82 protein-coding genes and 1 tRNA gene (1 of these 83 only partly in view) are annotated in these 84030 nt (G+C 69.4%); 30 read left to right on the plus strand and 53 right to left on the minus strand.

The window, feature by feature from the left end; all coding sequences use genetic code 11:
- Positions 1-1278 carry the 5' portion of a malate synthase G gene (locus FIU83_RS16990; protein ID WP_152485114.1) on the minus strand. It extends 909 nt beyond the left edge of the window, so only the first 1278 of its 2187 coding nucleotides appear in the window; it begins with the start codon at positions 1276-1278; the stop codon falls past the left edge of the window.
- A 247-nt stretch (positions 1279-1525) separates the two neighbouring features.
- On the opposite strand from FIU83_RS16990, the gene FIU83_RS16995 reads away from it, so the two are divergent.
- Together FIU83_RS16995 and FIU83_RS17000 are read left to right on the plus strand one after the other, a co-directional pair.
- Complete coding sequence (locus FIU83_RS16995; protein WP_152485115.1) at positions 1526-2500, plus strand: alpha/beta hydrolase; 975 nt, start codon at positions 1526-1528, stop codon at positions 2498-2500.
- The gene (locus FIU83_RS17000) at positions 2497-2979 is read left to right on the plus strand and encodes a hypothetical protein (RefSeq protein WP_152485116.1); all 483 of its coding nucleotides are present in this window, start codon (positions 2497-2499) and stop codon (positions 2977-2979) included. Before FIU83_RS16995 ends, FIU83_RS17000 begins: the two co-directional genes overlap by 4 nt.
- A 15-nt stretch (positions 2980-2994) precedes the next feature.
- On the opposite strand, the gene FIU83_RS17005 is transcribed toward FIU83_RS17000, so the two are convergent.
- Positions 2995-4497: a YifB family Mg chelatase-like AAA ATPase gene (locus FIU83_RS17005; protein ID WP_152485117.1), complete on the minus strand. Its 1503-nt coding sequence runs from the start codon at positions 4495-4497 to the stop codon at positions 2995-2997.
- 73 nt (positions 4498-4570) lie between these two features.
- Complete coding sequence (locus FIU83_RS17010) at positions 4571-4954, minus strand: accessory factor UbiK family protein (protein WP_152485118.1); 384 nt, start codon at positions 4952-4954, stop codon at positions 4571-4573.
- Positions 4955-5247: 293 nt separating this feature from the next.
- On the opposite strand from FIU83_RS17010, the gene FIU83_RS17015 reads away from it, so the two are divergent.
- The 3 genes from FIU83_RS17015 (at position 5248) to glnK (ending at position 7365) form a co-directional block, all read left to right on the plus strand.
- Positions 5248-5586, plus strand: a complete 339-nt coding sequence (locus tag FIU83_RS17015) for a P-II family nitrogen regulator (RefSeq protein WP_089847715.1) — start codon at positions 5248-5250, stop codon at positions 5584-5586.
- A gap of 38 nt (positions 5587-5624) precedes the next feature.
- On the plus strand, positions 5625-6875 hold the full coding sequence (locus FIU83_RS17020) for an ammonium transporter (protein WP_152485119.1): 1251 nt from the start codon (positions 5625-5627) through the stop codon (positions 6873-6875).
- A 151-nt stretch (positions 6876-7026) separates the two neighbouring features.
- Complete coding sequence (gene glnK / locus FIU83_RS17025) at positions 7027-7365, plus strand: P-II family nitrogen regulator (protein WP_071943503.1); 339 nt, start codon at positions 7027-7029, stop codon at positions 7363-7365.
- A 72-nt stretch (positions 7366-7437) separates the two neighbouring features.
- On the opposite strand, the gene FIU83_RS17030 is transcribed toward glnK, so the two are convergent.
- Positions 7438-7514: transfer RNA gene (locus FIU83_RS17030), tRNA-Arg, on the minus strand.
- A gap of 225 nt (positions 7515-7739) precedes the next feature.
- Here FIU83_RS17030 and FIU83_RS17035 point away from each other — a divergent pair.
- Positions 7740-8507, plus strand: coding sequence for a cytochrome c5 family protein (locus tag FIU83_RS17035; RefSeq protein WP_253939504.1), 768 nt, complete (start codon positions 7740-7742; stop codon positions 8505-8507).
- Between the two features lie 71 nt (positions 8508-8578).
- Here the strand turns inward: FIU83_RS17035 and rep are convergent, their stop codons facing one another.
- The 3 genes from rep to pyrE all read right to left on the minus strand — a co-directional run bounded on the left by rep (position 8579) and on the right by pyrE (position 11964).
- Positions 8579-10645 carry a DNA helicase Rep gene (rep, locus tag FIU83_RS17040; RefSeq protein WP_152485120.1) on the minus strand — a complete coding sequence of 689 codons (2067 nt, stop codon included), beginning with the start codon at positions 10643-10645 and terminating at the stop codon, positions 8579-8581.
- Positions 10642-11181 carry a tRNA (uridine(34)/cytosine(34)/5-carboxymethylaminomethyluridine(34)-2'-O)-methyltransferase TrmL gene (gene trmL / locus FIU83_RS17045; protein WP_152485121.1) on the minus strand — a complete coding sequence of 180 codons (540 nt, stop codon included), beginning with the start codon at positions 11179-11181 and terminating at the stop codon, positions 10642-10644. The genes rep and trmL overlap by 4 nt, the downstream gene beginning before the upstream one ends.
- A 90-nt stretch (positions 11182-11271) precedes the next feature.
- A complete protein-coding gene (gene pyrE / locus FIU83_RS17050; protein ID WP_152485122.1) occupies positions 11272-11964 on the minus strand; it encodes an orotate phosphoribosyltransferase in 693 nt (230 codons plus the stop codon).
- Between the two features lie 91 nt (positions 11965-12055).
- On the opposite strand from pyrE, the gene FIU83_RS17055 reads away from it, so the two are divergent.
- Positions 12056-12823, plus strand: a complete 768-nt coding sequence (locus FIU83_RS17055; RefSeq protein ID WP_152485123.1) for an exodeoxyribonuclease III — start codon at positions 12056-12058, stop codon at positions 12821-12823.
- Between the two features lie 118 nt (positions 12824-12941).
- On the opposite strand, the gene rph is transcribed toward FIU83_RS17055, so the two are convergent.
- A complete protein-coding gene (gene rph, locus FIU83_RS17060) occupies positions 12942-13679 on the minus strand; it encodes a ribonuclease PH (protein WP_152485124.1) in 738 nt (245 codons plus the stop codon).
- Positions 13680-13819: 140 nt separating this feature from the next.
- Here rph and FIU83_RS17065 point away from each other — a divergent pair, with 140 nt between their 5' ends.
- Positions 13820-14683 carry a YicC/YloC family endoribonuclease gene (locus tag FIU83_RS17065; RefSeq protein ID WP_152485125.1) on the plus strand — a complete coding sequence of 288 codons (864 nt, stop codon included), beginning with the start codon at positions 13820-13822 and terminating at the stop codon, positions 14681-14683.
- A 50-nt stretch (positions 14684-14733) separates the two neighbouring features.
- Here the strand turns inward: FIU83_RS17065 and FIU83_RS17070 are convergent, their stop codons facing one another.
- Positions 14734-15957 carry an MFS transporter gene (locus FIU83_RS17070; RefSeq protein ID WP_152485126.1) on the minus strand — a complete coding sequence of 408 codons (1224 nt, stop codon included), beginning with the start codon at positions 15955-15957 and terminating at the stop codon, positions 14734-14736.
- A 36-nt stretch (positions 15958-15993) separates the two neighbouring features.
- Entirely contained in the window at positions 15994-17181 is a 1188-nt protein-coding gene (locus tag FIU83_RS17075; protein ID WP_152485127.1) for an MFS transporter, read from the minus strand.
- 233 nt (positions 17182-17414) lie between these two features.
- On the opposite strand from FIU83_RS17075, the gene gmk reads away from it, so the two are divergent.
- The 5 genes from gmk (at position 17415) to thpR (ending at position 21681) form a co-directional block, all read left to right on the plus strand.
- A complete protein-coding gene (gmk, locus tag FIU83_RS17080) occupies positions 17415-18029 on the plus strand; it encodes a guanylate kinase (protein ID WP_108446245.1) in 615 nt (204 codons plus the stop codon).
- Positions 18030-18197: 168 nt separating this feature from the next.
- On the plus strand, positions 18198-18461 hold the full coding sequence (gene rpoZ / locus FIU83_RS17085) for a DNA-directed RNA polymerase subunit omega (protein ID WP_108446244.1): 264 nt from the start codon (positions 18198-18200) through the stop codon (positions 18459-18461).
- Positions 18462-18518: 57 nt separating this feature from the next.
- Entirely contained in the window at positions 18519-20663 is a 2145-nt protein-coding gene (locus FIU83_RS17090; protein ID WP_152485128.1) for a bifunctional (p)ppGpp synthetase/guanosine-3',5'-bis(diphosphate) 3'-pyrophosphohydrolase, read from the plus strand.
- A gap of 93 nt (positions 20664-20756) precedes the next feature.
- Positions 20757-21146, plus strand: a complete 390-nt coding sequence (locus tag FIU83_RS17095) for a RidA family protein (RefSeq protein WP_152485129.1) — start codon at positions 20757-20759, stop codon at positions 21144-21146.
- A gap of 19 nt (positions 21147-21165) precedes the next feature.
- Positions 21166-21681 carry an RNA 2',3'-cyclic phosphodiesterase gene (gene thpR, locus FIU83_RS17100; protein ID WP_152485130.1) on the plus strand — a complete coding sequence of 172 codons (516 nt, stop codon included), beginning with the start codon at positions 21166-21168 and terminating at the stop codon, positions 21679-21681.
- Between the two features lie 30 nt (positions 21682-21711).
- On the opposite strand, the gene FIU83_RS17105 is transcribed toward thpR, so the two are convergent.
- A complete protein-coding gene (locus tag FIU83_RS17105) occupies positions 21712-22584 on the minus strand; it encodes an SDR family oxidoreductase (protein ID WP_152485131.1) in 873 nt (290 codons plus the stop codon).
- Between the two features lie 114 nt (positions 22585-22698).
- On the opposite strand from FIU83_RS17105, the gene FIU83_RS17110 reads away from it, so the two are divergent.
- Positions 22699-23619 (plus strand): hydrogen peroxide-inducible genes activator, encoded by a 921-nt coding sequence (locus tag FIU83_RS17110; RefSeq protein WP_152485132.1) that lies wholly within the window; start codon positions 22699-22701, stop codon positions 23617-23619.
- Positions 23616-25697, plus strand: a complete 2082-nt coding sequence (gene recG / locus FIU83_RS17115) for an ATP-dependent DNA helicase RecG (RefSeq protein WP_152485133.1) — start codon at positions 23616-23618, stop codon at positions 25695-25697. The genes FIU83_RS17110 and recG overlap by 4 nt, the downstream gene beginning before the upstream one ends.
- Positions 25698-25794: 97 nt before the next feature.
- On the opposite strand, the gene FIU83_RS17120 is transcribed toward recG, so the two are convergent.
- The 3 genes from FIU83_RS17120 to FIU83_RS17130 all read right to left on the minus strand — a co-directional run bounded on the left by FIU83_RS17120 (position 25795) and on the right by FIU83_RS17130 (position 27871).
- Positions 25795-26151 carry a hypothetical protein gene (locus FIU83_RS17120; RefSeq protein WP_152485134.1) on the minus strand — a complete coding sequence of 119 codons (357 nt, stop codon included), beginning with the start codon at positions 26149-26151 and terminating at the stop codon, positions 25795-25797.
- A 68-nt stretch (positions 26152-26219) separates the two neighbouring features.
- Positions 26220-26495 carry an HU family DNA-binding protein gene (locus FIU83_RS17125; protein ID WP_152485135.1) on the minus strand — a complete coding sequence of 92 codons (276 nt, stop codon included), beginning with the start codon at positions 26493-26495 and terminating at the stop codon, positions 26220-26222.
- A gap of 215 nt (positions 26496-26710) precedes the next feature.
- Positions 26711-27871 carry an FAD-dependent oxidoreductase gene (locus FIU83_RS17130; RefSeq protein ID WP_152485136.1) on the minus strand — a complete coding sequence of 387 codons (1161 nt, stop codon included), beginning with the start codon at positions 27869-27871 and terminating at the stop codon, positions 26711-26713.
- Between the two features lie 160 nt (positions 27872-28031).
- On the opposite strand from FIU83_RS17130, the gene FIU83_RS17135 reads away from it, so the two are divergent.
- The 4 genes from FIU83_RS17135 (at position 28032) to phoR (ending at position 31692) form a co-directional block, all read left to right on the plus strand.
- Positions 28032-28508, plus strand: coding sequence for a chorismate lyase (locus FIU83_RS17135; RefSeq protein WP_152485419.1), 477 nt, complete (start codon positions 28032-28034; stop codon positions 28506-28508).
- Positions 28509-28699: 191 nt separating this feature from the next.
- A complete protein-coding gene (ubiA, locus tag FIU83_RS17140) occupies positions 28700-29596 on the plus strand; it encodes a 4-hydroxybenzoate octaprenyltransferase (RefSeq protein WP_152485137.1) in 897 nt (298 codons plus the stop codon).
- Between the two features lie 100 nt (positions 29597-29696).
- The gene (gene phoB, locus FIU83_RS17145) at positions 29697-30386 is read left to right on the plus strand and encodes a phosphate regulon transcriptional regulator PhoB (protein ID WP_108446233.1); all 690 of its coding nucleotides are present in this window, start codon (positions 29697-29699) and stop codon (positions 30384-30386) included.
- A gap of 1 nt (position 30387) precedes the next feature.
- Positions 30388-31692: a phosphate regulon sensor histidine kinase PhoR gene (gene phoR / locus FIU83_RS17150; protein ID WP_152485138.1), complete on the plus strand. Its 1305-nt coding sequence runs from the start codon at positions 30388-30390 to the stop codon at positions 31690-31692.
- On the opposite strand, the gene cysZ is transcribed toward phoR, so the two are convergent.
- The 6 genes from cysZ to FIU83_RS17180 form a co-directional block, all read right to left on the minus strand.
- Positions 31680-32420 carry a sulfate transporter CysZ gene (cysZ, locus tag FIU83_RS17155; protein ID WP_152485139.1) on the minus strand — a complete coding sequence of 247 codons (741 nt, stop codon included), beginning with the start codon at positions 32418-32420 and terminating at the stop codon, positions 31680-31682. The two genes, phoR and cysZ, sit on opposite strands and share 13 nt — an antisense overlap.
- A gap of 82 nt (positions 32421-32502) precedes the next feature.
- Positions 32503-33231, minus strand: coding sequence for a phosphate signaling complex protein PhoU (phoU, locus tag FIU83_RS17160; RefSeq protein WP_152485140.1), 729 nt, complete (start codon positions 33229-33231; stop codon positions 32503-32505).
- Positions 33232-33255: 24 nt separating this feature from the next.
- Positions 33256-34074 carry a phosphate ABC transporter ATP-binding protein PstB gene (gene pstB, locus FIU83_RS17165; protein ID WP_152485141.1) on the minus strand — a complete coding sequence of 273 codons (819 nt, stop codon included), beginning with the start codon at positions 34072-34074 and terminating at the stop codon, positions 33256-33258.
- A 32-nt stretch (positions 34075-34106) separates the two neighbouring features.
- Positions 34107-35645: a phosphate ABC transporter permease PstA gene (gene pstA, locus FIU83_RS17170; protein WP_152485142.1), complete on the minus strand. Its 1539-nt coding sequence runs from the start codon at positions 35643-35645 to the stop codon at positions 34107-34109.
- A gap of 10 nt (positions 35646-35655) precedes the next feature.
- Positions 35656-36891 (minus strand): ABC transporter permease subunit, encoded by a 1236-nt coding sequence (locus FIU83_RS17175; RefSeq protein WP_152485143.1) that lies wholly within the window; start codon positions 36889-36891, stop codon positions 35656-35658.
- Positions 36892-36959: 68 nt separating this feature from the next.
- Positions 36960-37928: a phosphate ABC transporter substrate-binding protein gene (locus FIU83_RS17180; RefSeq protein WP_152485144.1), complete on the minus strand. Its 969-nt coding sequence runs from the start codon at positions 37926-37928 to the stop codon at positions 36960-36962.
- 173 nt (positions 37929-38101) lie between these two features.
- Here FIU83_RS17180 and FIU83_RS17185 point away from each other — a divergent pair, with 173 nt between their 5' ends.
- A complete protein-coding gene (locus FIU83_RS17185; RefSeq protein WP_152485145.1) occupies positions 38102-38509 on the plus strand; it encodes an acyl-CoA thioesterase in 408 nt (135 codons plus the stop codon).
- Positions 38510-38558: 49 nt separating this feature from the next.
- Here FIU83_RS17185 and FIU83_RS17190 read toward each other — a convergent pair whose 3' ends face one another.
- The 3 genes from FIU83_RS17190 to hexR form a co-directional block, all read right to left on the minus strand.
- The gene (locus FIU83_RS17190; RefSeq protein ID WP_152485146.1) at positions 38559-39647 is read right to left on the minus strand and encodes a TRAP transporter substrate-binding protein; all 1089 of its coding nucleotides are present in this window, start codon (positions 39645-39647) and stop codon (positions 38559-38561) included.
- Positions 39648-39787: 140 nt separating this feature from the next.
- Positions 39788-41986, minus strand: a complete 2199-nt coding sequence (uvrD, locus tag FIU83_RS17195) for a DNA helicase II (RefSeq protein WP_152485147.1) — start codon at positions 41984-41986, stop codon at positions 39788-39790.
- 70 nt (positions 41987-42056) lie between these two features.
- Positions 42057-42920 carry a transcriptional regulator HexR gene (hexR, locus tag FIU83_RS17200; RefSeq protein WP_152485148.1) on the minus strand — a complete coding sequence of 288 codons (864 nt, stop codon included), beginning with the start codon at positions 42918-42920 and terminating at the stop codon, positions 42057-42059.
- Between the two features lie 268 nt (positions 42921-43188).
- On the opposite strand from hexR, the gene FIU83_RS17205 reads away from it, so the two are divergent.
- A complete protein-coding gene (locus FIU83_RS17205) occupies positions 43189-43404 on the plus strand; it encodes a PA3496 family putative envelope integrity protein (protein ID WP_152485149.1) in 216 nt (71 codons plus the stop codon).
- Positions 43405-43500: 96 nt separating this feature from the next.
- Here FIU83_RS17205 and FIU83_RS17210 read toward each other — a convergent pair whose 3' ends face one another.
- The 25 genes from FIU83_RS17210 to argC form a co-directional block, all read right to left on the minus strand.
- Complete coding sequence (locus tag FIU83_RS17210; RefSeq protein ID WP_152485150.1) at positions 43501-44841, minus strand: sodium-dependent transporter; 1341 nt, start codon at positions 44839-44841, stop codon at positions 43501-43503.
- A gap of 328 nt (positions 44842-45169) precedes the next feature.
- Positions 45170-46033: a DUF72 domain-containing protein gene (locus tag FIU83_RS17215; RefSeq protein ID WP_152485151.1), complete on the minus strand. Its 864-nt coding sequence runs from the start codon at positions 46031-46033 to the stop codon at positions 45170-45172.
- Positions 46034-46035: 2 nt separating this feature from the next.
- Complete coding sequence (gene glmS, locus FIU83_RS17220; protein ID WP_152485152.1) at positions 46036-47871, minus strand: glutamine--fructose-6-phosphate transaminase (isomerizing); 1836 nt, start codon at positions 47869-47871, stop codon at positions 46036-46038.
- A gap of 10 nt (positions 47872-47881) precedes the next feature.
- Entirely contained in the window at positions 47882-49261 is a 1380-nt protein-coding gene (glmU, locus tag FIU83_RS17225) for a bifunctional UDP-N-acetylglucosamine diphosphorylase/glucosamine-1-phosphate N-acetyltransferase GlmU (protein ID WP_152485420.1), read from the minus strand.
- Positions 49262-49294: 33 nt separating this feature from the next.
- Positions 49295-50407, minus strand: a complete 1113-nt coding sequence (locus FIU83_RS17230; RefSeq protein WP_152485153.1) for an FAD:protein FMN transferase — start codon at positions 50405-50407, stop codon at positions 49295-49297.
- A gap of 1 nt (position 50408) precedes the next feature.
- A complete protein-coding gene (locus FIU83_RS17235; protein ID WP_152485154.1) occupies positions 50409-51212 on the minus strand; it encodes an undecaprenyl-diphosphate phosphatase in 804 nt (267 codons plus the stop codon).
- An 83-nt stretch (positions 51213-51295) separates the two neighbouring features.
- Positions 51296-52666 carry a magnesium transporter gene (mgtE, locus tag FIU83_RS17240; protein ID WP_152485155.1) on the minus strand — a complete coding sequence of 457 codons (1371 nt, stop codon included), beginning with the start codon at positions 52664-52666 and terminating at the stop codon, positions 51296-51298.
- Positions 52667-52807: 141 nt separating this feature from the next.
- Entirely contained in the window at positions 52808-53236 is a 429-nt protein-coding gene (locus tag FIU83_RS17245) for a F0F1 ATP synthase subunit epsilon (RefSeq protein ID WP_152485156.1), read from the minus strand.
- Positions 53237-53260: 24 nt separating this feature from the next.
- Complete coding sequence (atpD, locus tag FIU83_RS17250) at positions 53261-54637, minus strand: F0F1 ATP synthase subunit beta (protein WP_152485157.1); 1377 nt, start codon at positions 54635-54637, stop codon at positions 53261-53263.
- Positions 54638-54702: 65 nt separating this feature from the next.
- Complete coding sequence (atpG, locus tag FIU83_RS17255) at positions 54703-55584, minus strand: F0F1 ATP synthase subunit gamma (protein WP_152485158.1); 882 nt, start codon at positions 55582-55584, stop codon at positions 54703-54705.
- 71 nt (positions 55585-55655) lie between these two features.
- The gene (atpA, locus tag FIU83_RS17260; protein WP_152485159.1) at positions 55656-57200 is read right to left on the minus strand and encodes a F0F1 ATP synthase subunit alpha; all 1545 of its coding nucleotides are present in this window, start codon (positions 57198-57200) and stop codon (positions 55656-55658) included.
- A gap of 16 nt (positions 57201-57216) precedes the next feature.
- The gene (locus FIU83_RS17265) at positions 57217-57756 is read right to left on the minus strand and encodes a F0F1 ATP synthase subunit delta (RefSeq protein ID WP_152485160.1); all 540 of its coding nucleotides are present in this window, start codon (positions 57754-57756) and stop codon (positions 57217-57219) included.
- Positions 57757-57767: 11 nt separating this feature from the next.
- Positions 57768-58238 (minus strand): F0F1 ATP synthase subunit B, encoded by a 471-nt coding sequence (locus FIU83_RS17270; RefSeq protein ID WP_108446207.1) that lies wholly within the window; start codon positions 58236-58238, stop codon positions 57768-57770.
- A 75-nt stretch (positions 58239-58313) separates the two neighbouring features.
- Positions 58314-58541, minus strand: coding sequence for a F0F1 ATP synthase subunit C (gene atpE / locus FIU83_RS17275; protein ID WP_089849248.1), 228 nt, complete (start codon positions 58539-58541; stop codon positions 58314-58316).
- Between the two features lie 58 nt (positions 58542-58599).
- Complete coding sequence (gene atpB, locus FIU83_RS17280) at positions 58600-59427, minus strand: F0F1 ATP synthase subunit A (RefSeq protein ID WP_152485161.1); 828 nt, start codon at positions 59425-59427, stop codon at positions 58600-58602.
- A 14-nt stretch (positions 59428-59441) separates the two neighbouring features.
- Positions 59442-59828, minus strand: coding sequence for an ATP synthase subunit I (locus tag FIU83_RS17285; protein ID WP_152485162.1), 387 nt, complete (start codon positions 59826-59828; stop codon positions 59442-59444).
- 225 nt (positions 59829-60053) lie between these two features.
- Entirely contained in the window at positions 60054-60968 is a 915-nt protein-coding gene (locus FIU83_RS17290; protein WP_152485163.1) for a ParB/RepB/Spo0J family partition protein, read from the minus strand.
- A gap of 40 nt (positions 60969-61008) precedes the next feature.
- Positions 61009-61779 (minus strand): ParA family protein, encoded by a 771-nt coding sequence (locus tag FIU83_RS17295; RefSeq protein WP_152485164.1) that lies wholly within the window; start codon positions 61777-61779, stop codon positions 61009-61011.
- 31 nt (positions 61780-61810) lie between these two features.
- Positions 61811-62473 (minus strand): 16S rRNA (guanine(527)-N(7))-methyltransferase RsmG, encoded by a 663-nt coding sequence (gene rsmG, locus FIU83_RS17300; RefSeq protein ID WP_152485165.1) that lies wholly within the window; start codon positions 62471-62473, stop codon positions 61811-61813.
- The gene (gene mnmG / locus FIU83_RS17305; RefSeq protein WP_152485166.1) at positions 62470-64374 is read right to left on the minus strand and encodes a tRNA uridine-5-carboxymethylaminomethyl(34) synthesis enzyme MnmG; all 1905 of its coding nucleotides are present in this window, start codon (positions 64372-64374) and stop codon (positions 62470-62472) included. Before mnmG ends, rsmG begins: the two co-directional genes overlap by 4 nt.
- Positions 64375-64927: 553 nt before the next feature.
- Positions 64928-65701: an amino acid ABC transporter ATP-binding protein gene (locus tag FIU83_RS17310; protein ID WP_152485167.1), complete on the minus strand. Its 774-nt coding sequence runs from the start codon at positions 65699-65701 to the stop codon at positions 64928-64930.
- A 12-nt stretch (positions 65702-65713) separates the two neighbouring features.
- A complete protein-coding gene (locus FIU83_RS17315) occupies positions 65714-66385 on the minus strand; it encodes an amino acid ABC transporter permease (RefSeq protein ID WP_152485168.1) in 672 nt (223 codons plus the stop codon).
- Positions 66386-66495: 110 nt separating this feature from the next.
- Complete coding sequence (locus FIU83_RS17320) at positions 66496-67263, minus strand: transporter substrate-binding domain-containing protein (RefSeq protein ID WP_152485169.1); 768 nt, start codon at positions 67261-67263, stop codon at positions 66496-66498.
- Between the two features lie 112 nt (positions 67264-67375).
- The gene (gene erpA / locus FIU83_RS17325; protein WP_152485170.1) at positions 67376-67729 is read right to left on the minus strand and encodes an iron-sulfur cluster insertion protein ErpA; all 354 of its coding nucleotides are present in this window, start codon (positions 67727-67729) and stop codon (positions 67376-67378) included.
- Positions 67730-67961: 232 nt separating this feature from the next.
- Positions 67962-68996 (minus strand): N-acetyl-gamma-glutamyl-phosphate reductase, encoded by a 1035-nt coding sequence (argC, locus tag FIU83_RS17330; RefSeq protein ID WP_152485171.1) that lies wholly within the window; start codon positions 68994-68996, stop codon positions 67962-67964.
- Positions 68997-69114: 118 nt separating this feature from the next.
- Here argC and FIU83_RS17335 point away from each other — a divergent pair, with 118 nt between their 5' ends.
- The 5 genes from FIU83_RS17335 (at position 69115) to FIU83_RS17355 (ending at position 74924) form a co-directional block, all read left to right on the plus strand.
- On the plus strand, positions 69115-70884 hold the full coding sequence (locus tag FIU83_RS17335) for a chloride channel protein (protein ID WP_152485172.1): 1770 nt from the start codon (positions 69115-69117) through the stop codon (positions 70882-70884).
- Between the two features lie 9 nt (positions 70885-70893).
- Positions 70894-71325, plus strand: coding sequence for a protoporphyrinogen oxidase HemJ (gene hemJ / locus FIU83_RS17340; protein ID WP_152485173.1), 432 nt, complete (start codon positions 70894-70896; stop codon positions 71323-71325).
- A complete protein-coding gene (locus FIU83_RS17345) occupies positions 71325-72182 on the plus strand; it encodes a hydroxymethylpyrimidine/phosphomethylpyrimidine kinase (RefSeq protein ID WP_152485174.1) in 858 nt (285 codons plus the stop codon). Before hemJ ends, FIU83_RS17345 begins: the two co-directional genes overlap by 1 nt.
- A gap of 177 nt (positions 72183-72359) precedes the next feature.
- Positions 72360-73649, plus strand: coding sequence for a glutamate-1-semialdehyde 2,1-aminomutase (gene hemL, locus FIU83_RS17350; RefSeq protein WP_152485175.1), 1290 nt, complete (start codon positions 72360-72362; stop codon positions 73647-73649).
- 27 nt (positions 73650-73676) lie between these two features.
- On the plus strand, positions 73677-74924 hold the full coding sequence (locus FIU83_RS17355) for a bifunctional aminoglycoside phosphotransferase/ATP-binding protein (RefSeq protein ID WP_152485176.1): 1248 nt from the start codon (positions 73677-73679) through the stop codon (positions 74922-74924).
- A 15-nt stretch (positions 74925-74939) separates the two neighbouring features.
- On the opposite strand, the gene FIU83_RS17360 is transcribed toward FIU83_RS17355, so the two are convergent.
- Positions 74940-75641 carry a LuxR C-terminal-related transcriptional regulator gene (locus FIU83_RS17360; RefSeq protein ID WP_152485177.1) on the minus strand — a complete coding sequence of 234 codons (702 nt, stop codon included), beginning with the start codon at positions 75639-75641 and terminating at the stop codon, positions 74940-74942.
- A gap of 406 nt (positions 75642-76047) precedes the next feature.
- Here FIU83_RS17360 and rdgB point away from each other — a divergent pair, with 406 nt between their 5' ends.
- The 4 genes from rdgB to FIU83_RS17380 all read left to right on the plus strand — a co-directional run bounded on the left by rdgB (position 76048) and on the right by FIU83_RS17380 (position 79497).
- Positions 76048-76659: an RdgB/HAM1 family non-canonical purine NTP pyrophosphatase gene (rdgB, locus tag FIU83_RS17365; RefSeq protein WP_152485178.1), complete on the plus strand. Its 612-nt coding sequence runs from the start codon at positions 76048-76050 to the stop codon at positions 76657-76659.
- Positions 76660-76670: 11 nt separating this feature from the next.
- The gene (gene hemW, locus FIU83_RS17370; RefSeq protein ID WP_216645098.1) at positions 76671-77846 is read left to right on the plus strand and encodes a radical SAM family heme chaperone HemW; all 1176 of its coding nucleotides are present in this window, start codon (positions 76671-76673) and stop codon (positions 77844-77846) included.
- 37 nt (positions 77847-77883) lie between these two features.
- Positions 77884-78564, plus strand: a complete 681-nt coding sequence (locus FIU83_RS17375; RefSeq protein ID WP_152485180.1) for an OmpA family protein — start codon at positions 77884-77886, stop codon at positions 78562-78564.
- Positions 78565-78648: 84 nt separating this feature from the next.
- Complete coding sequence (locus FIU83_RS17380; RefSeq protein ID WP_152485181.1) at positions 78649-79497, plus strand: 23S rRNA (adenine(2030)-N(6))-methyltransferase RlmJ; 849 nt, start codon at positions 78649-78651, stop codon at positions 79495-79497.
- Between the two features lie 4 nt (positions 79498-79501).
- Here the strand turns inward: FIU83_RS17380 and mnmE are convergent, their stop codons facing one another.
- The 4 genes from mnmE to rpmH all read right to left on the minus strand — a co-directional run bounded on the left by mnmE (position 79502) and on the right by rpmH (position 83488).
- Entirely contained in the window at positions 79502-80872 is a 1371-nt protein-coding gene (gene mnmE, locus FIU83_RS17385; RefSeq protein ID WP_152485182.1) for a tRNA uridine-5-carboxymethylaminomethyl(34) synthesis GTPase MnmE, read from the minus strand.
- A 158-nt stretch (positions 80873-81030) separates the two neighbouring features.
- On the minus strand, positions 81031-82719 hold the full coding sequence (gene yidC / locus FIU83_RS17390; RefSeq protein WP_152485183.1) for a membrane protein insertase YidC: 1689 nt from the start codon (positions 82717-82719) through the stop codon (positions 81031-81033).
- A 207-nt stretch (positions 82720-82926) separates the two neighbouring features.
- Positions 82927-83340 carry a ribonuclease P protein component gene (gene rnpA, locus FIU83_RS17395; protein ID WP_152485184.1) on the minus strand — a complete coding sequence of 138 codons (414 nt, stop codon included), beginning with the start codon at positions 83338-83340 and terminating at the stop codon, positions 82927-82929.
- 13 nt (positions 83341-83353) lie between these two features.
- On the minus strand, positions 83354-83488 hold the full coding sequence (rpmH, locus tag FIU83_RS17400; RefSeq protein ID WP_008959105.1) for a 50S ribosomal protein L34: 135 nt from the start codon (positions 83486-83488) through the stop codon (positions 83354-83356).
- Between the last annotated feature and the right edge of the window lie 542 nt (positions 83489-84030).

Consider the following 84030-nt stretch of genomic DNA (forward strand, 5'->3'; position numbering starts at 1 on the left):
CAGGGTGTCGCGGGCCATGCCGAGCAGATCCTCGATGCGCCCGAACAGGGCGTTGGCGAAGGCGACCTCCTTCGGCCCGTGCATCTTCGGCTTGACGATGTACATGGAGCCGGTGCGCGAGTTGCGCGGCTCGCCCTCGCCCTTCTTGAGGTCGTGCAGGGCGATCAGCGCGGTGACGATGCCGTCGAGGATGCCCTCGGGCAGCTCATTGCCCTCGGCATCGAGCACCGCCGGGGTGGTCATCAGGTGGCCGACGTTGCGCACAAACATCAGCGAGCGGCCGGGCAGGGTCACGCTGCCGCCGTCGACGCCCTGCCAGGTACGGTCGCCCTTGAGGCGGCGGGTGATGGTCTTGCCGCCCTTCTCGACCTGCTCCTCCAGGTCGCCCTTCATCAGCCCCAGCCAGCTTGAGTAGACGCCGACTTTGTCCTCGGCGTCCACCGCGGCCACGGAGTCCTCGCAGTCCATGATGGTGCTGAGGGCGGCCTCGACGACCACGTCCTTGACGCCGGCCGGATCGGTCTTGCCGATGGCGTCGTTCGGATCGATCTGGATCTCCAGGTGCAGGCCGTGATGGACCAGCAGCAGCGCGGAGGGCGCGGCGGCCTCGCCGTCGAAGCCCACCAGCTGGCCGGCATCCGCCAGGCCGGTCTCGGCGCCGCCCTTCAGGGCGACGACCAGCTGGCCGTCGCGCAGGGCATAGCCCTCGGCATCGGCGTGGGAGCCGCTGGCCAGCGGTGCGGCGCGGTCGAGCACGTCGCGGGCATAGGCGATGACCTTCTCGGCGCGCTTCGGGTTGAAGCTCGTGCCCTTCTCGGCCCCGTCGTCCTCGGCGATGGCATCGGTGCCGTAGAGGGCGTCGTAGAGGCTGCCCCAGCGCGCGTTGGCGGCGTTCAGGGCGTAGCGGGCGTTATTGACCGGCACCACCAGCTGCGGGCCGGCCTGGGTGGTGATCTCGTCGTCGACGTTGGCGGTGGTCACGCTGACCTCGGCCGGGGCCTCGACGAGGTAGCCGATCTCCTGGAGGAAGGCGCGGTAGGCGGCCATGTCGCGGACCGGGCCGGGGTTCTCGCGGTGCCAGGCGTCGAGCTTCTCCTGCAGGCGGTCGCGCTCGGCGAGCAGCTCGCGGTTCTGGGGGACCAGATCGTGGAAGAGGGCGTCGACCCCGCTCCAGAAGGCGTCGGGGTCGACGCCGGTGCCCGGCAGGGCCCGTTCGTTGATGAAGCGGTCCAGCTCGGCGGCCACCTGGAGACGGTGGCGAGCAATGCGTTGGGTCATGGGTCGTACTCCTCGTGCTTGGCTGCTCGGTGCCCCCTGGCACCGACCGGCCGGACAGGGAAAGATGACTGCGTGGCATCGATTTTGTGGAAATTACTTCCACATGTAAAGCCGTTGCCGCCCCGATGGGCCGGAAGCTAGACCAAATGATGAGATCCGGTGCGCCCGATCGACGACGCCGGCCGCCACGGTCGCTGGTCGCGCCTGCGGCTTGGCGCTAGCATGAACGGGCATTGCGGAGAAACCGATGAGCGACTTCACCCCCCTGCAGGCCCTGGGCCCCCTCGCCCCCGCCGACCTCTCCGGTCCGGCGCTCGAGCGCTACCTGGGCCACTACGGCCTGGCGCCCCTGCTCGCCGAGCGGGTGGGCCTCTACGTGGGCTACCTGCAGGCCGGCGACTTCCGCCTCTGGACCCAGGTCTGGAGCCCCGAGGCGCCCATCGGCACCGCCTTCGTCGTGCACGGCTACTTCGACCACCTCGGCCTCTACCGCCACCTGCTGGAGTGCCTGCTCGACCGGGGCTGGCGAGTGGTGCTCTGGGACCTGCCGGGCCACGGCCTCTCCAGCGGCCGCCGCGCCTCCATCGACGACTTCGAGGACTACGGCCGCTGCCTGCACCACCTGCAGCAGCACCTGGCGGATGAGGGGCTCGCGCCCCGCCCCTGGCTCGGCGTCGGGCAGAGCACCGGGGCGGCGATTCTCGCCACCGACGCCCTGACCCGCGGCGACGACGGCCACTGGTCGGGCCTGGCGCTGCTGGCCCCGCTGGTGCGCCCCTGGGGCTGGAACCAGTCGAGCTGGCTGCACCGCCTGGTGGGCCCCTTCGTGGAGTCGATCCCGCGCAAGTTCCGCGCCAACTCGACGGACGCCGCGTTCGCCGACTTCCTGCGCGAGGGCGACCCCCTGCAGGCCGACCGCCTGGCGATGGACTGGGTCGGCGCCATGCGCCGCTGGATGCCGCGGCTGCTGGCGCTGCCGCCGAGCCCGGTACCGACGCTGATCCTGCAGGGCGAGCAGGACCTGACCGTGGACTGGGAGTGGAACCTCTCGGTGCTGGCGCGCAAGTTCCCCCGGGCCGAGATTCACCGCCATCCGGAGGCCCGCCACCACCTGGTCAACGAGGCCGAGCCGATCCGCCGCGAGCTCTTCACGGTGCTCGACCGCTTCGTCACGACGCTGACCGCGACCGACGACCCGTTCGACCGGGACGCCGCGCCATGAGGCGGCTGTCGCTCCTGGTGATGATGGCCTGGCTGCTGGCCGGCTGCGCCGGCGCCCCCGAGCGGCCGACCAGCGTGCGTCAGGCCCTGTTCGGCCTGAGCGAGCGCGCCGCCGACGCGGTCACGGCGACCCCGCCCCTGCCGAAGCCGGCGGTCGATGAGGTGCTGCTGCTGGCTCGGCCCGAGGTCGACCCGCGCCTGGGGCTCGACGAGGGACGCCTGCTCGAGAGCCTGACCCGCGCCCTGCTGGCGGTCGACGACGGCCCCCAGGTGCTGGCCTGGCGGCCGGCCATGGCCGAGGGCGGCCACGACAACCAGTGGCGCCTGGAGGCCCGCCTGCGCCCCGCCGGCCCCCGACTGCGCCTCTCGGACCGTGACCTGCTGCCCTACCGCCTGAGCCTGACGCTTCACCACCTCGGAGGCACCGCGCCCCCCTGGCAGACCGAGATCGAGGGCGCGCTGGACGCCACGGCGCTCTGATCGCGCCCCCTCGCATCAACCCTTGAGCAGCCGATCGAGCTGCCGATAGCCGATCGCCTCGATCAGCTGGTCGCGCCCCGGGCGCGCCTCCCCGGCCAGGTCGGCCAGGGTCAGGGCCACGCGCAGCACCCGGTGGTAGGCCCGCGCCGAGAGCCTGAGGCGCTCCAGCACGCCGGCGAGCCAGGCCCGATCGGTGGCCACGAGGCCACAGGCCGCCTCCAGGTCGCGCCCGGCCAGCCGGGCGTTGAGTCCCCCGCGGGCCGCCTGCCGCGCCCGCGCCGCCAGCACCCGCTCGCGCACCGTCGCCGAGGCCTCGCCCGGTTCCCGGGAGGTCAGCTGCTCCGGCGCCAGCGCCGGCACCTCCACCTGGAGGTCGATGCGATCGAGCAGCGGGCCGGAGAGCCGCGACTGGTAGCGCTGGATCTGCGCCGCCGTGCAGTGGCAGGCGCGTCGCGGATCGCCCAGGTGTCCGCAGGGACAGGGGTTCATCGCCGCGACCAGCTGGAAACCGGCGGGAAAACGGCGCTCGTGGCTGGCCCGGGCGATATGGATCTGCCCGGACTCCATGGGCTCGCGCATCACCTCCAGCACGTGGCGGGAGAACTCCGGCAGCTCATCGAGGAACAGCACGCCTCGGTGGGCCAGGGAGATCTCGCCGGGCCGCGGCCTCGAGCCACCGCCGACCAGGGCCACGGCGCTGGCGGTATGGTGCGGGGCGCGGAAGGGGCGTACGCCCCACTCGGCGGCGTGGGGCAGGCCGCTGACCGAGCGGATCGCCGCCACCTCCAGGGCCTCCTGCTCGGTGAGCGGCGGCAGGATGCCCGGCAGCCGGCTGGCCAGCATGGTCTTGCCGGTGCCGGGCGGCCCGGCAAACAGGAGGTTGTGGCCGCCGGCCGCGGCCACCTCCAAGGCGCGGCGCGCCTGGTGCTGGCCGCGCACGTCGGCGAGGTCGGGAGGCGGCGTCGCGGCCGGGGCGGGACCGGACGCACGATGCGGGAGCAGCGGCGCCTGGCCGAGCAGGTGGGCCACCACCTCGAGCAGGTGGTCGGCGGGCAGCACCTCCAGGTCGCCGGCCAGGGCCGCCTCGTCGGCGTTGGCCCGAGGCACGATCAGGCGGCGTCGCGCCTGGCGCGTGGCCATGGCCATCGGCAGCATGCCGGCGACGGGGCGCAGACGGCCGTCCAGGGCCAGCTCGCCCGCGCACTCGACCCCGTCGAGGGCCTCCGGAGGCACCTGGCCCGAGGCCACCAGCAGCCCCAGGGCGATGGGCAGGTCGAAGCGACCGCCCTCCTTGGGCAGGTCGGCAGGGGCGAGGTTGAGGGTGATGCGCCGCAGGGGAAAGTCGAAGCCGGCGTTGATCAGGGCGCTGCGCACCCGCTCGCGGCTCTCCTTCACCGCGGCCTCCGGCAGCCCCACCAGGGTGATGCCGGGCAGCCCGTTGGCCAGGTGCACCTCGACCAGCACCTCGGGGGCCTCGAGGCCGAGGCCCGCCCGGGTGTGGATGATTGCCAGCGTCATGCGCGATCCCTCGCTGCCTGCCTGCCCTCAGGCTAGACCAGGCCGACGAGGGGCGCTCGACGCCAGGCGAGGATCAGCGGGGAGAGTCGCCGGCGTCTTCCTCGGGGCGCGGCTCGTCGTTGCCCGCCGCGGGGGCGCCCGTCTCGGGACCGGACTCGGACGGGGCGGCGGCGCCCTGCGCCTCCGAGGACGCGTCGGCCGCCTTTGCGGCATCGCCGTCCAGCGCCTCCTCCAGCGCCGCCACCTGCTGCTCCAGCGCCTCGACCCGCGACCGGGTTCGCTGCATCACGTCCATCAGGATGTCGAAGTCCTCCCGGGACACCAGCTCCAGGCGATCGAAGGCGCCCTTGACCACCTGCTGGATGCCCTTCTGCACCTCTTCCGGGGCCTGGGATGCCCCCTGCAGCCGGTCGCCGATCTGCTGGGCCAGGCGGCTGATGCGATCGTGGCTCACCATGGTGTCTCTCCTGAATCGTGGATCAATGCCTGGCCAAAGGATACGCAAGCCACTGGCGGGGCGCATCATCCGTCACCGCCCACTCATGGTGCACATGCCCCAGGACATGGCACCAGAAGAGTGCGCACTCACCGCGCGCCCCGCGCCCCGCGCTCGAAGCGGCACCGGCGTCACTCCTCAATGCACTGATTTAACAAAGCAATTGCGAGGAGTGGCACGTTTTGCGCAGCAGCAAGACAGCCACTTCTCGGGAGGCATGACGCCGCCCACCTTTAACGCAGGGGAGATCCGTCATGAAGCTGATCACCGCCATCATCAAGCCCTTCAAACTCGACGACGTGCGCGAGGCGCTCGCCGACAACGGCGTACAGGGCATCACCGTCACCGAGGTCAAGGGCTTCGGCCGCCAGAAGGGCCACACCGAGCTCTATCGGGGCGCCGAGTACGTCGTCGACTTCCTGCCCAAGGTCAAGGTCGAGGTCGCCGTCGACGACGGGCGCCTCGAGACCGTGCTGGACGCCATCTGCAGCGCGGCCAACAGCGGCAAGATCGGCGACGGCAAGGTCTTCGTCACGCCGCTGGAGGACGTGATCCGCATCCGCACCGGCGAGCGCGGTGCCGACGCGGTCTGACCGCCCCTCCCTTCCCTTCCCGACGTGGAGAGACACCCATGAGTGAACTTCCCGAACTGAGCTACGCGCTCGACACCTTCTACTTCCTGATCTGCGGCGTGCTGGTGATGTGGATGGCCGCCGGCTTCGCGATGCTCGAGGCCGGCCTGGTGCGCTCCAAGAACACCGCCGAGATCCTGACCAAGAACATCGCCCTGTTCGCGGTCGCCTGCACCATGTACCTGCTGGTCGGCTACTACATCATGTATTCGAGCAGCGGCGGCGGCATCCTGCCGAACCTGGGCTTCCTGATCGGCAGCGAGAACACCCTGGACGCCATCACCGGCGGGGGTGACGACGCGCCCTACTACTCCATGCGCTCCGACTTCTTCTTCCAGGTGGTGTTCGTGGCGACCGCCATGTCCATCGTCTCCGGCGCCGTGGCCGAGCGCATGAAGCTGTGGGCCTTCCTGGCCTTCGCCGTGGTCATGACCGGCTTCATCTATCCGGTCTCCGGCTACTGGACCTGGGGCGGCGGCTGGCTCTCCGAGGTCGGCTACTCCGACTACGCCGGTTCCGGCATCGTGCACATGGCCGGTGCGGCCGCGGCGCTGGCCGGCGTGATCGTGCTCGGTCCGCGCAAGGGCAAGTACGGCAAGGACGGCTCCATCTACGCCATCCCTGGCGCCAACCTGCCGCTGGCCACCATCGGTACCTTCATCCTGTGGATGGGCTGGTTCGGCTTCAACGGCGGCTCCGAGCTGAAGATGTCCGACGCGGCCTCCGCCAACAACGTGGCCCAGGTGTTCGTGAACACCAACGCGGCCGCCGCCGGCGGCGTGATCGCCGCGCTGATCCTGGCCAAGCTGTGGTTCCGCAAGGCCGACCTGACCATGTCCCTGAACGGCGCCCTGGCGGGCCTGGTGGCCATCACCGCCGATCCGCTCTCGCCCAGCGCCCTGGGGGCCGCCTTCATCGGCGCCGTGGGTGGCCTGCTGGTAGTCACCGCCATCGTGACCCTGGACAAGCTGAAGCTGGACGACCCGGTGGGTGCCATCTCCGTGCACGGCGTGGTGGGCATCTGGGGCGTGCTGGCGGTGCCGCTGACCAACGCCGACGCCGGCTTCGGCGCGCAGCTGATCGGCATCCTCGGCATCTTCGCCTGGGTGTTCGTGGCCAGCCTCGTCGTCTGGCTCATCCTCAAGGCCGTGATGGGGATCCGCGTTACCGAGGAGGAGGAGTACGAAGGGGTCGACCTGACCGAGTGCGGCATGGAGGCCTACCCCGAGTTCGGCGCCTCCAAGTCGTGAGACGCCTCCCGCGTGAGCCCATGCGCACGTCCTGGCCCCCTTCGGGGGGCTTTTTCATTCCTCTCCCGCCGGGTGTATGCTCTGGCACAATGCACACGGCACGGGTGGCGGCACTCGCCACCGACCCACGGACACGACGAGGATCAAGACCATGAAACTGGTGACCGCCATCATCAAGCCGTTCAAGCTCGACGACGTACGGGAGTCGCTCTCCGAGATCGGCGTCCAGGGCATCACCGTGACCGAGGTCAAGGGCTTCGGGCGCCAGAAGGGCCACACCGAGCTCTATCGCGGCGCCGAATACGTGGTCGACTTTCTGCCCAAGGTGAAGCTCGAGGTCGCCGTGGACGACGACATGGCCGAGAAGGTGATCGACGCCATCACCCAGGTGGCCAACACCGGCAAGATCGGCGACGGCAAGATCTTCGTCACCGCCCTGGAGCAGGTGATCCGCATCCGCACCGGCGAGACCGGCAAGGACGCCGTCTAGGCGTGTAACCCCGGCAGGTGGTTCACAGACAACGAAAAGGGCCCGCGACAGTGTCGCGGGCCCTTGAATTCGTGGCGCGCCCGGCAGGATTCGAACCTGCGACCCTCGGCTTCGGAGGCCGATACTCTATCCAACTGAGCTACGGGCGCTCGCCCTGGCGATAGGTGCCAGGCGGGCGCTATCCTACCCGCCCGCCGGGGCGCTGTCCAGCCGCCATCCCGAGCGGGCCCGCTCCCGCCGTGTACCGGGGGGATTTTCCAGGCGTTGGCGATGCCGGTATACTGGCGCCCACTAAATATGCGCGCCGTGGCGTCCACCGGCTGACGTGATGCCGAGCGTGATTCCGATGACAGGACCGTCGAGAGGTGGTGAGAGTGAAATCCAGCAAGCTGATCATGGGGTGCCTGGCCACCCTGGGCCTGAGCGCAGGCATGGCCGTGGCACAGGACGACGCGGCGCACGACGCCATCGCGGAACGCCTGAAGCCGGTGGGTGAGCTCTGCCTGCAGGGCGAGGACTGCGGTACCGCCATGGCCGCCGCCAGCGGCGATAGCGGCGCTTCCTCCGGTGGCGCCATCGACGGGGCCGGCATCTACAACAACGTCTGCATGGCCTGCCACGAGACCGGCGCCGCCGGCGCACCGGTGCGCGGCGACGAGGCCGCCTGGAGCGAGCGCACCGGCAAGGGCTTCGAGACCCTGGTGAGCCACGCCATCAACGGCTTCAACGCCATGCCCGCCAAGGGCGGTAACCCGAGCCTCTCCGACGCGGAAGTCGAGGCCGCGGTCGCCCACCTGGTCGAGCCGGTGATGGACGTGCCCGCCCAGGAGAGCGGCGGCGACACGGCCTCGGCCAGCGCCGAGGGCGAGGCGAGCGCCGGTGCCGAGGCCGCCACGGCCGGCATCGACGGCGAGGCGATCTACAACTCCGTGTGCATGGCCTGCCACGACACCGGTGCCGCCGGCGCGCCGATGAAGGGCGACGCCGAGGCCTGGGCGGCGCGCCTGGAGAAGGGCACCGAGACCCTCTACGACCACGCCATCAACGGCTTCAACGCCATGCCCGCCAAAGGCGGCAACCCGAGCCTCTCCGATGCCGAGGTCCAGGCGGCGGTCGATCACCTGATCGGCTCCGTGCAGTAAGCCTGCGGTCACGTCACGACGAGCGGGGCGCCCTTGGGCGCCCCGCTTGCGTTTGGCGACGCCATCCGGCCTCAGCTCAGCAGCGAGCGAATCCCCGCCAGGGCGTCCTGGCCCCGGGCCTGCTTCTTCTCCGGGTCCTCGCGGTCGGCGCGCCCCTCCCACTCGAGATCGCCCTCCGGCAGCTCGTCGAGGAAACGGCTCGGCGTGCAGTCCATGAGTTCGCCGTAGGCCTTGCGCTGGCGCGCCAGGGTCAGGGTCAGGGTACGCCGCGCCCGGGTGATGCCCACGTAGGCCAGGCGCCGCTCCTCCTCCACCGTGCCCGCCTCCACGGCGTTGCGGTGGGGCAGCAGCTCCTCCTCCAGGCCCATCAGGTAGACGTGGGGGAACTCCAGCCCCTTGGAGGCGTGCATGGTCAGAAGCTGCACCCGGTCGGAGTCGTCCTCCTCGGCCTGCTGCTCGAGGATATCGCGCAGCACCAGCCGGGAGATCGCCGACTCCACGTCGTCGGTCTCGGTCTCGGTGCTGGCCGCGTCCTCGGGGTCGCGGTTCATGGACTTCTCGAGCTGATCGATCAGGGTCCAGACGTTGGCCATGCGCCGCTCGGCGATGGTCGGCGCGCTGGCGTTCTGGTAGAGCCAGGCCTCGTAGTCCATCTCGTGCAGCATGCCACGGATCGCCTCGAGGGCGTCGCCCTGGTCCATGCGCCGGCGCACCCCGTCGATGAAGTGGGTGAAGCGCGCGAGGCGTTCCATCGCGCGCTCCGGCAGCTGCTGGGCGAGGCCCAGCTCGTGGCAGGCGGCGAACAGCGAGATCGAGCGCCCGGAGGCCTGGTCGTTGGCGTAGTTGGCGAGCTTCTCCAGGGTGCTCGGGCCGATCTCGCGGCGCGGCACGTTGACGATGCGCAGGAAGGCGTTGTCGTCGGCCGGGTTGATCAGCAGGCGCAGGTAGGCCATGGCGTCCTTGATCTCGTTGCGCGAGAAGAAGGAGGTGCCACCGGAGAGCTTGTAGGGGATCTGGTAGTGCTGCAGCTTGAGCTCCAGCAGTCGGGCCTGGAAGTTGCCGCGGTAGAGCACCGCGAAGTCGCGCCAGTCGGCGGACTCCTTGATGCGCCGGGTGAGGATCTCGCTGGCCACCCGCTCGGCCTCGGCCTCCTCGTGGCGGTTGACCACCACGCGGATCGCCGCCCCCTCGCCCATCTCCGACCACAGGGTCTTGTCGTAGACATGGGGGTTGTTGGCGATCAGGGTGTTGGCGGCGCGCAGGATAGTGCCGGTGGAGCGGTAGTTCTGCTCGAGCTTGATCACCTTGAGGCGCGGGAAGTCCTCGCCCAGGGTCACCAGGTTCTCGGGGCGCGCGCCGCGCCAGGCGTAGATCGACTGGTCGTCGTCGCCGACTACCGTGAAGGTCGCCCGCTCGCCCATCAGCAGCCGCACCAGCAGGTACTGGCTGATGTTGGTGTCCTGGTACTCGTCCACCAGCATGTAGTGGATCTTGCGCCGCCAACGGGCCAGCGCCTCGGGGTCGTCGCGCAGCAGCACCACCGGCAGCAGGATCAGGTCGTCGAAGTCCACGGCGTTGTAGGCCTTGAGGTGGCGCACGTAGGCCTCGTAGACCCGGGCGGCGTACTGGGCGTCGTCGTCCTCGGCATGGGAGAGCGCCTGGCCGGGCAGCAGCAGGTCGTTCTTCCACTGGGAGATCTGCTGCTGCACGGCGTTGATCTGGTCGGCGTCGACCTGGGCGTCCTTGTTCATCAGGTCGCGCAGCAGCGCCTTGGCGTCCTCGGGGTCGAAGAGCGAGAAGCCCGGCCGGTAGCCGAGCGCCTTGAGCTCGCTGCGGATGATGTTGAGCCCCAGGGTGTGGAAGGTGGAGACGGTGAGGCCGTGCCCCTCCTTGCCCTTGAGCATGCTGCCCACCCGCTCCTTCATCTCCCGGGCGGCCTTGTTGGTGAAGGTCACCGCGGCGATGCGCCGGGCGCTCATGCCGCACTCCTGCACCAGGTAGGCGATCTTGGTGGTGATCACGCTGGTCTTGCCCGACCCCGCCCCGGCGAGCACCAGGCAGGGGCCGTCGATGTAGCGCACGGCCTCCTGCTGGCGGGGGTTGAGGCCGGCGACCCGGCTCTGGATGGAGGGGGTCATCGTGGGCTCCTCCCGGTGGCATGGGGATCGGTGGCCTCAGGAGAGCCGGCCTCCGGATGGCCGGCTCCCGGAAGCCCGGCGCCGACGAACGCGAGCTGGCGCCAGGCCTCGAAGACCACCACCGCGCAGGCGTTGGAGAGATTGAGGCTGCGGCTCTCGGGCAGCATGGGGATGCGCAGGCGCTGCCCCTCGGGCAGGGCGTCGAGCATGGCCTGGGGCAGGCCACGGGTCTCGGGGCCGAACACCAGGGCGTCGCCCTCGCGATAGCCGGGCTCGTGATAGCCGGTGCGCCCGCGGGTCGAGACGGCGAAGACCCGCTCAGGCGCCACGGCGGCGAGGAAGGCGGCCCAGTCCGCGTGCACCCTCACCCGGGCCCACTCGTGGTAGTCGAGCCCGGCGCGGCGCAGGCGCTTGTCGTCCAGCGCGAAGCCCAGCGGCTCGATCAGGTGGAGCCGGAAGCCGGTGTTGGCGCAGAGCCGGATCAGGTTGCCGGTATTGGGCGGAATCTCGGGCTGGTAGAGCACCACGTCAAGCATCAGCGACTCCTGATGGGAAGGGCGTACAACGCGCTCGGGCCCCGTGCGGGGCCCGAGACAGGATGACCTGGAGCGCCGCGCCGCCGGGCCTCAGTCGCCCGACACGCCGTAGCGGTCGCGGTAGGCGCGGATCGCCTCGGCGTGGCCGCGGAGTTCCTCGCCGGCATGGCGCTCGAGGTACTCGAGCACCAGGTCCAGGGTGACGATGCTGACCACCGGCATGCCGTAGGTGGCCTCGACCTCCTGGATGGCACTGCGCGGGTCGTGCTCGTCGCGGCCGCGCTCCTGGCGATCCAGGGCGATCACCACGCCCGCCGCCCGGGCGCCCGCGTCGTCGATCAGGCCCATCACCTCACGGATCGCGGTGCCGGCGGTGATCACGTCGTCGATGATCAGGATGCGCCCGGAAAGCGAAGCGCCGACGATGTTACCGCCCTCGCCGTGGGCCTTGGCCTCCTTGCGGTTGAAGGCGTAGGGCAGGTCGCGGTCGTGGTGATCGGCCAGCGCGACGGCGGTGGTCGCGGCCAGCGGGATGCCCTTGTAGGCGGGCCCGAAGAGCACGTCGATCTCGAGCTCGCTGTCGGCGATGGCCTGGGCGTAGAAGCGGCCCAGCTCGGCCAGGGCGCGGCCGGTGCGGAACAGGCCGGCGTTGAAGAAATAGGGGCTGACGCGGCCGGACTTCAGGGTGAACTCGCCGAAGCGCAGTACACCCTGTTCGATGGCGAACTCGATGAATGCCTGCTGGTAGGGTTGCAGGGACGATGCAGTGCGCGGGTCCGCCACGGAGCCTCCTATCACGTTTATCGACTGACGCCATTTACCCAAACGTCGAAACGTCGGGTATCATACACGCGCGACGCAAAAGGGACCACGTATGAAAATCGCCACCATCAATGTCAACGGCATCCGCGAAGCGGTCGGGCGGGGCTTCCTCGACTGGCTGGCCAACCAGGATGCCGACGTCGTCTGCGTGCAGAACCTCAAGGCCAAGAGCTTCGAGCTGGACGACAGCATCCTCTATCCGGAGGGCTACGAGGGCTACTTCCTGGATGCGGAGGAGGACGGCTTCTCCGGGGTCGGCCTCTACTGCCGCCAGATCCCCAAGGCCATCATGTACGGCCTGGGCTTCCCCCAGTGCGACCACGAGGCGCGTTTCCTGCAGGCGGACTACGACCGCTTCAGCATCGCCAGCTTCCTGATGCCCGACGGCAGCGACTACGCCGCCAAGGAGGCCTTCATGGCCCAGTATCAGGAGTACCTGTCGAAGATGGCCCGCAAGCGCCGCGAGTACATCATCTGCGGCACCTGGCACATCGCCCACAAGACCATCGACCTCGAGAACTGGGCCGACAACCAGACCACCCCCGGCTTCAAGCCCGAGGAGCGTGCCTGGATGGACCAGGTCTTCGGCCCGACCGGCTTCATCGACACCTTCCGCGAGATCAACCGCGACGCCGGCGAGTACACCTGGTGGCCGAAGCTCGACCAGGACGAGCCGCGCTCCCGCCAGGAGGGCTGGCGCATCGACTACCAGATCGTCGGGCCGAACTTCCGCCGCCACGTGGTGGACGCCTGGATCGACTACGACGCGACCTTCTCGGAGTTCGCGCCGCTGATCGTCGAGTACGACCTGACGCTCTGAGCCTCCTCCCTTCGTCGCCGTTCCGGCCCGTCCGGAACGCAACGCGCCGGCCCGAGGGCCGGCGCGTTGCGTTGTGGGAGAGGCCTGTCGTCGGCTCCCCTCGAACCGAGGAAGCCGTTCAGCCGCGGATGCCCAGCGCCTCGCGCTGGTGGGCGAACAGCTCAGCGCCGGCCTTCTCGGCCAGGTCGAGCATGGCATTGAGCTCGGCGCGGCTGAAGGTGCCGGCCTCGGCGGTGCCCTGCACCTCGATCAGCTCGCCGCCCTCGGCCAGCACCACGTTCATGTCGGTGTCGGCGCTCGAGTCCTCGGGATAGTCCAGGTCGACCACCGGCAGGCCCTTGTAGAGCCCCACCGAGATCGAACCGACCAGCTGGTGGAAGGGGTCGCCCTTGATCAGCTTCTCGCGCTGCAGGTAGCGGATGGCGTCGATCAGCGCCACGCAGCCGCCGGTGATGGAGGCGGTGCGGGTGCCGCCGTCGGCCTGGATGACGTCGCAGTCGACGGTGATGGTGTACTCGCCCAGCTTCTTGAGGTTCACCGCCGCCCGCAGCGAGCGGCCGATCAGCCGCTGGATCTCGAGCGTGCGCCCCCCCTGCTTGCCGCGGGTCGCCTCGCGGCCGCCCCGGGTGTGGGTGGCGCGGGGCAGCATGCCGTATTCGGCGGTCACCCAGCCCTGCTTCTTGCCGCGCAACCAGCGCGGCACCCCGGCCTCGACGCTGGCGTTGCACAGCACCTTGGTGTCGCCGAACTCCACCAGCACCGAGCCCTCGGCGTGGCGGGTGTAGTCGCGGGTCAGGCGGATGTCGCGGGACTGGTCGGCGGCGCGTCCGCTGGGACGCCGGATCTCCGAGGTCATGGCAGCTCTCTTGAATCGGGGAAGAGGACGGGAAGCACCCGTGGAATGGCGGCCATTCTACACGCTCTGCCCTGCACGGTGTGGCCGGGGAATCGGGTACACTGCGGACCCTACTCCACCACGCGTCACCGGGAGGCCCCATGGTCCAGAGCATGACCGCCTTTTCACGCCAGGAGCACGACGGCGAGGCCGGCCACCTGCAGCTCGAGCTGCGTTCGGTCAACCAGCGCTACCTGGAGCCCCACTTCCGCCTGCCCGAGGCGCTGCGCGACCTGGAGCCGGCCTTCCGCGAGGCGCTGCGCACGCGCCTGGCCCGCGGCAAGGTCGAGTGCACCCTGCGCTTCGAGCCGGGCGGCGACGAGGTCGCGCCGAGCGTCGACCAGGCGCGCCTGGCGACCCTGGCCGCCACCCTGGAGGAGGTGCGCCAGCGCGTCCCCGATGCCGCCATGCCCGACGCCCTGCGCCTGCTCGACCATCCGGGCGTGCTCGAACGGCGTGATCCCGACCTGGCGGCCGTCAAGCGCGAGGCCCTGGCGCTCTTCCAGGACGGCCTGGACGACCTGATCGCCGGCCGCGCCCGGGAAGGCGAGAAGCTCGCCGCGCTGATCCGCGAGCGCCTCGCGGCGGTCGACGCCCAGGTGGCCGAGGTGCGCAGGCTGATGCCCCGGATCCTCGAGCGCCAGCGGGCCCAGCTGCTGGAGCGGCTCGCCAGCGTGCGCGCCGAGCTCGACCCCCAGCGCCTCGAGGCGGAGCTCGCGCTGCTCGCCCAGAAGGCCGACGTCGACGAGGAGCTCGACCGCCTCGCCACCCACGTCGCCGAGGTGGCACGCCAGCTCGGTCAGCCCGGCCCGGTGGGGCGCCGCCTGGACTTCCTGATGCAGGAGCTCAATCGCGAGGCCAACACCCTGTCGTCGAAGTCGGTGGTCGCCGAGACCACCCGCTGTGCGGTCGAGCTCAAGGTGCTGATCGAGCAGATGCGCGAGCAGATCCAGAACATCGAGTAGCGACGCGCCGGGCGCCGTGACAGACCGGGCCGAAGCTCCCTCGTGGGGCTTCAGGCCGGGCGCTTGCGTTCGAGCGCTCGCCTCCGCCGCGTCAACCACAGCAGGCTCGCAAGCGAGGTGGCCGCCAGTAGCGCCACCCCGGCGGCGAATCCCATGCCGGCCGGCGCCAGGCCGAAGGCGCGGATCGCCAGCCCGATGCCCACCACCGGGATCGACAGGGCGATATAGGCGACGATGAAGAAGGTCGCGGCGACGCCGCCGCGCTGGTCGGCGGGACTGGCCTGGACGACGGCGCCCAGGCCGGCGCGAAAGGCCATGCCCTGGCCGGTACCCGCCACGAGCGCCCCGAGCAGGAAGACGGCCAACGCCCCGATCCCGATGCCGACGCCCACCAGCGAGGCGCCGAGAATCACCCCGAGGCAGCCGAGCGGCAGCCGCCAGGGCGGAGCGAAGCGCTCCTGCAGGCGCTGGCCGAGGGTCGAGGCGAAGAAGACCGAGCCGGCCACCAGGCCGCTGAGCGCCAGGCTGTCATGGCCGAGCACGCCGATCATGAAGGCCGGCGCCGTGGCGGTGAAGAAGCCCAGCAGGGCGAAGCCGGCAAAGCCGGCGATGGCCGCGGGGAAGAAGCGCGCGCGAACCTCGTTCGGCACCTGCAGCCGCTGCAGGCTGAGTCTCGGCCGCGCCGGCCGGGTCACGGTCTCCGGCACCGAGAGGATCACCCCCGCCGCCAGCGCGGCCAGCGCCAGATGCAGCCCATAGGCCAGGCGCAGCGGCCAGGGCAGGACGTCGGCCAGCAGGCCGCCCACGACGGGCCCCAGTCCCAACCCACCCATGTTGACCGCGGTGGCGAGAAAGGCCGCCCGCCGCGACCAGGCCTTTGGCGCCAGTTCCATCACCGCCACCGTGGCGGTCGCCGTGAAGATGCCGGCGGAGACCCCGGAGACGAAGCGCGCGACCAGCAGGCTCGCCAGGCCGTCACTCAACAGGAAAATCACATCGCTGATCACCGCCGCCGCCAGCCCGGCCAGGAGCATCGGGCGACGCCCGAGCTGATCCGACCAGCGCCCGGTCACCACCAGGGCGCCCATCACGCCCAGCGCATAGACGGCGAAGATCACCGTGATGGTCAGCGGCGAGAAGTCGAAGCGCGCCTGGTAGACCGGGTAGAGCGGCGTGGGCAGGGTGGTGCCCAGCATGGTGATCAGGAACGCCAGCGCCACTCCCAGGAAGGGCAGTGGCGATGCCGGCACGGCACGCTCGTCGGGCGTCGTCATCGGGTCCTCCCAGGGCCCCATCGGGCCGTCATGGCCTCAGCCGAAGGCCAGGGTGGCGCGCTCCCGGGCCAGGGCGACCAGGAAGATCAGAAGGCCCACGAGCGCCATGGCCATGCCCACCAGGCCGGTGGCCGACCAGCCGAGGCCGACGGTCACCGCCATGCCGCCCAGCCAGGCCCCGAGGCCATTGGCGATGTTGAAGGCGGCGTGGTTGAGGGTCGCGGCCATGGTCTGGGCATCACCGGCCACGTCCATCAGCCGGGTCTGCAGCGGCGGCACCAGGGCGCCACAGGTACCCACCAGGCCCACGAACAGCAGCCCGCTCCAGATCTGGTCGGCGGCCAGGAAGAAGCCCAGCTGCACCAGCACCGCCCACACCAGGGCGCCGCCGATGGCCAGGCGCTGGTTGGCGTCGGCCAGCCGGCCCCCGGCGAGATTGCCGATCACCGACCCGACGCCGAAGGTCGCCAGCACCAGCGGCCCCAGGGCCTCGGGCATGCCGGCCTGGTGGGTCAGGGTCGGCATCGCATAGCTGAAGACGCTGAACATGCCGGCGAAGCCGATGCAGGCCACGGCCAGGGTATAGAGCACCCGCGGCTTGGTGATCGCCGAGAGCTCCGAGCGCAGCGAGGCGCCATCGTTGGGCGGCTGCACCGGCACCCACAGCCGCACCAGCAGCGCGGTGGCGAGCCCCAGGGCGCCCACCAGCACGAAGGCGGCCTTCCAGCCCGCAAGCCCGCCGATCCAGGTGGCCAGCGGCGCCCCGGCGAGGATCGCCAGGGTCAGGCCGACCAGCACCCGGCCGACCGCCCGCCCGCGCTCGTGGGGCTCGGCGACGTTGGCGGCCACCAGTGCGGCCACGCCGAGGTAGACCCCGTGGGGCAGGCCGGCCAGGAAGCGCAGGGCGACGAAGCCGTGGAAGGAGGGCGCCAGCAGGGTCAGCAGGTTGCTGGCGGCGAACAGCACCATCAGGCCGATCAGCAGTCGACGACGGGGGATGCGCGCGCCGATCGCCGAGATCAGCGGGGCGCCGACCACCACCCCCAGCGCATAGGCGCTGATGGCCAGCCCCACGTCCTGGATCGCGATGCCGTAGTCGGCGGCAATTCGCTGCATCAGCCCCATGATCACGAATTCGGTGGTGCCGATGGCGAAGCCCCCCAGCGCCAGGGCCGTCTCGGCCAGGCGGGGATTCGATCGGGGACGATAAGGGTCCGTTGGCATGCCGCGCTCCCAGAAACAGTGACGGCGCCGACGTCGAGCGGCGCGCAAGGGGGCAACATTATTCCAGAAGATGGCGCGGCCTGCGTCCCCGACCGCGACACGGGGCATCAGAGCGGCCAGCGCGCGCTCGCGATCGGCTCCCCCGGCGGCTACAGACGCGACGCCATTGTATGCGATACTGCGCCTTTTCCATCGCCGCCCAGGCCTCACCCCATCGTCAGAGACCCTCGCTCATGGCTCAAGGTACGCTCTTCATCGTTTCCGCTCCCTCCGGCGCCGGCAAGACCAGCCTGGTGCGCGAACTGATCGAAAGCCTCGACGGCATCCAGGTCTCGGTCTCGCACACCACCCGCGAGCGGCGCGAGGGAGAGGTCGACGGCGTCAACTACCACTTCGTGGACGTGCCGACCTTCGAGGCGATGGTCGAGCAGGGCGATTTCTTCGAGTACGCCCGGGTCTTCGACAACTACTATGGCACCTCGCGCAGCGCCGTGCAGGCGATGCTCGCCGCCGGCCAGGACGTGATCCTGGAGATCGACTGGCAGGGCGCCCGCCAGGTGCGAGCGCAGCTCCCCGACGCCGTCTCGGTGTTCATCCTGCCCCCCTCCCGGGAGGAGCTGGAGCGCCGCCTCGCCGGCCGCGGCACCGACGAACACGCGGTGATCGCCCGACGCATGCGCGACGCGGTGGATGAGATGTCCCACCATGACGAGTACGACTACCTGGTGATCAACGACGACTTCACCACGGCCCTGCGCGAGCTGCAGTCGCTGGTGATCGCGCGTCGCCTGACCCTCGAGCGGGTCAGCGAGCACCACGCCCCGCTGCTGGCGGCCCTGCTGGACTGAGCCCCCGCCCCACCGAGGCGCCTCCGGGCCCCGCCCGAGGCGCTTGTCAGGGCAAGCGGGCGTCGAGTAATCTATCCGGTCTACCTGTCGGTGGATGTCCCGGGGCGCGTCAGCGCTGCCCGGGAATTGCCCGTCGGTTCCCCATTCTTACATTTCAGGAAGGCATCCATGGCACGTGTCACCGTCGAAGACTGTCTCGAAAACGTCGAAAACCGCTTCAAGCTGGTGATGATCTCCACTCACCGTGCCCGCCAGCTGGCCCGCGGCTCCCGCGACGCCCTGCTGCCCTGGGAGAACGACAAGCCCACCGTGATGGCGCTGCGCGAGATCGCCGCCGGCAAGGTCGACGCCAGCGTGCTCGACGAGCCGGTCGAGGCCGCGCCGGTACGCGTGCGCCCCGAGTTCGAGCCGGGCAGCCACCCCGAGGAGTGATCCCGCTCCCGTCGACGCCTCCTCCGGGGCCATCACGCAACCTTCAGGGCGCGCCGCATGTTCACCATCGATGACCTGGCCGACCGACTCGGCGGCTACCTTCCCCAGGACGAGATCCAGCAGGTCAGGCGTGCCTTCTACTATGCCGAACAGGCCCACGACGGCCAGCGGCGCCGCTCCGGCGAGCCCTATGTGACCCACCCCCTGGCGGTCGCCAACATCCTCGCCAACATGCACATGGACCACCAGAGCCTGATGGCCGCCATGCTGCACGACGTGATCGAGGACACCGGCGTCGCCAAGCCGGCCCTGGCCCAGCAGTTCGGCGAGCCGGTGGCCGAGCTGGTCGACGGCGTCTCCAAGCTGACCCAGATCACCTTCGAGGACAAGGCGGTCGCCCAGGCGGAGAACTTCCAGAAGATGGTGCTGGCGATGTCCCGGGACATCCGGGTGATCATCGTCAAGCTCGCCGACCGGCTCCACAACATGCGTACCCTCGGCGCCCTACGCCCCGAGAAGAAGCGCCGCATCGCCCGCGAGACCCTGGAGATCTACGCCCGCATCGCCAGCCGGCTGGGCATCAACACCATCCGCGTCGAGCTCGAGGACCTCTCCTTCCAGGCCCTCTACCCGATGCGCGCCGAGCGCATCAAGCGCGCCGTCTCCAGCGCCCGGGGCCATCGCCGCTCGACGATCCGCCAGCTGCAGACCAGCCTGCAGCAGAGCCTCGATGACGAGGGGCTGACCGGCACGGTGATCGGCCGCCAGAAGCACCTGCTGTCGATCTATCGCAAGATGCGCGACCAGCGGAAGTCCTTCGCCGAGATCATGGACGTGTTCGGCTTTCGCATCATCACCGAGGACGTCGACAGCTGCTATCGCATCCTCGGCGTGGTGCACAACCTCTACAAGCCGGTGCCGGGGCGCTTCAAGGACTACATCGCCATCCCCAAGGCCAACGGCTACCAGAGCCTGCACACCACCCTGTTCGGCCGCGGCGGCATGCCCATCGAGGTGCAGATCCGTACCCGCGAGATGGAGGCCCTGGCCAACAACGGCGTCGCCGCGCACTGGCTCTACAAGGCCGGCCAGACCGACCACCCCATCGCCCAGGGCAGCCACGCCCGGGCCCGGGCCTGGGTCAGGGGGCTGCTCGAGATGCAGCGCCATGCCGGGGACTCGCTGGAGTTCATCGAACACGTCAAGAACGACCTCTTCCCCGACGATATCTACGTGTTCACGCCCAAGGGCGACATCATGGAGCTACCCCAGGGCGCCACGGTGATAGACTTCGCCTACAGCGTGCACACCGACATCGGCAACAGCTGCATCGCCTGCCGCATCGATCGCCACCTGGCCCCGCTCTCCACCCGGCTCGAGAGCGGCCAGACCCTGGAGATCATCACCGCCCCCGGCGCGCGCCCCAACCTGGCCTGGCTCAACTTCGTGATCACCGCCAAGGCGCGCTCGGCGATTCGCCACGCCCTCAAGCACCAGCAGCAGGCCGAGGCGGTCCAGCTGGGTCGCCGCCTGCTCAACAAGGCCCTGGCCCCCTTCGAGACCAGCCTCGAGGAGCTGCCCGAGGGCGTGCTCGCGCGCCTGCTCGAGGAGCACTCGCTGAGTAGCGAGGCACCGCTGCTGGAGTCGATCGGGCTCGGCTCCCGGGTCGCCCACGCGGTCGCTCGCCGGCTGGTCGCCCTGATGCAGGGCGAGCCCGACGCCTCCGGCGCCGCGGCCGCGGCGCCGGAGGCGCCCCACCAGCCGATCCTGATCAGCGGGGCCGAGGGCATGGTGATCAAGTTCGCCCGCTGCTGCCGGCCGCTGCCCGGCGACCCGGTGATCGGCCACCTCTCGGTGGGCAAGGGCCTCGTCGTGCACCGCGCCGAGTGCCGTAACCTGGGCGACCTGAAGGACGACCCCGACAAGCTGTTCGCCCTAGAGTGGTCCGCCGACATCGACGAGGACTTCCCCGCCGCCCTGCGCCTGGAGATGGCGAGCCGTCGCGGGCTGGTGGCAGAGCTCGCCGCCCTGATCACCGATGCGGGCGCCAACATCGAGCGCATCGACATCGAGGAGCGCGACGCGCGGCTGTCGATCGTCAACCTGATCCTGTCGGTGCGCAACCGCGTGCACCTGGCGCGCATCATCAAGCGCCTGCGCAACCTGTCCCACGTGGGCCGCATCACCCGACTCGGCAACTGATCCCGCCACGCCCCACCCGTCGCCGACGGCGGCGGGTGGGGCGTGGCGTTTCACGATACGCAGAACACCAACAACGTCATGAGGAGCATCACCATGAGCAACAAGGCCGTCATCAACACCGACCAGGCGCCCGCCGCCATCGGCCCCTACTCCCAGGCCATCAAGGCCGGCAACACCGTCTACATCTCCGGCCAGATCCCCCTCGACCCGGCCAGCATGGAGATCGTCTCCGACGACTTCGAGGCCCAGGCGCGCCAGGTCTTCACCAACCTTAAGGCCGTCTGCGAGGAGGCCGCCGGCACCCTGCAGGACGTGGTCAAGGTCAACCTCTACCTGGTCGACCTGGGCCAGTTCGCGGTGGTCAACCAGGTGATGGAGGAGTTCTTCCAGGCGCCCTTCCCGGCGCGGGCCGCGGTGGGCGTGAAGGCGCTGCCCAAGGGCGCCCTGGTCGAGGCGGAAGCCGTGATGGTCATCGGCGACTGATCGCCGCCTCCCCCCCGGCATGCGCCTCTTCCTGGCCCTGATGCCGCCGCCGGTCCTGCGCCGGCGGCTCGGTGAGCTCGCCGACCGGGCCCACGCCCGCCTGGGCGGACGCCGCGTCCCCGACGACAGCCTGCACCTGACCCTCGCCTTCCTCGGCGAGGTGCCGCAGGCGCAGGGCGAAGCGCTCGCGCGCTGGCTGGAAACACGGGAGATCCCGGCGGGGGAGTGGCGCCTGGACGCCTGGGGGGCCTTCCGCCGCCCGGGCATCGTCTGGGTGGGAAGCCGGGCGCCCGACCGGGCGCTGGCAGAACTCCAGGCCGCGCTCTGGAACGAGCTCGAGCAGCAGGGCATCGCGGGCCGGCCGTCACGCTTCATCCCCCACGTGACGCTGCTGCGCCGGGTCCCTCGCCTGGAGCGCGCCAAGCCGTCGCCGCCGGACCTCGTCTGGCCCTACCGGCGAGTGGCGCTGCTGCGCTCCTTCACCGACCGGGACCGCGCCCGCTATCAGATCCTCGCCCGGTCGCCGCTGGCCTGAACCCGGCGTCCCTGATCCGTCACCGGCGCCTCACGCCTTCACGGGCAGGAAGCCCCCCGCCTTCAGCACCTGGGCATAGCCCTCGCGAAAGCTCGGGTAGCGGAAGCGATAGCCGCTCTCGAGCAGTCGCGCGTTGTCGCAGCGCTTGCTGGCCCGCCGGCGCAGCGGCGACTGGATGGTCTCGGTGGCCTCGACCTTGAGCTGCGTCGCGAGCCAGGCCATCACCTCGTTGAGCGGCGCGGGCTCGCAGTCGCTGGCGAGATAGAGCGGCGCGAGCGGGGTACAGGCGAGGGACAGGCCGATCAGGTGCGCCAGCACCCCGGCACAGTCGTCGCGGTGGATGCGGTTGGAGTACATCACCGGGCTCGCCGGCGCGATGCGTCCCTCGCCGACCTGACGGATCAGGCGGTCGCGACCGGGGCCGTAGATGCCCGAGAAGCGCACCACCGTGCCGGGCAGGTCGTGGTCGATCAGCGCCTGCTCGGCCTCGCACATCAGGGTGCCGGAGAACCCGGAGGGTTCGGCGGGGCTCGTCTCGTCGACCACCTCGCCGTCGCGCTGGGCATAGACGCTGGTCGAGGAGACGAAGAACACCCGCTGCGGGGGGCGGTCACGGTCGGCGAACGCCTGGAGCATGGCCTTCAGGCCGTCGGGATAGGCGGCGCGATAGGCCTCCTCCTCGAAGCGATCGGCGCTGACCACGTAGACCAGGGTATCGGCGTCGGGCAGGCCTTCGAGCGTGGCCGGGTCGGCGAGATCGACCGCCACGGCCTCGAGGCCGCTGCCCTCGAGCGCCCGAGGGTGGCGACGGGCCCCGATCACGCGGTGCCCCGCCGCGAGCAGTTCGCGTCCCAGCGCCGTGCCGATGTCGCCGCAACCGAGAATCAGTGTCGTCGTCTTCACCTTTCCCTCACCCCCTGATAAAAAGTCCCTATTGGCATTATTGTGTCTCGTCCTGTCGGGCATGATCGCCTGAGACCGTCACCCGCTTTAGAAGAGGATGCCTGCCGGCACCACATGACTCTAACAGAACTCCGCTATATCGTGACACTGGCCCAGGAGCGCCACTTTGGACGCGCCGCGGAGCGCTGCTTCGTCTCCCAGCCGACCCTGTCGGTGGCCGTCAAGAAGCTCGAGGAGGAGCTCGGCGTGGCGCTGTTCGAGCGCTCGAAATCCACCGTCCAGGTCACCCCGATGGGGGAGAAGATCGTCGAGCAGGCCCAGCGCGTGCTGGAGCAGAGCAGCGTGATCAAGGAGCTGGCCACCGCCGGCCGCGACCAGCTGGCGAGCCCGCTGCGCATCGGCGCCATCTACACCATCGGCCCCTACCTCTTCCCCTACCTGATCCCGGAGCTCTCCCGCCAGGCGCCCCAGATGCCGCTCTACATCGAGGAGGGCTTCACCGGCAACCTGCGCCGCAAGCTCAGAAGCGGCGAGCTCGACGCCATCATCATCGCTCTGCCCTTCACCGAGACCGACGTGCTCACCAAGCCGCTCTACGAGGAGGCCTTCGAGGTGCTACTGCCGGCCGACCACCGCTGGGCGGAACGCGAGAGCATCGACAAGGAGGACCTGCTGGAGGAGCGCCTGCTGCTGCTCGGCGAGGGACACTGCTTCCGCGACCAGATCCTCGAGGCCTGCCCGGCGATCAGCCACCAGCTCAACAGTCCCTCCAACACCCTCACCGCCGAGGGCGGGTCGCTGGAGACCATCCGCCACATGGTGGCCTCGAAGCTCGGCATCACCGTGCTGCCAGGCTCGGCCATCGGCACCGGGCACTACGAGAGCGGCATGCTGATCAGCCGCCCCTTCACCGCCCCGTCGCCCTCGCGCACCGTGGCGATCGCCTGGCGCGCCAGCTTCCCGCGGCCGCGGGCCATCGATGCCGTCACCGACGCCATCGCCCACTGCCGACAGGTCGAGCTCGCCCCGGCATGAACGGCCTCGATGCCCCCGTCACGGACCTCAAGGGGGTCGGCGAGGCGCTGGCCGGCAAGCTCGCCCGGCTCGGCATCGAGCGCGTCGCCGACCTGCTGTTCCATCTCCCGCTGCGCTACCAGGACCGCACCCGCATCACCCCCATCGCCACCCTGAGCGCCGGTCACGAGGCGGTGGTGGAGGGCGAGGTGGTCGCCGGCGAGGTGGTGCATGGCCGCCGGCGCAGCCTGCTGGTGCGCCTGCGCGACGGCTCCGGCCTGCTCAGCCTGCGCTTCTTCCACTTCTCCCCGGCCCAGCAGCAGCAGTTCCAGGCCGGGGCCCGGGTGCGCGCCTTCGGCGAGGCCCGGGCCGGCGCCACCGGCCTCGAGCTCTACCACCCGGAGTATCGTCTGCTGGGCGGCGGCGAGGCCCCGGTGGAGGATCACCTGACGCCCATCTACCCGGCCACCGAGGGGCTCCACCAGACCCGCCTGCGGGCGCTGATCGACCAGGCCCTGGCGCGCCTGGACGCCGACCCCGAGGCCCTGCCGGACGGCATTCCCGAGTCGCTGCGCCAACGCTTCGCGCTGCCCGACCTGCACCACTGCCTGGACACCCTGCACCGGCCGCCGCCGGAGGCCGACCCCGAGCAGCTGGCCGGCGGCCACCACCCGGCCCGGCGCCGCCTGGCCCTGGAGGAGCTGCTCGCCCACCGGCTCAGCCTGCAGGAGGTGCGCCAGCGCATCCAGGAGGACGGCGCCCCGGCGCTGCACGGCGGCCGCGGCCTGCAGGCGCGCTTCCTGACCCAGCTGCCCTTCTCGCTGACCGGCGCCCAGCGCCGGGTGCTCGACGAACTGGCCGCCGACCTGGGACGCCAGGTGCCGATGCTGCGGCTGGTGCAGGGCGATGTCGGCTCGGGCAAGACGGTGGTCGCCGCCATGGCGGCGCTCTCGGCCATCGCCGCCGACTGCCAGGCGGCGATGATGGCACCCACCGAGATCCTCGCCGAGCAGCACTACCGCACCTTCCGTGCCTGGTTCGAGCCGCTGGGCATCGAGGTGGCCTGGCTCTCGGGCAAGCTCAAGGGCAAGGCGCGCCTGGACACCAAGGCCGCGATCCACGACGGCCGGGCGCGCATGGTGGTGGGCACCCACGCGCTCTTCCAGGGCGACGTGCACTTCCAGCGCCTGGGGCTCGCCATCATCGACGAGCAGCACCGCTTCGGCGTCCACCAGCGCCTGGCGCTGCGCGAGAAGGGCGAGGCCGGCGGCCTCACCCCCCACCAGCTGGTGATGACCGCCACGCCGATCCCCCGGACCCTGGCGATGAGCGCCTACGCCGACCTCGACGTCTCGGTGATCGACGAGCTGCCCCCCGGGCGCACCCCGGTGAAGACCGTGGTGATGCCCGACGAGCGCCGCCCCGAGGTGATGGCGCGCATCCGCCACGCCTGCGCCGAGGGGCGCCAGGCCTACTGGGTCTGCACCCTGATCGAGGAGTCCGAGGCGCTGCAGTGCCAGGCCGCCGAGGCGACCCGCGACGAGCTCGTCGAGACGCTGCCGGAGCTCGCCATCGGCCTGGTCCACGGGCGCATGAAGCCCGCCGAGAAGGCCGAGGTGATGGCGGCCTTCAAGGCCGGCGAGCTGGACCTGCTGGTCGCCACCACGGTGATCGAGGTCGGGGTCGACGTGCCCAACGCCAGCCTGATGATCATCGAGAATCCCGAGCGGCTGGGGCTCTCGCAGCTGCATCAGCTGCGCGGCCGGGTCGGGCGCGGCGCCGTGGAGAGCTTCTGCGTGCTGCTCTACCACCCGCCGCTCTCCGCGCACTCCCGGGAGCGGCTGGCGGTGATGCGCGAGACCACCGACGGCTTTCGCATCGCCGAGAAGGACCTGGAGATCCGCGGTCCCGGCGAGGTGCTGGGCACCCGCCAGACGGGGCTTGCGCAGATGAGGATCGCCGACCTGGAGCGCGACGCCGACCTGCTGGAGCGGGTCGCCCCCCTGGCCGAGGCCCTGCTGGCCAGTCACCCCGACGCCAGCCAACCGCTGATCCGCCGCTGGCTCGGCGAGCAGGCGGGGCGCTACGGGCAGGTCTGACAGCGGCAAGCGGCAGCATGAAACCGCCAAAGCAAAAGAAAACCCGAAGGACAAGGCCTTCGGGTTTTCTTTTAGCTCGGCGCTTGTAGCTCGGCGCTTACAGGTGCTTGAGCAGGCGCTGCAGCTGCTTCAGGTCGCCGGAGTCGCCGACCAGGCGCACGGTACCGGCCATCATGCCGTCGAGGAAGGCCTGCTGGGTGGGCCGCCTGAGCACCTTGAGTGCCGTGGCCTCATCCGCGAAACGCAGCTCCAGGTCGAGATCCACCGGCAGGCCCGGCCCGGAGCGGATGCCCTGCGGCGACATGCGGTAGTGCCGGGCGATGGCGAGGTCCTCGGTGGCGATGCCCCAGTCCAGCCCGCGCCGCTCGGCCAGCAGCTCGCGAAACCGCGCCCGGCGGCGCAGGGCGCGCTTGAGCAACAGCCCGAGCAGCCACAGCATCAGTCGCAGCTTCATATCGGCTCCGGGTCCGGAGGAGAAGGGGGAGGATCACGCGGCCCGCGGGCGAAGCGGGCCGCAGCGCCTTACTTGCCGACGGCGTCCTTGAGGCCCTTGCCTGGCTTGAAGGCGACGGTCTTGCTGGCCGGGATGGTCAGCGGCTGGCCGGTCTGGGGGTTCTTGCCGGTGCGGGCGGCACGCTCGCGCACGGTGAAGGTACCGAAGCCGATCAGCGACACGTCCTGTCCCTGCGATACGCTCCCGGTGATCTCGTCGAGAATGACGTTGAGCACCTGGCTGGCCTTGTCCTTGGATAGATCCGCACGCTCGGCAATCGCCGCGGCGAGTTCTGGCTTGCGCATACAGCCCTCCTGATATTGGCATCGAGATGCCGGCGTTCGTCGCCGACTGATTGATGATTTCATACGCGCCGTCAGCGCATCACGCGCCCATCTTCCATCGTGCAGGCGACGATGGTGCAGTGATCGTGTCCGCGGGATGCGAAACGCATCGCGCACTCGGCAGTGCCTCCAGTGCCGCGACCCGATGACCGCGAGAGGCCCGGTGGTTGACGCAACTAGCCTAGCAACGGCGGCGCGGCTCGCGCCAGTTCGACTTTCCGACGCACCGCGCGTCCTGTCAACGCAAAGCCGAGCAGCCGCCCCGTCTCGTCCTCGGCCAGCGCCGTCAGGTCGCGCCCCTCGCCCTCCAGGCGCCAGCGCGCCGGGCTCTCGGCCGGGGGGAGCGCCACCACCGGCAACAGCGGCGTCTTGACCAGTACCGGCCAGGGCCCGTAGGCCACCGGGGTGGGGGTGCCCGTCAGGGTCTTCGCCAGGGCCTTGGCGCTGGCCAGCAGCGGCTGGACGTACATGGCGTTGACCCCGTCGACGCAGGCCACGTCGCCCAGGGCATGGATGCCGGGCGCCGAGGTGGCCAGCCGGCGGTCTGTATGGATCCCCGCCTCGCCGACCCGGAGCCCGGCCGCCTCGGCGAGCGCGGTGCGCGGCGTGAGGCCGGTGGCCACCAGCACCAGATCGGCGGAGAGCGACGCGCCGTCGTCGAGCCCCACCGCGACGCCCTCGCCTTCGGCCGCGAGCCCGTCGACCGTGCGCTCGGTGTAAAGCCCCATGCCGGCCTCGCGGAAGGCCTCGCCCAGGGCGTGGCCCAGGGCCTCGGGCAGCAGCCGCGGCAGGGGCGCCGGTTCCGGGGCCACCAGCGCCACCGCATGGCCCCCCGCCGCGAGGTCGTTGGCGAACTCGCAGCCGACCAGGCCGACGCCGATCACCGCCACCCGCGCCGGACGGCCGAGCGCCGCCAGGGCCTCGTGGAAGGCGCGGTAGTCGTCCAGGTCGTTGACGCTGAAGACCCGCCCGGCGACGGCCTCGGGCACCCGGAAGGGCCAGGCCGGGGCCGCCCCGGTGGCCAGCACCAGCTCGCTCCAGGACAGGGTCTCGGCGCCGATGGTCAGGGTCCGGGCCGCGGGGTCGATCGCCTCGACCCGGGTGTGGGGGCGCACCACGGCCTCGAGCTCGTCGGCCACCTCTAGGGCCGAGCGCGCCGCCAGGCGTGCCGGGGGCAGACGCTTGGCGAAGCCGGTGGAGAGCAGCGGCTTGGAGTAGTCGTCGCCGCTGTCGGCGGTGATCAGGGTCATCGGTCGCGCGGGGTCGAGCTGGCGCAGCTGACGCAGCAGGCCGAGCCCCGCCATGCCGGAGCCGATGATGGTCAGGGGGGCGGTCATGGCACTCCTCGAGTCGGGGGCCGGGGCGGCCCGTCACGGAAAAGCGTGTCGACCCGCCATGGTACACTAGCCGCCCTCGAAATCGACGCGGAGAGACACGGTGAGCAACGGCTCGGCACGCGATCCACGCTGGCGCCCCCTGGCGGCGGCACGCCCCGCCATGAGTCCCGACTGGTGGCGCTGGGTGGCGTCCCGCGACTCGCTCACCGCCCGGCTGATCGCCGCCGGGGGCCGGCGGCCCTTCCGGGTCCGCCTGCTGGACCAGCGCCTCGGCCGCCCCCGCCGCGACGAGGCCCTGGCCCTGGGGCTACCCCTCGGGCGCCTGGCCTGGCTGCGCGAGGTGGCGCTCTGCCTGGACGCGCGCCCCTGGGTCATGGCCCGCTCGGTGGTGCCCCTGGATGGGCTGCACGGCCAGCGCCTCGACCGCCTGGGCGAACGCTCCCTGGGCCACTGGCTGTTTCGCCAGCCCGACCTGATCCGCGGGCCCCTGGAGGTCACCGCCGACCCGCTGCCCTTCGAGGCCGTCGACGGTCCCTGGGCGCGCCGCTCGGTGTTTCGCCACCGGCGCTTCGCGGTGCTGGTCCAGGAGTCCTTCCTGGCCACCATGGCGGATGACCTCGGGCTCCCTTCACGCTAGGCTCTGGTCCAGTTTCCGATGCCCCTATCAGGCGGCACCGGGGGCAAGCCGAACAGGAGGTCCTACGCCATGGATGGCGTCGGTAGCGTACAGGGAGGTATTCACAGCGCCTCCTGGTTGGTCCGACACTTCGGGGCTTGTCACCGGTTCAGCCCCACCCCAGACAGCTCAATGACTCTCATGAGGTAGAGATGGACCGTTCGCTGATGCGCCCCACAGGCCTGGCCCGGCTGCCCGACTTCCTGCACCTGACCCGGCTGGACCGCCCCATCGGCACCTGGCTGCTGATGTGGCCCACCCTGTGGGCCCTGTGGGTCGCCGCCGAGGGGCTACCCGGCCGCCGGGTGCTGCTGATCTTCATCGCCGGGGTCTACCTGATGCGCGCCGCCGGCTGCGTGGTCAACGACTACGCCGACCGTCACCTCGACGGCCACGTCAAGCGCACCAAACACCGCCCCCTGGCCACCGGGCGCATCGCCGAGGGGGAGGCCCAGGGGCTCTTCGCGATCCTGGTGATGGCCGCCTTCGTGCTGGTCTGCTTCACCAACCTCTTCACGGTGATGCTCTCGGTGGTGGGAGTGGCGCTGGCCGCCCTCTACCCCTTCATGAAGCGCTACACCCACCTGCCTCAGGTCTTTCTCGGCGCGGCCTTCTCCTGGGCAATCCCCATGGCGTTCGGCGCGGTGCTGGGCTCGGTCCCCCCGGTGGCCTGGCTGCTGTTCGCCGCCAACCTGGCCTGGACGGTGGCCTACGACACCGAGTACGCCATGGTCGACCGCGACGACGACCTGAAGATCGGCATCAAGTCCACCGCGGTGCTGTTCGGCCGCGCCGACCGGCTGATGATCGGCCTGCTGCAGGGCCTGACCCTGGCGCTGCTGGCCTGGGCCGGGGGGCTTCTTGGCCTGGGCGGCTTCTTCTGGCTGGGGCTCGCCGCCATGGCGGCGACCTTCGTGCACCAGCAGCGGCTGATCCGCGAGCGCGACCGCGAGCGCTGCTTCCAGGCCTTCCTCAACAATCACTGGTCGGGCCTTCTGGCCTTCGCCGGCATCGCCCTCTCGCTGTGGCCGGCGGGACCTGGCGGATGAGCAGGGCAGCCGAGCGGGCGACAGCCCCGGCCTGTCACGCTATTGTCATCATCAGGTGTTGTCATCGTCATCGACCTGCCATAGACCATGAGGCTTCGGGATGAGCGCCAAGACCGTACTGATCGTCGACGATGAGGCGCCGATCCGCGAGATGATCGCGGTGGCGCTGGAGATGGCCGACTATCGCGTCCTCGAGGCGGACAGTGCCCAGGCGGCCCACGCCATGGTGGTCGATCACCAGCCCGACCTGGTGCTGCTCGACTGGATGATGCCCGGCACCAGCGGCATCGAGCTGGCCCGTCGCCTCAAGCGTGACGAGGCCACCGCCGACCTGCCGATCATCATGCTCACCGCCAAGGGCGAGGAGGACAACAAGATCCAGGGGCTCGAGGCCGGGGCCGACGACTACATCACCAAGCCCTTCTCGCCCCGGGAGCTGGTGGCGCGGCTCAAGGCCGTGCTGCGCCGCGCCACTCCCCAGGGGGTCGAGGACGCGGTGGAGATCGACGGCCTGGTGCTCGACCCAGTCAGCCATCGGGTCAGCGTCGACGGCCGCTCGCTGGAGATGGGGCCCACCGAGTACCGCCTGCTGCAGTTCTTCATGACCCACCAGGAGCGCGCCTACACCCGCGGCCAGCTGCTCGACCAGGTATGGGGCGGCAACGTCTACGTCGAGGAGCGCACCGTGGACGTGCATATCCGCCGCCTGCGCAAGGCGCTGGGCGAGCCCCACCAGCAGCTGATCCAGACCGTCCGTGGCACCGGTTACCGGTTCTCCGCCAAGGGCTGACGTGGGTCGCCTGTGGAGACGCGAGGGCTGGCGCCTGGCGGCTCTGGTCACCCTCGGTGCCCTGCTCGGCTGGCCCTTCGCCGCCGTGCCGAGCGGCATCGCCGCCGGCATCGCCCTCTGCCTGGCCTTCCACCTGCGCCAGCTCCACGCCCTCTACCAGTGGTTGACCCACCGCCCCCAGGAGGAGCCCCCCGCCGCCAGCGGCCTGTGGGGGGAGCTCTTCGACCGCCTCTACCGCTACCAGAAGAGCCAGCGCCTCACCCAGCAGCGCCTGCGCGCGACCCTGCAGCGCATCCAGGAGTCCTCCGAGGCGATGCGCGACAGCGTGGTGATGCTCGACCGCCACGGCGACCTGGAGTGGTGGAACAGCGCCGCCGAGCAGATGCTCGGCTTCCAGCCCCAGCAGGACCGCGGCCAGCACATCACCAACCTGCTGCGCGATCCGCGCTTCGTCGACTACTTCCACGGCCGCGACTACCGTGAGCCGCTGACCCTGGCCTCGCCCATCGACGAGTCGCGGGTCCTGCAGTTCCAGATCACCCTCTACGGCGACGACGAGCGCCTGGTGATGGCCCGCGACATCACCCGCCTGCACCGCCTGGAGCAGATGCGCCGCGACTTCGTGGCCAACGTCTCCCACGAGCTGAGAACGCCCCTGACGGTGCTCGCCGGCTACCTGGAGACCTACACCGACATGGCCGAGGCGCTGCCGCCTCGGCTGGGCCGCGGCCTGGCGTCGATGCAGGCCCAGACCGAACGCATGCAGAACCTGGTCGACGACCTGCTGCTGCTGTCGCGCCTGGAGATCGACCGGGGCGGCCGCCACGACGGCCCGCTGGACATGGCGGCACTGCTCGAGGCGGTGCGCCGCGACGCCGAGGCGCTCTCCGGCGGGCACCACGTCATCTCGGTGGAGCAGACGGCGGCCGGCGCGCTGATCGGCGACGAGAAGGAGATCCGCAGCGCGCTCTCCAACCTCGCCTTCAATGCCGTGCGCTACTCGGGCGACGGCTGCCATATCGTGCTGCGCTGGCGCCCCCTGGGCGACGGCGCCTGCCTGGAGGTGCAGGACGACGGCGAGGGCATCGACCCGGTGCACCTGCCGCGCCTCACCGAGCGCTTCTACCGCGTCGACAAGGGCCGGAGCACCGCCACCGGCGGCACCGGCCTGGGGCTCGCCATCGTCAAGCACGTGCTGCTGCGCCACGACGCCCGCCTGGAGATCGACTCCCGCCCCGGCCGCGGCGCCACCTTCCGCTGCGTCTTCCCCGCCGGCCGCCTGCAGGCGGCGGCTCAGCGCGCCTGAGGCGTCGCGACGCTGTCCAGGCCGCGGTAGTGGCGGTCCCACATCAGCACGCCGGCGGCCACGGCGCCGGGCAGCAGGAAGAGGTTGGCCAGCGGTAGCCAGGTGATCAGGGTCACCCAGCCGCCGTAGGAGAGGGTCGGCCAGCGGCGGGCGGCGAGCCGGGCGCGCATGTCGCCAAAGCTGACCCTGTTGTTGTCCATCGGGTAGTCGAGGTAGGTGATGGCCATGACCCAGGCCGTGAAGGCCGCCCAAAGCAGCGGCGCGATCAGGTTGAGCACCGGGATCCAGCTCAGCACGAAGAGCAGCGCCATGCGCGGCAGGATATAGGCCAGCTTGACCAGCTCGCGGCCCATGGCGTCCACCGCGGTCTTCGCCAGGCCGCGGTCGTCAAGGGGTGGACGCCCGGTCGCCTCGACCTCGACCCGCGCCGCCAGGAAGCCGTAGAAGGGCGCGGCGATCAGGTGGGTCACCAGGGTGAAGGTGAAGAAGACGATCAGCGTAAGGCTCACCACGAACAGTGGCCAGATCAGCCAGGAGAGCCAGGAGAGCCACTCGGGCACCATGGCCATCCAGCCGTCGAGCCAGCCGCCGAAGTGCCCCAGCACGTAGCCGAGCATGGCGCCGTAGACCAGCAGGTTGACGAGTATCGGCAGGAAGACGTAGCGGCGCAGGCCGCGGGAGTAGACCAGGCGGGTGCCGCGGGTCAGCGCGGTCAGGGCATCGAGCATCCGGACAGTCCTCATCAAGCACGTGAAGGCCGCCGCCCGAGGGGCGGCGGCCTGCGCATTGAGGGTCAAGCGGGGAGCGAGGTCAAGACTTGCGCTCGAAGATGTCCTTGTCGAGGTCCTCGGGGTCGGTGTGGCGGATGTCGAGCCCCTTGACCAGGTAGACGACGTACTCGGCCAGGTTGTTGGCGTGATCGCCGATGCGCTCCAGGGCGCGCAGGATCCACATCACGCTGAGCACCGGCGAGATCGCGCGGGCGTCCTCCATCATGAAGGTCATCAGCGAGCGCATGGCGCTGCCGTACTCGTTGTCGACCTCGTCGTCCTCGTGGACCAGCTTGAGGGCCAGGTCGGTGTCGAGGCGGGCGAAGGAGGTCAGGGCGTCGCGCACCATGCGGCGCACGTGCTCGCTGATCATGCGCACCTCGACGAAGCCGCGGTTGCCGCTGTCGGACTCGATCAGGTCGATGGCGTTGCGGGCGATCTTGCTCGCCTCGTCGCCGATGCGCTCCAGGTCGGAGGCGGCGCGGATCACCGCCAGCACCAGGCGCAGGTCCGAGGCGGTGGGCTGGCGCCGCGCCAGCACCTGGGTGCACTCCTCGTCGATCTTGATCTGCATGTCGTTGACGGCACGGTCGTTGTCGACCACCCGCTGGCCGAGCTCGGAGTCGCGGTCGAGCAGCGCGCCCACGGCGTCCTGGACCTGCTTCTCGACCAGGCCGCCCATGGCCATCAGGTGGGTCTTGAGCTCGTCGAGCTCCTGGTTGAACTGCCGCGAGATATGCTGGCTGTGGATATCGCTGGTAATGTCCATGGGACCTCTCCTTGGGGCCGGCCGTCAGGCCATGCGCCCGGTGATGTAGTTCTCGGTGCGCGCCAGGCGCGGATTGGTGAACAGGGTGTCGGTGGGGGCGTACTCGACCAGCTCCCCCTGCTGCAGGAAGGCGGTGTAGTCGGAGACCCGCGCCGCCTGCTGCATGTTGTGGGTGACCAGCACCAGGGTCAGGTGCGACTTCAGGTTGCGGATCAGCTCCTCGATCTTGAGCGTCGAGATCGGATCCAGCGCCGAGGCCGGCTCGTCGAGCAGCAGCACCTCGGGCCCCACCGCCAGGGTGCGGGCGATCACCAGGCGCTGCTGCTGGCCGCCGGAGAGCGACCAGGCCGAGGCGCGCAGCCGATCCTTCACCTCGTCCCACAGCGCCGCCGAGCGCAGCGACCACTCGATGATGTCGTCGCGCTTGCGCTTGCTGAGCCCGCCCTGCAGGCGCAGCCCGAAGGCCACGTTGTCGTAGATCGACATCGGGAAGGGATTGGGCGACTGGAACACCATGCCCACCCGTCGCCTCAGCTCCGCCACCGCCACCCCGGAGGCATGGATCTCCTCGCCCTCGAGGGTCACCTCGCCTTCGCGCACCACCTCGTCGTTGAGGTCGTGGAGGCGATTGAGCACCCGCAGCAGGGTCGACTTGCCGCAGCCCGAGGGGCCGATGAAGGCGGTGACACGGTGCCGCGGGACCCTCAGCGTGAGGTCCTTGAGCGCCAGCTTGTCGCCATAGGCGAGACTCAGCCCCCGGATGGCCAGGCTGCTGGCCTCGGGGGGAAAGTCGATGATCGCCGCCGGGTCGGGCGACGACCGCTGTTCCTTCACGAGTGGCATCGAGACTCCCGGGTGGCGCCGCGCGTCGGGCCTCATCGACGCACGGGCGCCCCATGACGCGTACTGAGATGATGCCGCAGAAATATTGCGGTCAGGTTAAGCACCAGGATCACCAGCACCAGCAGCAGCGCCGTGGCATAGACCAGCGGCATCGCGGCCTGGACATCGCCGCCGTGGAAGGCGGCATCGAAGATGTGGTAGCCCAGGTGCATGAACTTCCTTTCAAGATGCAGGAAGGGAAAGTCGCCGTCCACCGGCACCTGCGGCGCCAGCTTGGCGACCCCCACCAGCATCAGCGGCGCCACCTCGCCGGCGGCCCGGGCCACGGCCAGGATCACCCCGGTGAGCATGGCCGGGGCGGCCATCGGCAGCACCACCCGGGAGAGCATCTCCAGCCGGGTCGCGCCCAGTGCCAGGGCGCCCTCGCGCTGCTGGTCGGGAATCCGCGCCAGCCCCTCCTCGGTGGCCACGATCACCACCGGCAGGGTCAGCAGCGCCAGGGTCAGCGAGGCCCAGAGCAGCCCGCCGGTGCCGAAGGTCGGCGAGGGCAGCGCCGCCTCGAAGAACCAGGTGTCCAGGCGCCCCCCGATGCCGTAGACGAAGACCCCGAGGCCGAAGACGCCGTAGACGATGGAAGGCACCCCCGCGAGATTGCGCACCGCGATGCGCACCAGCCGCGTCAGCCGGCCCTGGTGGGCCACCTCGTTGAGGTAGATCGCCGCCAGTACGCCGAAGGGCGTCACCAGCAGCGACATCAGCATGACCATCAGCACGGTGCCGAAGATCGCCGGCCAGACGCCGCCGGCGGTGTTGGCCGCCCGCGGCCCCTCGGAGAGGAAGTGCCAGACGCCCTCCCCCCAGGCGGCGAGCTTCTCGAGGGGCGACATGGCGTTGGGACGATAGGCGCCCAGCACCTGCGCCAGCGGCACCCTCAGAGGGGTGCCGTCGGCGGTCGCGAGTTCCAGGCGACCGCCCGTCATGGCCAGCTGGAGCTCGCGCAGCCGGGCGTGGGCCTCCCGGAGCTCGCGCGCCGCCGCGTCGTCGCGTCGCCCGGCCAGCGGCAGGATCACCTCCTCGCGCAGGCGGTCCCGGGCGTCGCGCAGGCGACCAAGCTCGGCCAGGCGCGCCTCCAGGGCCGTCCAGGCGGCCTCCCCTTCGAGGCGCTCTCGTCCCGCGCCCTGCAGCGCCACCAGGCGGCCGATGGCGCGGCCATCGCGGCGCTCCACCACCACCAGATCGGCCGGGTGGCGGACCGCCGCGATGGCCGAGACCCGCACCCAGGCCCAGCGCTCGCCGTCCAGGTCGCGATTGCCGGTGCGATAGAGGCGCTCGAGGCCGTCGTCGTCGGCGAGCGGCACCTCGCGGACCCGTTCGCCGGCGAGCTGGCGGCCATCCTCGAGGGTCACGAGCGCCAGCGGCGACGGCCAGAAGTGACCCAGGCCGCGCACGGTCAACAGCGCCAGCAGCGCCAGCAGCGCCAGCAGCGAGAGCGCGACGCTGCCGGCACAGAGCCAGGCCCCGGCCCCTTCACCGCGGGGCAGGCGCAGCCGGCGAGAGACGACAGCCTTCATGATGCGCTCCTCATGCTCCGCCCCCCAGGCGCCGATAGCGGCGACGCAGGCGGGTGCGCACCAGCTCGGCCAGGGTATTGACCAGGAAGGTAAAGAGGAACAGCGCCAGGGCCGCCAGCAGCAGCAGCTGGTAGTGCACGCCCCCGGGGCCGGCCTCCGGCAGCTCGATGGCGATGGTCGCCGCCAGGGAGCGCAGGCCGTCGAGCGGGTTCAGGGTCATCAGGGCGGCATTGCCGCTCGCCATCAGCACGATCATGGTCTCGCCCACGGCCCGCCCGGCGCCGATCATCACCGCCGAGAAGATCCCCGGCGAGGCGGCGGGCAGCACCACCCGCCAGAGGGTCTGCCAGCGGGTCGCCCCCAGCGCCTGGGCGCCCTCCGCGAGGCTCGACGGCACCCCCGAGAGGGCATCCTCGGCCAGCGCGTAGACGCTCGGCATCACGGCGAAGCCCATCGCCGCGCCGACGATCAGGGCGTTGCGCACGGCGACGTCGAGCCCCAGGCGCACCTCCAGGAAGCGGCGCAGGTCGCCGTCGAACGCCACGGCCTCGAGCCAGGGCGCGAGCCACACGGCAACGGCCAGCACCAGCGCCAGCCAGGGCACCAGCCAGAGCCCGGCCCAGCCCAGCGGCAGCGCCTCACGCCAGGGTGCGGGAAGCCACGCGCGCAGCCCCCCGGCCAGCAGCAGCCCCGGCACCAGCAGCAGCAGGGCGGCGGCGACCTCGGCCAGGTGTCGCTCGACCCAGGGCGCCAGCACCAGGCCGGCGACAAAGCCGACGACCACCCCCGGCAGCGCCTCCATCAGCTCCAGCGTCGGCTTCAGGCGGCTGCGCAGGCGCCGGGACATGAACAGCGACGAGTGGGCCGCCGCGCCCAGCGCCAGGGGCACGGCGATCGCGAGCGCCCAGGCCGCCGCCTCCAGGGTGCCCCAGGCCAGCGGCGCGAGGCTGATCCGCGGCGCCTCGTCCGGCGCCAGGGTGGCCGTGGGCGCCCAGCGATGGCGGGTGCCGTCCTCGGCCGCCTCGCCGCCGCCCTCTCCCCCTCCCCAGAGCGCCTCGGCGGGGATCGCGCTCGCCTCCCCCGAGGGCCAGAACAGCGGCACCACCTCCACCGCCAGGAAGAGCCCGATGGCCAGCAGCGCGGCGATCACGCCGATGCCGCCCGCGGTGATCAGCGCGGTGGCCAGGCGATCGCGCCCCTGACGCAGGCGGCGTCGCACGGCTGTCGGCGGAGGGGAGTCGAGCATGACCGGACCTGTGGGAGACGAGGGCTAACCAAAGAGTACGACAGGGTGATGACAGACGGATGACAGCGTCAGCCGTCGTCGTCCAATGCCAGCGCGCGGCGCTGGCGTCGTCGCTGGGATTCGGTCAGGGCGACGAAGCCGAGCTCCTCGACGATGGCCTGGCCCGCGGGCGAGAGCACCAGGTCGAGGAAGGCCCGCTCCGGGGCCGGCAGCGCCTCGCCCGGCGGCAGGTTGAGGTAGAGATAGAGGTCGCGGGAGAGGGCGTAGTCGCCGCGGCGCACCGCTTCGGGGTCGGGGGCGAGAAGCGCCCCGTCGTCGTCGCGGCGGGCCAGCGCCCGGACGCCCGGCGTCAGGTGATTGAGGCCCGCGTAGCCGATGGCCCGGGGATCCTCGGCCACCGCCGCCACCACCGCCGCCGAGCCGGGATGCTCGTGGATCGCCGGACGGAAGAGGCCGCCGCAGAGCGCGACCCGCCGGAACAGCGCCTGGGTGCCGGAGGCCGCATTGCGGCCGTGGAGGCGGATGCGCCCCTCGGGCCAGTCGAGGCCCAGCGCCTGCCAGTCGCGGATCGCGGCCGGGGCCCCGCAGCGCCGGGTATCCGAGAAGACGGCGTCCAGTTCGCGGCGCCCCAGGCCCGCCAGCGGATTGTGGCGATGCACCACCACCACCAGGGCGTCCCGGGCCACCGTCAGCTCCCGGGGCGGATAGCCATGACGCTCGACGAAGGCGCGACGCTCGGCGTCGCTCATGGGGCGCGACATCGGCCCCAGCCGGGTGGTCCCGGCCACCAGCGCCGGCGGCGCGCTGGCCGAGCCGCTGGCCTGCAGCTGCAGTCGGATGCCGGGGTGGCGGCGCCCCAGCGCCTCGCCCCAGCGCAGCATCAGGCCCGCCATGGTATCGGAGCCCATGGTGCCCAGGGTGCCGACGATCGCCTCGCCGCTGTCCCGATCATCGACCCGGGCCTGCCCCTGGGCCAGGGGCACACAGCAGGCGATCAGCAGCCAGAGGAGCGGACGACGGAAGGGGGCGACAGACATGACGGCTCCTCAAGGCGCGACGGTAAAGAGGACGATAGCGGGAGATCGCGGCCGGCGACAGGATGTCACACCGCCGCGGTGGTGAACGCAGGGCCACGACGTATACCATGGAGCGGCGATACACCCGTCCCCCCCGACGCCCCACAACAACAACGCGAGTCGACACGCCCGCCATGACAGACATCGACGATACCCCCGCGCCCCAGGGTCGATTGACCCTCAAGCTGCTGGCCAGCCGCCAGGATACCAACCTGCACGGCGACATTCCCGGCGGCTGGCTGGTCGCCCGCATGGACGAGGCCGCCGAGGTGGCGGCCGGCCGCGAGGCCCTGGGCCGCACCGCCAACGTGGCCATCGAGGCCATGGATTTCCTCTGCCCGGTGCGGGTGGGCTCCATGGTCAACATCTTCACCCGCGTCAGCGAGATCGGCCACAGCTCGATCAAGATCGATGTGGAGGTGTGGATCCGGGCCCCTCACGAGCGCGATCCCCAGGAGCTGCACAAGGTCACCGAGGCGCGCTTCGTGATGGTCGCCCTGGACGACAACGGGCGGATCCGCGGCGTGCGCCAGCACGACTGACCCGGGCCCCCGCCGCGGGGCGCGGCGAGGGCGGCCGTGCAGGGGCGCCTCAGGCCCCGACCTTCTCCCGGGTCTTCAGGTAGGCGAGCTCGCCCACGTCGGTGAAGCGGCGCACCCTCTGCTGGAACGCCGTGTAGGAGTCGTAGACCCGGCGCGACGTCTCGTCCTTCTCGACCTGCTCGGCGAGGACCTCGCGGGCGGCATCGTGGAGCGCCACCAGCACCTCCTCCGGGAAGGTACGCAGCTGCACACCGTGCTCGTCGACCAGGGTCTCGAGGGCCTCGGCGTTGCGCACCGCGAACTCGCTGATCATCGCCATGTTGGCGGCCATGGCCGCCTCGCTCACCACCGCCTTGAGGTCGTCCGGCAGGGCGTTCCAGGCGTCCAGGTTGACCGTCCCCTCGAGCACCGCGCTGGGCTCGTTCCAGGCCGAGGTGTAGTAGTAGGGCGCCACCTGGTGCAGGCCGAAGGCCAGGTCGTTGTAGGGCCCGACCCAGTCGGCGGCGTCCAGCACGCCGGTCTGCATCGAGGTGAAGATCTCGGCGCCGGGGGTGCTCACGGTGGTCACGCCGATGCGGTTCATCGCCTCGCCGGCGAGCCCCGGCAGGCGAAGCTTGAGACCCTGCATGTCCTCCAGAGAATGAATCTCCTTCTTGAACCAGCCCCCCATCTGGGTGCCGGTGTTGCCCACCGCGAAGGGCTTGAGGTTGTGCTCGGCGTAGAGCTCGTCCCAGAGCGCCTGACCGCCGCCGTGGTAGAGCCAGGCGTTGGTCTCGGTGGTGGTCATGCCGAAGGGCACGGCGGTGAAGAACTGGGCGGCCAGCGTCTTGCCGCGCCAGTAGTAGGAGGCGGAGTGGCCGAGCTGCGCGGTGCCCTGGCCCACCGCGTCGAACACCTCCATGGCCGGGACCAGCTCGCCGGCACCGTGCACGCGGATCTTCATGCGGCCCCCGGACATGCGCTCGATGCGCTCGGCGAAGTCGTTGGCGCCGGTGCCCAGCGCCGGGAAGTTCTTGGGCCAGGAGGTCACCATGTTCCAGGTGATGGTCTCCTGAGCGCTGGCCGTGGCGATGAAGGGGGCGGTGGCGCCGGCGGCGGCACCGACGCCCACGTTCTTGAGAAACTGACGGCGTTGCATGGCGAGCGTGACTCCGTGAGGGGGTGATTCCCGCGGGGAGGCGGGGATGGGGTTGACCGCCCCGGAGTATGCGTCACGGCTGAATTGGCCGGCAAGCGCCGCACCCGGCGGGGCGAGAGGGGTCTGAGGGGTCAGAGGGGTCAGAGGGGCGTCAACTTGGCGAAACCCAGCACCAGCCACTTGTCGCCCTCGCCCTCGAAGCTGACCTGCACCCGGGCGCGCTCGCCTTCCCCCTCGGCGTTGAGGATCACCCCCTCGCCGAAGACCGGATGACTGACCCGCTGGCCCAGCGCCAGCGAGGGCAGGTCGCCGCCGCCGTCGACGCTCTCCTGGCGGGGACCGGGGCGCGAGGCGGTGACCGGCCGCGAGACCTGGCCGCGCAGGCGGACCTCCTCCAGATACTCCTCGGGCAGCTCGCGCAGGAAGCGCGACGCCCGCTGGAAGGTCTCCTTGCCGTGCAGCCGGCGAAGCTCGGCGTGGGTCAGGTAGAGCTTCTGCATCGCCCGGGTCAGGCCCACGTAGCAGAGCCGGCGCTCCTCCTCCAGGCGCCCCGGCTCCTCCATGGACATCTTGTGGGGGAAGAGCCCCTCCTCGATCCCGGCGATGAACACCACCGGGAACTCCAGCCCCTTGGCCGAGTGCAGGGTCATCAGCTGCACGCAGTCCTCGAACTCGTCGGCCTCATGGTCGCCGGCGTTGAGCGCCGCCTCGGAGAGGAAGGCCTCCAGCGCCGCCCCGCCCTCGCCGGCCTCGGGCGGCTCGAAGCTCTCGCCCTGGGTAAAGGCCCTGGCGGCGGTGACCAGCTCCTCGAGGTTCTCGACCCGCGCCTGGCCCTTCTCGCCCTTCTCGCTGCGGTGGTGCTCGATCAGTCCGGAGACGGTGACGACGTGATCGATGATCTCGTGGAGCGCCAGGCCCGCGGTATCGTTGTCGAGCCGCTCGATCAGCTCACTGAAGGCGCGCACGGCCGTGGCGGCGCGCCCCTTCAGCGAGGCGTCGAGCAGCGCATCGTGCAGGGCCTGCCACAGCGAGACCTCGGCCTGGCGGGCGCGGGTGCGCAGCACCTCGACGGTGCGGGTGCCGATGCCCCGGGCCGGCACGTTGATCACCCGCTCGAGCGAGGCGTCGTCGTCGCGGTTGAGCAGCAGGCGCAGGTAGGCCAGGGCGTTCTTGATCTCCAGGCGCTCGTAGAAGCGCTGGCCGCCGTAGATGCGATAGGGCACGCCCTGGCGGATCAGCGTCTCCTCGAGCACCCGGGACTGGGCGTTGGAACGGTAGAGGATGGCGATCTCGCGGCGGTTGACGCCTTCCTCGACCTTCTCCCGGATGGTGTCGACGATGAAGCGCGCCTCGTCCAGGTCGTTGAAGCCCGCGTAGACCGAGATCGGCTCGCCGCGATGGCCGGCGGTCCACAGCTCCTTGCCCATGCGCTCGCTGTTGTGGCGGATCAGGGCGTTGGCGGCGTCGAGGATGGCGCTGGTGGAGCGGTAGTTCTGCTCCAGGCGCACCGTCTTGGTGGCGGGGAACTCCTCCTCGAAGCGGCGGATGTTCTCGATGCGCGCCCCGCGCCAGCCGTAGATCGACTGGTCGTCGTCGCCGACCACGGTCATCGGGGTCGACATGCCGGTGAGCAGCTTGAGCCAGGCGTACTGCAAGGTGTTGGTGTCCTGGAACTCGTCGACCAGCACGTGGCCGAAGCGCTCCCGGTAATGGGCCAGCAGCGCCGGGTTGTCGCGCAAGAGCTCCAGGCTCCTGAGCAGCAGCTCGCCGAAGTCGACCAGCCCGCCACGCTCGCAGGTCAGCTGGTAGCGATCGTAGAGCTCGACCATCTGCGCCATGTAGGCGTCGCCGTGGGCGTCGACCTGGTGGGGGCGCAGCCCCTCCTCCTTGCAGCCGGAGATGAACGACTGCACCTGGCGCGGCGGGAAGCGCTCGTCGTCGATGCTGTGGTCCTTGAGCAGCCGCTTGATCAGGCGCAGCTGGTCGTCGCTGTCGATGATCTGGAAGTGCTGGGGCAGGCGGGCATCCTGCCAGTGGGTGCGCAGCAGGCGATGGGCGATGGAGTGAAAGGTCCCGACCCAGACGTGGCGCAGCGAGATGCCGAGCAGCGCCTCCAGGCGGGTGCGCATCTCGCGGGCCGCCTTGTTGGTGAAGGTCACGGCGAGCAGCGCATAGGGCGAGAGCCCCTCGGCCTGCATCAGCCAGGCGATGCGGTGGACCAGCACCCGGGTCTTGCCGGAGCCGGCCCCGGCCAGCACCAGCATGTTGCCCTGGGGGGCGCTGACGGCCTCGCGCTGGGCCGGGTTCATGTGGTCGAGAATCGCCGTGACGTCGTCCATAGCGCAGGGGTAGCCGGGTCAAAAAATGGAGGCCCAGCTTAGCATATCGCGCTCGGCGCTGGCCGAAGGCCTAGGGCTTCCCCTCCTGCTCCGGGAAGCGCAGCGGGTTGAGGCTCTTCTTCACCGCCTTGAGCTGCTCGGCGAGCTTGGGGCCGCGGGTCTTGGCCACGCCCACGGCGAGCACGTCGACCAGCACCAGGTGGGCGATGCGCGAGCTCATCGGGGTGTAGATCTCGGTGTCCTCGTGGACGTCGATATAGAGCGGCAGGGTGACCTCATCGGCGAGCGGCGAGCCGCTGGGGCAGAGCCCGATCACCGTCGCGCCGGCCTCCCGCGCCAGCCGCACGCTGGCCACCAGGGCCCGGGTGCGGCCGGTCTGGGAGATCGCCACCACCACGTCGCCCTCCTTGAGGGTCACCGCCGACATGTTCTGCATGTGCGGGTCGGTGTAGGCGGCGGTGGAGATCTGCAGGCGGAAGAACTTGTGCTGGGCATCGGCGGCCACGGCCCCCGAGGCGCCGAAGCCGTAGAACTCCACCCGATTGGCCATGGCCAGGGCGTTGATGGCCTGGCTCAGCGCCTCGTTGTCGAGCCGGTCGCGCACCGACAGCAGGGTGCCCACGGTGGAGTCGAAGATGCTGTGGGAAAACTCCACCACCGAGTCGCTGTCGTTCATCGAGAACTGGGCGAACTGGCTGCCGGAGGCCAGCATCTGGGCGAGCTGGAGCTTGAAGTCCTGGAAGCCGTTGCAGCCCAGGGCACGGCAGAAGCGCACCACGGTGGGCTCGCTGACCTTGGCCTCGGTGGCCAGGTCGACGATGCGCATGTGGATCACTTCCTCGGGGTTGCGCAGCACGAAGCGCGCGACCTTCTGCTCGGAGCGGCGGAAGTGCTCCATGCGACGTCTCATCTCATCGAACAGGGCACGGCTCACTCGGGGGCTCCTTGCTGGCGGGCCGCCTCACGGGAGGGCGGCATCACGATGGGTGGGTTCATGCCCACAGTATGCCCCAAGCCGAGGAGCGATGCGCACCCCGTCGCACAGGAGGGCGCGGTCACGGGCGCGACGGACAGCGTTGACGGCGCGTCGTGCATTTTCCGCCTCGGCCGTCATCATTCTGTCAAGTGGGATATAGTAAGAGTTGCAGTGTCGGGCAGCGTCATGGATGCCGGCACATTCACTGCAGAAAGGAGAGTCGATCATGCGTAATGTCGAACGGTTATCCTCCCTCAAGAGTGAACTCCTCGACATCTTCATGAGCATGGAAGTGGTCGAGCACGAACAGCGGTCGCGCAGCGCCGCCCAGCGCAACCTGCGCGCCCGCCGCGGCATCGAGCTGCACAACGAATTCAAGCGCCTCTCCCAGGAGATCGCTCCGCTTCCGGAGGAGACGCTGGCGGAAGACGAGATGCACTGACCGCCCCGGGCGGCGCCTCGTTCCCGGACGCAACGAGCCCCGCAGGGCGGGGCTCGCAGGAGACGCGACGCGCCGGCACAAGCCGGCGAGCCAGGGTCAGAGGCTGGAGACGAACACCGCGATCACGCCGATGGGCGCGATGAAGCGGGAGATCACGGTCCAGACCTTCGTGCCGGTCTCGCCGAGGCCCAGCTCCTGGCGCACGCCCTCACGATCCAGCACCCAGGCGACGAAGACGATCGCCATCAGGCCGGTCAGCGGCAGCAGGAACTTGCTGGTCACCGTGTCGAGCAGGTCGAAGACGTTCAGGCCGAAGATCAGCACGTCGCTCCAGACGTTGAACGCCAGCAGCGCGGCGATGCCCAGCGCCCAGGTCGCCGCACCGGCCACCAGGGTGGAGGCGAAACGCGACAGCGGCGTGCGCTCCTCGACGAACTCCACCACCGGCTCGAGCAGCGAGATCGCGGAGGTCAGGGCGGCGAAGGTGAGCAGAAGGAAGAACATCAGGCCGAGGATGACGCCGCCGCCCATGTTGCCGAAGGCCAGCGGCAGGGTGACGAAGATCAGGCCCGGGCCGGAGCTGAGATCCAGCCCATTGGCGAAGACGATGGGGAAGATCGCCAGGCCGGAGACCAGCGCCACCACGGTGTCGAGGATGATCACGGTCCGCGCGGTCTTGAGCAGGTTGATCTCCTCGTTGAGGTAGGAGCCATAGGCCATCATGATGCCCATGCCCAGCGACAGGGTGAAGAAGGCCTGGCCCATCGCCGCCAGGATCACGCCGCCGTCCACCTTCGAGAAGTCGGGGTTGAACATGAAGCCCAGCGCCTCGCCGAAGTAGCCGGTGGTCATGCCGTAGCCCACCAGCACCACCAGCAGCACGCCCAGCGCCGGCATCAGGCTGCGCACGGCGCCCTCCAGCCCCTTGGTCACGCCGCGGGCGACGATGCCGATCACCAGCAGCATGAACACCGAGTGCCCCGCCAGCAGCAGGCCGGGGTTCGCCAGCATGCCGCTGAACAGCCCGCCGATGCCGTCGGCGTCCTGGCCGCTGAAGGACCCGGTCACCGAGCTCAGGGTGTAGTAGAGCGACCAGCCGCCGATCACGCTGTAGAAGGAGAGGATCAGAAAGGCCCCGAGGATGCCGCTGATGCCGACGATCATCCAGCCGCGGGAGGCGCCGGCCGCCGTGGCCAGGTCGGCCATGGCGTTGGCCGGGTTCTTCTGGCCTCGACGGCCGACCAGCCATTCGGCGACCAGGATCGGCAGGCCGACCAGGCCGATGCAGAGCAGGTAGATGAGCACGAAGGCGGCGCCGCCGCTGTCGCCCACCATGTAGGGAAACTTCCAGATATTGCCCAGACCGACCGCCGAGCCGGTGGCCGCGAGAATAAAGGTCAGTCGGGAGGACCAGTGTGCGTGTTGCTTAGTGGACATAAATCACCCTGATGGTACGTGTCGTCATCGATCGATCGGATGCGATGACGGCGTTGTGGTTGTAGTCGCCACGTCCACGGCCTCCCGGATCGCAGGAGACCGCTTTCAAGGGCATTACGGATGCCTGACAGGATCGCTGCCGGTACAACTTCCGCGGCGCCTGGGGCGCGACGCGGACACCTCATGATGGATCACGTCGAGGAATCACACAGGATAGGTGCAAAACCCCACATGATCCGATGGCAAGTGACGATCGACCCGTAAAAGTATCCGATCATACGCTTGTTGACCAGTCATCCGGAGAAAAGCGTCCGCTGCGCCGAGGGGATCAGAACAGCGCCGCCTGAGAGGCGCCGGGGAAGGTCGCCAGGGGCGGCAGGGCGAGGCGCTCGGCGAGCCGCCCATGCAGGCGACGCGCGAGGTCGGGGGCCCGGCGGTTGTCCGGCGTGTGCACAAGGAGGAAAGGGGTTTTCCCCTGTTTTATCCACAGGGAGAGGCGCTCGATCCAGGGGGTGAAGGCCCGCTCGTTGATGGCGTCGTCGAAGTGACCGATGAAGCGCACCAGCGGGAAGTCGCCCGTGGAAAGCACGTGTAACGGGAGTCGCGGCTTCTCGGCCTGAGCTCGCGCCAGGCCGGGATGGGCCTCGGGGGGCGTGGCGAAGAGCGAGCGCGCATCGAGCATCACCCGATCGGCCCCGTGAGTTATCAACAACCGGTTGAGAGCCGTCTCGGCGCCCCCCTTGTGGAAGAATTCCGGGTGGCGCACCTCGACGGCGCAGGGTAGCCCCGCCGGCCAGCCCGCCAGCAGCGCCTCGAGCCGGGGCAGCGCCTCGGGGCCGACCTCCCGGGGCAGCTGCACCATGGTCGGCCCGAGCCGGTCGTGCAGGGGCGCGAGCGCCGCGAAGAAGGCCTCGAGGTCGGCCTCGATGTCCACCAGGCGCTTCTCGTGGGTCAGGCGCCCCGGCAGCTTGAAGCAGAAGCGGAAATCGGGCGGCGCCTGGCGCGCCCAGGCGGCCACCGTCGCGGGCCGCGGGGCCCCGCTGTAGAAGGTGGTGTTGCCCTCCACGGCGGAGAAGACCCGGGCGTAGTCGGCCAGCCGGTCATCATTGCCGCCGTGGGGCGGGTAGAGGCCGCCGCGCCAGTCGGGGTTGGCCCACATCGGCAGGCCCAGGTGCAGGCGCGGCGGCGACATCGTCACTCCACGGTGACGGACTTGGCGAGGTTGCGCGGCTGATCGACGTCGGTGCCCTTGAGCACCGCCACGTGATAGCTCAGCAGCTGCAGCGGCACGGTGTAGAGGATCGGCGCCAGGGCCTCATGGACGTGGGGAACGTGCAGCAGGTGAACGCCCTCCTCCTCGGCCAGCCCCACCCCCTCATCGGCGAAGACGAACAGCTCGCCCCCCCGGGCCCGCACCTCCTGGAGATTGGACTTGAGCTTGTCGAGCAGCTCGTCGTTGGGCGCCACCGAGATGACCGGCATCTCGCTGTCGACCAGTGCCAGGGGGCCGTGCTTGAGCTCGCCGGCCGGATAGGCCTCGGCGTGGATGTAGGAGATCTCCTTGAGCTTCAGTGCCCCCTCCAGGGCCACGGGGAAGTGGGCGCCGCGCCCCAGGAAGAGCGCATGGTGCTTCTCGGCGAAGGCCATGGCCAGGGCCTCGATGGCCGGGTCCAGTGCCAGTACCCGCGCCACCAGGCTCGGCAGAGCGCGCAGCGCGTCCACCAGGCTCGCCTGTTCGGAGGCCTCGAGGCCCCGGATCCGGCCCAGCGCCAGGGTCAGCAGCATCAGGCCGGTCAGCTGGGTGGTGAAGGCCTTGGTGGAGGCCACGCCGATCTCGGGCCCGGCCTGGGTCATCAGGGTCAGGTCCGACTCGCGCACCAGGGAGCTGCCCGGCACGTTGCAGATCGCCAGGCTGGCCAGGTAGCCGCGATCCTTGGCGAAGCGCAGCGCCGCCAGGGTGTCGGCGGTCTCGCCGGACTGGGAGAGCGTCACGAACAGCGTGCCCTCGGGTACCACCACCTGGCGATAGCGGTACTCCGAGGCGACCTCCACCTGCACCGGCACCCCGGTATAGCGCTCCAGCCAGTAGCGGGCCACCATGCCGGCGTGATAACTGGTGCCACAGGCCACGATGTGGATCTGCCGGACCCGGCCGAAGAGCGCCTCGGCCTCGGGGCCGAAGCTCTCGACCAGCGCCGAGCGCTCGCCCAGGCGCCCCTCCAGGGCGGCGGCGATCACCGCCGGCTGCTCATGGATCTCCTTGAGCATGAAGTGGCGGTAGTCGCCCTTGCTGGCCGCGCCGTCGCCGTGCTCGAAGGTCTGCACCTCGCGCTCGACCACGTACCCGTCGGCATCGACCACCTCGATCACCCCGCCCCGGGAGAGGCGCACCGCGTCGCCCTCCTGGAGGTAGAGAAAGCGGTCGGTGACCTGCAGCAGCGCCAGCGGGTCGGAGGCGAGGAAGGCCTCGTCGATGCCCACGCCCACCACCAGCGGGCTGCCCTTGCGCGCCCCGATGACCACATCGGGCTCGTCGGTATGGATTACGCCCAGGGCGTAGGCCCCGTCGAGAAGGGCCAGCACCCCCTGCACCGCGCCGAGCAGGTCGCCCTCACGGCGGGTCTCGCGCTCCAGCAGGTGGGCGATGACCTCGGTATCGGTCTCGGAGGTGAAGACGTAGCCCTCCGCCTCGAGCTCCCGGCGCAGGGCCTCGTGGTTCTCGATGATGCCGTTGTGCACCACGGCCAGGCGCTCGCCGGACTGGTGGGGATGGGCGTTGGCCTCGCTGGGGCGGCCGTGGGTGGCCCAGCGGGTATGGGCGATGCCACTGCGTCCCGGCAGCGGCTGGGCGGCGAGGCGCTCCTCCAGGGCGGCCACCTTGCCCAGCGCGCGCTGGCGCTGCAGGCGGCCCTCGGGCGAGCGCACCGTCATCCCGGCCGAGTCATAGCCGCGGTACTCCAGGCGCTTCAGCCCCTCCAGCAGGATGCCCTGGACGTTGCGTTCGGCAACGGCGCTGACGATTCCACACATGGTTCTCTCCTCAGGATTCCTGACGCTTGGTCGGCCGCGGCCAGTCCGGCTTGCTGATCTGTCGTCCCCGCGTGACCGCCAGGGCATGCTCGGGCACGTCCTTGGCGATGGTCGAGCCGGCGCCCACGGTGGCGCCGCGACCGACGCTTACCGGCGCCACCAGGGCGGTGTTGGAGCCGATGAAGGCGCCGTCGTCGATGTCGGTATGGTGCTTGTTGGCGCCGTCGTAGTTGCAGGTGATGGTGCCGGCGCCGACGTTGACGTCGCGCCCCAGCCGGGCGTCGCCGACGTAGCTCAGGTGGTTGATCTTGCTGCCCTCGCCCACCTCGGCGTTCTTGGTCTCGACGAAGTTGCCGACCCGGGCGCCGACCGCTAGGCGCGAGCCGGGCCGCAGCCGGGCGAAGGGCCCGACGCGGTTGTGACCGGCCACCACGGCGCCCTCGAGGACGCTGTGGGCCTCGATCACCGACTCGGCGCCGATGTGGCTGTCGCGGATCACGCAGTGGGGGCCGATGCGCACCCCCTCGCCGAGCTCGACGTCCCCCTCGAAGACGCAGCCCACGTCGATCTCGACGTCGTGGCCGCAGGTCAGGCGCCCGCGCACGTCGAGCCGCGCCGGGTCGGCGAGCGCCACGCCCTGCTCCATCAGCCGCTCGGCGATGTCGTGCTGGAGGGCGCGCTCGAGGCGGGCCATCTGGGCGCGGTTGTTGACGCCCTCGACCTCCTGGGGACGCGCCGGCTGGGCGGTGGCGATGCGCACGCCCTCGGCGGCGGCCATGGCGATGACGTCGGTGAGGTAGTACTCGCCCTGGGCGTTGTCGGCGGAGAGGCTCGGCAGCCAGCGGCGCAGCTGGCTCGCCGTCATGGCCATGATGCCGGTGTTGCACTCGCGCACGGCCCGCTCGGCCTCGGAGGCATCCTTGTGCTCGACGATGGCCACCACCTCGCCGGCCTCGTTGCGCAGGATGCGCCCGTAGCCGGTCGGGTCCTCCAGGGTGACGGTGAGCAGGCCCAGGTGCTGCTCGTCGACATGCGCCAGCAGTTCCACCAGGGTCTCGCGGCGGATCAGCGGCACGTCGCCGTAGAGCACCAGCACCTTGCCCTCGCCGAGGCCCTCCAGGGCCTGGGCCACGGCATGGCCGGTGCCCTTCTGCTCGGCCTGCAGGGCGAAGCGCAGGCGGCCCTCGGTCGGGACCTCGGCCAGGGCCTCGCGCACGTGCTCGGCGCCGTGACCGACCACCACATGGGTGCGCTCGGCCGCGAGGCCCTCGGCGGTATCGATCACGTGCCGCACCATCGGCTTGCCGGCCAGGCGGTGCAGCACCTTGGGCAGGGAGGAGCGCATCCGGGTCCCCTGCCCGGCTGCCAGTATCACCACGTCGAGCGTCATCATGACTCCTTGTCCGGGTCCATCTGTTGGGTTCTATTCTAGGGGGCGGGCGGGTGCCTCCGCCATGTCACTCGCGGGGCCGTCGACCACCGTCACGCCCAGGTCGTCCATCGCCTCGCGGCCGAAGCGTTCCGCGAAGGCCGGGCTCGCCAGGCTGGTCCACCCCTCGCCCTCGCGCACCAGCATCAGCACGGCGAGTCCTCGCTCCCGAGCCAGCGCCATGCCATCGTCCTCGCCCAGCACCAGCAGCGCGGTGGCCCAGGCATCGGCCCAGGCATCGGAGGGGTGCACCACCGTCGCCGAGGCCAGGCGATGCGTGATGGGGCGGCCGGTGCGCGGATCCAGGGTGTGGGAGTAGCGCTGGCCGTCCGCCTCGAAGTAGTTGCGGTAGTCGCCGGAGGTGGCCACCGCGATGCGCTCCAGGGCCAGCACGTGGCGGGCCTCGGGCTGGCCGTCCCGGGGCACCTCGATGCCGATCCGCCAGGGCGTCGACTCGGCATCGCGGTAGCCGCTCACCTTGATCTCGCCGCCCAGGTTGACCAGGTAGTGTTCGAGCCCCTGGCGATCGAGATAGGCGGCGACCCGGTCGGTGGCGTGCCCCTTGGCGACGCCGGAGAGGTCGACGAAGACGTCGCGCAGACGGCGCGCCTGGCGGGCCTCGGCCTCGACCTCAAGGCTGTCGGGGCCGACCTCGGCCAGCCGCTCGGCCAGCGCCGCGTCGTCCGGCACCTCCCGGGGGCGCGCCTCGGGGCCGAAGCTCCACAGGTTGACCAGGTCGCCGATGGTCATGTCGAAGGCCCCGCCGCTCGCCTCGGCCACCGACTGGCCGATGGCCAGCACCTCGATGAGGTGGTCGGAGAGCGGCTGCCACTCGCCCAGGGGGGCACGGTTGAAGGCCATCAGCTCGGCGTCGTCTCGCCAGGTCGACATGGCGGCATCCACCGCCTCGAGCTCGGCGAGCAGGCCCTCCTCGAGCGCCTGGGCCTCGCCCTGGGTCAGGGGGTCGGCGATGCTCACCTGGTAGAAGGTGCCGAAGATATCGCCCTCGAGGGTCACCGGGGACGCCAGGGGGCGGTCGCGCTCGGAGCAACCGGCCAGCAGCAGGCCGAGCAGCAGGGGCAGCAGCAGCGAACGAAGGTAGGTCATGTCAGGCCCCTCCGAAGAGCCAGAGCAGCGCGACACCCAGCACGAGGCGATAGACCACGAAGGGCTGCATGCCGATCCGCTGGATGAAGACCAGGAAGAAGTGGATGCACAGGTAGGCGCTGATCCCCGAGAGCAACGCCCCCAGGATCAGCGCGCCCCAGTCCACCGGCGCGGCGGCACCGGCGAGGTGGAGGATCTCCAGCCCGCCGGCGAGCACGATGACCGGGATCGAGAGCAGGAAGGAGAAGCGCGCCGACCCCTCGCGGCTCAGGCCCAGCAGCAGACCGGCGGTCATGGTGATGCCGGAGCGCGAGGTGCCGGGAATCAGCGCCAGCGCCTGGGCGCCCCCGATCCAGAGGGCGTCTCGCCAGGTCAGGCGGTACTCGCTGCGGCCGCCGCGACGCCGCCAGTCGGCCCAGGCCAGCAGCAGCCCGAAGCCGATCAGCCCCCCGGCGATGACCAGCGGCGAGCGCATGACCTCCTGGATGACGTCCTCGAAGGCGAGCCCGGCGAGCCCCACCGGGATGGTGGCCAGGATCACCCACCAGGCCAGGCGCGCCTCGTCGTCGGTGCCGCGCCCCGCCAGGCTGCGACACCAGCTGGTGGTCATGCCGACCAGCTCGTGGCGGAAGTAGAGCACCACCGCGCTCAGGCTGCCGATGTGCAGGGCGACGTCGAAGACCAGGCCCTGGTCGTCCCAGTCGGTGAAGACCGGGACCAGGATCAGGTGGGCGGAGCTGGAGATCGGCAGGAACTCGGTCAATCCCTGAACGATGGAGAGGACGAAGATCTGTAGCCAGTCCATGGAACGGTCCGTGTAGTGGGGTAAGGGGGCTCGGGCGGTCCCGAGGATACACCCCTGGGCCCCGCCTGTCCGCCGCCGACGGCTCAGGCGGTCGACAGGATGGCGGTGGCGAAACCGAAGTAGATCACCACCCCCGAGGCGTCGATCAGGGTCGTGACCAGCGGCGCCGAGGCGGTGGCCGGATCCCAGCCCAGGCGATCGAGCACGAAGGGCAGGCACATGCCGAGCAGGCTCCCGAACAGCACGATGGTAATCATGCTCACCGCCACCACCAGGGCCACCGCCTCCCCGGCGCGGAACATCCCGATCGGCGCCACCGCCAGGGCCATGGTCAGCCCCAGGGCGCCCGCCACCAGCAGCTCGCGGCCAAGCAGCCTGCCCCAGTCCTTGATGCCCACGTCGCCGGTGGCCATGCCGCGTACCGTCAGCGTGGCCGCCTGGGCGCCGGCGTTGCCGCCGCTGCCGATCAGCAGCGGCAGGAAGAACACCAGCGCCACCTGGGCGGCGATGGTCTCCTCGAAGTAGGCGATGCCCGCCCCGGAGAAGAGGTTGCCGAACACCAGCAACACCAGCCAGAACACCCGCTTGCGGTACAGGCTCCACAGCGGCACCCGGCGCACGCCGCCCTCCAGGGCGCCGATCGACATCCCCTTGTGGATATCTTCGGTGGCCTCGGATTCGACCACGTCCATGGCGTCGTCGTGGGTGACGATGCCGATCAGCCGGCGCTCGGCGTCGACCACCGGCAACGCCAGCAGGTCGTAGCGGGCGACGATGCGCGCCACCTCCTCCTGGGGCACGTCCACCCGGGTGTGGATAACTTCATGGATCATCAGGTCGTCGACCCGGGCCCCGGGCCGCGCCACCATCAGCTGGCGCAGCGACAGGGTCCCGGCGAGGCGGCCGTCGGGGTCGACGACGTAGAGCTGGTAGACGGTCTCGGCATCCGGCGCGGTCTGTCGCACCCGCATCATCGCCCGGGAGACCGTGAGGCCGGCGGGAATCGCCACGTAGTCCGAGGTCATCAGCGCGCCGGCGGTGCCCTCCGCATAGCTCGCCAGTCGCTTGAGCGCCTCGCGTTCCTGGTGCGCCATGCGCCGCAGCAGGGCCTCGCGACGATCGTCGCCCAGGGTCTTGTAGAGGTCGGCCCGCTCGTCGGCCCCCATTTGCTCGAGGATCGCCAGCAGGGCCTCGTCGTCCAGCGCCTCGGTGATCGCCCGCTGCTCGTCGCCGGAGAGGTGCCCGATCACGCTGGCGCGGCGCTCCAGCGGCAGCCGCGAGAAGAGCGCCAGGGCCCGGGGCAGGTCCTGGTCGTCCTCGACGAGGGTCTCGAGGATCTCGGCGAGATCGGCGGAGCGCAGCTCCGGCAGCAGGCTCGGCAGGCGCGCCTCCTCCCCCTCCAGGGCGGCGAGCAGCGTCGCCTTGTGCGTCTGCAGGGATTCGCTCAGTGACATCCAGGCCTCCCGACGGCGAGGCCGGCCCGGAGCCGGCCGGAAGAAAAGGGTGGCGCCTCGTGGTCGCTCCCCGAGGGCCCCAAACGACGACGCCCCCCGGACAGGATCCGGAGGGCGTCAGGTCGAGACACGAGCCGGGCGTTAGCCGCGGCCGGCCTTGCGACGCACCTGCTGAATGGTCCGCAGCTGCGCCACGGCCTCGGCGAGTTCCGCGGTGGCGCGACTGTAGTCGAGCTCCGCGGACTTGTCGCTCATGGCCTTCAGCGCCTGCTGGCGAGCCTCTTCGGCGGCCGCCTCGTCGAGGTCGTCGGCGCGCACGGCGGTATCCGCCAGCACCGTGACCACGTCGGGCTGCACCTCGAGGAAGCCGCCCGTGACGTAGTAGTGATCTTCCTCACCCCCGCCATGGACGATCCGTACCGGGCCCGGCGCCAGCTCGGTGAGCAGCGGCGTGTGCCCGGCCAGGATCCCCAGATCCCCCATGGCACCGGCCGCCACGACCTGCTCGGCGGACCCGGAGTAGATCGACGCCTCGGCGCTGACGATCTCGCACTTGAAGCTTTTCGTCATGATGACGTCTCCCAGGTGGAGGGATTACTTCATCTGGTTGGCTTTCTCGACGGCCTCGTCGATGGTGCCGACCATGTAGAAGGCCTGCTCGGGCAGCTCGTCATACTCGCCGTCGAGGATACCCTGGAAGCCGCGGATGGTGTCCTTCAGGGACACGTACTTGCCGGGCGCCCCGGTGAAGACCTCAGCCACGAAGAACGGCTGCGACAGGAAGCGCTGGATCTTACGCGCCCGGGAGACGGCCAGCTTGTCCTCGTCGGACAGCTCGTCCATGCCCAGGATGGCGATGATGTCCTTGAGCTCCTTGTAGCGCTGCAGCACGCCCTGCACGCCGCGGGCGGTGTTGTAGTGCTCGTCGCCCACGACCAGCGGATCCAGCTGGCGCGAGGTGGAGTCCAGCGGGTCGATGGCCGGGTAGATGCCCAGCTCGGCGATCGAACGCGCCAGTACCACGGTCGCATCCAGGTGCGAGAAGGTGGTCGCCGGCGACGGGTCGGTCAGGTCATCCGCGGGCACGTAGACGGCCTGCACGGAGGTGATCGAGCCGCTCTTGGTGGAGGTGATGCGCTCCTGCAGGACGCCCATCTCCTCGGCCAGAGTCGGCTGGTAGCCCACCGCGGAGGGCATGCGGCCCAGCAGTGCCGAGACCTCGGTACCCGCCAGGGTGTAGCGGTAGATGTTGTCGACGAACAGCAGCACGTCGCGGCCTTCATCGCGGAACTTCTCGGCGATGGTCAGGCCGGTCAGCGCTACGCGCAGGCGGTTGCCGGGCGGCTCGTTCATCTGACCGTAGACCAGCGACACCTTGTCGATGACGTTGGACTCGGTCATCTCATGATAGAAGTCGTTACCCTCACGGGTCCGTTCGCCCACGCCGGCAAACACGGAGTAGCCGCTGTGCTCGGTGGCGATGTTGCGGATCAGCTCCATCATGTTGACGGTCTTGCCGACGCCGGCGCCGCCGAACAGGCCGACCTTGCCGCCCTTGGCGAACGGGCACACCAGGTCGATGACCTTGATGCCGGTCTCCAGCAGCTCGCTGGAGGCCGCCTGATCGGCATAGCCCGGGGCCTTGCGGTGGATCGGCATGCGCTCGGCATCGCCGATGTCGCCGGCCTCGTCGATGGGCTCGCCCAGCACGTTCATGATGCGGCCCAGGGTCTCCTTGCCGACCGGCACGGAGATCGGGGCACCGGTACCGGTGACCTCGAGGCCACGCTTGAGGCCTTCGGTGGTGCCCATGGCGATGGTGCGCACCACGCCGTCACCCAGCTGCTGCTGGGTCTCGAGAACGGTCCCGGTGTCCGAGACATTCAGCGCGTCGTAGACCTTGGGCACATCGTCCCGCGGAAACTCTACGTCAATCACCGCGCCGATGATTTGTACGATACGTCCGCTCATCTTGGTTCCTCTCAAATACCTGCAAATGAAACCTGCTTGCCGGGAGGGGCCTGCCCTCCCCGACGCTAAACGGCGGCGGCGCCACCGACGATCTCGGAGATTTCCTGGGTAATGGCCGCCTGACGGGCCTTGTTGTACACCAGCTCCAGGTCGTCGATCAGATTGCCGGCGTTGTCGGTGGCGCTCTTCATGGCGATCATCCGAGCGGCCTGCTCGCACGCCACGTTCTCGACCACCGCCTGATAGACCTGCGCCTCGACGAAGCGCACGAGCAGGCTATCCAGCAGCGCCTTGGCATCCGGCTCATACAGGTAGTCCCAGCTACCGGGACGCTTGTTTTCTTCGGTGGACGCTTGCGTCCCCATCTCGGCCGACAGGGGCAACAGCTGACGAACCACCGGCTTCTGGGTCATGGTGTTGACGAACTCGTTGAACACCACGTAGAGGCGGTCCAGCTTGCCCTCGTCGTAGGCATCCAGCATGACCTTCACGCTGCCGATCAGGTCCTCCGGATCCGGGGCCTCGCCCAGGCCGCTCTTGGCCGCGACCAGGCTGCCGCCGAACTTGCGGAAGAAACCGGTGGCCTTGCTGCCCAGGGCACAGAAGTCGAGCTCCGCGCCCTGCTCACGCTGGGCCTTGGCATCCTTCACCACGGACTTGAACAGGTTGACGTTGAGGCCACCGCACAGCCCGCGGTCGGAGGAGACCACGATGTAGCCGACCCGCTTGACCTCGCGCTCTTCCATCCACGGATGCTTGTATTCCGGGTTGGCATCGGCGACGTGGCCCACGACGTTGCGGATCTGCTTGGCATAGGGCTGGCTGGCCTTCATCCGGTCCTGTGCCTTGCGCATCTTCGACGCAGCCACCATTTCCATGGCGCTGGTGATCTTCTGCGTGTTCTTGATGCTCCCGATCTGGGTGCGAATCTCTTTTGCAGCTGCCATAGCGATCTACCTTATCGTTCGTGGCCCTCAGAAAGCTCCAGGGCCCGCCCCGGAGGAGCGGGCCGTCGGCATTACCAGCTCTGAGTGGCCTTGAACTTCTCGAGGCCGGCCTTGAGGCCTGCCTTGATCTCGTCGCTGTAGTCGCCGGTCTGGTTGATCGTCTCGAGCAGATCGGCGTGCTCGGACTTCATGTAGTCCTGCAGCGCACGCTCGAAGTCCAGCACCTTGTTGACCTCGACGTCCTCCAGGTGCCCCTCGTTGGCGGCGTACAGGGAGATGGCCATCTCGGCCACGGACATCGGGGCGTACTGGGACTGCTTCATCAGCTCGGTGACGCGCTGACCGTGCTCCAGCTGCTTGCGGGTCGCCTCGTCCAGGTCGGACGCGAACTGGGCGAAGGCCGCCAGCTCACGGTACTGGGCCAGGGCCAGACGCACGCTGCCGCCGAGCTTCTTGATGATCTTGGTCTGGGCCGAGCCGCCGACACGGGAGACCGAGAGGCCGGCGTTGATGGCCGGACGGATGCCCGAGTTGAACAGGTCGGTCTCGAGGAAGATCTGACCGTCGGTGATGGAGATCACGTTGGTCGGCACGAACGCGGAGACGTCGCCGCCCTGGGTCTCGATGATCGGCAGGGCCGTCAGCGAGCCGGTCTTGCCCTTCACCTCACCGTTGGTGAACTTCTCGACGTAGTCGGCGTTCACGCGCGCGGCGCGCTCGAGCAGGCGGGAGTGGAGGTAGAAGACGTCGCCCGGGAAGGCCTCGCGGCCCGGCGGACGGCGCAGCAGCAGGGAGACCTGGCGGTAGGCCACGGCCTGCTTGGACAGGTCATCGTAGACGATCAGGGCGTCTTCGCCGCGGTCGCGGAAGTACTCGCCCATGGTGCAGCCGGAGTAGGCGGCGAGGAACTGCATCGGGGCCGGATCGGCGGCGCCGGCGGCGACCACGATGGTGTGCTCCATGGCGCCGTGCTCTTCGAGCTTGCGCACCACGTTGGCAATGGTCGACTGCTTCTGGCCGATGGCCACGTAGACGCAGGTGACGCCCTTGCCCTTCTGGTTGATGATCGCGTCGATGGCGATCGCCGACTTACCGATCTGGCGGTCGCCGATGATCAGCTCACGCTGGCCGCGGCCGATCGGCACCATGGCGTCGATGGACTTGAAGCCGGTCTGGATCGGCTCGTCGACGGACTGGCGGGTGATGACGCCGGGGGCGACCTTCTCCACCGCGTCGGTCATCTTGGTGTTCAGGTCACCCTTGCCGTCGATGGGGTTGCCCAGGGCGTCGACCACGCGGCCGGCGAGCTCCGGACCCACCGGCACCTCGAGGATGCGGCCGGTGCATTGGGCGGTCATGCCCTCTTCGAGCTGTAGGTAGTCGCCCAACACCACGGCGCCGACGTTGTCGCGCTCGAGGTTCAGCGTCATGCCGTAGATGCCGCCGGGGAACTCGATCATCTCGCCGAACATCGCGTCGGCGAGGCCGTGGATCTGCACGATACCGTCAGACACGCTGACGATGGTGCCCTGGTTACGGGCTTCGGATGCGACATCCAGCTTTTCGATACGCTGCTTGATGATGTCGCTGATCTCGGAAGGATTCAGTTGCTGCATGCCATGTCCCTCAGACTCAGGCGGAAAGGGCCTCGTGGAGGCGGTTCAGTCGACCGCGTACCGAGCCGTCGATGACGGTGTCGCCGGCACGCAGGATGACGCCGCCCAGGAGGGTGGAATCCACCTGAGTGGTAATGGAGATTTCGCGGTTCAGACGCTTGGCCAGTGCACTCGCGAGCTTGTCCTGCTGCGCCTCGTCCAGCGGGAAGGCGGAGACGATGTTCACGTCCATGCGCTTCTCCTGCTGGGCCTTGAGCATGGAGAACTGCTCGACGATCGCCGGCAGGGCCGCCAGGCGGCCCTTCTGGCCGACCAGGCGCAGGAAGTTGCGGACGGCGTCGCTCACGGCGTCGCCACAGACGTCGACGATCACCTCGGCCTCCTGGGTGCTCGACAGCTGCGGGTTGCCGAGCACGAGGCGCTGCATCTCGTCGTCTTCGACGATGCGCGCCGCGGTCTCGAGCATCGTGGCCCAGTCGTCCAGTGCCTGCTGCTCAACGGCGTGTTCGAAGGCCGCCTTGGCGTAGGGGCGTGCGACGGTAGACGTTTCCGCCATGGGTCACCTCCTCAAAGCTCGTTGGCGAGTTCATCGACGAGCTTCGCGTGCTTCTTCTCGTCGATGGAGGACTCCAGGATCCGCTCCGCACCCACGATGGCGAGTCGCGACACCTGCACCCGCAGGTCTTCCTTCGCGCGATTCACTTCCTGGTCGATCTCGGACTTGGCCTGAGCGATCATCCGCTCGCCTTCCTGGCGCGCCTGGTCACGCGCCTCTTCGATCATCTGGCTGGACCGCTTGTGGGCCTGTTCCAGGATCTCGGCGGCCTGCTCCTTGCTCTCGCGCAGCGTCTCGCTGGCCTGCTCTTCGGCCAGCTCCAGGTCACGCGAGGCACGGCTGGCCGCGTCCAGGCCGTCGGCGATCTTCTTCTGACGCTCATGGAGCGCGTTGCTGATCGGCGGCCACACAAACTTAATGCAAAATCCGACGAAGATCGCGAAGGCGATCATCTGTCCGATTAGCGTCATGTTGATATTCACAGGGACGTACCTCTGACAGATTCGTGGCGTCCGGAAACAAGCAAACCGAGCGCGGTGCGCCCGGTATGCCAAACGTTAACCGGCGACGACGAAGATCAGGTACATCGCGATACCGACGCCGATCATCGGCACGGCGTCCAGCAGGCCGGCCATCAGGAAGGTCTTGGTCTGCAGCTGGTCACCCAGCTCCGGCTGGCGAGCGGTGGTTTCGAGCAGCTTGCCGCCCAGCAGGGCGAAGCCGATGCCGGTACCCAGTGCGCCCAGGCCGATCATGAGGGAGGCAGCAATGTAGACGAGTTCCATGGTGATGCTCCTATCGAGGTTAAGTTGAGGTTCAAGGGTTTAGCGGGTGTTACGTGATTCAGTGATGCTCATGAGCCGCGCTCAGGTAGACCACCGTCAGGACGGTGAAGATGAACGCCTGCAGGGTGATGACCAGAATGTGGAAGATGGCCCAGGGCACGTTCAGCGTCCAGGAGACCCAGAACGGCAGCAGCGCGATCAGCAGGAAGATGACCTCGCCGGCAAACATGTTGCCGAACAGACGCAGGCCGAGGCTGAGCGGCTTCACCAGCAGGCCGATGAGCTCCATGATCAGGTTGAAGGGGATCAGCAGCCAGTGGTTGAACGGCGTGAAGGAGAGCTCCTTGACGAAGCCGCCGGCGCCCTTGACCTTGATGCTGTAATAGATGATCAGGCAGAACACGCCCAGGGCCATGCCGAGGGTGACGTTGGGGTCGGTGGTCGGCACCAGCTTCATGTACTCGACGCCGAACTTGGCGAACAGCTGGGGCGCCAGGTCCACGGGCACCAGCTTCAGCAGATTCATCAGGAAGATCCAGACGAACAGCGTCAGCGCCAGCGGAGCGATGAGCGAGTTCCTGCCGTGCAGGAAGGCGCCGCGCACCGTGCCCTCGACGAACTCGAAGACCATCTCGATGGCACACTGCAGCTTGCCGGGCACGCCGGTGGTGGCGGCCTTGCCGACCATGCGGAACAGCCAGATGAACAGCGCGCCCATCGCCACCGACCAGCCCATGGAGTCCAGGTGGATGGCCCAGAAGCCCATCTCCTGGGCCTCGGTGGCAGAGTGCGCCAGGGACCAGCCGTTCTCGGGATGGTAGCCGTAGGTCAGATTCTGCAGGTGGTGCTGGATATACTCCGTGGGAGTCGAGTTGTTGCCTGCCATGAGCTGCCTCGATTTCAGTTGGGTGTCTGACGCGCCACCAGCCAGGAGGCCAGCCAGTACGCGAACAGGGTCACCACATAAGCGCCAAAGAATAAAGCATGATTTGAGAGGGGCACTGAGACGAACACCAGCGCGAAGAGTGCCACTGTCAAACCAAACTTGCCGGCCGCCGCCCGGTAGAGGCCGTGAACCGCGCGGCGTGCCTGGCGTCCGCCGCGGACGCGAAACACCCGCCAGGCGAAATAGGCGTTGGGCAGCAGCGCCACGGCACTTCCCACCAGGGCCGAGACGGCATCGGTCGCGCCCATGAACCCGGCGGCCAGCCCGACCATGAGCGCCATGGCGGCAAGCTGTGCGACCCACAATGGCCGCAGGCTGGGGCGCCGCTTCCTGGCTGCCATGGAGGTCTCCGTCACGCTACCGATGGTCGGCGACCCGTCGCTTCGCCGCGCCTCTACCCACGCGGGTCAACCGAAGGTCCGGCGCGATTATAGGGAAGCCCCACTTAAGCTTCAACCGAGGACGCCGCCATTGGACGCGATATCTCGTTGCCCTACGACTAAAAGTCGATAAGTTCGCCCAGCTTGCTTAGCCGGCTAATGGCTGACCGCCGCGCCGAGGATCCCTCAGCGGATGTGCTCGAGGATGCCGTCGAGCTCATCGAGGCTGGCGTAACGGATCGTCACCCGCCCCTTGCCGCCTCGGCCATGCTGGATCTTGACCGGCGCCCCCAGCACCTCGGCGAGGCGGGTCTCGAGGCCGGCCACGTCCGCGGAGGGCGCCTCGGGGGCGGGCCTGGCCGGCGCGCCGCTGGCCAGGCGCTTGACCAAGGCCTCGGTCGCGCGAACGGTGAGGTCCTTGTTGACCACCTCGTGGGCGGCCTTGCGCTGCTTGGCCCCCGACAGCGCCAGCAGCGCCCGGGCATGGCCCATGTCGAGGTCGCCGCGCTCGAGCAGCGTCTGCACCTCGGGGTCCAGCGTCAGCAGGCGCAGCAGGTTGGCCACCTGGGCGCGGGAGCGGCCCACGGCATCGGCGGTCTGCTGCTGGGTCAGCGAGAACTCCTCGAGCAGCCGCTTGAGTGCCAGCGCCTCCTCAACGGGATTCAGGTCCTCGCGCTGGATGTTCTCGATCAGCGCCAGCGCCAGCGCCACCTCGTCACCGACCTGGCGGATCACCGCGGGGATCACGTCGAGCTCGGCGAGCTGGGCGGCGCGCCAGCGGCGCTCGCCGGCGATGATCTCGTAGCGCGCCTCGCCCACCGGGCGCACCACGATCGGCTGCATCACACCCTGGGCGCGAATGGAGTCGGCCAGCTCCTCGAGGGCCTCGGGCTGGATATCGCGACGCGGCTGGTAGCGGCCACGGGAGAGCTGCCCCAGCGGCAGGCGCTCGAGGCGCTCCTCGGGCTCGGCCGCGGGAGGCGCCGCGGGTTCGGCGCCCTCCTCGATCTCGACCTCGGGCAGGTCCAGGCTTTCACGACGGCGGGCGTTGGCACCGATCAGGGCATCCAGGCCACGTCCCAGGGCGCGTTTACGCGTCATCGACATTCCCTCATCACTACCGCGGTGTGCGACGGCCGGCCTACAGCGACAGGCGTCGGATCAATTCCTTGGCCAGCACCCGATGGGCCTGGCTGCCTCGCGACAGCCGCGCGTACTTGGTGACCGGCAGCCCGTGGCTGGGCGCCTCGGCGACCCGGATGTTGCGCGGGATGGTGGTCTTGAGCAGGGCGTCGCCGAAGTAGTCGCGAAGCTGGTGGCTGACGTCCCGGGTCAGGCTGTTGCGGGCGTCGAACATGGTGCGCAGGATACCGAAGATCTCGATCTGCGGGTTTACGCTGTCCTTGATCTGCTCAACGGTATCGAGCAGCGCCGAGAGGCCCTCCAGGGCATAGAACTCGCACTGCAGCGGGATCAGCACGCCGTCGGCCGCGGTCAGGGCATTGACGGTGAGCATGTTCAGCGACGGCGGACAGTCGATCAGCACCACATCGTACTCGCCGGCCACCTCGGCGAGTGCCGTGACCAGGTTGCGCGCCCGGTCATCGCCGCCGGAGAGCAGCTCCACCTCGGCCGCGGTCAGGTCACCGTTGCCGGGCAGCAGGGCGTAGCCGGCCTGGGGGCAGTCGAGAATCACCTCGGTGGGTTTCTTGTCGCCCAGCACCACGTCGAGCACGCTGCCGTCCAGCTCGTGCTTGTTGGCGCCGCTGCCCATGGTGGCATGCCCCTGGGGGTCCAGGTCGACCAGCAGCACGCGGCGATCCAGCGCCGCCAGGCTGGCGGCGAGGTTGACGGCGGTCGTGGTCTTGCCGACGCCGCCCTTCTGGTTGGTCAGGGCAATGATCTTGGTCACGTGCAACTCCCTTGCTGGGGAAACAGACGCCTCAGGGGCGGGCCGCGCTGGCCGGTCGGTGGCGCAGGACCACCAGCGGTCGGCCACCGGACGCAAAGGGCACCTCGAGGTCGTGGCGGGCCGCCACGACGACCTCCTCGGGGAGACCGGCCAGTTCATCTTCCACGGCGGGCCCCTTCATGGCCAGCCACTCGCCGTCGGGGGCCACCAGCGACGTGGTCAGCGCCACGAAGTCGCCGAGGCTCGAGAAGGCCCGCGAGATCACCTGCGCGTAGCCGCCGTCCACCGGCGCGAAGGCCTCGACCCGCGCCTGCACCGGGGTGACGTTGGTGAGGCCGAGCTCCATCACCGCCTGGCGCTGGAAGCGCACCTTCTTGCCGTTGCTGTCGAGCAGCGTGACCGAGAGCGACGGTTTGAGGATCGCCAGGACCAGGCCGGGCAAGCCCGGGCCCGAGCCCACGTCGAGCAGCGTCGGCCCGTCGACGAAGGGCAGCACCGCGGCGCTGTCCAGCAGGTGGCGGCCGACCATCTCCTCCGGCGCGCGTATCGCGGTGAGGTTATAGGCGCGGTTCCACTTGTGCAACAGCCCCACCAGCCCCAGCAGGCGGGCGCGCTGCTCGGTATCGACGGGGATCTCCAGCGCGGCCAGCCCCTGGTCGAGGCGCGCCTCGACGCTCGCATCGAGACCCGTCATGCGCTGGCCGCCTTGCTGTCGTCGAGCAGTCGCCGCTTCTTGAGGTGGATCAGCAGGATCGAGACCGCGGCCGGCGTGACGCCGGAGATGCGGCCCGCCTGGGCCAGGGTCTCGGGGCGGGCCGCCTCGAGCTTCTGGCGAATCTCGTTGGAGAGGCCCTCGACGCGCTGGTAGTCCAGGTCGGCCGGCAGCGGGGTCGCCTCGTGGCGCTTGAGCTTGTCGATCTCCTGCTGCTGGCGGTCGATGTAGCCCTGGTACTTGGCCTGGATCTGCACCTGGTCGGCCACCGCCTCGTCCGCGACGGGCTCGCCCTCGAGACCGGGCAGGTCGGCGAGGTCGGCATAGGCGAGCTCGGGGCGCTTGAGCAGGTCCATCAGGCTGTACTCGCGGGGCAGCGGCGCGCCGGTCTTGGCCTCGACCCGGGCCGCCGCGGGGCTGCCCGGCTGTACCCAGCTGGCCTTGAGGCGCGCGCTCTCGCGCTCCACGGCGTCGCGCTTGGTGGCGAAGGCCGCCCAGCGGGCGTCGTCGACCAGGCCGAGCTCGCGGCCGAGCTCGGTGAGGCGCATGTCGGCGTTGTCCTCACGCAGCAGCAGGCGGTATTCGGCCCGGGAGGTGAACATCCGGTAGGGCTCCTTCGTCCCCAGGGTGATCAGGTCGTCGACCAGCACGCCGAGGTAGGCCTCGTCGCGACGCGGCGACCAGGCCTCCTGGCCGCGGGCGCGGCGGGCGGCATTGAGCCCCGCCAGCAGCCCCTGGGCGCCCGCCTCCTCGTAGCCGGTGGTGCCGTTGATCTGGCCGGCGAAGAACAAGTTGTGGATGAACTTGGTTTCCAGCGAGTGCTTGAGATCCCGTGGATCGAAGAAGTCGTACTCGATGGCATAGCCCGGGCGGGTGATGTGGGCGTTCTCGAAGCCCTTGATCGAGCGCACCACCTCGAGCTGCACGTCGAAGGGCAGCGAGGTGGAGATCCCGTTCGGGTAGAGCTCATGGGTATCGAGGCCCTCGGGCTCGACGAACACCTGGTGGCTGGCCTTGTCGGCGAAGCGGTGCACCTTGTCCTCGATCGAGGGGCAGTAGCGCGGCCCGACCCCCTCGATCACCCCCGAGTACATCGGCGAGCGGTCGAGGTTGGCGTGGATGATCTCGTGGGTGCGCTCGTTGGTGTGCGCGATGTGGCAGCTCACCTGCCGGGGATGCATCTCGCGGTTGCCCAGATAGGACATCACCGGGGTCGGCGTGTCGCCGGGCTGCTCCTCGAGGGAGGCGAGATCGATGCTCTTGGCATCGAGGCGCGGCGGCGTGCCGGTCTTCAGGCGATCGACCCGAAACGGCAGCGCGCGCAGGCGCTCTGCCAGGCCGTTGGAGGCCGGATCCCCGGCGCGACCACCGCGGCTGGTATCCAGGCCGATGTGGATCACCCCGCCGAGGAAGGTGCCCGTGCACATCACCACCGTCTCGGCGTGGAAGCGGATGCCGGTCTCGGTGACCACGCCGCGCACGGTGTCACCGTCGACGATCAGGTCGCCCGCCGCCTGCTGGAACAGGGTCAGGTTGGCCTGGTTCTCCAGCATGGTGCGGATCGCGGCCTTGTAGCGGACCCGGTCGGCCTGGGCCCGGGTGGCGCGTACCGCCGGCCCCTTGCGGGCGTTGAGCACGCGGAACTGGATGCCGCCGAGGTCGGTTGCCAGGCCCATGGCACCGCCCAGGGCATCGATCTCCTTGACCAGGTGACTCTTGCCGATCCCGCCGATGGCGGGATTGCAGGACATCTGGCCGAGCGTCTCGATGTTATGGGTCAGCAGCAAGGTCCGGCAGCCCATGCGGGCCGAGGCCAGGGCGGCTTCGGTTCCGGCATGGCCGCCGCCGATGACGATGACGTCAAAGCGGTCGGGGTACTCCAAGGGTCACCTCTTGGCGCGGTGCGCCGATGTGGCAGTCAGGGGTGGAAATCAGCGGGCCAGTATAAACCCCCTGTGGGTAATCGTCAGGGTTTTCCACACCCGAATTCCTCTACCGGGGTCCTCATCGCTCTTCCTATACAATAAAACAGAATATAAAAGAGAAGTTCTGTTGTGGTTGTAACTACTGGTGTGGACATTTTCCGTGGATAAAGGGATAAACTTGATTTTTATCAACAGCTTGTATTGTTGATCCTTCTCGGGAGAAAGGCGTGACGGCCTGCGGATGACCTGCGTGGTGGCTGTGGACGGAAAGGCGCCTTGTCCACACGCGAAAGCGATCACCGCTTGTCCACCGTTCCCTACCGGTCTTGTTACCGCGGCTGTGAACATTGGCCGTAAACGGTGCCATCGCCCGGCATGGCGGTCCTTCCAGGCCGATCGGGACGCTTCCCAGGGATGTTTTGTCCACAGGCAAAAAAAGGCCCTGTCGATAACGACAGGGCCTTCTTCGATGGCGGCTGACAGGCGCCCGGGATGCACCGGGCAGGCGCGGTCAGTGCTTGAGGACGCGCGAGAGGAAGCTCTGGGTGCGCTCGTTCTGGGGAGAGTCGAAGACCTTCTCGGGCGGGCCCTCCTCGGTGATCTCGCCCTTGTGGATGAAGATCACCCGATCGGCGACCTCACGGGCGAAGCCCATCTCGTGGGTCACGATCAGCATGGTCATGCCCTCCTTGGCCAGCTCGCGCATGGCGTCCAGCACCTCGCCGATCATCTCCGGGTCCAGCGCCGAGGTGGGCTCGTCGAACAGCATCAGGCGCGGCTCCATGGCCAGCGCACGGGCCAGGGCCACGCGCTGCTGCTGACCGCCGGAGAGCTGCCCGGGGTGCTTGGCAGCCTGGTCGATGATGCCGACCCGGTCGAGCAGGCGCTCGGCGGTCTCGGTGGCGTCCTCCTGGCTCCAGCCACGCACCTTCATCGGCGCCAGGGTGACGTTGTCCAGCACGCTCAGGTGGGGAAAGAGGTTGAACTGCTGGAAGACCATGCCGACCTCGGTGCGGATCTTCTGCAGCGCCGCCGAGGCCTTGCCGTGGGGCACCAGCTGGCTGCCGTCGACCTCCAGGTAGCCCTGCTGGAACTCCTCGAGGCCGTTGATGCAGCGGATCAGCGTCGACTTGCCCGAGCCGCTGGCCCCGATGATCACCACTACCTCGCCGGGGGAGACCGACAGGTCGATGTCCTTGAGCACGTGGAGGCTGCCGAAGTGCTTGTTGACCTTGTCCATGCGCACGATGGGATCGCTGCCGGACGTGGACTTCTCGTGTGTCATGTCGCGCGTTCCTTATTGTCCGACCAGGCCGCGGCGCTCCAGCTGGCGCAGCACGAACGAAAGGGTCAGGGTGATCGCCAGGTAGAGCAGGGCGACCATCAGGTAGACCTCGAGGGCGTTGAAGGTGGTGGCGATATAGACCTGGCCCTGGCGGACCAGTTCGCCGACCCCGATCACCGAGAACAGCGAGGTGTCCTTGATGCTGATGATGCCCTGGTTGCCCAGCGACGGGATCATGCGCCGGAAGGCCTGGGGCCAGATGATGTAGCGGAAGGTCTGGCGGCGCGACAGGCCGAGCGACAGGCCCGCCTCGCGCTGACCACGCTCGATGGACTGAACGCCCCCACGCACGATCTCCGAGATATAGGCGCCGGAGTTGACCGCGATGGCGGCGATGCCGGCCACCAGGGCATTGATCGGGCCGCCCAGCAGCTGCGGCAGGCCATAGAAGATGAACAGCACCTGCACCAGCACCGGGGTGCCGCGGAAGATCTCGATATAGGCCACGGCGGGGAACTTCAGCCACGCGAGGCGGCTGATGCGCAGCAGGCCGAACAGGATCCCGATCAGAAAGCCGATGGCCAGGCCGCCGAAGGAGATCAGCAGGGTGTAGGGAATACCCTTGAGCAGGAAGGGAATGGAGGCAAAGGCCGCCTGCCAGTCGAATTGGAAGGTGACGTCCACTAGGTTTCTCCGTCAATAGGCGGGGGATGACGACAGGGGAGGATAACGGAGGCGCAACGCAGCGGGGCCGGGCCACATGACCCGACCCCGCAGGCGGAAGTCGCCAGACATCACTCGCCGCTGACGCTACCGAACCACTTGCTGTGGATCTCGTCGTAGGTGCCGTCTTCCTTCATCTCGGCCAGGGCCTCGTTGACGGGCTCGACCCACTCGCTGCCCTTGACGAAGACGATTCCGTACTGCTGGCCCTCGTAGAGGTCGCCCACGACCTTCACGCGGCCCTCGCCCTTGGTCTGGGAGAAGTAGCCGACATTGGGCGCATCGTAGAAGACCGCGTCGACGCTGCCGCCGAGCAGGGCCATGTACATGTCGCTGCTGCCCGGGTAGGGGGTAATGTCGGCGTCGTCGCCGAGGTTGCTCTGCAGGAAGTCGTAGCTGGTGGAGCCGACCTTGGTGCCGACCTTCTTGCCGTTCAGGTCCTCGAGGTCCTGGACGCTGTCGTCGTTGGCGCCGACCAGGATGCGCAGGCCGCTGTCGTAGTAGGGATCGGAGAAGTCGACGATCTCGGCCCGCTCGTCGGTGATGGTGATGCCGGCGATGGCGATGTCGACGTTGCCGGTCTGCACGGCGGGAATGATGCCGTTGAAGTCCATCGTGCGCAGGTTGTACTCGAAGCCGGCCCGTTCGGCCAGTTCGCTGATGATGTCCATGTCGAAGCCGACCATCTCGCCGGATTCCTGGTCCATCATCTCGAAGGGCACGAAGCTCGGGTCGGTGACGACCTCGAGCATGTGATCGTCGGCGTTGGCGAGCGTGGCACCCCCCAGCCCGATGGCGATGCTGGCGGCCAGTGCGGCGCGTGTCAGTTGCGGTTTCATAGCATTCCCCGTGGAAGGATTTCTTATCATTCGCGCCATCAACGATGGCGAGTTCCCGGGGAAGCGTCAAGTCATGGGCCAGGCAGGCTTTGGCCGCTCAGCCAACGCTGTCTCAGACCATGAAGGAGGCGCCGCACCCGCAGGTGGTGGTGGCGTTGGGGTTCTGGACCAGGAAGCGGGCGCCGGCGAGGCCCTCCTCGTAGTCGACGGTGGAGCCGACCAGGTACTGGTAGGAGAGCGGGTCGACCACCAGGGCCACCTGGCCGAACTCGACGAGGGTATCGTCCTCGGCGGTCTCCTCGGCGAAGTCGAAGCCGTACTGGAAGCCTGAGCAGCCGCCGCCGGTGACGTAGACGCGCAGCTTGAGCCGGGGATTGCCCTGTTCCTCGATCAGCGTCGCGAGTCGGGCCCGGGCGCCGTCGGAGAGCATCAAGGGGGTGGGAACGAAGGATTCGGCACCGCTCATGGGTGACCTCCCCTGGATCGATGAATGGCGAGATTGCCGACGATTATCCCCATGCCCCAGCAAAAGGGTCAACTTTTGCTGGGGGGATGGGGATTCCGGAGGGCAGGCCCCGGGATGCCGGACCATCGCGAGGGCGCTGTGAATACCTCCCTGTACGCTACTTTTTCCTTCCCTGGAAAAAGACCCTCGCTGCGCCCTCCCTCCGGACTCCGCTCATGGGAGAGTGGAGGTATCAGGGCATGATCGCCGGGGCGTCGAGGCCGGCGGTCTCGTCGAGGCCGAACATCAGGTTGAGGTTGTGCACGGCCTGGCCCGAGGCGCCCTTGACCAGGTTGTCGATCACCGAGAGCACCACCACGGTGTCGCCGTCGCCGGGGCGGTGCACCGCCAGCCGGCAGAGGTTGGCGCCCTTGACGCTGCGCGTCTCGGGGTGGCTGCCGGCGGGCATGACGTCGACGAAGGGCTCGTCGGCGAAGCGGCGCTCGAAGAGCGCCTGCAGATCGCCCGGCTCGCCGGTGAGGCGCCCGTAGAGGGTGGCGTGGATGCCGCGGATCATCGGCGTCAGGTGCGGCACGAAGGTCAGGCCCACCGGGCCGCCGGCGGCATCGCCGAGCCCCTGGCGAATCTCCGGCAGATGACGGTGGCCCGAGGCGCCATAGGCCTTCATGGACTCGCTGGCCTCGGCCAGCAGCGAGGGCACCTTGGCGCCGCGTCCGGCGCCGGTGACGCCGGACTTGCAGTCGGCGATCACGTGGTCGGCGTCGATCAGGCCGGCCTCCAGCAGCGGCAGCAGGCCGAGCTGCACGGCGGTGGGGTAGCAGCCGGGCACCGCGATCAGCCGCGCCTCTCTGATGCGCTCGCGCCGCACCTCCGGCAGGCCGTAGACCGCCTCGCCGAGCAGCGCCGGGGCGCCGTGGGGCTGGCCGTACCAGTGGGCCCATTCGTCGGCATCGCGCAGCCGGAAGTCGGCCGAGAGGTCGATCACCCGGGTGCCGCGCTCGAGCAGATCAAAGGCCAGGGCGTGGGCCACCCCGTGGGGGGTGGCGAAGAAGACTGCGTCGCAGCGCCCCAGCCGGTCGGCGTCGGGCTGGCTGAAGGCCAGTGTGTCGTAGTGCCCGCGCAGGTTGGGATACAGCTCGCTGACGGCCATGCCGGCCTCGGAGCGCGAGGTGATGGCTTCCACTTCCACGTCAGGGTGACGAGCCAGCAGCCTGAGCAGTTCGACGCCGGTGTATCCGGTGCCGCCGACGATTCCGACCTTGATCACGATGGACTCCTGGAAACGGGACTGTGAAGGGGCGCTGAGACCTCTGTGTCTGGATATGATACACAAGAGGACAGGGTCCCGTGGATCCCCGATGCTCAGGCCGAACAGGAACGTCGCCGTGTCGCGCTTCTCACTACCCGACTTCAGCCTGGATGGCTTCCGTCGCCAGCTGGCCAACGTGGATGCCCTGCCCCAGCTGTGCGTGCTGGGCGTGGTCTCGGGGCTGATCACCGGGGGGCTCATGGTGGCGTTCCGGCTGCTCCTCGCCCTGGGCGCCCTGGCCTTCATGCCCGACGGCCACCCCGAGGCGTTCGAGCAGCTCCCGCCCTGGGGGCGGGCCCTGCTGCCGCTGCTGGCGGTGACCCTCATCGGCGTGTGGCTGTGGCGCCAGCCCCCTGCCGGCCGGAAGATCGGCGTGGCCCACGTGATCGAGCGGTTGACCTATCACCAGGGGCGCTTCCCGCTGCGCAACTGGATCACCCAGTGGTGGGTCGGGCTGATCTCGGTGCTCGGCGGGCTCTCCGCCGGGCGCGAGGGACCGGCGATCCACCTGGGGGCGGCGGCCGTCAGCGGCCTCGGCCAGCGGCTACGGCTGCCCCACAATAGCCTGCGGGTGCTGGTGGCCTGCGGAACGGCGGCGGGCATCTCGGCGTCCTTCCATACCCCCATCGCCGGGGTCATCTTCGCCATGGAAGTGGTGATGATGGAATACACCATCGTGGGCTTCATGCCGGTGATCCTGGCCTCGACCATGGGCGCGGTGGTGGCCCAGCTGGCGTTCGGCACCGAGCGCGCCTTCCAGGCCACCGATGTGGCGCTGGGCTCGCTGGTCAACCTGCCCTGGCTGGTGGTCTGCGCGCTGGTCATCGGCCTGCTGGCCGGGCTCTTCGTGCGGGTGGCGCGCGCGGGGCACCGCCTGGAGCGGCTGCCCTGGGGCCTGCGCTGTGCGCTGGTCGGTCTGATGGTGGGTGGCGTGGCCTGGTGGTACCCCCAGGTGCAGGGCATGGGCTACGACACCCTGGCGATGACCCTCTCGGCGGGACTGCCCCTGGACGTGCTGCTGGCGGTGGCCATCGGCAAGCTGCTGCTCACCGCCGGCGCCGTGGCCTGCGGCATTCCCGTCAGCATCATCGGGCCGATACTGGTGGTGGGGGCGGCCGCCGGGACCCTGCTGGGGCTGCTCGGTGCCCAGCTGATGCCGAGCCTGGCCGCCGGCCCCGAGATGTACGGCATGCTCGGCATGGCGGCGATGATGGGCGCCGTGCTCCAGGCGCCGCTCGCCGCGCTGATGGCGCTGCTCGAGCTGACCCACAACCCCAACATCATCATGCCGGGCATGCTGGCGGTGGTCGTGGCGGGGCTGACCTCCCGCCAGCTGTGCCGCTGCGACGGCTTCTTCATCAGCGTCACCCGACACGGCCTGCACCCGCTGCAGCAGCCGCTGATGCAGGCGCTCTCCCGGGTGTCGGTGCCGGCGGTCATGGAGCGCGGCCTGGTGCGCACCACGCGCATGGTGACCCGCGACCAGGCCCGGGCGCTCCTCGAGGCCAATCCCGTCTGGGTGCTGATCGAGCGCTCCGCCGCCGACAAGCCGCTGCTGGCGCTCAAGGCCGCCGACCTGGCGCGCTGGCTGCAGGAGCACGACGAGGAGGCCGACGATGACAGCGCGCTGATCGACCTGGTCGAGATTCCCGGCCAGCGCCTGGACATGGCGCCGATCCACCTGCAGGCGACGCTCACCGAGGCCTTCGAGCGACTCAACGACCGGGGGGTGGACGCCCTCTACGTGGAACACGGCCATCGGCCGAAGAGCAAGCGGATTTCCGGTATCATCACCCGTGACGCCATCGAGCGACACTATCGTTTCTCCGATTCACCGAACGGCTGAGGAGTCGTCATGTACCTGTGGATGAAGGCCCTGCACCTGGTGGCCATGGTGACCTGGTTCGCCGCGCTCTTTTACCTGCCGCGCCTCTATGTCTACCACGCCCAGGCCCGCGATCGCGGCGAGCAGCAGGCGATCGACCACTTCCTCGTCATGGAGCGCAAGCTCTACCGCGGCATCATGACCCCGTCGATGATCGCCGTGCTGCTCTTCGGCGGCGCCATGCTGGCGCTCAATCCCGCCTGGCTCGGCCAGGGCTGGCTGCACGCCAAGCTGACGCTCGTGGTGCTGCTGGTGGCCTACCACCATGTCTGCCTGATCTACCTGAAGCAGTTCGCCGCGGCGCGCTGCACCCGCGGTCACGTCTTCTTCCGCTGGTTCAATGAGCTGCCGGTGATCGCCCTGCTGGCGATCGTCTTCCTCGCCGTGATGAAGCCCTTCTGATGGCCGGCGACGCACAGCTCACGCCCCACCTGCCGACCGTGCTGGTGCTGGCCGGCCACGACCCCACCGGCGGTGCCGGCCTGGTCGCCGACAGCGAGGCGGTGGCCGCCTGCGGTGGCTGGGCCCTGACCCTGCCCACCGCGCTGACGGTGCAGAACTGCCGCGACGTCAGCGCGGTGCATGCCGTCGGTGCCGACCCGCTGCGCGCCATGGCGTCGGCCCTCGACACCCTCGAGGTCGCCGCCATCAAGATCGGGGTGATCCCGGATGCCGCCGTGCTGGATGCCGTGGTGGACATCGTGCGCCGGCGGCCGGGGGTGCCCGTGGTGATGGACCCGGTGCTCAGCGCCGGCGGCGGCAGTGACTTGTCCACAAGCGAGCTGGTCGACGCCATCCGCCATCACCTGCTACCGCATGTGGATATCCTGACGCCCAATCGGGGCGAGCTGGCGCGGCTGGCCGGCCGCGACGGCGAGGACGATACCGAGCGCGCGGTGGCGCTGATGTCGCTGGGCTGCCAGGCGCTGCTGGTCACCGGCACCGATGATCCCGAGGGCCGGGTGCCGGCCGATCTCGTCGAGCACACCCTGCATGCCCCGGATGCCAGCCGCCAGTGGACCTGGCCGCGTCTCGAGGGCGTCTTCCACGGCTCCGGCTGCACCCTGGCGAGCGCCCTGGCGGCACGCCTGGCCGCGGGCGAGTCGCTGGTCGCCGCCTGTGAACAGGCCCAGGCGTTCACCTGGCAGGCGCTGGCGCACGGCTGGCAGCCCGGCCAGGATCAGCGCCTGCCGCGGCGTCTCTGGACGCTGCCGGCGCGCCCGACCTGGCTCACATCCGAGGCGGCCAGCGGGCGCTGAGGCCGGACGGGCTGGTCATCGCCCCGCCGGCAGACGAGAATAGGGACGCATTCGGGCCTCGCCGATAGCGACGTCGTTGGCGAGATTCACCGGCTGTTCACCGCCCGCCACAGGGTTATCTAGAGAATTATCCACAGCCTGCCCGACGGGCGGGCCTCAACAGGGCAAGAGGTTGACATGACCACATCCGCACAGCTCTTCGAACAGGCCTGTCGGCACATTCCCGGCGGGGTCAATTCGCCGGTGCGCGCCTTCAAGGGCATGGATCGCCCCCCGGTGTTCATGGAGCGTGCCAGGGGGGCCTACCTGTTCGATGTGGAAGGCAAGCGCTATGTCGACTATGTCGGTTCCTGGGGGCCGATGATCACCGGCCACGCCGACCCCGACGTGCTGGGTGCGGTGCGCGAGCGCCTGGATGCCGGCCTCTCCTTCGGCACTCCCACCGCCGTCGAGACCACCATGGCCGACCTGATCTGCGAGATGATCCCCTCCATCGAGATGGTGCGCATGGTCAACTCCGGTACCGAGGCCACCATGTCGGCGGTGCGCCTGGCGCGTGGCTTCACCGGCCGGGACAAGATCGTCAAGTTCGAGGGCAACTACCACGGGCACACCGACTCGCTGCTGGTCAAGGCCGGCTCCGGGGCCCTGACGCACGGCGAACCGAGCTCACCGGGCGTGCCGGCCTCCCTGGCCGAGCATACCGTGACGCTCTCCTTCAACGACGCCGATGCCGTGGAGCAGTGCTTCGAGGAGATCGGTGACGAGGTGGCCTGCATCATCGTCGAGCCGGTGGCCGGCAACATGAACTGCATCCCCCCCCAGCCGGGCTTCCTGGAGACCCTGCGCCGGGTCTGCGACCGCCACGGCAGCGTGCTGATCTTCGACGAGGTGATGACCGGCTTCCGGGTGGCACTGGGCGGGGCCCAGGCGCACTACGGCGTCACCCCCGACCTGACCTGCCTGGGCAAGATCGTCGGCGGCGGCATGCCGGTGGGGGCCTTCGGCGGACGCCGCGAGATCATGGAGGTGGTCTCGCCGCTGGGGCCGGTCTATCAGGCGGGCACCCTCTCGGGCAATCCGCTGGCCATGTCGGCGGGCATCGCCCTGCTCAACAAGCTCAAGGCGCCCGGCTTCCACGATGCCCTGGCGCAGCGGGTCGAGACGCTCTGTCACGGCCTCGAGGCGCGCGCCGAGGCGGCGGGGATCGACATGATCACCCAGCGCGCCGGCGGCATGTTCGGGCTCTTCTTCACCGGCCAGAGCCGGGTCGACAACTTCGCCCAGGCCACCGCTTGCGACGGCGACGCCTTCCGTCGCTTCTTTAGCGCGATGCTCGACGAGGGGGTCTACCTGGCGCCGTCGGCCTTCGAGGCCGGCTTCATGTCCAGCGCCCATGCCCCGGAAGACATCCAGCTGACCCTGGACGGCGCCGAGCGTGCCTTCGCGGCGATGCAGCGCGGCTGATCCTCTTCACCGACCGGGAGACCCTAGATGGCCCAGAGAGAGGTGCAACACCAGGCGGCATGCGAGGACGCCCTGTCGCTGGAGGCACTGGTCGATCGACTGGTGGCCTTCCACGCGAGTGAGCGCGTGGCCTCCCTTCCCGACGACGCCGGCCTGACGGCCTTCCAGGCGCGTATCGAGGGCGAGATGGCGGCCCTCGAGCCGCTGCTGATCGGCGAGGAGGACCGGCATCGCCTCGCCGCGCTTCGCCAGTGGCTCGATCAGGACATGCAGCGCCTGGCCGCGGTCTTCCTGGCGCGGCGGGATCGCCTGCTGGCGGCCAGCTGGGCCGTCGCGTATCCCGAGAGTCGGCTGTGTGCCGAGGGGCGCGTCCTGCTCGCCAACGCCATCGGCCGCGACCTCAAGGGGCCGGGCGCCGACGGCGTGCTCGATCCCGGCAGCGATCTGGCCGCCCTGCTGGTGGGGCTGGACGCCCGGGCCGAGACCGCCCTGGCCCGCCAGGCGCTGGATCGCTACCTGCGCTTTTCCGGCGACTACGGCATGGCGCGGCTGCTCTCGGTGTTTCGCGTCGTCGAGGCCCTCGCCGGGGCACGCCGGGCCCTGGGGCGCCGGGGCGAGGCGGGGGAGGACGGCGAGCGTCCGGCACTGCTCGCCGAGACCATGCGGGCCTGCCACGACTACCTGACCCTGGCCGAGGGCTACGCCGAGTTCCGCTTCCCACCGCTGGTGATCGGCATCGGGGTGTCCGGCAGCGGCAAGAGTCGCTTCACCCGTACCCTGGTGTCGCGACTGGGCGCCGTGCGGATCTGCTCGGACGTGGAGCGGCGCCGTGTCCACGGACTCGATCCACAGGAGGGAGCGGCGCCAGCGGCTGTGGATATCTTCAGCCGCGAGGCCACCGCGCTCACCTATCGCCGCATGGCCGAGTGTGCCGGCCGGCTGCTGGAGGCGGGATTCCCGGCCTGCGTCGACGGCACCTTCCTGAGGCGTGAGCAGCGTGATCAGCTGCGCCAGGAGGCCGAGGCTCGTGGACTGCCGGTGCTGCTGGTCAGCTTCGAGGCCGACGAGGCCACCCTGCGCCGCCGCATCGAGAAACGCGCCGGGCGTCAGGGCGTGGAGGCCCGGGAGAGCCTGGCGGTTCTGGAGGCCCAGCAGGCCGCCTTCGAGGGCATCGGTGACGAGGAGCGCCTGCACCTGCTGCGCTTGGATACCACCGCCGACAACGCCGCCGAGACCCTGGCGGGGTTGATCCAGGAGCACGTGCGCCTGACCTGAGCGATGGCGGGGCCGTCAGGAGCGGGGGGCGGCGCCGGGCGGCGAGGTATCGCGCTGGCGGCGCCCCACCAGCGGCGGCGGGGCGCCGAGGTTCTGGCGGGCCCAGTTCACCGCCTGCAGGCGATTGTGCACCTTGATCTTGCGAAAGATGTTGTAGAGGTGGGACTTGACGGTGTGCTCGCTGACGAAGAGCTGGTCGGCGATCTCGATGTTCGAGGCCCCGGTGCCGAGCATGGCGATGATCTCCAGCTCCCGGTGCGTCAGGCCGCAGACGGGCCGATAGGAGTTGAGCTGCTGGCGGCGGAAGAACTGGATCATCCGGGTCATCAGCGAGCGTGACATCCAGAGGTTGCCTTCCAGCAGGATGGTCAGCCCCTTGCAGATCATCTCCAGCGAATCGCTGCGATAGAAGACCCCCTGCAGGTTCATGGCCGAGAGCAGCTCGACGGCGTGCTCCTCGTCGCGCAGGTTGAAGGCGGCCAGCGACATGTCCTCGGCCTCGGCCGCCCTGACGTGCCACTCCTGCATGGTGGCCTCGTCGATGTGATCGGCGTCGAGCAGTACTACCGTCGGCGAGGCCTCCTTGCCCTTCCACTCCGCGGCGGGAGCGACGACCGAGACCTGGCAGTCGAGCTGCTGGTGCAGATAGTCGATGAAGAGTTGCGACTGGGGATTGCTGGCGGTGACCAGCAGCACCAGGCGTTGGTCCTGCGTCATGATCCCGTTCCTCTTACGTACGTGCGATGACGCTCCGGATTCGCCATCAGCCGAACGTGGCAGTTTTGCCACTTTGAAGTTGAGTCTTGGCCAGAATGTAAGTTTTAGTAACTAACTTTTGGTTATTTTTTTATTACTTTTTGTCTGTTATCGCCTTGGCATGGGGTCCAACGCTTGCCGATCAATGGCTTTTGGCCGCTTCGCGATGTGGCCGGCGCCGCCATGGCAGGCCGCTATCGACGAAATTCACCCGTTTCGCTCCAAGAGTTGCAAAACACCTCTCATTCTTAAGTATGTAAAAAGCCACGAATTGACCGGCCATGCCGTCGACGCAGGGACGCGCGTTTCCCCGCCGGAGGGCGGGCTCGTAGAATGGGGGCCCCCTGATGTCCTTGGAGAGTCGATCATGAGTCCATCCCAGCTGGTCCTGGCCAGCGGCAACGCCGGCAAGCTTCGCGAGTTTCACCAGCTGCTCGCGCCGCTTGGCTTCGAGGTGCATGCTCAGGCCGACTACGGCGTGGCCGACGTCGAGGAGACCGGCCTGACCTTCGTCGAGAACGCCCTGCTCAAGGCCCGCGAGGCCAGCCGGCTGAGCGGCTTGCCGGCGCTCGCCGACGATTCCGGCCTGGAGGTGGACGCCCTGGCGGGCGCGCCCGGCATCTATTCGGCCCGCTATGCCGGTGAACCGAAGAGCGATGCCCGCAACAATGCCAGGCTGCTCGAGGCCCTGGCCGAGGTGCCGGAGGGACGCCGTCGCGCCCGCTACTGGTGCGTGCTGGTGCTGCTGCGCCATGCCGAGGACCCGGTGCCGCTGATCGTGCAGCGTAGCTGGGAGGGCGAGATCCTCCAGGCGCCGCGCGGCGAGGGCGGCTTCGGCTATGATCCGCTGTTCTGGCTGCCCGACCTGCAGGCCAGCGCCGCCGAGCTCGAGGCCGAGCTTAAGAACCGCCTCAGCCATCGGGGGCGCGCCCTCCAGGCGCTGGTGGCCGCCATGGCGCCGGAGTCCGCTCGCTCATGAGCGCGCCGCCGATCGCGACCGGCCTGCCGTCGCTGTCGCTCTACGTTCACGTGCCCTGGTGCGTGCGCAAGTGCCCCTACTGCGACTTCAACTCTCACGGCGTCGGCCGAGGCGCGGAGCTGCCGGAGGAGGCCTATCTGGCGGCGCTGATCGCTGACCTCGAGGCCGACCTGCCGCTCGCCGCGGGGCGCGAGCTGGTCAGCATCTTCATCGGCGGCGGCACGCCGAGCCTGATGTCGGCCGGCTTCTATGAGCGCCTGCTCGATGCCGTCGCGCAGCGCCTGCCGCTGGCCGGGGACATCGAGATCACCCTGGAGGCCAATCCCGGCACCCTGGAGCGCGGCCGGTTCGCCGGCTATCGGTCGGCGGGCATCAATCGGCTCTCGCTCGGGGTGCAGAGCTTCCAGGCGGCCCAGCTCTCGGCCCTGGGGCGTATCCACAGCGGCGACGACGCGCGTGCGGCCTTCGACGAAGCGCGCCGGGCCGGCTTCGACAACCTCAACCTCGACCTGATGCACGGCTTGCCCGGCCAGACCCCGGCCCTGGCGCTGGCGGACCTGGAGCAGGCCCTGGCCCTCGCCCCGGAGCACCTCTCCTGGTACCAGCTGACCCTGGAGCCCAATACCGAATTCCACTCCTATCCCCCGGTCCTGCCGGAGGAGGAGACGCTGTGGGATATCCAGGATGCCGGGCACGAGCGCCTCGAGGCCGCGGGGTTCTCGCGCTACGAGATCTCCGCCTATGCGCGCCCGGGGCGGGCGTCGCGCCACAACCTCCACTACTGGCGCTTCGGCGACTACCTGGGCATCGGCGCCGGGGCCCACGGCAAGCTCAGCCTGCCGGCCCCCGAGGGCCTCGACATCGAGCGACGCTGGAAGTCCCGCCGGCCCGAGGACTACCTGCGCCGCGCCAACGATCCCCGGGGCTTCGTGGCCGGCCGCAGCCTCATCGACGAGCGAGAGCTGCCCCTCGAGTTCGCCATGAACGCCCTGCGCCTGGTGGAGGGGGTGCCGCTCTCGACCTGGCAGGCCCACACGGGACGCGACGACTCGGTACTGCTCGAGAGGCTCGCGGCGGCGCGGGAAAAAGGACTTCTTGTGGAAGATGCCGACAGACTTGGGGCCTCGCCCCAGGGTCTATTATTCTTGAACGAACTGCTGGCCATAATGGACGATGTCGGCCAGTGAAGGATGACCCTCGATCACCCAAGGAGGAGAGGACACGATGAGAAGAGCGATGCAATGGATGGCCCCCCTGGCCGCTTCGGCCCTGCTGGTGGGCTGTACCACGACCGACCCCTATAGCGGCCAGACCCAGCGCAGCCAGACCGGCACCGGGGCGGCCATCGGCGCGGCCATTGGGGCCGCCGCCGGTGCCCTCAGCGGTGACGGCAGCACCAGCCGGCGCGACCGTGCCCTGATCGGGGCCGCCGTGGGGGCCGCCGCCGGCGGCGGCATCGGCGCCTACATGGACAAGCAGGAAGAGCAGCTGCGGCAGAGCACCCAGGGCACCGGGATCGGCGTCGATCGTCGCGGCGATGACATCGTGCTCAACATGCCGAGTGAGGTGACCTTCGCCTTCGACTCCAGCGACCTGACCCCCAATGCGCAGACCGCCCTCAACGACGTGGCCAGGGTGCTCCAGCAATACCCGGACACCCGGGTGAACATCGCCGGTCATACCGACAGCACCGGCGATGCCGGCTACAACCAGCAGCTCTCCGAGCGGCGCGCCAGCGCGGTGGGCAACTACCTGGCTCAGTCCGGCGTGACCCGCAACCGCCTGAACATGACCGGCTACGGCGAGAACCAGCCCGTCGCCAGCAACCAGACCGAGCAGGGGCGTGCCCAGAACCGTCGGGTGGAGATCACCCTGACGCCGATCCAGGAGCGCTTCCAGCAGTAATCGCCGGCTGCCTGGCATCACCCCTCCGGGCCCGCCACTGTCGCAGTGGCGGGCCCTTCTGTCTCGACGACCCACGGATCCCTAATGCTCTCCTACCAGCATGCCTACCATGCCGGCAATTTCGCCGACGTTCACAAGCATCTGACGCTGTTTGCCGTCATCGATCACCTGTTACGTAAGGAATCCTCTGTTACGTATATGGACACCCATGCCGGCCGTGGCCTCTATCCCCTGGCTGCGGAGGAGACGGCGAGGCTTCAGGAGTACCGCGCAGGCGTCGCGCGGCTCTGGCAGGCTCGGGAACGCCTCGTCGGAGCACCGCTGCTGGGCGACTGGCTCGCTGCGCTGGGCCGCGTGCAGTCCCGCGCGGGCCGGCTCGATCATTACCCCGGCTCGCCCTGGTGGCTCTCGGCTCGCCTGCGCGCCCAGGACCGGCTGATGCTCTTCGAGCTCCACCCCGGGGAGCACGACCACCTGGCTCGCCAGACGCTGCCGGACAACGTGCAGCGTGTCCACGGCGATGGGCTGCAGGGGCTCGTGAAGCGCCTGCCGGTGCCCACGCCGCGGCTTTGCGTGCTGGTCGACCCGAGCTACGAGCGCAAGGCGGAGTACGCCGAGGTGGCCGAGGCCGTCTGTCAGGCCATGCGCAAGGCGCGCCATGCGGTGGTGCTGGTGTGGTACCCGCTGCTGCCGGCGGGCCGTCACCGCGAGCTGCTGGAGGGGCTGCGCGACGGCGGGGTGCGCAAGATCTGGCGCAGTGAGCTGCGGCTGCGCGAGCCCCAGGAGGGCGAGCGGGGCATGGTCGGCAGCGGCATGCTGGTGATCAATCCGCCCTGGGGGCTCGACGACCGCCTGGAGGCCGCGATGGCCGAGATCCTGCCGCTGCTGGGCGAGAGCAGCCGCCACCGCGGCGACTGGTGGGTGGGGGAGTAGGGAATTACTTGCCGATGCAGAAGCTGCCGAAGATCTCGCCTAAGAGGTCATCGGCGCTGAACTCCCCGGTGATCTCGCCCAGCGCCTGCTGGGCATCGCGCAGGTCCTCGGCCAGCAGCTCGCCGGCACCAAAGCCGGCCAGCTGCGCCTCGCCGTTGGCAAGGGCCTGCCCGGCGCGGTCCAGGGCATCCAGGTGGCGACGGCGCGCCGAGAAGCGGCCCTCGGTGGTCGCCGCGAAGCCCATCACGGCCTTGAGGTGCTCCTTGAGGCTGTCGATGCCGGCGCCGCTCCTGGCCGACAGCCGGATCACCGGTCGCTCGCCGGCGGTATCGAGCCCGGGCGTCTCCTGGCTGGCATCGATCTTGTTGCGCACCAGGGTCAGCCGTGAAGGATCGGCCAGGCGGGCGACGAACTCCGGCCAGATGGCCATGGGATCCACCGCCTCGGTGGTCGCGGCATCGACCATCAGCAGCACCCGGTCGGCCTTCTCGATCTCCTCCCAGGCCCGGGCCACGCCGATCCGCTCAACGGCGTCCGGGGTGTCGCGCAGGCCGGCGGTGTCGATCACGTGCAATGGCATGCCGTCCAGGTGGATATGCTCGCGCAGCACGTCCCGGGTGGTGCCCTCGATGTCGGTGACGATGGCGGTCTCCTGTTCCGTCAGGGCGTTGAGCAGGCTCGACTTGCCGGCGTTGGGCCGCCCGGCGATCACCACGCTCATCCCCTCTCGCATCAGCGCCCCCTGGCCGGCGGCGGCGCGCACCTCGGCCAGGTTGCCCTGGATGGCGGCGAGCTGGCCGGCGACATGGCCGTCGGCGAGGAAGTCGATCTCCTCCTCGGGGAAGTCGATGGCGGCCTCGACGTAGATGCGCAGCTCGATGAGCCGCTGGACCAGCGCCTGGACGCGCTGCGAGAACTCGCCCTGCAGCGAGCGCAGGGCGTTCTCGGCGGCGCCCCGGGAGCTCGCCTCGATCAGGTCGGCGATCGCCTCGGCCTGGGCGAGGTCCAGCTTGTCGTTGAGGAAGGCGCGCTCGGAGAACTCGCCGGGCCGGGCCAGGCGAGCGCCGAGCTGCACGCACCGCTCGAGCAGCAGGTCCATAATCACCGGCCCCCCGTGGCCCTGGAGCTCCAGCACGTCCTCGCCGGTGAAGGAGTGGGGGCCGGCGAAGTAGAGCGCGATGCCCTCGTCGATCGCCTCGTCGGCGCCGCGGAAGGGGCCGTAGTGGGCCTGGCGTGGGGCGGGGCAGTGGCCCAGCATCGCCTGGGCGATCGTCGTGCAGGCGGGCCCGGAGACGCGGATGATCCCCACGCCGCCGCGTCCCGGCGGCGTGGCCAGGGCGGCGATGGTGTCCTGATCGTAGAGGCTGGCGGCCATGGACGGTTCCTGTGGTCGAAAGGCGGGTGAGCGGCGGGGCGCTCGGGACTATTGTCCGGGGCGGGGCGCGGTAAGGCCAGCCCGGCAAGAACCCGACCCCCTAAACGCCAGACCCCCGCCGAGGCGGGGGTCTGGAAGAGCGGGGCAGAAGACCCTGGCTACTTGGTCTTCATGCCCTTGCCGATGCTGGGATCGGCCTCGATCTTGCGGGTGATGGTGTACTGCTGAATGATCGAGATGCAGTTGTTGACCACCCAGTAGATGACCAGGCCCGCCGGGAACCACAGGAAGAAGAAGGTGAAGACGATCGGCAGCATCTTCATGATCTTCGCCTGCATCGGATCCGGGGGTGTCGGGTTGAGCATCTGCTGCACGAACATCGAGGCGCCCATCAGGATCGGCAGGATGAAGTAGGGATCCTTCACCGACAGGTCCTGGATCCAGAACATGAAGGGCGCATGGCGCAGCTCGACGGATTCCAGCAGCATCCAGTACAGGGCGATAAACACCGGCATCTGCACCAGGATCGGCAGGCAGCCCCCCAGAGGATTGATCTTCTCCTTCTGGTAGAACTTCATCATCTCCTGGGACATCTTCTGGCGGTCGTCGCCGAACTGCTCCTTCAGGCGCTGCATCTCCGGGCCCAGCTTGCGCATGCGGGCCATGGACTTGTAGGCCTTGGCGGAGAGCGGCCAGAGCGCCGCCTTCACCAGCATGGTCAGCAGGACGATGGACCAGCCCCAGTTGCCGATCAGGTCATGGATGTGATCGAGCAGCCAGAACAGCGGGTTGGCGATGAACCACAGCCAGCCGAAGTCCACCGTCAGCTCCAGGTTGGGCGCCACGGCCTCGAGGCGATCCTGGACCTTGGGGCCCATGTAGAGGGTCGCGCCGAGGGCCGCCTCGCCGTTGCCGGCGACGTTGCTGGTCGGGCCCGCGAAGGCCGCGACGTTGCGGTCGCGCGCATCGGTGGTGGCGTAGAAGAGGTTCTGCTGGTTCTGTTCCGGGACCCAGGCCGAGGTGAAGTAGTGCTGGATGATGGCGACCCAGCCGCCCTCGACGTCGCGGTTGTTGAAGGCCCCTTCCTGGATCTCCTCGAAGTCGACCTTGAGGTAGCGGTCCTCCGGCGTGGAGTAGGCGGCCCCGAGGTAGGAGCGCATGCCCATCTTCGGGCCGCTGGAGGGGTCGCTGCTGTTGTCGCGGACCAGCTGGCCGATGAAGCGCGCGGTGACCGGCTCCTCGGTGTTGTTGGCCAGGAAGTAGTTCACGTCGACCGCGTAGCTGTCGCGCTCGAAGGTGAGGCGCTTGATCACCTCGACGCCATTGACCTCGGCGGTCATGTCGACTTCGAGTCGGTCGTCGTTCTCGCCCAGCCGGTATTCGGTGGCCTCGGGCGTGAAGGTGATGCGTCCCTCATGCCCCTCGAGCTGCAGCCCCGAGCGCGCCACGTAGCTGCGCGTCTCGCTGTCGGAGAGCAGCACGTAGGGGCGCTCGGAATCGAGGCTGAAGCGATGCTGGGGCAGCGCCGCGTAGACGATGTCGCCGCCCTGGGGGTCGATGCGCACGTCCAGCACGTCGGTCACGACGGCCACCAGGTCGCGGCTGCCCGCCGGGGTCTCGGCCGCGCCGGGAATCCCGCTGGCCATGTCATTGGACGAGGCGCTGGTGGGGACCGAGAGGTCGTCGCCGCCGTCGTTCGGCGCGGACGCGCCATTCGACGCGCTGCTGGTCATGGCGGGGGCTTGCGGCTCAGGAGCCACCTGGCCGTAGTCCTGATTCCACTGGACCATCAACAGGTAGGCGAGGATCGCCAGGGGAATCAGCAGGAGTAGTCGTTTTACGTCCATGAGGGATCTGCCCGATGGGGAGTGAACATTCCGATGGCGCAACGCAGGTCGCACACCCGAGATACACGAAAGCCTGCCGGAGGCAGGCTGAGAAACACACGCTGGCCGGCAACATCCGACGCGTCGACGCGGTGGGGCGCGGCAAGGAGCGGGGTGATCATGCTCATGCAGGCTCCGGGATGCGCTGAGACCGAGGGGAGCCGGTCGTCATGTGCGGTGCGTGTCTTCGCTCCGCGTGGTGCCTCGCTCCGGCTCGTGGGAGGCCTTGCTGGCCTCGCGCTCGAGGCGGCGCCACATCCCGTGGAGCTGGCGATGCACGGTGGCGTTGTCCAGCTCGTGGACTCCTCGCCGGGCCAGCACCACGATATCGACCGCGGGAAGGCGCTGCTGCCGGAGCCGGATGGAGTCACGCACGATGCGCTTGAGGCGGTTGCGGTCGACGGCCCGGCGAACGTTCTTCTTGCTGAAGATCAGGCCGAGTCGCGGGTGGCCGAGTGCATTGGGCGAGGCCAGAGCCATCAGCCCCTTGCCATGGACCTTGAAAGCCGCCGTTTCGAAGACACGACGATAGTCCCCGGCAGTCAGCAGCCTCAGCTGCCGGGGATAGCCCTGACGTGACACGCGAGGGCCGCGATCAGGCGCTCAGGCGCTTACGGCCCTTGGCGCGACGACGAGCCAGCACGGCACGGCCGTTCTTGGTGGCCATGCGAGCACGGAAGCCATGTGCGCGCTTGCGCTTGAGGACGCTGGGTTGAAAAGTACGTTTCATAACTCGTTATTCCCACGTGGTTTTCTGAATGATTGGATCACTCGTAGAGATCCGGATGCCGCTGACGGATCCGGGGGTATTCGACTCAAGACCGGAAATTGTAGTGATTCCAGCCCTGCGGTGCAATTCTTACCTGTGGTTTTGCGGCGTCGCGAACGCCCTGGCGGCGCGGCTTTCGGCGCGATCGCGCGGCGCTTCTCAGGCCCCCGTTCGGCCCCTCGGCATGACGAGGCGAGCCAGGCTCTGTGGTCACCCCTGGGGATGAATGATGTGAGTAAGTCTTTTTAGTGAAGGTATATCAATGGATTAGGATGGAAAGGCTGCTGTGGAAAAAGTGGGGATGGGGTGGGGGCAGGCGGTGGGCCGCGGCGTCGGGGTAGGCGGGGCGAGGTGGCGGTTGACCGAGGGGGCGCGCCGACTTTCGGCAAGCGGCGAGACGAGGAGGGGTTTTCCACAGGGCGACGCGCCGGGGCTGTCATGTGGATAACCCGGGGCCCGGGCGATACAATGGGCGGTCGTTCTCTACGCAAAGGTGAGGTCGC

Source organism: Halomonas sp. THAF5a, from assembly GCF_009363755.1.
In the GTDB taxonomy this organism is placed as follows: Bacteria; Pseudomonadota; Gammaproteobacteria; order Pseudomonadales; family Halomonadaceae; genus Halomonas.

Excerpts from the sequence above, each read along its gene's own strand:
- uvrD (WP_152485147.1), bottom strand. The coding sequence starts at position 41,986 with ATGGACGACGTCACGGCGATTCTCGACCACATGAACCCGGCCCAGCGC.
- FIU83_RS17230 (WP_152485153.1), bottom strand. The coding sequence starts at position 50,407 with ATGACCTACCTTCGTTCGCTGCTGCTGCCCCTGCTGCTCGGCCTGCTG.
- ubiA (WP_152485137.1), top strand. The coding sequence starts at position 28,700 with ATGGACCGTTCGCTGATGCGCCCCACAGGCCTGGCCCGGCTGCCCGAC.
- phoU (WP_152485140.1), bottom strand. The coding sequence starts at position 33,231 with ATGGACATTACCAGCGATATCCACAGCCAGCATATCTCGCGGCAGTTC.
- FIU83_RS17205 (WP_152485149.1), top strand. The coding sequence starts at position 43,189 with ATGCGTAATGTCGAACGGTTATCCTCCCTCAAGAGTGAACTCCTCGAC.
- rpoZ (WP_108446244.1), top strand. The coding sequence starts at position 18,198 with ATGGCACGTGTCACCGTCGAAGACTGTCTCGAAAACGTCGAAAACCGC.
- FIU83_RS17125 (WP_152485135.1), bottom strand. The coding sequence starts at position 26,495 with ATGCGCAAGCCAGAACTCGCCGCGGCGATTGCCGAGCGTGCGGATCTA.
- FIU83_RS17380 (WP_152485181.1), top strand. The coding sequence starts at position 78,649 with ATGCTCTCCTACCAGCATGCCTACCATGCCGGCAATTTCGCCGACGTT.
- FIU83_RS17360 (WP_152485177.1), bottom strand. The coding sequence starts at position 75,641 with ATGACGCAGGACCAACGCCTGGTGCTGCTGGTCACCGCCAGCAATCCC.
- atpD (WP_152485157.1), bottom strand. The coding sequence starts at position 54,637 with ATGAGCGGACGTATCGTACAAATCATCGGCGCGGTGATTGACGTAGAG.
- pstA (WP_152485142.1), bottom strand. The coding sequence starts at position 35,645 with ATGAAGGCTGTCGTCTCTCGCCGGCTGCGCCTGCCCCGCGGTGAAGGG.
- FIU83_RS17375 (WP_152485180.1), top strand. The coding sequence starts at position 77,884 with ATGAGAAGAGCGATGCAATGGATGGCCCCCCTGGCCGCTTCGGCCCTG.
- FIU83_RS17345 (WP_152485174.1), top strand. The coding sequence starts at position 71,325 with ATGGCCGGCGACGCACAGCTCACGCCCCACCTGCCGACCGTGCTGGTG.
- FIU83_RS17020 (WP_152485119.1), top strand. The coding sequence starts at position 5,625 with ATGAGTGAACTTCCCGAACTGAGCTACGCGCTCGACACCTTCTACTTC.
- FIU83_RS17245 (WP_152485156.1), bottom strand. The coding sequence starts at position 53,236 with ATGACGAAAAGCTTCAAGTGCGAGATCGTCAGCGCCGAGGCGTCGATC.
- FIU83_RS17095 (WP_152485129.1), top strand. The coding sequence starts at position 20,757 with ATGAGCAACAAGGCCGTCATCAACACCGACCAGGCGCCCGCCGCCATC.
- atpE (WP_089849248.1), bottom strand. The coding sequence starts at position 58,541 with ATGGAACTCGTCTACATTGCTGCCTCCCTCATGATCGGCCTGGGCGCA.
- gmk (WP_108446245.1), top strand. The coding sequence starts at position 17,415 with ATGGCTCAAGGTACGCTCTTCATCGTTTCCGCTCCCTCCGGCGCCGGC.
- FIU83_RS17065 (WP_152485125.1), top strand. The coding sequence starts at position 13,820 with ATGGTCCAGAGCATGACCGCCTTTTCACGCCAGGAGCACGACGGCGAG.
- FIU83_RS17265 (WP_152485160.1), bottom strand. The coding sequence starts at position 57,756 with ATGGCGGAAACGTCTACCGTCGCACGCCCCTACGCCAAGGCGGCCTTC.
- mnmE (WP_152485182.1), bottom strand. The coding sequence starts at position 80,872 with ATGGCCGCCAGCCTCTACGATCAGGACACCATCGCCGCCCTGGCCACG.
- hemL (WP_152485175.1), top strand. The coding sequence starts at position 72,360 with ATGACCACATCCGCACAGCTCTTCGAACAGGCCTGTCGGCACATTCCC.
- FIU83_RS17175 (WP_152485143.1), bottom strand. The coding sequence starts at position 36,891 with ATGCTCGACTCCCCTCCGCCGACAGCCGTGCGACGCCGCCTGCGTCAG.
- FIU83_RS17290 (WP_152485163.1), bottom strand. The coding sequence starts at position 60,968 with ATGACGCGTAAACGCGCCCTGGGACGTGGCCTGGATGCCCTGATCGGT.
- yidC (WP_152485183.1), bottom strand. The coding sequence starts at position 82,719 with ATGGACGTAAAACGACTACTCCTGCTGATTCCCCTGGCGATCCTCGCC.
- glmS (WP_152485152.1), bottom strand. The coding sequence starts at position 47,871 with ATGTGTGGAATCGTCAGCGCCGTTGCCGAACGCAACGTCCAGGGCATC.
- cysZ (WP_152485139.1), bottom strand. The coding sequence starts at position 32,420 with ATGCTCGATGCCCTGACCGCGCTGACCCGCGGCACCCGCCTGGTCTAC.
- FIU83_RS17000 (WP_152485116.1), top strand. The coding sequence starts at position 2,497 with ATGAGGCGGCTGTCGCTCCTGGTGATGATGGCCTGGCTGCTGGCCGGC.
- FIU83_RS17235 (WP_152485154.1), bottom strand. The coding sequence starts at position 51,212 with ATGGACTGGCTACAGATCTTCGTCCTCTCCATCGTTCAGGGATTGACC.
- FIU83_RS17310 (WP_152485167.1), bottom strand. The coding sequence starts at position 65,701 with ATGACACACGAGAAGTCCACGTCCGGCAGCGATCCCATCGTGCGCATG.
- phoB (WP_108446233.1), top strand. The coding sequence starts at position 29,697 with ATGAGCGCCAAGACCGTACTGATCGTCGACGATGAGGCGCCGATCCGC.
- mgtE (WP_152485155.1), bottom strand. The coding sequence starts at position 52,666 with ATGTCACTGAGCGAATCCCTGCAGACGCACAAGGCGACGCTGCTCGCC.
- atpG (WP_152485158.1), bottom strand. The coding sequence starts at position 55,584 with ATGGCAGCTGCAAAAGAGATTCGCACCCAGATCGGGAGCATCAAGAAC.
- FIU83_RS17070 (WP_152485126.1), bottom strand. The coding sequence starts at position 15,957 with ATGACGACGCCCGACGAGCGTGCCGTGCCGGCATCGCCACTGCCCTTC.
- FIU83_RS16995 (WP_152485115.1), top strand. The coding sequence starts at position 1,526 with ATGAGCGACTTCACCCCCCTGCAGGCCCTGGGCCCCCTCGCCCCCGCC.
- rdgB (WP_152485178.1), top strand. The coding sequence starts at position 76,048 with ATGAGTCCATCCCAGCTGGTCCTGGCCAGCGGCAACGCCGGCAAGCTT.
- trmL (WP_152485121.1), bottom strand. The coding sequence starts at position 11,181 with ATGCTTGACGTGGTGCTCTACCAGCCCGAGATTCCGCCCAATACCGGC.
- atpB (WP_152485161.1), bottom strand. The coding sequence starts at position 59,427 with ATGGCAGGCAACAACTCGACTCCCACGGAGTATATCCAGCACCACCTG.
- erpA (WP_152485170.1), bottom strand. The coding sequence starts at position 67,729 with ATGAGCGGTGCCGAATCCTTCGTTCCCACCCCCTTGATGCTCTCCGAC.
- FIU83_RS17130 (WP_152485136.1), bottom strand. The coding sequence starts at position 27,871 with ATGACCGCCCCCCTGACCATCATCGGCTCCGGCATGGCGGGGCTCGGC.
- FIU83_RS17215 (WP_152485151.1), bottom strand. The coding sequence starts at position 46,033 with ATGTCGCCGCCGCGCCTGCACCTGGGCCTGCCGATGTGGGCCAACCCC.
- FIU83_RS17210 (WP_152485150.1), bottom strand. The coding sequence starts at position 44,841 with ATGTCCACTAAGCAACACGCACACTGGTCCTCCCGACTGACCTTTATT.
- atpA (WP_152485159.1), bottom strand. The coding sequence starts at position 57,200 with ATGCAGCAACTGAATCCTTCCGAGATCAGCGACATCATCAAGCAGCGT.
- FIU83_RS17075 (WP_152485127.1), bottom strand. The coding sequence starts at position 17,181 with ATGCCAACGGACCCTTATCGTCCCCGATCGAATCCCCGCCTGGCCGAG.
- FIU83_RS17190 (WP_152485146.1), bottom strand. The coding sequence starts at position 39,647 with ATGCAACGCCGTCAGTTTCTCAAGAACGTGGGCGTCGGTGCCGCCGCC.
- FIU83_RS17285 (WP_152485162.1), bottom strand. The coding sequence starts at position 59,828 with ATGGCAGCCAGGAAGCGGCGCCCCAGCCTGCGGCCATTGTGGGTCGCA.
- glnK (WP_071943503.1), top strand. The coding sequence starts at position 7,027 with ATGAAACTGGTGACCGCCATCATCAAGCCGTTCAAGCTCGACGACGTA.
- FIU83_RS17355 (WP_152485176.1), top strand. The coding sequence starts at position 73,677 with ATGGCCCAGAGAGAGGTGCAACACCAGGCGGCATGCGAGGACGCCCTG.
- glmU (WP_152485420.1), bottom strand. The coding sequence starts at position 49,261 with ATGACGCTCGACGTGGTGATACTGGCAGCCGGGCAGGGGACCCGGATG.
- recG (WP_152485133.1), top strand. The coding sequence starts at position 23,616 with ATGAACGGCCTCGATGCCCCCGTCACGGACCTCAAGGGGGTCGGCGAG.
- FIU83_RS17120 (WP_152485134.1), bottom strand. The coding sequence starts at position 26,151 with ATGAAGCTGCGACTGATGCTGTGGCTGCTCGGGCTGTTGCTCAAGCGC.
- FIU83_RS17005 (WP_152485117.1), bottom strand. The coding sequence starts at position 4,497 with ATGACGCTGGCAATCATCCACACCCGGGCGGGCCTCGGCCTCGAGGCC.
- thpR (WP_152485130.1), top strand. The coding sequence starts at position 21,166 with ATGCGCCTCTTCCTGGCCCTGATGCCGCCGCCGGTCCTGCGCCGGCGG.
- rsmG (WP_152485165.1), bottom strand. The coding sequence starts at position 62,473 with ATGACGGGTCTCGATGCGAGCGTCGAGGCGCGCCTCGACCAGGGGCTG.
- rph (WP_152485124.1), bottom strand. The coding sequence starts at position 13,679 with ATGACCTCGGAGATCCGGCGTCCCAGCGGACGCGCCGCCGACCAGTCC.
- FIU83_RS17110 (WP_152485132.1), top strand. The coding sequence starts at position 22,699 with ATGACTCTAACAGAACTCCGCTATATCGTGACACTGGCCCAGGAGCGC.
- rpmH (WP_008959105.1), bottom strand. The coding sequence starts at position 83,488 with ATGAAACGTACTTTTCAACCCAGCGTCCTCAAGCGCAAGCGCGCACAT.
- pstB (WP_152485141.1), bottom strand. The coding sequence starts at position 34,074 with ATGCCACTCGTGAAGGAACAGCGGTCGTCGCCCGACCCGGCGGCGATC.
- hemJ (WP_152485173.1), top strand. The coding sequence starts at position 70,894 with ATGTACCTGTGGATGAAGGCCCTGCACCTGGTGGCCATGGTGACCTGG.
- FIU83_RS17010 (WP_152485118.1), bottom strand. The coding sequence starts at position 4,954 with ATGGTGAGCCACGATCGCATCAGCCGCCTGGCCCAGCAGATCGGCGAC.
- FIU83_RS17015 (WP_089847715.1), top strand. The coding sequence starts at position 5,248 with ATGAAGCTGATCACCGCCATCATCAAGCCCTTCAAACTCGACGACGTG.
- FIU83_RS17320 (WP_152485169.1), bottom strand. The coding sequence starts at position 67,263 with ATGAAACCGCAACTGACACGCGCCGCACTGGCCGCCAGCATCGCCATC.
- FIU83_RS17185 (WP_152485145.1), top strand. The coding sequence starts at position 38,102 with ATGACAGACATCGACGATACCCCCGCGCCCCAGGGTCGATTGACCCTC.
- FIU83_RS17090 (WP_152485128.1), top strand. The coding sequence starts at position 18,519 with ATGTTCACCATCGATGACCTGGCCGACCGACTCGGCGGCTACCTTCCC.
- FIU83_RS17055 (WP_152485123.1), top strand. The coding sequence starts at position 12,056 with ATGAAAATCGCCACCATCAATGTCAACGGCATCCGCGAAGCGGTCGGG.
- FIU83_RS17135 (WP_152485419.1), top strand. The coding sequence starts at position 28,032 with ATGAGTCCCGACTGGTGGCGCTGGGTGGCGTCCCGCGACTCGCTCACC.
- FIU83_RS17180 (WP_152485144.1), bottom strand. The coding sequence starts at position 37,928 with ATGTCTGTCGCCCCCTTCCGTCGTCCGCTCCTCTGGCTGCTGATCGCC.
- rep (WP_152485120.1), bottom strand. The coding sequence starts at position 10,645 with ATGACCCCCTCCATCCAGAGCCGGGTCGCCGGCCTCAACCCCCGCCAG.